At 69.3% G+C, this 91,577-nt stretch carries 76 protein-coding genes and 11 pseudogenes; 42 read left to right on the top strand and 45 right to left on the bottom strand.

The annotated features are described in order from the left end of the window. Positions 1–367: 367 nt before the first annotated feature. Both ACFWBB_RS16775 and ACFWBB_RS16770 read right to left on the bottom strand, forming a co-directional pair. Positions 368–1,426 (bottom strand): type III polyketide synthase, encoded by a 1,059-nt coding sequence (locus ACFWBB_RS16775; protein ID WP_385272056.1) that lies wholly within the window; start codon positions 1,424–1,426, stop codon positions 368–370. Between the two features lie 871 nt (positions 1,427–2,297). Further along, a complete protein-coding gene (locus ACFWBB_RS16770; RefSeq protein ID WP_385272026.1) occupies positions 2,298–3,503 on the bottom strand; it encodes a cytochrome P450 in 1,206 nt (401 codons plus the stop codon). 410 nt (positions 3,504–3,913) lie between these two features. On the opposite strand from ACFWBB_RS16770, the pseudogene ACFWBB_RS16765 reads away from it, so the two are divergent. Both ACFWBB_RS16765 and ACFWBB_RS16760 read left to right on the top strand, forming a co-directional pair. Further along, positions 3,914–4,168, top strand: a pseudogene (locus ACFWBB_RS16765) (transposase); the annotation flags it as partial. A 227-nt stretch (positions 4,169–4,395) separates the two neighbouring features. After that, positions 4,396–5,102 (top strand): annotated as a pseudogene (locus tag ACFWBB_RS16760) (transposase); the annotation flags it as partial. 421 nt (positions 5,103–5,523) lie between these two features. On the opposite strand, the pseudogene ACFWBB_RS16755 reads toward ACFWBB_RS16760, so the two are convergent. Then, positions 5,524–6,940, bottom strand: a pseudogene (locus ACFWBB_RS16755) (NF041680 family putative transposase). 287 nt (positions 6,941–7,227) lie between these two features. Next, entirely contained in the window at positions 7,228–8,106 is an 879-nt protein-coding gene (locus ACFWBB_RS16750; RefSeq protein WP_385272023.1) for an alpha/beta fold hydrolase, read from the bottom strand. A 113-nt stretch (positions 8,107–8,219) separates the two neighbouring features. On the opposite strand from ACFWBB_RS16750, the gene ACFWBB_RS16745 reads away from it, so the two are divergent. Beyond that, complete coding sequence (locus ACFWBB_RS16745) at positions 8,220–10,160, top strand: BTAD domain-containing putative transcriptional regulator (protein ID WP_385272020.1); 1,941 nt, start codon at positions 8,220–8,222, stop codon at positions 10,158–10,160. A gap of 47 nt (positions 10,161–10,207) precedes the next feature. Here the strand turns inward: ACFWBB_RS16745 and ACFWBB_RS16740 are convergent, their stop codons facing one another. Then, positions 10,208–11,704 (bottom strand): NF041680 family putative transposase, encoded by a 1,497-nt coding sequence (locus tag ACFWBB_RS16740; RefSeq protein ID WP_385272017.1) that lies wholly within the window; start codon positions 11,702–11,704, stop codon positions 10,208–10,210. A 229-nt stretch (positions 11,705–11,933) separates the two neighbouring features. Between ACFWBB_RS16740 and ACFWBB_RS16735 the strand changes: the two genes are divergently transcribed. Continuing rightward, complete coding sequence (locus ACFWBB_RS16735) at positions 11,934–12,602, top strand: Type 1 glutamine amidotransferase-like domain-containing protein (protein ID WP_385272053.1); 669 nt, start codon at positions 11,934–11,936, stop codon at positions 12,600–12,602. A gap of 5 nt (positions 12,603–12,607) precedes the next feature. Here ACFWBB_RS16735 and ACFWBB_RS16730 read toward each other — a convergent pair. The 11 genes and pseudogenes from ACFWBB_RS16730 to ACFWBB_RS16680 all read right to left on the bottom strand — a co-directional run. Further along, positions 12,608–12,920, bottom strand: a pseudogene (locus tag ACFWBB_RS16730) (transcriptional regulator); the annotation flags it as partial. Between the two features lie 208 nt (positions 12,921–13,128). Further along, positions 13,129–13,785: pseudogene (locus tag ACFWBB_RS16725) on the bottom strand (histidine kinase); the annotation flags it as partial. A gap of 5 nt (positions 13,786–13,790) precedes the next feature. Then, a pseudogene (locus ACFWBB_RS16720) lies at positions 13,791–14,327 on the bottom strand (response regulator transcription factor); the annotation flags it as partial. A gap of 94 nt (positions 14,328–14,421) precedes the next feature. Next, positions 14,422–15,090 (bottom strand): potassium-transporting ATPase subunit C, encoded by a 669-nt coding sequence (locus tag ACFWBB_RS16715; protein ID WP_385272014.1) that lies wholly within the window; start codon positions 15,088–15,090, stop codon positions 14,422–14,424. A 5-nt stretch (positions 15,091–15,095) separates the two neighbouring features. Continuing rightward, entirely contained in the window at positions 15,096–17,228 is a 2,133-nt protein-coding gene (gene kdpB, locus ACFWBB_RS16710; protein ID WP_385272011.1) for a potassium-transporting ATPase subunit KdpB, read from the bottom strand. Beyond that, entirely contained in the window at positions 17,225–18,889 is a 1,665-nt protein-coding gene (gene kdpA, locus ACFWBB_RS16705; protein ID WP_385272008.1) for a potassium-transporting ATPase subunit KdpA, read from the bottom strand. Before kdpA ends, kdpB begins: the two co-directional genes overlap by 4 nt. A 5-nt stretch (positions 18,890–18,894) precedes the next feature. Then, positions 18,895–18,984 carry a K(+)-transporting ATPase subunit F gene (kdpF, locus tag ACFWBB_RS16700; protein WP_256916116.1) on the bottom strand — a complete coding sequence of 30 codons (90 nt, stop codon included), beginning with the start codon at positions 18,982–18,984 and terminating at the stop codon, positions 18,895–18,897. A 413-nt stretch (positions 18,985–19,397) separates the two neighbouring features. Beyond that, positions 19,398–19,667, bottom strand: a pseudogene (locus ACFWBB_RS16695) (amino acid permease); the annotation flags it as partial. 187 nt (positions 19,668–19,854) lie between these two features. Next, on the bottom strand, positions 19,855–20,193 hold the full coding sequence (locus tag ACFWBB_RS16690) for an STAS domain-containing protein (RefSeq protein WP_385272004.1): 339 nt from the start codon (positions 20,191–20,193) through the stop codon (positions 19,855–19,857). Further along, on the bottom strand, positions 20,190–21,491 hold the full coding sequence (locus ACFWBB_RS16685; RefSeq protein WP_385272001.1) for a PP2C family protein-serine/threonine phosphatase: 1,302 nt from the start codon (positions 21,489–21,491) through the stop codon (positions 20,190–20,192). The genes ACFWBB_RS16690 and ACFWBB_RS16685 overlap by 4 nt, the downstream gene beginning before the upstream one ends. Continuing rightward, complete coding sequence (locus tag ACFWBB_RS16680) at positions 21,491–22,294, bottom strand: alpha/beta fold hydrolase (RefSeq protein WP_385271998.1); 804 nt, start codon at positions 22,292–22,294, stop codon at positions 21,491–21,493. Before ACFWBB_RS16680 ends, ACFWBB_RS16685 begins: the two co-directional genes overlap by 1 nt. A 237-nt stretch (positions 22,295–22,531) precedes the next feature. Here ACFWBB_RS16680 and ACFWBB_RS16675 point away from each other — a divergent pair, with 237 nt between their 5' ends. The 3 genes from ACFWBB_RS16675 to ACFWBB_RS16665 all read left to right on the top strand — a co-directional run bounded on the left by ACFWBB_RS16675 (position 22,532) and on the right by ACFWBB_RS16665 (position 25,702). Then, on the top strand, positions 22,532–23,380 hold the full coding sequence (locus ACFWBB_RS16675; protein ID WP_385271995.1) for an RNA polymerase sigma factor SigF: 849 nt from the start codon (positions 22,532–22,534) through the stop codon (positions 23,378–23,380). A 1,110-nt stretch (positions 23,381–24,490) separates the two neighbouring features. After that, entirely contained in the window at positions 24,491–24,949 is a 459-nt protein-coding gene (locus tag ACFWBB_RS16670; RefSeq protein ID WP_385272050.1) for an ATP-binding protein, read from the top strand. A 393-nt stretch (positions 24,950–25,342) separates the two neighbouring features. Further along, on the top strand, positions 25,343–25,702 hold the full coding sequence (locus ACFWBB_RS16665) for a SpoIIE family protein phosphatase (protein WP_385271992.1): 360 nt from the start codon (positions 25,343–25,345) through the stop codon (positions 25,700–25,702). A 145-nt stretch (positions 25,703–25,847) separates the two neighbouring features. On the opposite strand, the gene ACFWBB_RS16660 is transcribed toward ACFWBB_RS16665, so the two are convergent. Beyond that, positions 25,848–26,141 (bottom strand): PP2C family protein-serine/threonine phosphatase, encoded by a 294-nt coding sequence (locus ACFWBB_RS16660; protein ID WP_385272047.1) that lies wholly within the window; start codon positions 26,139–26,141, stop codon positions 25,848–25,850. Between ACFWBB_RS16660 and ACFWBB_RS16655 the strand changes: the two genes are divergently transcribed. The 3 genes from ACFWBB_RS16655 to ACFWBB_RS16645 all read left to right on the top strand — a co-directional run bounded on the left by ACFWBB_RS16655 (position 26,140) and on the right by ACFWBB_RS16645 (position 31,528). Beyond that, positions 26,140–27,843 carry a glycoside hydrolase family 13 protein gene (locus tag ACFWBB_RS16655; RefSeq protein ID WP_385272044.1) on the top strand — a complete coding sequence of 568 codons (1,704 nt, stop codon included), beginning with the start codon at positions 26,140–26,142 and terminating at the stop codon, positions 27,841–27,843. The genes ACFWBB_RS16660 and ACFWBB_RS16655 overlap by 2 nt on opposite strands. Positions 27,844–28,307: 464 nt before the next feature. Next, a complete protein-coding gene (locus ACFWBB_RS16650; RefSeq protein WP_385271989.1) occupies positions 28,308–29,726 on the top strand; it encodes a glycosyl hydrolase family 28-related protein in 1,419 nt (472 codons plus the stop codon). Positions 29,727–30,178: 452 nt separating this feature from the next. After that, on the top strand, positions 30,179–31,528 hold the full coding sequence (locus tag ACFWBB_RS16645; RefSeq protein WP_385271986.1) for a glycosyltransferase: 1,350 nt from the start codon (positions 30,179–30,181) through the stop codon (positions 31,526–31,528). A gap of 349 nt (positions 31,529–31,877) precedes the next feature. On the opposite strand, the gene ACFWBB_RS16640 is transcribed toward ACFWBB_RS16645, so the two are convergent. From ACFWBB_RS16640 to ACFWBB_RS16620, 5 genes are all read right to left on the bottom strand, one after another. Continuing rightward, a complete protein-coding gene (locus tag ACFWBB_RS16640; protein WP_385272041.1) occupies positions 31,878–33,053 on the bottom strand; it encodes a PP2C family protein-serine/threonine phosphatase in 1,176 nt (391 codons plus the stop codon). 56 nt (positions 33,054–33,109) lie between these two features. Beyond that, positions 33,110–33,253, bottom strand: a complete 144-nt coding sequence (locus tag ACFWBB_RS16635; protein WP_385271983.1) for a hypothetical protein — start codon at positions 33,251–33,253, stop codon at positions 33,110–33,112. Between the two features lie 416 nt (positions 33,254–33,669). Next, the gene (locus tag ACFWBB_RS16630; protein ID WP_385272038.1) at positions 33,670–35,697 is read right to left on the bottom strand and encodes a HelD family protein; all 2,028 of its coding nucleotides are present in this window, start codon (positions 35,695–35,697) and stop codon (positions 33,670–33,672) included. A gap of 808 nt (positions 35,698–36,505) precedes the next feature. After that, the gene (locus tag ACFWBB_RS16625) at positions 36,506–37,435 is read right to left on the bottom strand and encodes a hypothetical protein (RefSeq protein ID WP_385271980.1); all 930 of its coding nucleotides are present in this window, start codon (positions 37,433–37,435) and stop codon (positions 36,506–36,508) included. A 110-nt stretch (positions 37,436–37,545) separates the two neighbouring features. After that, on the bottom strand, positions 37,546–38,355 hold the full coding sequence (locus ACFWBB_RS16620; protein ID WP_385271977.1) for a hypothetical protein: 810 nt from the start codon (positions 38,353–38,355) through the stop codon (positions 37,546–37,548). Positions 38,356–38,447: 92 nt separating this feature from the next. On the opposite strand from ACFWBB_RS16620, the gene ACFWBB_RS16615 reads away from it, so the two are divergent. Beyond that, positions 38,448–38,597: a hypothetical protein gene (locus ACFWBB_RS16615; RefSeq protein WP_385271974.1), complete on the top strand. Its 150-nt coding sequence runs from the start codon at positions 38,448–38,450 to the stop codon at positions 38,595–38,597. A 33-nt stretch (positions 38,598–38,630) separates the two neighbouring features. Here the strand turns inward: ACFWBB_RS16615 and ACFWBB_RS16610 are convergent, their stop codons facing one another. Beyond that, positions 38,631–39,560, bottom strand: a complete 930-nt coding sequence (locus ACFWBB_RS16610; RefSeq protein ID WP_385271971.1) for a M48 family metalloprotease — start codon at positions 39,558–39,560, stop codon at positions 38,631–38,633. Continuing rightward, entirely contained in the window at positions 39,557–39,928 is a 372-nt protein-coding gene (locus ACFWBB_RS16605) for a BlaI/MecI/CopY family transcriptional regulator (RefSeq protein ID WP_385271968.1), read from the bottom strand. The genes ACFWBB_RS16610 and ACFWBB_RS16605 overlap by 4 nt, the downstream gene beginning before the upstream one ends. Before the next feature lie 136 nt (positions 39,929–40,064). On the opposite strand from ACFWBB_RS16605, the gene ACFWBB_RS16600 reads away from it, so the two are divergent. The 5 genes from ACFWBB_RS16600 to ACFWBB_RS16580 are packed head-to-tail and all read left to right on the top strand — an operon-like array spanning position 40,065 to position 44,115. Then, entirely contained in the window at positions 40,065–40,733 is a 669-nt protein-coding gene (locus ACFWBB_RS16600) for a DedA family protein (RefSeq protein ID WP_385271965.1), read from the top strand. Continuing rightward, entirely contained in the window at positions 40,730–41,338 is a 609-nt protein-coding gene (locus ACFWBB_RS16595) for a phosphatase PAP2 family protein (protein ID WP_385271962.1), read from the top strand. The genes ACFWBB_RS16600 and ACFWBB_RS16595 overlap by 4 nt, the downstream gene beginning before the upstream one ends. After that, entirely contained in the window at positions 41,335–42,123 is a 789-nt protein-coding gene (locus ACFWBB_RS16590; protein WP_385271959.1) for a phosphatase PAP2 family protein, read from the top strand. Before ACFWBB_RS16595 ends, ACFWBB_RS16590 begins: the two co-directional genes overlap by 4 nt. Continuing rightward, complete coding sequence (locus ACFWBB_RS16585) at positions 42,077–42,739, top strand: response regulator transcription factor (protein ID WP_385271956.1); 663 nt, start codon at positions 42,077–42,079, stop codon at positions 42,737–42,739. Before ACFWBB_RS16590 ends, ACFWBB_RS16585 begins: the two co-directional genes overlap by 47 nt. After that, on the top strand, positions 42,736–44,115 hold the full coding sequence (locus ACFWBB_RS16580) for a sensor histidine kinase (protein ID WP_385271953.1): 1,380 nt from the start codon (positions 42,736–42,738) through the stop codon (positions 44,113–44,115). Before ACFWBB_RS16585 ends, ACFWBB_RS16580 begins: the two co-directional genes overlap by 4 nt. A gap of 446 nt (positions 44,116–44,561) precedes the next feature. Here ACFWBB_RS16580 and ACFWBB_RS16575 read toward each other — a convergent pair whose 3' ends face one another. Further along, positions 44,562–45,122 carry a hypothetical protein gene (locus ACFWBB_RS16575; protein ID WP_385271950.1) on the bottom strand — a complete coding sequence of 187 codons (561 nt, stop codon included), beginning with the start codon at positions 45,120–45,122 and terminating at the stop codon, positions 44,562–44,564. A gap of 97 nt (positions 45,123–45,219) precedes the next feature. Here ACFWBB_RS16575 and ACFWBB_RS16570 point away from each other — a divergent pair, with 97 nt between their 5' ends. Next, entirely contained in the window at positions 45,220–45,732 is a 513-nt protein-coding gene (locus tag ACFWBB_RS16570; protein ID WP_385271947.1) for a PadR family transcriptional regulator, read from the top strand. Here ACFWBB_RS16570 and ACFWBB_RS16565 read toward each other — a convergent pair. Beyond that, positions 45,725–46,288 carry a hypothetical protein gene (locus tag ACFWBB_RS16565; protein ID WP_385271944.1) on the bottom strand — a complete coding sequence of 188 codons (564 nt, stop codon included), beginning with the start codon at positions 46,286–46,288 and terminating at the stop codon, positions 45,725–45,727. The genes ACFWBB_RS16570 and ACFWBB_RS16565 overlap by 8 nt on opposite strands. 183 nt (positions 46,289–46,471) lie before the next feature. Between ACFWBB_RS16565 and ACFWBB_RS16560 the strand changes: the two genes are divergently transcribed. Further along, a complete protein-coding gene (locus ACFWBB_RS16560) occupies positions 46,472–46,849 on the top strand; it encodes an STAS domain-containing protein (RefSeq protein ID WP_385271941.1) in 378 nt (125 codons plus the stop codon). 72 nt (positions 46,850–46,921) lie between these two features. Here ACFWBB_RS16560 and ACFWBB_RS16555 read toward each other — a convergent pair whose 3' ends face one another. After that, positions 46,922–47,212 (bottom strand): dihydrofolate reductase family protein, encoded by a 291-nt coding sequence (locus ACFWBB_RS16555; RefSeq protein ID WP_385272035.1) that lies wholly within the window; start codon positions 47,210–47,212, stop codon positions 46,922–46,924. Positions 47,213–47,348: 136 nt separating this feature from the next. Here ACFWBB_RS16555 and ACFWBB_RS16550 point away from each other — a divergent pair, with 136 nt between their 5' ends. From ACFWBB_RS16550 to ACFWBB_RS16540, 3 genes and pseudogenes are all read left to right on the top strand, one after another. Next, positions 47,349–48,545 carry a PP2C family protein-serine/threonine phosphatase gene (locus tag ACFWBB_RS16550; RefSeq protein ID WP_385271938.1) on the top strand — a complete coding sequence of 399 codons (1,197 nt, stop codon included), beginning with the start codon at positions 47,349–47,351 and terminating at the stop codon, positions 48,543–48,545. Positions 48,546–49,027: 482 nt separating this feature from the next. Continuing rightward, positions 49,028–49,345 carry a hypothetical protein gene (locus ACFWBB_RS16545; RefSeq protein ID WP_385271935.1) on the top strand — a complete coding sequence of 106 codons (318 nt, stop codon included), beginning with the start codon at positions 49,028–49,030 and terminating at the stop codon, positions 49,343–49,345. Between the two features lie 44 nt (positions 49,346–49,389). Then, positions 49,390–49,557: pseudogene (locus ACFWBB_RS16540) on the top strand (hydrophobic protein); the annotation flags it as partial. Positions 49,558–49,577: 20 nt separating this feature from the next. On the opposite strand, the pseudogene ACFWBB_RS16535 reads toward ACFWBB_RS16540, so the two are convergent. After that, positions 49,578–49,805 (bottom strand): annotated as a pseudogene (locus ACFWBB_RS16535) (IS5/IS1182 family transposase); the annotation flags it as partial. 342 nt (positions 49,806–50,147) lie between these two features. Between ACFWBB_RS16535 and ACFWBB_RS16530 the strand changes: the two are divergent. Next, positions 50,148–50,383: pseudogene (locus ACFWBB_RS16530) on the top strand (oxidoreductase); the annotation flags it as partial. A gap of 36 nt (positions 50,384–50,419) precedes the next feature. On the opposite strand, the gene ACFWBB_RS16525 reads toward ACFWBB_RS16530, so the two are convergent. After that, a complete protein-coding gene (locus tag ACFWBB_RS16525; protein ID WP_385271932.1) occupies positions 50,420–51,199 on the bottom strand; it encodes a hypothetical protein in 780 nt (259 codons plus the stop codon). A 1,339-nt stretch (positions 51,200–52,538) separates the two neighbouring features. Here ACFWBB_RS16525 and ACFWBB_RS16520 point away from each other — a divergent pair. Continuing rightward, the gene (locus ACFWBB_RS16520; protein ID WP_385271929.1) at positions 52,539–52,784 is read left to right on the top strand and encodes a hypothetical protein; all 246 of its coding nucleotides are present in this window, start codon (positions 52,539–52,541) and stop codon (positions 52,782–52,784) included. A gap of 64 nt (positions 52,785–52,848) precedes the next feature. After that, positions 52,849–54,705 (top strand): peroxidase family protein, encoded by a 1,857-nt coding sequence (locus ACFWBB_RS16515; RefSeq protein ID WP_385271927.1) that lies wholly within the window; start codon positions 52,849–52,851, stop codon positions 54,703–54,705. A gap of 360 nt (positions 54,706–55,065) precedes the next feature. Here the strand turns inward: ACFWBB_RS16515 and ACFWBB_RS16510 are convergent, their stop codons facing one another. The 4 genes from ACFWBB_RS16510 to ACFWBB_RS16495 all read right to left on the bottom strand — a co-directional run bounded on the left by ACFWBB_RS16510 (position 55,066) and on the right by ACFWBB_RS16495 (position 61,926). Next, positions 55,066–55,611, bottom strand: coding sequence for a hypothetical protein (locus ACFWBB_RS16510; RefSeq protein WP_385271925.1), 546 nt, complete (start codon positions 55,609–55,611; stop codon positions 55,066–55,068). Beyond that, complete coding sequence (locus ACFWBB_RS16505; protein WP_385271923.1) at positions 55,608–59,495, bottom strand: DNRLRE domain-containing protein; 3,888 nt, start codon at positions 59,493–59,495, stop codon at positions 55,608–55,610. Before ACFWBB_RS16505 ends, ACFWBB_RS16510 begins: the two co-directional genes overlap by 4 nt. Positions 59,496–60,253: 758 nt before the next feature. Further along, positions 60,254–61,468 carry an FAD-dependent oxidoreductase gene (locus tag ACFWBB_RS16500; RefSeq protein ID WP_385271921.1) on the bottom strand — a complete coding sequence of 405 codons (1,215 nt, stop codon included), beginning with the start codon at positions 61,466–61,468 and terminating at the stop codon, positions 60,254–60,256. Continuing rightward, positions 61,465–61,926 carry a hypothetical protein gene (locus ACFWBB_RS16495; protein ID WP_385271919.1) on the bottom strand — a complete coding sequence of 154 codons (462 nt, stop codon included), beginning with the start codon at positions 61,924–61,926 and terminating at the stop codon, positions 61,465–61,467. Before ACFWBB_RS16495 ends, ACFWBB_RS16500 begins: the two co-directional genes overlap by 4 nt. 100 nt (positions 61,927–62,026) lie before the next feature. Here ACFWBB_RS16495 and ACFWBB_RS16490 point away from each other — a divergent pair, with 100 nt between their 5' ends. After that, on the top strand, positions 62,027–62,650 hold the full coding sequence (locus ACFWBB_RS16490) for a PadR family transcriptional regulator (protein ID WP_385271917.1): 624 nt from the start codon (positions 62,027–62,029) through the stop codon (positions 62,648–62,650). Between the two features lie 229 nt (positions 62,651–62,879). Here ACFWBB_RS16490 and ACFWBB_RS16485 read toward each other — a convergent pair whose 3' ends face one another. Beyond that, the gene (locus ACFWBB_RS16485; protein ID WP_385271915.1) at positions 62,880–63,233 is read right to left on the bottom strand and encodes an ArsR/SmtB family transcription factor; all 354 of its coding nucleotides are present in this window, start codon (positions 63,231–63,233) and stop codon (positions 62,880–62,882) included. Positions 63,234–63,540: 307 nt separating this feature from the next. Next, complete coding sequence (locus tag ACFWBB_RS16480; RefSeq protein ID WP_385271912.1) at positions 63,541–63,843, bottom strand: hypothetical protein; 303 nt, start codon at positions 63,841–63,843, stop codon at positions 63,541–63,543. A 659-nt stretch (positions 63,844–64,502) separates the two neighbouring features. Between ACFWBB_RS16480 and ACFWBB_RS16475 the strand changes: the two genes are divergently transcribed. Continuing rightward, positions 64,503–65,762: an Ig-like domain-containing protein gene (locus tag ACFWBB_RS16475; RefSeq protein WP_385271909.1), complete on the top strand. Its 1,260-nt coding sequence runs from the start codon at positions 64,503–64,505 to the stop codon at positions 65,760–65,762. 796 nt (positions 65,763–66,558) lie between these two features. Here the strand turns inward: ACFWBB_RS16475 and ACFWBB_RS16470 are convergent. Further along, positions 66,559–67,170 (bottom strand): TetR/AcrR family transcriptional regulator, encoded by a 612-nt coding sequence (locus tag ACFWBB_RS16470; protein WP_385271906.1) that lies wholly within the window; start codon positions 67,168–67,170, stop codon positions 66,559–66,561. Positions 67,171–67,435: 265 nt separating this feature from the next. Between ACFWBB_RS16470 and ACFWBB_RS16465 the strand changes: the two genes are divergently transcribed. From ACFWBB_RS16465 to ACFWBB_RS16450, 4 genes are read left to right on the top strand one after another with little or no spacing between them, the layout of a single operon-like run. Further along, a complete protein-coding gene (locus ACFWBB_RS16465; protein ID WP_385271903.1) occupies positions 67,436–68,014 on the top strand; it encodes a (2Fe-2S)-binding protein in 579 nt (192 codons plus the stop codon). Beyond that, positions 68,011–69,003 (top strand): FAD binding domain-containing protein, encoded by a 993-nt coding sequence (locus ACFWBB_RS16460; protein WP_385271900.1) that lies wholly within the window; start codon positions 68,011–68,013, stop codon positions 69,001–69,003. The genes ACFWBB_RS16465 and ACFWBB_RS16460 overlap by 4 nt, the downstream gene beginning before the upstream one ends. Further along, the gene (locus ACFWBB_RS16455; protein ID WP_385271897.1) at positions 69,000–71,126 is read left to right on the top strand and encodes a xanthine dehydrogenase family protein molybdopterin-binding subunit; all 2,127 of its coding nucleotides are present in this window, start codon (positions 69,000–69,002) and stop codon (positions 71,124–71,126) included. Before ACFWBB_RS16460 ends, ACFWBB_RS16455 begins: the two co-directional genes overlap by 4 nt. After that, positions 71,119–72,240 (top strand): XdhC family protein, encoded by a 1,122-nt coding sequence (locus tag ACFWBB_RS16450; RefSeq protein ID WP_385271894.1) that lies wholly within the window; start codon positions 71,119–71,121, stop codon positions 72,238–72,240. The genes ACFWBB_RS16455 and ACFWBB_RS16450 overlap by 8 nt, the downstream gene beginning before the upstream one ends. 494 nt (positions 72,241–72,734) lie before the next feature. On the opposite strand, the gene ACFWBB_RS16445 is transcribed toward ACFWBB_RS16450, so the two are convergent. Then, complete coding sequence (locus ACFWBB_RS16445; protein WP_385271891.1) at positions 72,735–73,511, bottom strand: DUF4097 family beta strand repeat-containing protein; 777 nt, start codon at positions 73,509–73,511, stop codon at positions 72,735–72,737. Between the two features lie 422 nt (positions 73,512–73,933). On the opposite strand from ACFWBB_RS16445, the gene ACFWBB_RS16440 reads away from it, so the two are divergent. The 6 genes from ACFWBB_RS16440 (at position 73,934) to ACFWBB_RS16415 (ending at position 77,532) form a co-directional block, all read left to right on the top strand. Then, positions 73,934–75,058, top strand: a complete 1,125-nt coding sequence (locus ACFWBB_RS16440) for a S8 family peptidase (RefSeq protein ID WP_385271889.1) — start codon at positions 73,934–73,936, stop codon at positions 75,056–75,058. A gap of 228 nt (positions 75,059–75,286) precedes the next feature. Continuing rightward, positions 75,287–75,925: a glyoxalase gene (locus ACFWBB_RS16435; protein ID WP_385271886.1), complete on the top strand. Its 639-nt coding sequence runs from the start codon at positions 75,287–75,289 to the stop codon at positions 75,923–75,925. 101 nt (positions 75,926–76,026) lie between these two features. Continuing rightward, complete coding sequence (locus tag ACFWBB_RS16430) at positions 76,027–76,512, top strand: iron chaperone (RefSeq protein ID WP_385271883.1); 486 nt, start codon at positions 76,027–76,029, stop codon at positions 76,510–76,512. Between the two features lie 113 nt (positions 76,513–76,625). Continuing rightward, positions 76,626–76,841 carry a hypothetical protein gene (locus ACFWBB_RS16425; protein WP_385271881.1) on the top strand — a complete coding sequence of 72 codons (216 nt, stop codon included), beginning with the start codon at positions 76,626–76,628 and terminating at the stop codon, positions 76,839–76,841. A gap of 5 nt (positions 76,842–76,846) precedes the next feature. Further along, the gene (locus ACFWBB_RS16420; protein ID WP_385271878.1) at positions 76,847–77,278 is read left to right on the top strand and encodes a terpene synthase family protein; all 432 of its coding nucleotides are present in this window, start codon (positions 76,847–76,849) and stop codon (positions 77,276–77,278) included. Further along, complete coding sequence (locus tag ACFWBB_RS16415; RefSeq protein WP_385272032.1) at positions 77,164–77,532, top strand: terpene synthase family protein; 369 nt, start codon at positions 77,164–77,166, stop codon at positions 77,530–77,532. Before ACFWBB_RS16420 ends, ACFWBB_RS16415 begins: the two co-directional genes overlap by 115 nt. Before the next feature lie 201 nt (positions 77,533–77,733). On the opposite strand, the gene ACFWBB_RS16410 is transcribed toward ACFWBB_RS16415, so the two are convergent. Beyond that, positions 77,734–78,564: an IclR family transcriptional regulator gene (locus ACFWBB_RS16410; protein WP_385271875.1), complete on the bottom strand. Its 831-nt coding sequence runs from the start codon at positions 78,562–78,564 to the stop codon at positions 77,734–77,736. Between the two features lie 120 nt (positions 78,565–78,684). On the opposite strand from ACFWBB_RS16410, the gene ACFWBB_RS16405 reads away from it, so the two are divergent. From ACFWBB_RS16405 to ACFWBB_RS16385, 5 genes are all read left to right on the top strand, one after another. Beyond that, positions 78,685–79,158, top strand: coding sequence for a hypothetical protein (locus tag ACFWBB_RS16405; RefSeq protein WP_385271872.1), 474 nt, complete (start codon positions 78,685–78,687; stop codon positions 79,156–79,158). A gap of 182 nt (positions 79,159–79,340) precedes the next feature. Continuing rightward, positions 79,341–80,786 (top strand): amino acid permease, encoded by a 1,446-nt coding sequence (locus ACFWBB_RS16400; protein ID WP_385271869.1) that lies wholly within the window; start codon positions 79,341–79,343, stop codon positions 80,784–80,786. Next, the gene (locus tag ACFWBB_RS16395) at positions 80,783–81,481 is read left to right on the top strand and encodes an HAD hydrolase-like protein (protein WP_385271866.1); all 699 of its coding nucleotides are present in this window, start codon (positions 80,783–80,785) and stop codon (positions 81,479–81,481) included. The genes ACFWBB_RS16400 and ACFWBB_RS16395 overlap by 4 nt, the downstream gene beginning before the upstream one ends. Continuing rightward, positions 81,478–82,269: a cyclase family protein gene (locus tag ACFWBB_RS16390; RefSeq protein ID WP_385271863.1), complete on the top strand. Its 792-nt coding sequence runs from the start codon at positions 81,478–81,480 to the stop codon at positions 82,267–82,269. The genes ACFWBB_RS16395 and ACFWBB_RS16390 overlap by 4 nt, the downstream gene beginning before the upstream one ends. Positions 82,270–82,348: 79 nt before the next feature. Next, a complete protein-coding gene (locus tag ACFWBB_RS16385) occupies positions 82,349–82,789 on the top strand; it encodes an AsnC family transcriptional regulator (protein WP_351682746.1) in 441 nt (146 codons plus the stop codon). Positions 82,790–83,234: 445 nt separating this feature from the next. On the opposite strand, the gene gdhA is transcribed toward ACFWBB_RS16385, so the two are convergent. Then, positions 83,235–84,581, bottom strand: a complete 1,347-nt coding sequence (gene gdhA / locus ACFWBB_RS16380; RefSeq protein ID WP_385271859.1) for an NADP-specific glutamate dehydrogenase — start codon at positions 84,579–84,581, stop codon at positions 83,235–83,237. Between the two features lie 755 nt (positions 84,582–85,336). Further along, on the bottom strand, positions 85,337–85,579 hold the full coding sequence (locus tag ACFWBB_RS16375; RefSeq protein ID WP_385272029.1) for a DUF5302 domain-containing protein: 243 nt from the start codon (positions 85,577–85,579) through the stop codon (positions 85,337–85,339). Positions 85,580–85,911: 332 nt separating this feature from the next. Between ACFWBB_RS16375 and ACFWBB_RS16370 the strand changes: the two genes are divergently transcribed. Further along, positions 85,912–86,862: an alpha/beta hydrolase gene (locus tag ACFWBB_RS16370; RefSeq protein WP_385271856.1), complete on the top strand. Its 951-nt coding sequence runs from the start codon at positions 85,912–85,914 to the stop codon at positions 86,860–86,862. Between the two features lie 185 nt (positions 86,863–87,047). Here ACFWBB_RS16370 and ACFWBB_RS16365 read toward each other — a convergent pair whose 3' ends face one another. The 5 genes and pseudogenes from ACFWBB_RS16365 to ACFWBB_RS16345 form a co-directional block, all read right to left on the bottom strand. After that, complete coding sequence (locus ACFWBB_RS16365; RefSeq protein ID WP_385271853.1) at positions 87,048–87,425, bottom strand: hypothetical protein; 378 nt, start codon at positions 87,423–87,425, stop codon at positions 87,048–87,050. Positions 87,426–87,787: 362 nt separating this feature from the next. Continuing rightward, positions 87,788–89,398, bottom strand: a complete 1,611-nt coding sequence (locus tag ACFWBB_RS16360; protein ID WP_385271850.1) for a M48 family metallopeptidase — start codon at positions 89,396–89,398, stop codon at positions 87,788–87,790. A gap of 57 nt (positions 89,399–89,455) precedes the next feature. Then, complete coding sequence (locus ACFWBB_RS16355; RefSeq protein WP_385271847.1) at positions 89,456–89,707, bottom strand: DUF5959 family protein; 252 nt, start codon at positions 89,705–89,707, stop codon at positions 89,456–89,458. 135 nt (positions 89,708–89,842) lie between these two features. Beyond that, positions 89,843–90,682 carry an endonuclease/exonuclease/phosphatase family protein gene (locus ACFWBB_RS16350; protein ID WP_385271844.1) on the bottom strand — a complete coding sequence of 280 codons (840 nt, stop codon included), beginning with the start codon at positions 90,680–90,682 and terminating at the stop codon, positions 89,843–89,845. A 238-nt stretch (positions 90,683–90,920) separates the two neighbouring features. Continuing rightward, positions 90,921–91,577: pseudogene (locus tag ACFWBB_RS16345) on the bottom strand (transposase family protein); the annotation flags it as partial.

Below are 91,577 nucleotides of genomic sequence, written 5' to 3'. Positions count from 1 at the left end.
GGTGATCGCGTTGGCCGACGACCTGGGCGGGGACATCGCCGGCCGTACTGCCCCGTAGCCTCCCGACTCCCGACGGCCCGAAGATTCCTGGCTCCTGGCTGGTCGCCCCTCTTTCACGTCGCGCTCGACCCGCGTCTGCCCGGCAGGGCCTCCCGGACCATTGCCGAGGTCGAGGCCACGTCCTCCGCGCGGGCGGCGACCGCGGTCGCCAGCGTCGCCGCGGCCGCGGGCCGCTGCCCGGCAGAGTGACGGGCTCGGGAGGCCGGCACAGTCGGAGGGGTGTGAGCGCCCTTGAGTCGGTGGCGGTATCCACGATGTGCTCGTGAAAGTGACCCGATCCTCATCGTTGAGACGGCACGGCGACGCGTCAGGATTCGAACTCCGAAGTCCAGGTGCCCAGGGCGATCTCGGCCGTGATGCCGGGCCCGAAGCCGGCCATCAGGCCGCGGTGGCCCTCAAGGGCTGATGCTTCGTCGAACATGCGGGCCAAGGCATCGAGTACCACCGCGCTGGCTATGTTTCCGTACTCGGTGAGCGTGGCGCGGCTGAAGCGGAACGCCTCGGGTGGCACGTCGAGGAAGAGGCTCAAGTCGTCCAGGATGCGCGGACCGCCCGCGTGGATGATGTAGAAGTCCATCTTGCTGGCGTTCCATTGGTGCTGTTCCGCGACGGCCTGCAGCGCCGGGGCGAGTGGTTCCATGGTCCCGGGCACGCGCTTGTCGAGCTGGAAATGGAAACCTGTGGACCGGACCGCGTAGGAGATCCAGTCCTCGGTGCTCGGGATGATGTACGAGCCGTTGCGTTCCAGGCGGACTCCGGTGCCACCATTGCCCCGGATCACGGCCGCGGCGATTCCGTCGCCGAACAGGCCGTTGGACAGCAACGACCCCACGCCCAGGTCGGTGGGCTGATAACACAGCGAGCAGAACTCGCAGGCGACGACGAGCACGTTGGCGTCGGGGTACGCCGTGCAGAAGTCGTGTGCCCGGTTGATGGCTGCGCCGCCTGCTGCGCAGCCGAGTTGGGCGATCGGCATCTGTCGTGTCTCCGGCCGGAAGCTCATCTCGCCGATGAGCCATGCGGTCGGCGGGGGCATCATAAAGCCGGTGCAGGAGACGTAGATGATCATGTCGATCTGCTGCGGCTCCAGTTCCGCGTGGTCGAGCGCCCGGCGCACCACGGCCGGAACGCGGGCCTTGGTGTGCGCCTCGTAGGTGGTGCTGCGGGCGTCGAAGCCCGGGTGCTGCAGCACCTTCTCGATCGGCTGGATCAGATGCCGCTTCTGTACCCCGGTGTGCTCGATCAGGCTGAGGATCAGATCGAGCTGCGGATGGTCGCCGTGCAACCGTTGCGCCAGCTCAAGGGTTTCTTCGTTGGTGATGACGTACTCGGGTACCTGGATTGCCGGCTTACAGAGAATCGCCATGGAATGCCTCCCGCGGACGTGGTCCACATAGCCGGGCCCTGGCCGGATGCGGGCTATTCGTCTTCCGGCGGCAGCCACCCGGTTCCGTCCGCGCCGAAACGGTGCGAACAGACCTGTGGTGGGCTCCGGCGCCGGTTTCGATACCCCTGGCACGGGCGCGGACGGGGCAGATGTCGAAGACTCAAGCTCTCCCCGTTGGGGCGGATGGTGATCCGCCACGGCTTGGTCAGCCGTCCGACTCACGCTACGACGGGAGGGTGAGCGTCGCATGTCGAGCAAGAAACACAACGGGACGGCCCGAGTCATTGCAGGCGGGCGTCCTGACCGACGCCGTCGGCGACGGCCTTGTTCTCGACCACGGCGAGGCGGTGTGGACGTTCGCGTATTTCGGCGTATTTCCCCAGGGATGACTTCACGTAATTCCCCAGGCCCTGGTCCGGTGGAGGGGCGGCTCGGTCCTTCGTCCGGCGAGCGCTGGCGGCTGGCCGCTGGCCGCTGGCCGAGGATCTAAGGTCCGGTCGCGGCGTGACGACGAGCGACCGCCTCGAAGAGGGGTTCAGCCGTCCATCTCCTCGACCAAGGGATCATCGCGTTGCCAGCCCTGGGCCATCCCGGACCGCGATGACCAGGTCCCTCGATGCCGAACTCCGCCCTACCCGTTACCGATCAGGAGAATTCGGGATGGGGAACTACGTGACCCTTGAACCACCCTTGATCGCCGACAGGCGGGCGATTCACACCCGGAGCCCGCAGCACTGCGCCCCGCCGCTGGGCCCGGCGGCCGGGCGCAGTGCCGCGGGCTGCACCCATCCAAAGGCCTACGAGGGGACCTCGGACACATGGACTCGGTGCGTTGCCGGGGGCGCCGTGGTCACCAGAGGACGGGCAGCGCGAGCGGATAGCGCCAGATCGACGTCCTGTTCCAGCGCACTTCTTCGGCCGGCTTCGCGAGCTTCAGGTCGGGGAAGCGCTCCAGAACGGTTCCGAGTGCGACTTGCAGTTCTGTGGTGGCGAGCGGAGCGCCGAGACAGTGATGCCCACCCCAGCCGAAGGTCATGTGAGACGGGCCAGTGCGTTCCAGATCCAGCTCATCAGGACGGTCGAACTTCCGGCCATCACGGTTGGCCGTCAGATAGGAGACGTGCACGATGTCCCCGGCGTGGATCGTCACCCCGCTCAGTTCCAGGTCTTCGGTGGCGACGCGGGGGATGCCGACGCCTTTACGGAAGGGGATGAAGCGCAGCAGTTCCTCGATGGCCTGCGGGAGCATCCCAGGATCGGAGCGCAGCATGGCGAGCTCTTTGGGACGGGTGAGCAAGGCGTAGGCGATGTTCCCGATCTGGTAGGTGGTGGTGTCCTGGCCGGTGATGAGCAGGACCATGGCCATGACTGCCAGTTCCTGGTCGTTGAGAATCTCATCTCCGTCACGAGCCGCGGCCAGAGTGCTGATCAGGTCCTCGCCGGGGTTCTCACGCCGGTGTGCCGTCAATCTCTCGAAGTAGGCACGCAGATCGGCCTTGGCCTGTACGGCGTTGTCCCGGTTGTCGATGCCGGTGTCCATCATGGTCCGGGCGTGGGACCGCAGTTGGGCGCGATCTGCCTCGGGGATGTCGAGAACCTCGCAGATGGTGGCCAGGGGCAGGGGGTCCGCCAGGTGCTCGGTGAGGTCCGCGGGAGAACCGTGCTCCTCCATCCGGTCCAGCAGCTCGTCCACGACATGCTGGGTGCGGACCCGCATGCGTTCCATGTGGCGGGGCGCGAAGCCTTTGGAGATCAGGCTGCGCAGGCGGCTACTGCCCGGTGGGTCCATCACGTTGATCGCCTCGTCCTGAACGATGGGTTCAGGGGTCATGCGCGGAAAATTCCGGCCGATGACGGCGCTTCGGCTGAAACGCCGATCGGTAGTCACCGTGCGCACATCGTCGTAGCCTGTGACAAGCCAGGCTTCGCCGTCGCCGTGGGGCAGCCGAATGCGTGAGACGGGCTCTTCGGTCATCAAGTGCTTGAGCACAGGGTCGAACTCGAGCGCCTCGGCATAGTCGAACGGACAGTTTCTCGAGACAGGGGCTGGTTCCATGCGAGGCTCCCGACGGGGGTCTGATGATTAGCTCGAAGATGCCCGGCGGCCGGGCAGGACATGGGTGCCCGATCACCTGCAAAGGCACTCACCCCTCCGGCCAATCGGCCTAACCTTGTCTTCCGACCTGCTGCGTCCTGTGTGGCCAGAATGTCGGTGACTGGTGATACCTGTAGGGCGTGGACGACCCGACGAGGGTGGTCTGCTCCCCGTGGGAGAGAAGCCGGGCAGCTGGGCCGTCTGGGAAGCGGACTCGATGGTCGTGGCCTTGGAAGTGGGCGGCACTTCCTGGACCGCGTTGCTGGACGCGGTCCGGCTGGAGCCGGGTGCCGACGTGGCGGCGGTTACCGCTAAGCAGGTCCGCGAGGTCGTCGAGCGTCTGGTCGCTGCCGGGTCAGTGGAAGCCCGGCGACCTGGACATCCTCCTGATCCTGGATGCCGGTTACGACGTGGAGCGGCTGTCGTTCCTACTGGCGGACCTACCGGTCGAGCTGCTGGGCAGGCTGCGGTCGGACCGGGTGATGCGCCGGCCGACGCTGCCGAGGATCTACGATCCGAAGGGCGGACGTCCGCCCAAGCACGGCGGCGAGTTCGTCTTCGGCCAACCGGATACCTGGGGCGAGCCCGACGTCCGCACGGTCACGGAGACGGAGCGGTACGGCACCACGGTGGCCTCGCCTTCGACCGGCCCCACCCGCGACTGACCCGCCGCGCGCGGCTTGGCTCACCCACGACGCTGAACTGCCGATCATTGAGGGCACCGTGATCCATTTCAAGGTCGACCGTCTACCCAATGGCGCGGACCCGAAGCCGCTCTGGCTCTGGTGGTCGGGCACCAGCCCGAGCGAGGCTGATGTCGTCCGCGCGAAGTGCCCATTGCCAGCCGGTGCACCCAAACCACCAGGGGCCGGAGTTCCGCTTCAACGAACCCGAGACCTGGCCCGAACCGGCGATCATCACGGCCACCTACACCGCCAACCACGGCAAGGCCGAAGCTCAGGCGTGGGACCGGGTCCACCCGCGGCTGACCCACCGCTCGGCCTGGCTGGAGCACGATGGTGAACTCCCCATCGTCGACGGCGCTTTGGTCCGCCTCAAAGTCGAGCACCTCTCCAAGGAGCGGGAGGCGCCGCCAGTATGGCTGTGGTCGTCGAAGACCGGAGCCGGCCCGGCGGACGCGGACCGCTGCTGGCAGGGGTTTCTGAGGAGATTCGACCTGGAGCACACTTTCAGGTTCGGAAAACAGACGCTCGGCTGGACCACCCCGAACCGCGTACACCCGAGGCAGCGGACCGCTGGACCTGGCTCCTGGTCGTCGCGCACACCCAGCTCAGGCTCGCCCGGCCGCTGGCCGCCGACCTCCGTCGGTCCTGGGAGAAACCGGTAAGGCCCGAACGCCTCACCCCGGCCCGGGTCCGCCGGGGGTTCAGGAACATCCGAGCCCACCTGCTCTGCCCGGCCCGTGTTCCCCAACCTCGTGGCACCGGTCCCGGACGGCCGCCCGGGACCAGGAACCGCCGTCTCGCACCCCGCTACGACGTGGGCAAGACCGTCAAACGCCCCGAGACCCTCAAGGCCATCGGCAGACCTGGTAGATAGAGGACAAGTTCAGCTTGTCGTTCAACGTCCAGCGGCTGTTCCTTCGTCAGTCGGAATTCGAAGGCTGGGTGTCCTCGTCGGCCAGTGTCGTGGCGACCAACGCTGTGAAGTGCTTGAGCACGTCGAACGGGATGTCCTGAGTGCCGTGGCCGTGTCCTCAAAACCGGCGAACCCCACACCCGCCCCAGTCATCACAAGCAGGGCACCAAGCCCCGACGTGTCACTGGTGATCTACACACGTGACACCCTTCCCACATGGCCTTGGAGACTTGGGAACACGACGGCGACCACTACTGCCTGCAGTCGACCTACGTGAAGGGCGATGAGGCGTGGTACTTCGAGCTGAGCGAGGCCCGCTCCGCCCCTGCCGTCTGGACGGCCAGTCTCCGCCACCCCGACTTCCTGGCAGGTCCTGCGGCTGTCACCGTGATCGCCCATGATCCGGACGTGGAAAAGCCGCCTTACGTCCACTTCCGACACCTTGAACAGCGGCTCTTCTGCGGTTCTTGGAGCCGGGTGGGCGTCCTGGGCCGAGTTTGGTGGTTTGGGTGCACCGGCTGGTAGGGGGCACTTCAAGCGAGGTTTCTGAACCCCCGCCGGACCCGGGCAGGGGTGAGCTTGTTCGGAAGGGCAGGCCGTTCCCAGGGGCGGCGCAGGTCAGTGGTCAGGCCTCGGACGAGTCGTAGTTGGGTGTGGGCAACGATGATGAGCCAGGCCCAACGGTCGGCGGCTTCGGGATCACGGAGTTCGGGGCGGGTCCAGCCGAGCGTCTGCTTGATCATTCTGAAGGTGTGTTCAAGGTCGAAGCGACGGAGGAATGCATGCCAGAGCCGGTCGCGACATCCCCTTCGCTCGCATCGATGCCGGACCACCACAACCACACCGGCTTGGGCTCGCCGCCACTGGGCAGACGGTCGACCTTCAGGCGGATCACGGTGCCCTCAATGATGGGCAGCTCGGCATCGTGGGAGAGCCAGGCAGCCCGCCGGGTCAGTCTGGGGTGGAGCCGGTTGAAGGCGGTGGCCACCTCGGTGCCGTACCGGTCTGTCTCCGTGGTCGTCTGCACATTGAGGTCGCCCCAGGTGTCGGGCTGGCCGAAGACGAACTCGCGAGCGCGCCCACCACGACGCCTGCCGCGCCGCCCTCGCCGCGATGGTCGAGGGCGCCGACGTGCTTGGGCGGCCGTCCGCCCTTCGGGTCGTAGACCCGCGGCGGGGTTGGCCGGCGCATCACCCGGTCCGACCGCAGCCTGCCCAACAGCTCAAGGGGTAGGTCCGTCAGCAGGAACGACAGGCGCTGAACGTCGTAACCGGCGTCCAGGACCAGGAGAATGGCCAGGTCGCCGGGCTTCCACTGGCCGGCGGCGACCAGGCGCTCGACGACCTCGCGGACCTGGACGGCGGTGACCGCCGCGACGTCGGCACCCGGTTCCAGCCGGATCGCGTCCAGCAAGGCGGCACTGGAGGTGCGTCCCACCTCCAGTTGCCGCAACAATCGAGTACGGCCAGCCCGGGATCAATGTGGTGCTCGTTCTTGCCCCGGCCGTAGGTGTGGCAGAACGAGCGGTCCGTCGAGGTGTTCGCGTCCGGACGCAGCCACGGACTGACATCCGCCGCGAGCACCAGGCGCCCGTCCGCGGCCCGGGGCAGCACCAGCCCGGCCGGCGTTCTCCGCAGTCGCGCGACGTCGACGCGGCCGCGGTTGCGCCCGCCGTACAACGCGCCGTGCCCACGCCGGTGTTCAGGCGCGAGCGCGAGATCAACCAGGGTCTTCACGGGCCCGTCGGAGCAGAGCAGGGCGTCGCAAAGCTCGAACAGTTCGTCGCCCCGTCTGGTCAGGCACGCATAAAACTCCGACCGGAAGTGTGACGCTTCCGCGAACGCCTCCCGGCGACATCCTCATCCAGCAGACTCGATTCCACGGCCTTCGTCACGGTCACGTGCGCTCCTTGGTCGGAGCACAGGATCGTGCGAAGGCCGCCCGCAAGTCCGCTGAACTGCGAAAACACGGCTCAAGTTCGAGGGCCGTTCGACACTGGGTAGATGAACGACAAGTTCAGCTTGTCGTTTATGGTCCGACGACCCGTCGGACCATAAACGACAAGCTCAAGGGTCACTTCGTGGGGTCAGCGTGCCAGCAGGTCTCGGATCGCTCCCGTGGTCTCGTCCGGGGCCTCCTCGGCCATGAAGTGCCCCGCATTCGTCAGACGGTGGTCGAGATCCGGTGCCCAAGCCCTCCATACCTGGGCGGCGTCGTAGCCGAGCTGGGTTCCCCAGTCCTGCTGGATGACCGTGACGGGCATCGCGAACTGCGATCCGGCATCAAGGTCCGCCCGGTCGTGGGCGACGTCGACACCCGCGGAGGCACGGTAGTCGGCGACGATCGAGTCCACTGCGGCCGCGCTCGCCCGCAGGTACTCGGCGCGCACCCGCTCCGGAATCGCGTCCGGGTCCTTGGACCAGGCGTCAAAGAACGAGCCGAAGAATGCATCCGCACTGTTGGCGATCATCCTCTCCGGCAGGCCCGCCGGCTGCGCCATCAGAAACAGGTGGTAACCCACCGCCGCCGACACACCCTGCAGCACATTCCACATGTCCAGCGTCGGCACAACGTCGAGGATGCCCAGATGCGTGATGGTCTCCGGGTGGTCTAGCCCGGCCCGGAACGCGACCAGGGCACCACGGTCGTGGCCGACCATGGCGAACTGCTCATGGCCGAGCCCGGCCATCATGGACACGATGTCAGCGGCCATCGTCCGCTTCGAATAGACATCCTCGTCCGCGGCCTCCGGCTTGTCGCTCACTCCGTAGCCGCGCAGGTCAGGACAGACCACCGTGTGCTCGGTAGCCAACTGCTCGGCGACGTGGCGCCACATCAGGTGGGTCTGGGGAAAACCGTGCAGCAGTACGACCGGACTGCCGCTGCCACCGATCGCAGCGGACAGCTTCACACCGCCCGCACCGGGCAGGAGGGTGTACTCGAAACCAGGAATCATGAGTGCCATAACGGTCCTTCTCTCAGTGCCGGCTGGCTGACCACTCCAACGTGCACGACACCGATGAGCAGCCAATCAGTACGACACCGTAGATCCGGGCCCGCGCACCGAGGATAGGGAGCATGCGGATCGATGTGCTCGGTACAGTGCAGGCGCGACGTGAGGACGGCAGCCCGATCGACCTGGGCGGACCGCGGCATCGCGAGGTACTCGCGCGCCTGGTCGCTGCGGAGGGTCGGATGGTCACCACCGACGCTCTCATTGACGACCTGTGGTCGCGGGCGAGGGCCGGCTCCCTGGGTGCGCTGCGCACCTTCGTCGCCGCGCTGCGCCGCGCCATCGAGCCCGACCGGCCGCCCCGCACACCGCCATGCGTGCTCATCACGCAGGGACCCGGCTACGCGCTGCGCCTGCCCCGCGGGGCCACGGACGTCGACCGGTTCCAGGACGCACTGGCCAAAGCCCGCCGCTGTCCCGAAGGCGTCGTCGACCTTGGTGAAGCACTCGCCTCGTGGCGCGGTCCGGCCTACGCCGACCTGCCCGAGGCTGCATGGGCCCAGCGGGAGCGATCCCGGCTCCAGGAGCTGCGACTGCAGGGCGTGGAACTACGTGCGGGCATCCTCCTCGATTCCGGCAAGGGGGCGGACCTGGTCGCCGACCTTGGTGCGCATGTCTCCGAGCACCCCTGGCGCGAGCCGGCCTGGGGCCTGCTCGCGCGTGCCCTGTACTGCGACGGACGCCAGGCCGACGCCCTGGCCACACTCCGCCGCGCCCGCACGATGCTCGTGGAACAACTCGCGCTCGACCCCAGCCCTGATCTTCAACGTCTGGAGACGGACATCCTCACCAGGTCAGCAACCCTTGAGCCGAACCGCGAACCGGTACCTCGTCCCTGGTCGGGGACAGGCGCCCGGCTGGGCCCGCGCACGACTGTGGACCTGGCCCGCACTCTTGCGCTCGTCGGCGGCGATGCCCTGGTCTCCTCACGGCGCGACCGCCTCGCGGCTGTCGAGTCGGCCGAACAAACGGGGGACGTCGCTTTGACCGCGCGGGTCATCGGAGCCTACGACGTGCCCGCGATCTGGAGCCGAGCCGATGATCCCAGGCAGTCCCGCGCCGTGGTGGCGGCTGCCGAGCGCGCCCTCACCGCGCTCGGGCCCAATGGCCCCACCGACCTGAGGGCCCGGCTGCTGGCCACCGTCGCCGTCGAGAGCCGCAGCGGCGACACATACGACAGGGAGTTGGAGAACGCGCACCAGGCCGAGGCCCTGGCCCGTGACCTCAACGACCCCCCACTGCTGGCGTTCGCGCTCAACGGGGTGTTTCTGCAGTCCTTCGCGCGCCCCGGCCTCGCACCGCAACGCGACACGATCGGAGCCGAACTCATCGCGCTGTCCACCCGGCACGGGTTGCCAACCTTCGCCATCCTGGGCCGACTCGTGCGCCTGCAATCCGCATCCGCTCTCGGCGATCTCGGGACCGCGGCCGTACACGCAGCCGCTGCGGACGAGCTTGCCGCCGCCCACGAGTCCCCACTGGTCGCGGTCCTGACCGCATGGTTCAGAGCGCGGGTCACCGCTGCCCGCAGCACCGAACCCGGCGGGCCGAGCCCCGCAGCCGCCGCGGCGGCATACCGAGCTGCCGACAACTCCCTCGCGACAGCCGGAATGCCGGGGCTCCACCACGGCCTGCTCCCATTGGCCCTGCTCGGCCTGCGCCTGCTGCACAACCGCCCCGCCCCCACCGACTCCCAGCTCGACTGGGGGCCGCACCTGCCCTGGGCGACGCCACTGGTACTCCTCGCCCAGGGCCGGGTGGAAGACGCCCGCGTCGCCCTCGCCGCCACACCCGAACCACCCCATGACCACCTCCAGGAAGCCCTGTGGTGCCTCACCGCCCACGCCGCTGTACGCCTCGACGAACCCGAGATCGCCGCGCACGCTGCAGTTGCCTTGCACGACGCCCGTGCCGAGCACGCCGGCGCCGCCAGTGGCATGCTCACCCTCGGCCCGGTCGAGCGCTACCTCACCGAAGCCAAAGCGTGCGCCGCCGCAGACCAGTGATCCACCCCAACCGGAGCACAGTCCGGATCAGCTTGCCGATTGTGGTCCTACCCGCAGGCCACGGAAGTTGATGTCGCGGCCTGGCCGGTTCGTCGGGGTTTGGTGCCGGTCTGGTGGTGGGTGGGCCGGGTGTGGGGTTCACCGCCGACCAGGACGCGTCCCACCTCGTGACGCGGGGCTGGTGCCCGATTCTTCGAGCCGATCGGTCGTCCGGGACCCGGTGTCGTGGGTTTTTGTACCCGGGCCGGCGTAGGGCTCAGCGTGCACAGGTTCCTGAACCCCCGCCGGACCCGGGCCGGGGTGAGTCTGTTCGAGGGCAGGGGCCGTTCCCAAGGGCGGCGTAGGTCGGCGGCCAGGGGGCGGACGAGGCGGAGTTGGGTCTGGGCTGCGATGACGAGCCAGGTCCAGCGGTCGGCAGCTTCGGGGTCGCGCAGTTTCGGGGCGGTCCAGCCCAGCGTCTGCTTCCAAAATCTGAAGTTGTGTTCGATGTCGAACCTTCGAAGGAATGCCTGCCAGACGAGGTCGACGTCGGCGGCGGTGGCGCCGGTGCGGGACCACCACAGCCACAGCGGCTTGGGATCCCCGCCCGAGGGCAAGTGCTCGACCTGCAGGCGGATGACGGTGCCGGCGATGATCGGCAGGTCGCCCTCGTAGTCCTCCCAGGCAGCCCGGCGGGTCAGCCGCGGGTGCAGCTTGTCCCACGCCTTCGCGACCGCAGTGCCGTAGCGGGTGGTGGCGGTCGTGGTGGTGGCGATGGTGCCGCCCCATGTAGCGGGGTCCTTGAAGACGAACTCGCCGCCGTGCTTCGGTGGCCGGCCGTTGATACCGTGCCAGCGCGGCGGTGCCGGGCGCCGCATGACCCGGTCCGACCGCAACCTGCCGAGCACCTCCACCGGGAGGTCGCGCAGGAGGTGGGCCAGGCGCGGGACGTCGTAGCCGGCGTCGACCACGATCCAGATCAGCGGGTCACCGTCATGCCACTGCCCCGCCTCAATCAGACGGCTCACCAGGTCGCGGACCTGGACGGTGGTGACGGCGGCAACGTCCGCGCCGGGGTCCAGGCGCTGGGCGTCCAGGACCGCGGTCCACGAAGTCCGCCCTGACTCCAGGGCGGCGATGACGGAGTAGGGCCAGCCGGGGATCATCTGGTGCTTCTGCTCGCCGCGCCCGTAGGTGTGGCAGAACGAGCGGTCCGGGGACGTCGCCGCGTCGGGACGCAGCCACGGACTGACATCCACGGCCAGCACCAGCCGACCGTCCGCCGCGCGCGGCAGCGGCAGCCCTGCCAGCGCCCGCCGCAACCGGCCGACATCAAGGCGCCCCTGATTCAGCCCCGCGTACAGCGCGCCGTGGCCACGCCGATGCTCGGGCGCCAACGCCAACCCGACCAGTGTCTTGACCGGCCCGTCTGTGCACAGCAGTGCATCGGTGAGTTCGAACAGCGCGTCGCCCCGCGCGGCCAGACAGGCGTAGAACTCACCCCGGAACCCTGCCAACACCCCAATCGCTTCACGGCGAACATCCGGCTCTACCCCACCGACCACAGCAGCCTCCGCGTTGCTACCCGGGCTTCCCTCTCGGAATTTTCAGGATCACGCCCAGGCCACACCCGCGTCCACGAAACAGATGACAGCGGGTCAAGTACGACGCCATGTTCGAATTTGGACGATAAAAGACAAGTTCAGTGCCTGTTCCTGATGCGGCCACGCCATGACGGTATCGGTGGATCCTGGGTTCGTTGCGCGCGCCCGTCAGCCGTGCTTGGCTCGCCCGATGAACTTTCTGTTGACGGCGAGTGGCCTGCGCAACGAGACGCTGCGGGATGCGCTGCGGGAAATGCTGGGAAAGCCGTTCGGATCGGCGAACATCGTGTACGTTCCCACGGCATCAGTCGCCGAGCCCGGGGACCACGGGTGGTTCGTCGCGAACATGAACCGGCTGCACAGCCTCGGCTGGCGGGAGTTCGACGTCCTGGAGCTGAACGGCCTGCCCCGGCAGATGGTGCTCGACCGGCTGCTCCACGCCGACGTCATCTATGTCGAGGGCGGCAGCCACTACCACCTCGCGCGCAGCATCACCGGCAACGGCCTGGTCGACGGCTTCCTGGAGGCGCTGGAGAGCCGGGTCTATGTGGGAGTCAGTGCCGGATCAATGATCTTCAGTCGTCATCTCACCGGACACTCCGCCGACGTCATCGGGGACACCACGGACCTCCACGTGCTCGGCGCGACGACCGTGGAGCCGCCGTTCGGCCTCTTCGACTGGTATCTCAAGCCCCACCTGTACTCGCCGGATTTCCCCGAGCGGGACGACGCCTGGGCCGATCGCATCGCTGCGCGGGCGGACTTCCCGATCTACTTCATCGACGACGAAACAGCCGTGCGCGTCAGGGACGGCAAGGTGGATGTCATTTCTGAAGGCCGGTGGCGGTTTCATCCGTGACTCAACGCCGTGTCGGTATCCAGGCCGACCGCAATGGGCAGCGTGCACTCCTCATCCGGCAGCAAATCGCCGCCGCGCACCCACTGGTACGCCTCCTCGTTGATGAAGCCGCCCGTTCAACCGGCCTGGACGCCGACCGGGTGCTCCGCGGTGGCCTCCGGCGGCGCCTGGTCCATCGGCTCCGTCCCGAGGCTGCCGGGGGTTGTGACCAGAGACCCAGTTTCCGGTCACGCGGTCCTGCGCGGCCCGGGTCGGCGGGCGCAGCGCCGTCATCAGCTCCAGCCCGGAGACGGCCGTGGAGCCGCGCGGGGTGATAACTGAGCATCGGCGAAGAGTGACCGGTGCGCGCCGGAAGGCGGCGCCCGTTTGCTCGCCCACCGGGTGGCGGGCGGGCAAACGGGTCGGCGTGTCAGTGACCGCCGCGTGCCGACGCGCCATCGGCGTCACGTCGGCTGAGTGCCGTCACCTGCCCGGCGGGTGCGGGCCACACCTGTACGAGGTCCCACTCGGTCACCTCGTCGGGCGCGAGCCCGACGACGATCCGCTCCCGCGAGCCCCCGATGGCGGAGACGTCGTGCGCGCTGCGGTACTCGGTGAGACAGGCGCCGACCCGGTCGGCCACCCAGAGCAGCGCCAGCTCGCGCAGGGCGGTCAGATTGCCGAGCCGGAAGTAGTTGGACGGGGCCGCGTCGACCTTGTCCGGCTTGTAGATGTTGCCATGCGCCGTACGGCGGCGCAGCGCCTGCGGGGACATGTCGACCAGCTCGATCTGGTCGGCCCGGCGTACGACCTCATCGGGCACGGTCTCGCGCTGCCGTACGCCCGTGATGGACCTACACGACGTCGCCGAGCGAGTCCAGGTGCTGGATGTTCACCGTGGAGACAACGTTGATCCCGGCAGCCGGCAATGCCTCCACGTCCTGCCAGCGCTTGTCGTTGCGTGAGCCGGGAACGTCGGTGTGGGCGAGTTCGTCCACGAGCGCCACGTCGGGACGGCGCGTCAGGACCGCGTCCACGTCCATATCCGTCAAGGCACTGCCCCTGTACTCCAGGTACTCCGGCTCCCTCTGCTGGATCTGCTCCAGACCGTGCAGCATCACCCTCGGTGCGCGGCCGGTGGTGGTGTCCACGAAGGCGACCACGCAGTCGGTGCCACGCTCACCCGGCGGTGCGCCTCGGACAGCGTGGGAGCAGGTGCTTCTGGGAGATCAGCCGTCCCGGGTTGGTGACCAGGATTTCCAGCAGGTGCCATCCGGTGGGCGTGAGCCGGACGTCGGCTCCGTCCCTGTTCACCTTCTTGGCCAGCAGGTCGATGGTGAAGCCGGCCGTTTCGACGAGTGTCGTCCCGGGGACGAGCGGCGCCTCCTCGGTGCGGCGGACGGCGGCCCGCAGTCGGGCGAGCAGCTCGTCCGTGCTGAACGGCTTGGTGATGTAGTCGTCGGCGCCAGCGTCGAGGGCGGCGACCTTCTCGTCGGACGCCTGCCGGGCGGACAGCACCAGGATCGGTACGCGGGTCCACCCGCGTAGGTCCTTGATGACGTCGACGCCGTCCATGTCCGGCAGCCCGAGGTCGAGCATCACCACGTCGGGCTGACGGGCAGCCGCGAGACGCAGCGCCGTGGCACCGTCGGAGGCCGCGTCGACACCGTAGCGACGTGCCTGGAGATTGATGACGAGGGCCCGTACAAGCTGCGGGTCGTCGTCCACCACCAGCACCCGTGTCATGGGCGTGCGCCTTTCCTGTCGTGCGCGGCGGCGGGAGCCGGCGGCACCGGTGCTGTCACCGGCCGCCGACTCCCGCTCGGATCGGACAACGCCATCAGTTCTTCGCCAGGAGGTTCTTGAGCGCGATGTTGAGTTCCAGGACGTTCACCCGGGGCTCGCCGATGAAGCCGAGGGTGCGGCCGTCGGTGTGCTCGTCGACCAGCTTCTGGACCTGGCCGACGGTCAGGCCGTTCTTCTCGGCGATCCGGTGGACCTGGATGTCCGCGTACTGCGGGGAGATGTCCGGATCCAGTCCGGAGCCGGAGGAGGTGACGGCATCGGCGGGAACGTCGGTGGGGCTGACCTTGTAGTCGGCTGTCGAGTTGTCCTTGACGACGGCCTTCTTGGCGGCGGTCACCCAGTCGATCAGATCTTTGTTGTCGGCGGACCGGTTGGTGGCGCCTGACAGGATCAGGCTGTACTGGGTGTTGACGCTGTTGGTGCCGAGGCCGTTCTGCGGGCGGCCCTGGAACCACTTCAGGTCGGGCTCCGGAATCTCCTGGCCCTTCTTCAGCGGCAGGTTGTACGACTGACCGATGAGTGACGAGCCGACGACCTTGCCGTCCGCCTTGGTCTCGGAGCCGTTCGCCTGGTTGCCGAACAGTCCCTGGGCGATGCCGGTGACGACCAGCGGGTAGATGACGCCGGTCACCAGGGTCAGCACGAGGAGGGCGCGCAGGCCGGCCCCGAGCAACCGGACCGTGTTGGTTGCGGAGTTGTTCATGGCCTTCAGCCGATCCCGGGGATGAGGGAGATGAGCAGGTCGATGAGTTTGATGCCGACGAAGGGCGCGACCAGGCCGCCGATGCCGTAGACCGTCAGGTTGCGGCGGAGCATCCTGTCCGCGCTGACCGGCCGGTACTGCACACCCTTGAGGGAGAGCGGGACCAGCGCGATGATGATCAGGGCGTTGAAGATCACCGCGGACAGGATCGCGGAGTCCGGTGAGGACAGGCCCATGACGTTGAGCTTGTCCAGGCCCGGGTAGACGGCCGCGAACAGCGCGGGAATGATCGCGAAGTACTTGGCGACGTCGTTGGCGATGGAGAACGTCGTCAACGCGCCCCGGGTGATGAGGAGTTGCTTGCCGATCTCGACGATCTCGATGAGCTTGGTCGGGTTGGAGTCGAGGTCGACCATGTTGCCGGCCTCCTTCGCGGCCGACGTGCCCGTGTTCATCGCGACGCCGACGTCGGCCTGGGCGAGGGCCGGTGCGTCGTTGGTGCCGTCGCCGGTCATCGCGACGAGCTTCCCGCCCGCCTGCTCCCGCTTGATCAGGGCCATCTTGTCCTCGGGGGTCGCCTCGGCGAGGAAGTCGTCGACACCGGCCTCCTCGGCGATGGCCTTCGCCGTCAGCGGGTTGTCGCCCGTGATCATGACGGTCTTGATGCCCATGCGGCGCAGTTCGTCGAACCGCTCGCGCATGCCGTGCTTGACGACATCCTTGAGGTGGATGACGCCCAGCACGCGCGCCCCGTCGGTGTCCTCGACAGCCACGAGCAGCGGTGTACCGCCCGCCGCGGCGAACCGGTCGGTGAGCGCGCCGGCGTCGCTCGACACCTCGCCGCCCTGTTCGCGGACCCAGGCGATGACCGAGCCGGCCGCGCCCTTGCGGATCTTGCGCCCGTCGACGTCCACGCCCGACATCCGGGTCTGGGCGGTGAAGGCGATCCACTCGGCGCCGGTGAGTTCGCCCTGCCGGCGCTCGCGCAGTGCGTACTTCTCCTTCGCGAGGACGACGATGGAGCGGCCCTCCGGCGTCTCGTCGGCCAGCGAGGAAAGCTGGGCGGCGTCGGCGAGTTCGGCTTCGGCGGTGCCGCCCACCGGCACGAATTCCGACGCCTGCCGGTTGCCGAGCGTGATGGTGCCGGTCTTGTCGAGCAGCAGGGTCGACACGTCGCCGGCGGCCTCGACCGCACGCCCCGACATGGCCAGGACGTTCCTCTGCACCAGGCGGTCCATGCCGGCGATGCCGATCGCCGACAGCAGCGCGCCGATCGTGGTGGGGATGAGGCAGACCAGCAGCGCCACCAGCACGACCATCGTCAGATGCGTGCCCGCGTAGTCCGCGAACGGCGGCAGCGTGGCGACCGCCAGCAGGAAGACGATCGTGAGCGAGGCGAGCAGGATGTTCAGCGCGATCTCGTTCGGCGTCTTCTGCCGGGCAGCACCCTCGACCAGGGCGATCATGCGGTCGATGAAGGTCTCACCGGGCTTCGTCGTGATCTTGATGACGATCCGGTCGGAGAGGACCTTCGTACCGCCGGTGACGGCCGAGCGGTCGCCGCCGGACTCGCGGATGACGGGCGCCGACTCACCAGTGATCGCCGACTCGTCGACGCTCGCGACCCCCTCGACGACGTCACCGTCACCGGGAATGACGTCGCCCGCCTCGCAGACGACCAGGTCGCCGACGCGCAGGTCGGTTCCGGGCACCTGCTCCTCGCGGTCCCCGGCGAACCGACGGGCCACGGTGTCGGTCTTGGCCCTGCGCAGTGTCTCGGCCTGCGCCTTGCCGCGGCCCTCGGCGACCGCTTCGGCCAGGTTGGCGAAGACGACGGTCAGCCACAGCCAGGCACTGATGGTCCAGCCGAACCAGTCGCCCGGATCCTTGAAGGTGAAGACGGTGGTCAGCAGGGAGCCGATCCACACCACGAACATGACGGGCGACTTGACCATCACCCGCGGATCGAGTTTGCGGAACGCTTCCGGCAGCGCCTTGAGCAGTTGCCTGGGGTCGAAGAGGCCCGCTCCCACGCGACCCTCGGAGGGCTTGTGCCCGGTGGCCACGTCGCTGTGCGGCGCCCGGATCGGGGTGGCTGTGGACATCGAGTCCTCTTGCTTCTCTGTGCGGGTGGTCATGACGCCAGCCCCTCGGCCAGCGGCCCCAGCGCCAGGGCCGGGAAGTAGGTCAGACCGGTGATGATCAGGATCGCGCCCACCAGCAGACCCGTGAACAGCGGTTTCTCGGTGCGCAGGGTGCCTACGGTGACCGGGACCGGCTTCTGCTCGGCGAGCGAGCCGGCCAGCGCCAGCACGAACACCATCGGCAGGAAACGACCGAGGACCATCGCGAGGCCCAGCGTGGTGTTGAACCACTGGGTGTCGGCGTTCAGACCGGCGAAGGCCGAGCCGTTGTTGTTGGCGGCCGAGCTGTAGGCGTAGAGGATTTCGGAGAACCCGTGCGCGCCGCTGTTGGTCATCGAGTTGCCCGGCGTCGGCAGGGCCATCGCCGCAGCGGTGAATACGAGCACCAGGGCTGGGGTGATGAGGATGTAACAGGCCGCGAACTTGATCTCGCGGGTGCCGATCTTCTTGCCCAGATACTCGGGCGTACGGCCGACCATGAGACCAGCGATGAACACGGCGATGATCGCCATGACCAGCATGCCGTAGAGGCCGGAACCGGTGCCTCCCGGCGCGATCTCGCCGAGCTGCATGCCGAGCATGGTGATGCCGCCGCCCAGACCGGTGAAGGAGGAGTGGAAGGAGTCCACCGCTCCGGTCGAGGTGAGCGTCGTCGACACCGCGAAGATCGACGAGGCGCCGACCCCGATGCGGGTCTCCTTGCCCTCCATCGCTCCCCCGGCGATCTGGAGAGCCGGGCCGTGGTGGGCGAACTCGGTCCACATCATCAGCGCGATGAAGCCGAGCCAGATGGTGCCCATGGTCGCGAGGATCGCGTAGCCCTGCCTGAGGGAACCGACCATGACGCCGAAAGTGCGGGTCAGCGCGAACGGGATGACCAGCAGCAGGAAGATCTCGAAGAGGTTCGTGAACGGGGTCGGGTTCTCGAAGGGGTGGGCGGAGTTGGCGTTGAAGTAGCCGCCGCCGTTGGTACCGATCTCCTTGATGGCCTCCTGCGAGGCGACCGCGCCGCCGTTCCACTGCTGCCGTCCCCCCATGAACTGGCCGACCTCATGGATGCCGGAGAAGTTCTGGATGGCGCCGCAGGCGACCAGGACGATCGCGGCGACGACGGAGAGCGGCAGCAGGATACGGATGGTCCCGCGGACCAGGTCGGACCAGAAGTTGCCCAGCTCACCGGTACGGGACCGCGCGAACCCTCGTACGAGAGCCACCGCCACCGCGATGCCCACGGCCGCGGACACGAAGTTCTGCACCGCCAGCCCGGCCGTCTGCACGACGTGGCCCATGGCCTGCTCGCCGTAGTACGACTGCCAGTTGGTGTTGGTGACGAAGGACGCGGCGGTGTTGAACGCCTGGTCCGGGTCAATGGCCTTGAAGCCGAGCGAGCCGGGCAGCTGGCCCTGGAGCCGCTGGAGCAGGTACAGGAGGAGGACGCCGACCACCGAGAAGGCGAGGACTCCACGCAGATAGGCGGGCCAGCGCATTTTGGTGTTCGGGTCGGCGCCGATGCTCTTGTAGATCCACTTCTCGACGCGCCAGTGCTTGTCGGAGGAGTAGACCTTGGCCATGTAATTGCCGAGGGGGACGTAGGCGAGCGCCAGGGCCGCTATGAGCGCGAGCAGCTGGAGCACGCCGTCGAGTACGGGACCCACGCCGCTCAGAACCTCTCCGGGAAGATCAGGGCGAGGATGAGATAGCCCAGCAGGGCGACGGCCACGACGAGGCCGACGATGTTCTCGGCGGTCACAGCTTGGTCACCCCCTTGGCGACGAGGGCCACCAGCGCGAACACCGCGATCGTGGTGACGACGAAGGCCAGATCGGCCATCGCGAACTCCTAGGACTAGATGAGAGGTTCCGAAGAGAAGCGGACAGTTAGAGCAAACCCGCGTCCGACCGGAATCGGTCGTCCGTTGACGACTCCCTTACGGCGGAGCCCCCGCCTTTGACGGAACTCTTACGGCGGCTCCCACGCGGCGATGGGACGGCCCAGGCCGCGGTGCTCGCAGGACACCCTGAACAGCGGTACTCCGGGGTCCCCCTCCACCCAGGAGCGGGACCAGCGGTACTCCGGGGTCCCCCTCCACCCAGGAGCGCTCCAGGGTGTGCAGTGCGCCCGGTCCTCGGGGTAGGGGGCTCAGTTGTGGCCGAGGGAGGCGTCGGCGAGTTGGGCCCGCATGGCCCGCTTGGCCCGCGGACAGCGGAAGGACGGCACGGCGTTGGCGATCGCCTCGACGCCGGTCAGTGCCGCGCGCCCCGAGGCGAAAGCCTTCAGCAGCAGCAGTGCGCCCACCGTGTTCGCGTTGTCGGCCAGGACCGACGCGTGCTCGTCGGCGGTGCCCGTGCTGACCGGGGCCGACCGGGCCAGTCCGCCGACGATCAGGACGAGGATCGAGCCGACGAACACCACGGTCGGCACGATGAACGCCTTCCGCGGTCTGGAAGCATTCCTCGACAGCCCATCGGCTGCCAGCGATGCGGATCAGCTCGTCCAACGTGGTGGCGGCGGGACAGTAGGCGATTGCTGTTTGGCTTTTCGCGCTGTCGCGTACCCGGTGCCCACGACACACACCGTGGACGCTCCCCCGATACCGCCGCCCGATTCCACGCTCTGTGGATCAGGGCTGGGTAGCGGCTTCGCTGTCGGGGTGGAGGGCGAAGATCTGGTCGAGGCCGACGATACGCAGCACGCGCAGGGTATGGGCAGGAACTGCGGCGAGGGCGATATCGGCTTGGGCGGCGTGGGCGAGGTTACGAGCGGCGATCAGGGCGCTGATGCCGCTGGAGTCGCAGAATTCCAGGCCGGCCAAGTCCAGGACGAGGCGCTGTCCCGGCTGGAGGGGGATCGTCGTGAGCAGGTCCGGCAGTTCGGTGGCGTTGGTGTAGTCGAGTTCGCCGATGATCTCCAGAACGGGACCGGTCAGGGCGTCTCGGGTGGTGATCTTCAGCGGAGTCATTCGGTGTTCTCGGTCCTCGGGTCGGGGGTGGATGTGGGGATGCCGAGGGCGAGCAGGGCGGTGTCGTCGTCGAGGCCGTCGCCGAAGTCGTCCAGCAGGCCGGTGAGGGCCTGGATAAGGGCATGCGGGGGCTTGCCGGCGTGGCCGGCGGTGAAGTCTCGCAGGGCCTCGTCCCCGTACAGGGTGCTGCGGTCTTTGCCGGTGCGGGCTTCGGTGAGGCCGTCGGTGTAGAGCAGCAGGGTCTCCCCGGGCGCGAGGACCGCGGTGGCCGTGGCGAAGCGCGCCTCGGGCAGGGCGCCGACGAGAAAGCCGCCGGGGGTGGGCAGGAAGTCGGCTGTGCCGCCGGCCCGCAGGATGAGTGCCGGGGGGTGGCCGCCCGCGGCGAGGCGGACGGTGACCTGCCCGGTGACCGGGTCGGGTTCGAGGATGCCGAAGATGACGGTGCAGTAGCGCGGATCACCGCTGCCGGTGTAACGGTCGTGGAGCACCTTGTTGAGCGTGGTCAGGGCGGCGACGGGGTCGGGGTCGTGCACAGCGGCGGCGCGCAGGGTGTAGCGGGTCAGGGAGGTCACGGCGGCGGCTTTGGGACCCTTGCCGCACACGTCGCCGAGGAAGAAGGCGAAGCGTTTGTTGTCGATGGGGAAGAGGTCGTAGAAGTCGCCGCCGAGCCGGTCGGGGGAGGCTGTGCGGTAGTGGACGGCCGCCTCCACTCCGGGCACGTGGGGCAGGGTGGCGGGCAGCAGTGACTGCTGGAGCACTGCGAGGGCGTCCTGCAGCCGGGCGCGGTCGGTCTCGGCCTGTCTGCGTGCTTCGTCGGCGGCTTTCCGGGCTCGCAGAAGTTCCTGCTCGTAGGCGCGGCGGTCACGGGCGTCGAAGACGGTGGTGCGGATGAGTAGCGGCTCGCCGGTACCGCCGTGCTTGACCCCGGAGGAGACCAGTACCGGCATCCGTGCACCGCCGGGCTGTTTGATCTCCAGAGCGATGCCGCCGATCTTGCCCTGCATACGCAGCAGCGGCGCGAAGTGTGTCTCGTGGTAGAGCTTGCCGCCCACGGTCAGCAGATCGGTGAACCGCATCCGGCCCACCACCGCCTCCCGCTCCAGGCCGAGCCAGTCCAGCAGTGTGATGTTGATCTTCGCGATGGTGCCGTCCATAAGGGTGGACAGATACCCGCACGGCGCGTTCTCGTACAGTTCCTCGGCGCTGTCCTCCAGCAGGGCGGCGAATGCCGCATTCGCTGTTTCCTTCTCCTCGTTGCCTGCGCGGTGCGGGTCGGGCTGCTGCCCGGTGGGGCACATCAGCGCAGGCCCGCCAGGAAGCCGGTGATCGCTTCGTTGGTGGCCTCGGGTGCTGACAGGTGCGGGCAGTGCCCCGTCGCGTCGAGCGTGACCAGCTTCGAGCCGGGGATCGCCTGGTGGACGAAGGCGCCGACCTCGCGGGGGGCGATGACGTCCTGGGTGCATTCCAGCACCAGTGTCGGCACGCTCACACGCTTCAGGTCGTCCCTGGAGTCCGACAGGAACGTGGCCCGGGCGAAAACGCGCGCCATGTCGGGGTCGGTGGCGCAGAAACTGTTCGTCAGCTCCGCACCGAGCTCGGGCCGCTCCGCGTTCCCCATGATCACCGGAGCCATCGCCGCCGACCAGCCCAGGTAGTTCGACTCCAGTGAGGCCAGCAGCTCGTCGATGTCCTCCGCGCTGAACCCGCCCCGGTAGCCCTCGTCGTCGATGTAGCGAGGAGACGGAGCAACCATCACCAAGGCCCCGATGCGCTCCGGAGCCATGTCGGCGGCCAGCACCCCGATCATCGCGCTGACCGAGTGGCCCACGAACACCGCGTCGCGCAGGTCGAGCGCTTCGCACACCTCCACCACGTCCCGGGCATAGCCGTCGAGCGAGGCGTAACGGTCATCCGAGAAAGCGGACGGCTCAGCGCGGCCCGAGCCCACGTAGTCGAAGAGCACCACGCGGTAGTCCTCGACCAGAGCCGGCACCGTCAGCCGCCACATGTTCTGATCACAGCCGAACCCGTGCGCCAGCACCACCGTCGGCCCCTGCGGGTTACCGGTGACAGTGACGTTGTTCCTGCGATCGATATCCATACCCGCAACTCTCTCAGGCTGCGCCCACCAATCCGGCACAGCCCCTCAGCACCCCCCACCCTGCGCAGCTTCTTCACAAACTCACGCCGGGGCGCCGCAGGCAGATCTCGAGGGAGCCTGCGCAGCGGTGCCCGGTGCAGCGCTCCCGTGCGGTTCACCCCACAAAGGAGTAGGCATGAAGGTGGGGAGAAGGGGTAGACGCGGCCCGAGGCGATATGGCCGACAGGGGAGGGACACATGGTTACCGATACGGCAATGACGACGGCGGAGGCGCAGTGCGCTGAACTGCCGGAGGTCCCGGACCCGTCGAAGGTGGCTCCGAAGGACGCGCGTGAGCTCACCCGCCTGTTCTTCCAGCAACTCACGGTGCTGGAAGAGGGCACGCCGCAGTACCAGTACGCGCGCAACACGCTGATCGAGATGAACATCTCCCTGGTCCGCTACGCGGCCTCCCGTTTCCGCAGCCGGAACCCGGAGGAGATGGAGGACATCGTCCAGGTCGGCGTGATCGGTCTGATCAAGGCCATCGACCGTTTCGAGCTCTCCCGCGAGGTGGAGTTCACCTCCTTCTCGATCCCCTACATCGTGGGAGAGATCAAGCGGTTCTTCCGCGACACCACCTGGGCCGTGCACGTCCCGCGCCGCCTGCAGGAAGCCCGCGTCCAACTGGCACGCGCCACCGAGGAACTGCACAGCCGCCTGGGCCGCACCCCGACCGTGGCGGAGCTGGCCCAGCTGATGAACCTGGAGGAAAGGGAAGTCATCGAGGCGCGGCTGGCCTCCAACGGCTATCGCTCCTCCTCCCTGGACGCCGCCATCAACAACAGCGAGGACGGCGAGTCGTCCCTGTCCGACTTCATCGGCAACGACGACGGCGCGCTGGAACTGGTGGAGGACTTCCACGCCCTCGCCCCGATGATCGCCGACCTCGACGAGCGCGCGCGCAGGATCCTGCACTGGAGGTTCGTGGAGGAACTCACCCAGGCCCAGATCGGCGAACGGCTCGGCGTCTCCCAGATGCACGTCTCCCGGCTGCTGTCACGCACCCTGGCCCAGCTCCGCGAGGGCATGCTCACCACCCACTGACACCGCCACCTCGCAACAGCGCCTTGCTTGGCGTGGCGAACCCGTACACCACGCCACCACCCTGCGCGGAGTCGGTCCCGAAGCGGCCCGCCTCACACACTCAGGGCGCGCTCCACTCATGTGGGCCGCCTCCGCGCCGTTCCACCCACCCACGGATCGACCGGCACACCCGCAGGATCGCCGACGCCCGCTCCTTCGAGGACCATCACCGTGTCGTGGTCGCTGTAGCGGTGCCGAGGATCTCTTCCCGCCCGTACGCTTGCACGGTGACACTGCGGCTAACCCAAGGGCGCGCGAGGGCGGGTGTACGACGATCGGCGCGCGAGTCACGACTCCCGGCGTCCTCCCGACAGGGCCGTGCAGCGAATCGGCTGCCCGGTCGGGCGAGTGCCGGACCAGTGAGACGGCGCGGGCCTCCAGCACGCGGGGCGTACATCTCCCGCCGCCCGCGGGCACTCCCCCGCGAGTGTCGATTCCGTGGCCCAAGGTCACGCAAGCAGCCTGACCCGCACCTCACCGCTCGCGGTCCACCTGCACGGCATGACCGGCCTGCGTGAGGATCGCCGGCAGCGCAGACCGCAGAGCAGCACGAACACCTTCGAACTCGGCATCCTCCGGCCTGCGGGAGCCAACTCGCTGCCTGGCAGCATCTCACCATCACCGAGCCCGTCTCCCGCCGCACCCGCAGACCAGGCTGGCCTCCTCACGAGCCGACGCCACATCAACGCCGGCACGTGCCAACGTCCCGCACGCCGGGCGGCGAGCACACCGGTGCCGTACGGAACATCGGCACACCGGTGCCGTACGGAACATCGGGGTGCGCACGAGAGTGACGGCCATCGTCATCGGGTGCACACCAAAGAGTGGAGCCCACCGAATGGCGCACGGGATGTTCTGCGTCCGAGGGCGGCGGCATCCAAGCCAGGACCGGGCCGGTTGCGGTCTCCGTCGCAGTGCCGTTCTGCATCCCATCCGCGAGTGCTCCGCGTCGGTCAGGTGCCGTACCGCCGAGCCAGACGCTCCAGGCCTGCTGTGCTGTAGAACACCGCCTCTGAATGCACGACAACGTGGCGGGTACACGCACTCGCACGGACGGGAAGCAGAAGGATGATGCCGGTGCAGCCGCAATCCGACGACGGGGACCGTGCGCGCCCTGGCGCTCACCTGATCAAGGCCGGTTACGACCTGGTCGGGAACGGATGCATCGGCGAGGCCCGCCGGCTTGCCGCCGCTTTCCTCACCCAGGTGCGGGACGAGCACGGCCTGGATGTCTCCTCACGGGCCATCGAGCTGACTCAGTTGGTGGTCAGTGAGCTGGTCACCAACGCCCGCAAGTACGCGCCGGGCCCGGTACTGATGGAGCTGCGCATCACCGATGCGATAGTGGAAGTCGTAGTGTGCGACAGCGACCCCACCCTGCCGACGGCCGGGGCCGCTGACCCCGGCCGGATCGGACGGCACGGCCTGGAGATAGTCAAGGCCGTCGCCCTTGACCTCGTCATTGAGCGCCAGCTGGTCGGTAAACGCATCACCGCCGGGATCGCCCTGGCCGACACCGGACAGCGTTGACGTGCAGCGCAGCACGCAGTCGGCCCACCCAGGCCCTGGGCTGTGCCCGGGCGTGTCTTCGGTCCGGTGCGTCTGCGTCTCATCTCCTCTGGTGACAGCGTCATCACGAACCGGTCGTACACCGATGTGTATCAGTGGGGCCGGCGCACCAGACCACGACGTCAACGCCTCCTTGCTCGCCACCCTCGCACTGGACGCGCCGCGCGGGGCCAGGCGGGCGGGGCCAGGCGGGCGGGCGGGCGCGGATTTGTTCGAACAGGCCCGCGCGGCGCATCAGACAATGCTCGACCATGGCGACAAGGGATACGTCACCGGCCAGCTCCTGCGCATGAACCTGCTTGACGGCGGCACAGAGTTCGTCAACGCTGGCCGCTGCGGTTGCGAAAGGGGAAGGTGGAGGAGCTCAACGTCGCAGTCGACATGCCGTTCGGCTTCCGCTTCCCGCACACCTATCGGGTTCAGCAGCTGGATCTGCGGGCCGGTGACCGGTTGTTCATGCTTACCGACGGCTTGCTCGAGCACCACGGCCGCACCGTGGACCTGGAAGAGATGATCGTGCGCACCGGTGACCTGCATCCGCGGGAGGCCGCCCGCACGGTGATCGCGATGGTCGTCGCCGCCCACGGCGGTCATCTCCAGGACGATGCCACCATCATGTGCCTGGACCGGCACGGCGGTAGGCACTCCCGGCGCCACGCCGACACCGGGGCGAACCTCGCCAGCGCATCCCCCGCACCGACCCCGCCAGGGTGACGGACCGCCGGGTCAGCAACTTCTTTGAGACCACTGGGTCTTGGCGTCTCATTGACGTGTCGTATCCCTCCAGGTCGAAGAGCCGCCTGGCGGCACGCTCGTGTGAGCCGGACACGATGCGCGCCGCAAGGGGGCCGGCCGGAGGTCAGGGTCTGCTCAAGCCCTCGTGGGGGCTGGTGGCGGTCAGGACGAGGACGGCCTGGTCGTCGTCGATGCCCTGGCCTGCGGTGAACGCGTTGACGGCTTGGGTCAGCGCGCCGATGACGTCCTGCGCGGTGGGCCGGCGCGGTGCACTGGTCAAGGCGTGGGCCAGGCGCTGCTCGCCGAACTGGCTGCCGTTGGCGTCGCAGGCTTCGGTGATTCCGTCGGTGTAGAGCAGCAGGCTCTCGTGCGGGTGCAGGTGCAGGCGGTAAGGGGTCAGGCGGGTGTCGGGGGTGATGCCGAGCAGGGCTCCGTCCGCGTCGACGGTGTGGGTGCTGCGGCCGGTTGAGGCTGTCGGGTGGTGGCGTGACGCAGTCTGCTACCAGGTGTACCTGCGTGGTTTCGCTGATGGAAACGGCGATGGTGTCGGGGACCTCGCCGGGCTGCGCCGGCGCCTGCCCTATCTGTCCGAGTTGGGTGTGGACGCCGTGTGGGTCAATCCCTGGTATCCCTCTCCGATGGCCGACGGAGGTTACGACGTCACCGATTACCGGGCCATCGATCCTACGTTCGGGAGCCTGGCCGAGGCCCGCGCGCTGATTGAGGAGATCCACGCTCTGGGGCTGCGCATCCTGATCGACCTGGTGCCCAATCACACCTCCTCGCAGCACCCCTGGTTCGAGGAGGCGCTGGCCGGCGGCCCCGGCTGCGTCGGGCGGGACCGCTTCATCTTCAGGCCCGGCCTCGGGCCGGATGGTGACCTGCCGCCCAACAACTGGCGGAGCGTTTTCGGCGGCTCGGCATGGACCCGCCTCGTCGAACCCGACGGCCGGCCCGGGGAGTGGTACCTGCATCTGTTCGCGCCTGAGCAGCCCGACCTCAACTGGAACAATGCCGAGGTTCGCCGGGAATTCGAGTCGGTCCTCAGGTTCTGGTTCGATCACGGCGTCGACGGGACCCGCATCGACGTCGCGCACGCCATGATCAAGGCCCCAGGTCTGCCGGACCTGGGGCCGGCAGACATCGAACTCATCGGATCGGCGGCCCATCCAGGCCATCCTCACTGGGACCGCGAGGGGGTCCACGAAGTCTTCCGTGACTGGCGCGCGGTGGCCGACTCCTATGCCGAGCCCCGCGTGTTCGTCGCCGAGGCGTGCGCACGCAATCCAGAACGCCTCTCCCGCTACGCCCGGCCCGGGGAACTGCACACCGCCTTCAACTTCGACTACCTGACCACCCCGTGGCGCGCGACGCACATGCGCACTGCGATCGACAGATCCCTCACGACGATGGGCGCCGTCGGCGCGCCGGCGACCTGGGTGCTCTCCAACCATGACGTCGTGCGACACCTCACCCGCTACGGGCGGCCGCAGTCCGACGGCCCGGTGCACGATCTCGCCGATCATCTTCTTGACGGCCGGTTCGACCTGGATCTGGGCACGCGTCGGGCACGGGCGGCCGCTCTGCTCACGCTGGCTCTTCCGGGTTGCGCCTACCTCTACCAGGGCGAGGAACTTGGCCTGTGGGAGGTGGAGAACCTGCCCGCTGAGGCGCTGCAGGACCCCATCTGGCAGCGCTCGGGGCACACCAACCGCGGCCGCGACGGCTGCCGCGTGCCGATGCCCTGGTCCGGCGACACCCCGCCCTTCGGGTTCAGCCCCGACCACGCCGGATCAGCCCCGTGGCTGCCCCAGCCACAGGAGTGGAAGCGTCTCACCATGCAAGTGCAGCAAGGTGACGAACAGTCGATGCTGGAGCTGTACCGGCGGGCGCTGCACATCCGCAGGCTTCACCCGGCCCTGGGCAACGGGTCATTCGACTGGGCCCCTGCCGCTGGACCCGACGTGCTGTCCTTCACCCGTCCCCCAGGATTCCAGTGCATCGTCAACTTCCGCCCTGACGCCCTTCAGCTTCCAGATCACGACCGTGTGCTCCTGAGCAGCGTTCCCCTGGAAGACGGACGCTTGCCCGGCGACGCGGCCGTCTGGCTCACCCGATGACACCCGCGCGCTCCCACCTTTGGGCCGGGAGCCGCGGCGGGGAGCGCCAACCACACGAGCTGAGGCCGATGTCAACCAGATCGCCCTGCGACGGCCCGTCGGCCAGTTGACCGCCGGGCAACGCCGAACGTGACACCGCGTCGTCGATCACCAGACCGGGGGACGCATGTACGGATGTGTAAGCACTTCACGGCTTGTTCCGGAGTCACTATACTGACATAGAGTAATCGACCACACCTGTAGCGTAACCAGACGGCGGATCGGCAATCGTGCCCTCCCCCGTCCCTGAGCAGCCGGTCACGGAGCCCGTTCCCAGGGAACGAGCTGCTCCGCCGGGACCGACCTCCTTGAAACCTCGATTGCGATCGCTCCTGGTCGCCTCTTCTCAGGCCGGCTACCGGATCCGGTGTTCCGCTGCTCCCAGATCAGCGCCCCACGTCGACATGCAAGCGACGGAGACCATCATGGCCACCAGCTACTGGTTCAATGTCATGGATTACGGTGCGACCGCCAATGGCGTCACCGATGACACCACCGCAATCCAATCCGCGATCAATGCGGTGCCTTCCTCCGGCGGAACTGTCGTTTTCCCGGCGGGCACCTACAAAATCTCCTCCGCGTTGGTGGCTCGCTCCAACCTGATTCTCCAAGGTGTCAGCGACGGCTCGTCGGTGATCGCGCAGAGCAGCACAACGGCCAACGGCCTCACCGGCTCGGACATCACGAGGCTGACCGTCCAGGATCTCACCGTCCAGGGGCCGGGCAGCGGCAGCGGTAAGGGGATCCTGCTGACGCGATCGGCGAACCCCGCGACCGTCTCGCTGGCGTTCTCGCGGATGACGGTGAAGTTCTTCGGCAACACCGGAATCGAACTGTCCAACCCGATCGTGTCCACGTTCACCGGGGTGACGTCGGCCAACAACGGCAACCACGGCTGGGACATTCACGGTGTCTCCGCAGGTGCGGCAGGGACGAGTTGCTCGTTCATCTCCTGCTACGCCGACATCGTCACCAACGCCGGTTTCCGTCTCGACACGATGGCCTACTGTTCCTTCGTCGGCTGCGCCGCGGACCACTGCGGGATCGGCTACGAGGTGACCGGCATCGGAAGCCAGAGCATCAGCTTCACCGGATGCGGCGCCGAATCCGCAGTCAACCGCGGCACCGGATACGACGGCTACAGCTGGAAGATCAACGCAGCGATCGGCGTGGGCCTGTTCAACCCCTTCACCTACAGCAGCCCCAACGTCAGCATCTGGGTCACCGGTGGCGCCCGAGGGGTCAGCATCCTCGGATTCGCCGAGAACACCCCCGCCGGCACGGCGGTCAACTCGGTCAAAGTCGACTCCGGTTGCTCAGCCACCCTCGGCGACTGCAGCAACGTGAAACCCCTGTCGCTGGCGGGCAGCACCAACATCATCAACGACACCGCCGGCGGCACCGTCGCCACCGGGTTCGTCTACGGCGCGGACTCCGCCTTCTACGAAGGCAGCGTCTCCTCCGGCACCGCGCCGACCTCGGCCGACCATCTGACGCGCAAGGACTACGTCGACGCCAAGGTCAACCCCGCCCCCGTCACACTCACCGACGCCCCCACCATCGCCACCAACGCGGCCCTCGGCAACCTCTTCCGCGTCACCCTCCAGGGCAACAGAACCCTGGGCACACCGACCAACCCCACCAACGGCCAACGCATCACCTGGGAACTCATCCAGGACGCCACCGGAAACCGCACCCTCACCCTCAGTTCGGCCTTCGTCCGGGGTACCACCATCCCCACCGTCACCCTCACAACGACGGCCAACAAACGGGACTTCCTCACCGCGATCTACAACGCCACCACGAACAAGTGGTACGTACTCGAGTTCGTCAAGGGTTTCTGACCGGCAGGGACCAGGCTCGACCGCAGTGATCCACTTGCCGACCGGCCCTGATCAGGGAGAATCGGCTTCAGGGCACCTCCGTCATTTCCCGGCGAACAGAGCCGGACGGCGGGCGGGATCAGGCCGTGGAGCGGCGGCTGCCGCGGCGCTCCGACGAGGACAGCCTCGTCAACGACGCCGGGAACTCGTCCGCCGCCCTCGCTATCGCTCAAGCAACCCGGTGCCATCAGGAGCAGGAACCCGATCCTCCCGGCGTCGTGGGACTCCGTCCTGGGCGATGCGCGCAAACGGAAGCCGAGGTGTCATTCGTGGGCCGGCCGACGCGGGGGGAGACGCGCAAAGAGGCTTGGGGGCCGGCGTTCGTAAGGCAGAGCAGAGATCTGACCTCCAAAGGACTGACCCTGCCCGGGCACATACCCGACCTTCGCCGCGCCGGCCCCGGACGGATCGTCGTGCTGGTACCCGCGCACAACGAAGAAGCACTCATCGCCGAAACCCTCCAGTCGCTCGCGGCCCAGACCAGACCCGCGGACGAGGTCATCGTCGTCGCCGACCGATGCACCGACCGCACCGCTCACATCAGCACGGCCCACGGCGCCAGGGTCGTCGAATCGGTCGCGAACACGCAAGCCAAGGCCGGTGCGCTCAACCAGGTCCTGGACGAATTACTGCCACGGCTGTCCGACGACGACGCCGTCATGATCATGGACTCCGACACCTCGTTGTCCCCCGAGTTCATCGCCAGGGCAGCCCGCCGCCTGCACGAGCAAGAACCCGGCCTCGCACCCATCGGGGGCGTAGGCGCCATCTTCTTCGGCTACCCCCTGCACGGTCTGGTCTGCCACCTCCAGGACAACGAGTACGTGCGCTACGCACGCGAACTCCACCGCCGCCGCGGCCGCGCCGACGTCCTGACCGGCACAGCCTCCCTCTACCAGGTCAAGGGCCTGCGCCACGTCCACCGAGCCCGCACCGAGAACACCTTGCCCAGGGGAAACGACGTCTACGACGTGGAGTCGCTGACCGAGGACAACGAACTGACCCTCGCGCTCAAACACCTGGGATACCGCTGTGTCTCCCCGTGCGCCTGCATCGTGGGCACCGAACTCATGCCCACCTGGTCCCGGCTCTACTACCAGCGGCTGCGGTGGCAACGCGGCGCCCTGGACAACCTCAAGGCCTACGGCCTCACCCGCGCCACGCTGCCCTACATGTGCCGGCAGACACTCACCTATCTGAGCGTGGCCTTCGTCCCCTTCTTCCTCACCGTCCTGGGGTACTACACCATCACCAAGGGGTTCCCCGGGGTGCCGTGGTTCTGGGCCGCGGTCACCGGCATCGCGGCCTTCGAACGCGTCTGGGCAGCCAAACGCGGCGGATGGAAGGCTTTGCTGCTCGCCGTTGCGATCGTGCCGGAAGTACTCTTCGACCAATTCCTCAACGTGGTCTACGCCAAAGCCCTCATCGACATCCTGACCCGCACCGACGCCACCTGGGAACAAACACACGGCCGTAAGAAACACCTGCGCAAGCTGCTGATCACCATGTGCGGTCTGGTCCTCCTGCTGGCCGCCGTCATGGGCCTGGCCTTCGCCTGCATCGCGCTCGGCATCGCCTGGTACCTGATCGCCGTCTTCGTACTCTTCGGCGCCGCCGCAGCCGCCGTCCGCCTCAGCCGCCTCTACCCCCTCGGACTGCTCCTTTCCCTGCCCAGCGGAGAACCGAAACACGACGAAATCCCACCCTGGCGCCAACCAGAATCATCAGCATCGGCAGCAACCGGCTCCCGCAGCCACGGTTGACCGGTCACGGAAACACAACCGCCCCACGGCTGAACCGCAAAGCCGGACAGGACGTAAGTCGTCGATCCCTCCAAGGTTGTCGTCGAAGCGCTGTCAGCCGTGCGCGACCGGCCGCCCGCCCTGCGATCGATGTTCGTCGGGGACATCACGGACAGGAGGGCAAGCTCTCCCGGATCAGCCGGACCGACGCCATACCGCTGCTGCGCAGCGCGTCGTGGCACAGGGTGAGGAACTCCAGCCTCAGTGCTTTTTCCCAACCAGAGGCCCTCCCCCGCGCACGCCGGATTTCTCCGGTGCGGGGAAGCCGGCCCCTGCAGTACACAGCACCTGTTGCGGGACAAGAACCTGGTCACGGCTGGTGCTTCGGGCGACCGGCTGAAGCCTGCCGAGTGTCCGCGCCGGAGCTGACGTGCCGCTGTGTCTCCTGGGGACCGTGCCAGTCCATGCACATCACGGTGGCATCGTCTTCGAGCCGACCGCCGGCGGCGTCCCGGACTGCGGACGTCAGCATCAACGCGGTCTCCCGCGGGTGCAGGTCCCGGGTGCGCTCCAGCAGGGCGGGCAGGTCGACCTGCTCCCCGTGACGTTCGACCATGCCGTCGGTGAACATGAGCAGACGGTCACCATGGCGCAGATCGAGGTCCTGAACGCGGTAGGGGAGGGTCGCGAACTCGGACAGCCCGAAGGGATGGTCCACCTCGCAGGTGATCACCTCCACCGCGCCCTCGCGCATGCGCAGGGGCCAGGGGTGACCGGCGTTGACGAGCTGGGCCTGCCCGGTGTGGAGATTGATGCGCAGCAGCTGCCCGGTGGCGTGACCGTGGCCGTGGCCGACCAGTGCCTGGTCGGCCCGCTGGGCCTGTTCGGCCAGGCCGGCTCCTGCGCGGCGGGCGCCGCGCAGCGCGCTCACCAGGACCGTGGCGGCCAGAGCGGCATCGATGTCATGGCCCATGGGGTCGGTCACCGAGACATGGAGGGTGTCGCGGTCCAACGTGTAGTCGAACGTGTCGCCGCTGAGGCCTTCGGAGGGCTCCAGGCTCCCGCAGAGGGTGAACTGCGCGGCCTCGCACGACAATGCCGGGGGCAGCAGCTGGTACTGGATTTCTGCTGCCAGGGTGGGAGGCCTCGAGCGTTTGCCCCAGGTGTAGAGGTCGGTGAAACGCCCGTTGGCGATCACGACGTAGGCCAGGATGTGGGCCGCTTCCCCGACCTCATCAAGGACGTCCTCGCCGGGGTCGGCCGGCAGGAGCAGCTCCAGCAGCCCGATCGCATCCCCCCGGTTGGTGACCGGCACAATCACCCGCTCCCCCTGACCGGTCGCCTCCTGATACAGCCGCTGGGTACGGATCACGTCCTCGTAGACGCTGCCGAACAAGGGGATCCGCTCCGCCTCTCGCCCACCCTCCGCAGGGGCGGTGGACAGCCGCGCTACTGCCTTCCCCGTCAGGTCCACGATGAGGAAAGAGACCTTCATGGCTTTGAAACGCCGCCGCAGGTCCTCCGCGATCACGTCGACGGCCTCCACCGGCGCCGCCGTCTCCGCTGCCGTCAGCAACCGGGGAAGTCCACTCTGCCCACCACTCACGACCACAGTCCCTTCCACCGGCACAGCTCCAGGTGGTCCTGCCACAAACGGATCCAGTGATGCCCGGTCGCGCGGACCACGCTGAACGGCGCCGTGACCAGGCCGAACCAGATGGCGCCGCACCATACGCTTCGGGGCATGGCAGACCTCCGCAGCTATCCCCGAGCCTCTTCAGCCTAAGACTCGCGCACCGCCTCAGCTTCCTGCGACCGCTACCGGCTGCCTCAGCGGCACGCTCGGACAGTTCCCGATCGCCGGCACCGAGCCCGCGCCAATCAGCCAGGGCCCGTGGGCACCCCGTGAACAGGACGACAGCGGGTAGGCGAAATCACGCGATAACCACGCCCTGTGATGAAGAAGAAGAAACGACCCACGGGAAGAGTTCTATGGTCACCCCGCCCAAAAGCCGGGCATCGGATGAACGTCGTCGGCTTGGACCAGGCCGCGAGATGCCGGGTGCGGCCACGAGCGGTGAGGCGGCGAGCCGCCCCGTGCGCGCGGGCCGGTTCTGTACCGCGCCGGATGCGCCCACGGCGACGACGCGGGCGCCGAGTCGTCAGACGGGCTGGACGGTGATTGTGCAGAGGCGCTTGGTGGCCCGGGTCAGGGCTACGTACAAGTCCCTTTCCCCACCGGGGCGGGCCGTGATGATTTCCTCGGGGTTCATGACGACGACCCCGTCGAATTCCAGGCCGCGTGCTTCGGACGCCGGCACGATGCGTGCGTGGTGAGCCATGCCCTGGGCCGTCAGCTCGCTCACCCTGGTGTCCGCGCAGATCACTCCCAGAAGCTCGCCCGGGTGCGCGGTGCTCTGGGCGCGGAGTTCCTGAACGACGGCGGTGACCAACCCGTCCGGAGGTGTGGTCACGGTGCGAGGGCTCTCACCGCTTCGCGGTGACCGTGTGGGCTTCTGGTCCGGAGCGATCCGCGTGAGCAGGTCCCGGACGCTCTCCAGGATCTCCTGCGTGGTGCGGTAGCTGACAGTCAGGTTGTGCAGTTTGAACCGCGGTCCGACGTGGGGGCTCAGTGCCTCCTTCCAGTCGCGTGCTGTCGCGACCGGGCCTGCCTGGGCGAAGTCACCCACCAGCGTCATCGCCCTCGCCGGGCAGCGGCGGACGATCATCCGCCACTGCATGGCAGTCAGTTCCTGCGCCTCGTCGACGACGACATGCCCGTACGTCCGCTCGGGGGGCCCGTCGACCAGGCTCGCCGCCTCGTCCAGCAACGGCACATCGGCATCGGTCCACGGGTCGTCCTGACCGCGCAGCAGAAGGGACCGCTCCTGCGCGGTCAGGCGGGGCAGGCACTCGGCGAGAGCGCCGGCGTTCGTCAGGAGCGCCTTCACGAGGTCACCGGGTACCAGCCGCGGCCACAACACCTCGACCGCTCGGTCGACGCCGGCGTCGTCGAGGAGATCGGCTCGGACGGCGTCCAGGTCCAGCTCGTGGACCGGACCCGAGTCGGCCGCACCTTCGGCACGGCGCTGGGCGGCTCCCGTGAACCGGTCGAGGTCCATGCCCGTCATCCTGGCGGCATCGGCGTCGATCTGCTCCAGGAGGTCGCCCATGTCTCGTTGCATCGCGTCGGTGACGGCGTCGACCAAGAGCTCCCTGAACACCTGGCGCGCGGGGTTGTGCCCCGGTGCGGCTGCCACGGCGGCGTCGCGTGCCGTGGCGACTTCCTCGCCGGACAGGTGAACCAGTTCCTGTCCGACCCGCACGGTGAAGTCACCGGCAGGGGCTTGGTGGACGCGCAGCAAACCGGCCAAGGCGTCGGCGAGGTCGGAGCTGCCCTTGAGCCGCGCCGTATCGAACGGGTCCACCGTGTCCGTGGACACTCCGGCCAGCTCCCGGCAGGTCGCCAGAACGACGTCGTTCTCTCCGAGCGAGGGAAGGACCTGGGAGATGTAGTCGAGGAACCGGGCGTTCGGGCCCACCACCAGGACACCCTCCTCCGCGGCGCGTGGGAACGCGTACAGGACATAGGCCGCCCGGTGCAGGGCGACCACCGTCTTGCCGGTGCCGGGCCCGCCCTGCACCACGGTCACCCCGCGGTGGGCGGAGCGGACGATCTCGTCCTGCTCGGCCTGCAGCGTCGCGACGGCCGCGTGCATCCTGCCCGTACGCCGTGCCGACAGAGCCTCGGTCAACGGGCCGTCCCCCACGACGTCCTCGTCGGTCGGGGCAGTCCCGTCCAGCAGTTCGTCGCTCACCGAGACGACCGTGCGCTCCTCGATGCGCAGGTGCCGGCGCCGCCGCAGGTCCATCGGGTGAACCGGTGTCGCCTCGTAGAAGGGCCGCGCCGCGTTCGCGCGCCAGTCCACGAGCAGAGGCAGGTCATCCTCCTCCGTATGCAGTCCGATCCGCCCGATGCGCAGGGCCGTGCCATCCGTCCAGTCGATGCGCCCGAAGACCAGCCCCTTTTCGGCGCCCTCCAGTCGGCCGATTTCCTTGGCCAGACGCTCGGCGGCGATTTCTCTCTCGTATGCCTCACCGGCGCTTTCCGCCGGGGCCTTCAGCACGCTCGCTCGGTGTACTCGCGCCTCGGAAAGCCGCTCGGTGAGCAACTCATATAAGGAGGACACATAATCCCGCTCCGATTCAACCGCACGCACAGCGGGATCATTCATTTTTGACAACAGGGGGCTCCTTCGATTCGAGCCACACCATACGGTCAAAGTTCTCTAAAGATAAGTCTTGACTTACTTGGTAAATCATGACCCTAAGACTGAATCCATGACGGCTGACCGTATGGCGTGTCATGCATTCCGCCGTTCCGTATATAGCTAATTGCGCTCCCCATGCCCGCCTGCCTTATGGGCGAGCCCGCCCTTGGATGCCGGCGATGTTTTGCCGCGCTCGGGAAAAGGGGGAAGATCCGGCGAGGCGACCGGCGCCATCGAGCTCACTGCCAGGGGGCATCTGATCGCTTCGTCCGGCGACCCGACCGATGAGACGAGCACAGAATGGGTTAAGGGTGAACTCTCACCCCGTTCGTCGCCGCGACGCCCGGACGGCAGGCGCGGCGGGCGTCCAATGAACCCGGGATTTCCGGGGCCCGGGCAGCGGCGCTCACGTTCTCGGTATGTCGGGTAGCCGTCCGCGCAGAGCGCTGTTATCGGCTTCGAGATCGGCGGTCTCAAGGCGAGCACCTGGATCCGGTTCGCGTAGGCGGCTCCGGTCGCCGGAGGTCGCGTCGTAGCCGTTCGGGCCCGACCGTCCGACCCCTGGTCACCGTCCGCGCCAGCATCGCGGTCCTGCTGTTGCGCCGCTTCAACCGGGACGTCGGGTGCCTGCATGGGATCGCCACGGTCTGGCCCTGAGCCGTCGTTGCAAGGCATCGCCCGCAACGCCCACACGCCACCTCTCTGGCGTGCATGGCGCGGTCCGTGGTCAGCCTGCCCGCTGGGTGGCCTTGTCCCGCTCGCCGGTCTCCGGAGGCAAGAGCGGAGACGGGGCGAGGCTGCGGCGCTCCTGGACGTGGGCGTATCCCATCAGGCCGGTCAGGAGCGTCAGGAGCACGGCCGACGACCCCGCCGTACCGAGGTCGAGACCGCCCTTCGTGACCGGCTTGGTCAGGAAGTCACCGGCTGTCGCGCCGAGTGGACGGGTCAGCACGAAGGCGATCCAGAAGAGCAGCACGTTCGGCACCGCGGGCACCTTCATCAGGGCCACCAGCACCAGCAGAACACCGGTCACCAGCGCCGCTCCGCCGGCGTAGCCGAGGCCCGAGCTGTCGGAGAGGAAGTCGCCCATCGAGGTGCCGAGCGTGTTGGAGACCAGGATCGCCGACCAGAAGAGCGCCTCCCCGCGGAAGCTGACGATGTCACGGATGACGAACGTCATTCCCGTCAGCTTCCAGACGGCGAAGATGACGACCAGGATCGACATCAGGATCGCCGCGCCCGTCGGGTAGCCAAGGCCGAGGCCCTGCGGTCCCCAGCCCAGCGAAGTGGCGCCGTCCGAGAGGAACTTGGCGCTGGCGTCACGGTTCATGAAGTCGGACATCGTGGTGCCGGCCATGCTGGTCGACAGGATCACCGTCCAGTAGAAGAACGGGTTGTAGCGGCGGGAGCGCAGCTGAACGGCCAGGGTCACCACGAAGAGCAGGAAAAGGGCGATCGTGGTGAGGAAGTAGCCGATCTTCAGGGTCTGCGCGAAGAGGTCACCGGCTGTCTCGCCGAGGGTCGTGGCGGCCACCTTCATGATCCAGAAGGCCAGGGTGACCTCGGGCAGCTTCTTCATCACCGACTTGGTCGTGGTCACGGCCGACCGATGCGCGCTCGCAACGTCGAGGTCGGTGAGGACTTCCGGATTATCCAAGGTCGGACACTCCTGGTTCTGTCAGGGAAGACAGCCGCCCGACGACGGCTGCCGCAGTGTCCGACCCTCGCAGCGATCACCTGAACGCATCCTGAACGCTCTGTCGCCGTTCAGTGACTGTGCGCGTCCGACTCCCTCACGTCCTTGCGCGTCACCGCCAGATAGACGACCAGCCCGAGGATGACCGCCAGGAACAGCGCACTGGTGACGACGGTGCCCAGGCCGATTCCGCCGTCGCCGGTCGGCTGGGAGAGGTAGTCGCCGATCGAGGCGCCGAGCGGGCGGGTGAGGATGTAGGCGATCCAGAAGCTCCACACCGCGTCCAGTCCCAGCGCGAAGTGCGCGACCGCCACGGCGGCGATGGCCAGGGCGAACAGGGCCGCCGCGAGCCAGTAGCCGAGGTCCATGCGCTCGGAGACCAGGTCGCCGGCCGCCGTGCCGAGGGCGAAGGTGAACAGCACCGCCAGCCAGTAGAACGACTCACGGCCGGTGGTGTCGATGCTGTGGATGGACAGGGTCCGCTCACGCCGGTACCAGACGACGAAGACGACCGCGAGGACGAGCGCGAAGACCGCGGTGCTCGTCTCGAGCGGCACGCCCATGTTGTCGGTGAGGTTGTCGCTGATCAGGGTGCCGACGACGCTGATGAGGGCGACCGCGAGCCAGTACACGCCCGCGCGGTAGGCGGTGGTACGGAACTGGACGACGAGGACGACGGCGAGCAGTGCGCTCATCAGGACCGACACGCCGGTCAGGCCCAGACCGGCCTTCTCGTTGAGCAGGTCGGCCGCGGTCTCACCGACCGTCGTGCACAGCACCTTGATGATCCAGAAATAGGCGGTGACCTCGGGAACCTTGTTCCAGCGCAGACGGTGGCCGGGCCGTTCGGCCGGCGGTGTTTCGGAGAGTTCGTACGTCATGAGGCCCGACCGTGCCAGCGGTTGCCTGAACGCATCCTGACTGCCGCGCGGCGATGCCGGCCCGCGGGAGCCGCCCTGATCACGATGGGCCCATGCACACCCGCGCCGCGTCCTGGCTGTGGCACCGGCTCGGCCGCGCCGTCGTCCTCGCCTACGCCCTCGCCCTGCTCCGGCCCGGACGACCTGCTCCGGCTGCTGGAGCCGGTCCTCGGCTGAGCATGATCACACGACGGACAGGCTGAGCCCCGGGCGGTGGGCTACCGGGACCGCACCGGTCAGGGAGCCTCCTCGCCCTGGGCGATCTCTACTTCGTGGTGGAAGTCGACGACGCCGACTGTTCCGGCGGCGACGGACAGGACCGTGCAGGCCACGAGGAGGAACGCGGTACGGCGGGTGGTGCGCGCGCGCTTCTCGGAGGATGCGAGGAGGGCCGCGACGCGTTGCGGGACAGGGCCGGTCGTCGCCGCGGGCGCGATGTCCGGACGGGTGGACGGCGAGGTGCGGCCGGCGAGGGCGGCGCGGGCGATGGCCGTGGCGATCAGGCGCCGGTCGCCGGTGACCTCGGCGGCGGCCTCGTCGGCGGCCCGCTCGGCGGCGAGCCGGATGGTGTCGCGGGTGGTGCGCAGGGCGGGGTGGCAGTGGGCGGCGAGTTCGGCCGCGGCCAGGAAGTAGTGGTGGCCGGCCCGATTGTGGGCGCGTTCATGGGCGAAGAGGGCCTCGCGCTCGGCAGGTCCCAGGCTGCGCAGCATGGCGGTGGTGACGACGATGCGGTGCGGCCTCCCGGGCAGGGCGTACGCGTCCGGGTGCGGCGAGTCGACGACGCACAGATCACCGGCGGCGGGACGGCGGTCGGCCTGCATGCGGGCGGTACGGAAGGCGCGGGCCTGCCGGAAGACCGAGCGTACGAGCGTCCAGGCACTGAGGGTGAGCACACCGGTGGCCGCCATGGCCAGGGGGACGACGAGACGGTCCGAGGGGGTCCGCAAGGGGTGCACGAGTTCGCCGAGGGCGGCGAAGGCGGGGATTTCGAGCAGTCCGGTCAGGACCAGGGCGCCGAGGGCTGCGACGCAGGCTCCGGCCAGCGCCAGGGCGGAGGCGGTGAGGACCCACAGCGCGGCGGCGGGGGCCAGTCGGTCGAGGGTCCGGCGGGCCAGCGCAGGAGCGAGGAAGGGCAGGATCAGCGGTACGAGCAGCAGGGCGGTCATCGCTCGTCGCCCTCCAGGAGCCGGCGCAGGTGCTGCTCGTCGCCGGGGCTGAGCTGGGCTACGAAGCGGGCCAGGACCGTCTCGCGGTCGGTGTCCCGGTCGAGTTCGGTGTGCATGCGCCGGGCGGTCAGCCCGGGAGCGTCCTGCACGGGGAGGTAGGCGTAGCCGCGGCCCTGCCGCTCACGGCTGACGACGCCCTTCTCGTGCAGACGGGTCAGTATCGTCGTCACCGTCGTGCGAGCCAGGCCGGAGCCGAGTTCGGTCTGCACCCGTCCGGCCGTGAGCGGGGCTCCGGCGGCCCACAGCGCGGCCATGACGGCGGCTTCGAGCTCGCCGGCCGGCCGCCTCTCGTCCCTCGCGTCTGTCATGGGAACGTTCCTCATTCCGCCATCGTCTACAGTTCAGTAGACCGTCTACAGGATTGTAGTCAGTCGTCGGTTGCCGCCGCGCCGGTGTTGTCGGCGCACCCGACGGTCCGGACGAAGGATGAAGGAGCTCCCTGCGATGACCACAGCCATGCACCTATCGTCGCAGCTCGCCGTCAATGTGCTGGATGCACGGTCCCTGCTGTCCGCGTTCGGCGTGCTGGGTGTGGGTGTGGTGCTGTTCGCCGAGACCGGGCTGCTGATCGGTTTCTTCCTCCCGGGCGACTCCCTGCTGTTCACGGCCGGTCTGCTGTGCACCGGCACCGCCGACCGCGGCCTGCGGCTGTCGCTCGTTCCGCTCCTGGTCGCCGCGGCGGTGGGAGCGCTGGCGGGCGCCCAGTGCGGATATCTCCTGGGCCGAAGAGCGGGCGGCGCCCTGCTCGCGCGCAGCCGCTCGGCCCGCCTGCGCGAGGGGGCGGAACGCGCGGAGGAACTGCTGGAGCGCTACGGGTATGCGAAGGCGATCGTCCTGGCCCGCTTCGTCCCGGTGGTGCGCACGGTCCTGAACCCGATGGCGGGCGCCCTGCGGGTGCCGGTGCGGACGTTCACCGTCTGGCAGGCGACCGGCGGGCTGGTGTGGAGTCTGGGTCTGACGCTGGCGGGATACGCGCTGGGCTCCTCCGTGCCGAACGTGGACCGGTACCTGCTGCCGATGGTCGCGGTGATCGTGGCCCTGTCGCTGATTCCGGTCGCCTCCGAGGTGGCCCGCTCGCGGCGGGCCGCGAAGGCGAAGGAGGCACGGGGATGATCCTCGCCCTCGACGGCTCGTCGATCGACGGCTCGGCCTACGCGGGCGTGGTGAACCTCGCACGGCACGCTCCGGTGTGGCTGGACGACGCGGTGTCGGCGTGGTCGACCTACGGGCTCGCCCTGTTCGCAGTGCTTATGACCATCGGCTGGTGGCACGCCCGGCGACGGGGCGCCACCGCGTCGGTGACGGCGCTCGCCGTGCCGTTCGTCGTGGTCGTGGCCTACGGGGTCGACGCGGCGCTGAAGCTGCTGGTGCGCGAGGACCGGCCCTGCCGGAGCCTGCGGGTGGCCACGCTGGAGGCGTGTCCCGCGCCCGGTGACTGGTCCTTCCCCAGCAACCACGCGGCCGTCGCCGCCGCGGCGGCCGTCGCCCTGCTGTTCGTCTCCCGCCGGCTCGGCGCGGTGGCCGCGGTGGCCGCCGGCGCGATGGCGGTCTCGCGGGTCTGGGTCGGCGCCCACTACCCCCACGACGTGCTGGCAGGGTGTGTGGTGGGCGCACTCACCGTGCTGCTCGTCATGGCGGCACTGCGCAGGCGCGCGGATGCCCTGGCTCTGCGGCTCACGGGCAGCCGTCTGCGTCCGCTGCTGGCGGTCGAGTCATGAGGCGTGGCGACACCGCCGAACTGGCCGGCAGCTGCGGACTCGGCGCGTGGACGGCGTTCGGCGTACTGACCATGGTAGTGGCGGGCCACGACGGCATACCGCTGTTCGCGGACAGCGACCTCCTCTCGTGGTCCGTCGCTCACCGACCCGACGTGGCGGTGGCGTTCGCCCGCGGACTGACCGCCACCGGAACCGGCGTCATCCCGTTCACGCTGGCCGCGCTGGCCGGAATCATCGCGGGACGCACCCTCCGGCAGCGGGCACTCGCTGTCGCGCTCTGTCTGGGCTGCCTCGCGGCCGGCCAGGCGCTGCGATACGCGGTGATGACGCTCGTCGCCCGGCCGCGGCCACCCCGGGCCGACTGGGAGACCCATGCATCAGGTTGGGCATTCCCCTCCGGTCACACCACCACGGCAGCCCTGACCGCAGGGCTGCTGATCATCGCCGTCTGCTTGCTGCAGCCACGCGGCAGGGCCCCTCTTGTCCTGATCATCGGCGGCTGGGGCGCTTCGGTCGGGCTGACCCGCGTCTACCTCGGAGTGCACTGGTTCACCGACGTCGTCGGCGGCTGGCTGTTCGCCCTCGGCTGGCTCGGAGTGTGCCTGTGCGCCGTGGCCTGGTGGCTGCCCGAGCGATGGACCCCCGGTGCGACGGACCCGAACACGGCGCGCGGGACGACAGAAGCGACGGGCACTGCCGAAAGCCAAACGCGCCCGGCACGAGAACAGGGGAAGCACCATGCGCCAGACGATCCTGGTCGTCGAGGACGATCACGCCCTGCGTGACGTGCTGATCCGCGGACTGCGCGAGGAGGACTTCGACACGGTACCCGCCCCGGACGGCGCCACCGCCCTGCGGCTGGCCACCGCGGACATCTCCGCCGCCGTGCTCGACATCGGCCTGCCCGACGCCGACGGACGGGACGTGTGCCAGGCACTGCGCGCGAACGGATTCCTCTCCCCCGTCATCTTCCTCACCGCCCACCACCGGCTGACCGACCGACTGTCCGGGTTCTCGGCCGGAGGCGACGACTACCTGCCCAAGCCGTTCCACCTCGCCGAACTCGTCGCCCGCCTGCGGGCAGCCCTCAAGCGGGCCGCGCCACCGCCCGCCTCCACAGCAGGAGACCTGGTCCTGGACGCCGTCCAACACGTAGTCACCGTCCGAGGCAGCCGGGTCGATCTCACACCGACCGAGTTCCGCCTTCTGGCCACGCTCATGGCGGCTTCCGGCGGAATCGTGCGCCGCCGCGAACTGGTCCGGGCCGGCTGGCCCGAGGGCGCCCAGGTCCACGACAACACCCTCGACCAGTACCTGACCCGACTGCGCCGCAAGCTCCGCGCAGCGGGCAGCGACCGGACGATCGGCACAGCCCGTGGGATCGGCCACCGCCTGTCATGAGCGGTATCCGCCACCGGTCACGACCGGCCGTCACAGCATTTCTCAAGCGTCTGGCGCCCCGCACGCTGCGCGGCCGGCTCTCACTCGTGGCCCTCACCACGGCCACGCTCCTGATGCTGGTCCTCACCATCGCCTTCAACGCCGTGGCCGACCACCGCCTCCAGCACCAGGCGGACGACGAACTGCGCACCCGCGCCGCCGCCGTCGCGACGACCATCGACACCAGCGGCACGACGGTACGCATCCTGGAGACCTCCCACGACGAACTCCTCGACACCAATGTGTGGATCTACGCCGACGGACGACTGCTGGAAGCGCCACCGAACGCCGGTCCCCTGACCCGCGTCGCCGACGCACTCGCCGGACGCGACGGGCGGCCGTGCGTCACCGCCGACGTCGACGGCCCCCTCAGGCTGTGCTCGCAGCCGGTGTCCGGAGACAAGAGCCAGGCCACGGTGGTCACCGCTCTCGACCTCTCCCCCTACCGAAGTTCGGCCGAGACCCTGCTCCTGGGCTCGCTCACCCTTGACGCCGTGATGCTCGCCTGCACCTACGCCCTGACCCGGCTGGCGGTAGGCCGCGCGCTGCGCCCCGTCCGCACGATGACCGACCAGGCCACCCAGTGGAGCGCCGTCGCCTCCGGAGAACGCTTCGGCAGCATGCGCCACCCGGCCGAACTCGCCCGCCTCGGCACGTCACTGGACGCGATACTGGACCGCATCCGCACCCTTCTGCGCCACGAGCAACAGCTCACCGGGGAACTCTCGCACGAACTAAGGACACCCCTGAGCCGGATCATCGCCGAACTCGACTGGTGGCATACCCGCCCCCGCACAGACGACCAGACCCGCACCACCCACAAGGTAATCGCGGAAGCCGCCCAGTCCATGCGCACCATCTGCGACACCCTCCTGGACGACGCCCGGGGCGGCACACTCACCGCTCCGGGCACCGCCGAGGTCCTGCCCACGTTGCAACGCCTCGCCGAACTCCTTGACGTACCAAGCCACCTGACGTTGACCACCCACGGCCCGCATCTGGAGGCCGGAGTCCCACCCGACCTCCTCGAACGCATCATCAGCCCACTCCTCGCCAACGCCTGCCGCTACGCCCACTCCAGCATCACCGTTCGCGCCTACCGCACACTCGACGCCGTACGCATCGACGTCACCGACGACGGGCCCGGCGTACCGCCCCCGTTCGCCACACGGCTCTTCGAACCCGGCCGACGGGCCGATCCCGGCGACGGACACCCCGGAGCGGGCCTCGGGCTGCCGCTGGCACGACGTCTCGCCCGCTCCGCCGACGGCGAGGTGACGTACGACCCCAGACACAAACCAGGGGCACGATTCGTGGTCAACCTCCCTGCCGGGTGACAGCCGCCCCGCTCGGCCGCACCGAGGCAGAACTCGCTCTCCGCACCCCGCCATCCGGAATCCGAACCCAATCCAGTCGGAGACGGAATCACCGAGCGGGCGGGTGATGACCTACGTGCCCCAGAACGCCACCACCGCGTCCGGCTGCCCCAGCGGTGAGCGATGGCCGGAACCGCGATCGCGGTGGCATGGACGAGTGCGGAACCCAGGTGCGGGAAGCCGCTGGCGCCTGCGGCCAGGGCGTCGTAGACGCACCGGTCGAGGTCGAAGGTGGTCAGGATGATCACCTTCGACCCGCCACTTCTGCGGGAACTATGCCCCGGTCGTTGAAGAACTCACGGCGCGCGCCCTGCCGGTCACTGGCACGCGCCGCCCAATGCCGATCGGCTCGCATCTGCGCTGCCGAAGGGCACATCGAGCGTGCCGTCGTCCGGCAGCGGGGATCATCAGACCGTCGGCGCGGCGGCCTTGGCCTGGACGTGGGCGACATAGCGGACGGTGAAGAGCATCGGGACGGCGAAGCCGGCGATCTGGACGAGCGTCGCGGCGGTGGAGTGCGCGTGTCCTCCGTGTTCCAGCACGGCGAGCACGACGGCGGTCAGGACGAACGCTGCGGTCCAGACAGCGGTGATGACGACGTTGACGTGGATGAACGCCTTGAGCCCCCACATCTCGCGCGGAGTGGTCCGCTTGGCGATGCCCAGTGTGAACGGCCTGCCAATGGCCAGGGAGACTCCGGCGATGACGGCGAGGGTGCCCGCCGAGAGGGCCGCGGAGTACGTGTGCACGTCCGAGTCGTGGTGGGTGAAGGCGATGACGGCCAAAACGGCGAAGAAGACCGCGGAGCCGGCTTCGATGATGAGAGCGTCGAAGCCTGCGCCGGAACGCACCTGCTCCGCGATGACCGCCACGGCGATCACCAGCGCGGCCAGTGCCGCCCACTGCCAGTCTCCCGAAGGAACCACGGCGAAGACGATCCACGGCAGAAAGGTGCGCAGGTAGGACATGGTCTCCCCGATTCGTTATCCCTGTTTTGACATATCGAAGATAGAAGGTCCAATGATGACATGTCAATAGTGGAATGTGGCGGGTACAGTGGAGGGCATGAGCCTCAGACACGCACTTCTCGGCCTGCTCTCGGAGCGCTCCGCCAGCGGATACGACCTGCTGAAGCTCTTCGACACCTCGCTGGCCAACGTCTGGCCGGCGACGCAGAGCCAGATCTACACGGAACTGACGAAGCTGTCCGGTGCCGGACTGATCACCGTGGCGGCGGAAGGGCCCCGTGGACGCAAGGAGTACGCCCTCACGGACGAGGGACTGGCCGAACTGCGGCACTGGATGACGCAGACCAGACCACAGCGGGTCCTGCGCAGCGACATCTTGCTGCGGGTCTTCTTCCTCGGCGTGCTCACACCGGAGGAGGCGCGCTCCTACCTGGACGAACTCGCCGATATGTCCGAGCACGAGCGCGACGACCTGCAGCAGCTCATGAAGTCCATCGACTGGGGGGACGACAACCTCGCGGTGTACGGCCGCATTGCCCTGGAGTACGGGCTGCGCTTCAACGCGATGCGCCGCGAGTGGGCGAAATGGGCCGCGGATCAGATCAAGTGACGGCTGCCGGACCCGGTTCGACCCTCCCCGTATGCGATCCACCCCTCTCCCCACCGGCCACGGCGGGCTCCCGGCCGCGGGCGGCCGCGCACGAGCGTGGTGTTCGACAACCGGTGGCCGTTCTTCGCCTTATCCCCGCCGGGTGGTTGCGGTCCAGGAGGCGAGGAGGCGCAGGGCGTCGTGGGAGGGGTGCCGGGTTCGGCGGTCCTGACGACGATCTGCTGCTCGGGGCCTCCGGCGCAGGACAGGGCATCTCGGCGAGGGTGATGTCGCCTGCGATCTGCGGGCGCAGCACCCTATTTCCCCTGGTGCGGCTGGCGACGTGGTGATCGCCCCACCAGCGGCGGAAGTCCTCATTCGCCAGGGAAAGCTCACCGACGAGACGTGCCATGCGCTGGTCCTGCGGATTGCGTCCGGATTCCTGCGGAGCATTGCCACGCAGGCGCGCGCGACGTCTTCCCGGTGCGCATGAAGGTTGGACAGGCTGGTCGGTCTCCGCCGGGTGGGCAGCCGGGAAAGAGCGCCCCCTGATCCCCGGCCGCCGCCGCGCCGCCACGCAGCGGGGATGTCAGACACCCGACCTCGCCCGTACGCCCGTGGTGGTCTGGTCAGACTTCTGAACGCCAGCAAGGCTCACGCAACAGTTGTCGCACGCTTTACGCCCTGGTCGCGAAGGCATTACCCGCTCTGTGCAGGGCAGCGCTGTTGGTGAAGGTCTTGGTGTGCCAGTATCACCGACATGGCCGAGGGAGAGTTGGCAGACACCGCACCAGCTGCGCAGCCAGGCCAGCTGTCGGTCGTCTCCACCACCACCGACGGCATCCGTGTGCTGACCTTGGCGGGAGAGATCGACCGCGACACCGGCCAGACGCTCCGCCAGGCCCTGGACGCCTCCGGAGCTCCCCGCCCCCGCATTGTGGTCGATCTGAGCCGGGTCACGTTCATGGACTCCACCGGCATCAACCTCTTCATCGCCGCCCACCGCAGCCTCACCGAGGCCGGCGGCTGGATACGCCTGGCCGCACCCGCCGAAGCCGTGATGCGCACCCTGCAGATCGTCGGCGTCGACGCCGTCATCGACTGCCGCGACACCCTCCGCCAAGCCCTCGGCAACTGACCCGTCCCCCGTACCGGCCATGCGCTGCCCGGCTCAGAGCTGATGATGATCTCGCTGGGACTGTGGTCGGTCTCATGGTCGGGGCTGGGTCATGGGGCGAGTGACCACCGGGACGGTGGTGTGTGTACGTCGCGGTAGTGCCGGACGAATGCTGTGGGATCGGCGGGCGCCTCGTGCAGGGCCGTGAAGCGGGCGGTCATCGGGCGGCCTTGCGGTGACGGTGAGGACGGCCGCGCCGACCTGTTGCGCCGACAGGCACTCCGCCTCCACGTGAGGGCCGCGAGCGGAGAAGAGCCGGTCGCCCGTGCCGAGGACGGTGGGGAAGGTCAGCAGCCGGTACTCGTCGATCAGGTTCTCGGCCATGAGCCGGTGCACGAGGCTGCGGCTGCGGCTGCCGGCGAGAGTGAAGGACCGTCCTGGCGTCGCCCTCGCCCTCGCCACGGGCTGACGTGAGAGAGGACGGGATCGGTGTGAAACTGGGCAAGGAAGGGGTGATCCTGTGTCGGACCCACACGCGTCCTCCGGTCCCGACACCGCCGTCGACGAGAATCGGCTGGAAGAGCTGATCATCGAGGCACAGACTGCTCTGCCGGTCGAACTGCCCGCCTTGGCGAACCGGTGCGCCTCGTCCCTCGGCCTGGACACCGCGTTGATCTACCTCGTCGACCTGCAACAACAGCTGCTCATCCCACTCGACGAGGCTTTGGAGCCGCTGCCGGTGGATGGCTCGTCGGCCGGCTGGGCGTACCGCACGGTCTCCCTGCGGGTGGCCGAGTCCGACGGCGGCTCGATCCTCTGGATGCCTTTGGTCGACGGTGCGGAGCGGCTGGGTGTGCTGGCGGTTCGGACCGCTTCGCTCGACGGGGTGCGGATGCGCCGCAGCCGGATGCTGGCTCATCTGTTCGCCATGCTGATCACCTCCAAGCGCGCCTACAGCGACTGGCTCGCCGCCCGCACCCGCACTGCGACCATGCGGTTGCCCGCCGAGATGCTGCGGGCCTTCCTGCCACCCCGCACCATCGGCAGTAGTAGGTGCGTATCGACCGCGGTCCTGGAACCGGCGTACGACATCGCCGGCGACGCCTTCGACCACTCGGTGGCCAAGAACATCCTGCACACCATGATCCTCGACGCCATGGGTCACGATCTGACCGCAGGCCTGACCACGTCGGTCGCCATGGCGGCGGCGCGCAACGCCCGCCGGGGCGGTGCCGACCTGGCCGACGTCGTCAGCTCCGTCGACCAGGCGCTCGCCCAGTGGCTGCCCGACCACTTCTGCACCGGCGTGCTGTGCCGGCTCGACGCCGAGACCGGCATACTGCGCTGGGTCAATTGCGGTCATCCCCCACCGCTGCTGATCCGCGCCGAGGGGGTGCTCGCCCGAGCGCTGGACAGCCCCCCACAACCGCCGATCGGCCTGGCCGGCCAACTCGCCCCGGCAGCCCGGCAAGTCCACGAGACGGCCCTGGAACCGGGCGATTGCGTCCTGCTCTACACCGACGGTGTCGTGGAGGCTCGCGACGCGTACGGTGCCGAGTTCGGCCTCGACCGGTTCACCGACTTCATCATCCGCTCCTCCGCCGCCGGACAGCGCCCGGCCGAGGCGCTGCGGCTGCTCATCCACGCCATCCTCGACTACCAGCGCAACCAACTGCGGGACGATGCCACCATCCTGCTCTTCGAATGGCGCCCGTAGCACCGGTGACGCGGTTTGGTGCGCTCCTCGAGCTGGGGTCAGAGCTCGACCGCCTTCCCGTCGATGCCACCGCTACCAGGTGGTGGTACTGCTGTCCGCCCGCGGCTTCGGCGGCCAGGGCGAGAAGCTCCTCCACCGTGAACGCCTCCTCCTCCAGGCCCGACCGGGTGGCGACCCCGTACCCGGTCACGCGCGCGGCCGCCGCCTCCTCCTCCATCACCACGAACGCGTCCCGCATCACACGGTGCAGGGCAGGGCGGTCGCCGGCGTAAGCCCGCGCGGGGTTGTGCAGCAGGACCAGGTCCAACCGCTCGCGCCGAGCCGAAGCGTCGACACGGCGGCCCGGATCCGTTCGCCGTCAGGGCGGCGGCGCCGCTCGGTCGCGCACGGGGCCCAGACGGCGTAGTCCCACATGCAGGCCCAGGCCAGCGCTGATGGAGTGGCACACGTCAGTTCGTCCCCCAGACCCCTGGAGAACAGTCATGATGTCTTTCCGTCGGGCCGTCACGGCCACCGCTCTGGCAGTCGCCGCCGTGACGGCGAGCGCCGGTGTTGCTTCGGCCTACGACCAGCACGCCGAGCACTACCAACACGAGGTGCTGGACGCGCAGTGTAACGACGTCACCAGCCAGTTCGGCGCCGTCAACGTCAATCAGGGCCCGGTGTGCATCGACTTCGGCTCCGGCAACGGTGAGTACCAGGAGTCAGGCCAGGACGAGACGAGTGCCGCGTGCAACTCGGCCGTCACACAGATTGGCTGGGTCAACGTCAACCAGGGCCCGGTGTGCATCCGCTTCTGAGGCGCTGACCGCCTTCCCCGAGGCGTGACGGCTGCGGCGAGAGCCTGTGGGCGGTTCTCCCGGCTCTCCTGCTGGACCTGATCGTCTTCGGCGTGGGCTTCGTGCTGAAGGCACTGTGGTGGATCGCCGTCATCGTGCTCGTCGTCCGGCTGCTCGCCTTCGTCATGCGCAGCACGGACACGGGCCACCGCAAAGGCCGCTGGTATCGCTGGCAACCCGCCACACGCAGTCAATCTGTGGGCTCCGGGAACACCTGGAGCCCACAGGCACGTCCCACTCCAGGACACCTGTCCGGGGGAACGGTGTGACTGATCGTTTCAGATTGAGGTGCCAGCAGACCGGCGCCCCGCAGTTCCGCCAGTAGCACCTCATGCAGCTGCTGCCAGACGCCGGCCTCAGTCCAGTCCCGCAGACGCCGCCAGGCCGTCACACCGTTACCGCCGACCTGTTCCGCCGGAACGCTCATCTGCGGCCGTGCGGTCGCCTATCGATGTGACCTCTATGCACAACCGTCGTTTGGCACTGCGCCGCGTACACAACTCACCCCGTGGACGCCTTACGCAGGCGAGGGGCCCGGCCCGGGCCCCTCCTGCCGCCGCCCGGCCAATGACCGGCGCCGCGCTTTCCCACACCTCCGCGTCGCCGGATGCGCCGCTCGCGGGGGCCCAGGGCTGCCAATTCGGCACGGGCTTACCGTACATGCCGCCCATCCCGACAGGGCGCTGCCCCGCATCGCTGACCGAGCGGCTCCCCGGCTGGCGGAGCGCGAGGGCGCGGCAGCCACAGGCCGATCCCCACCGTCGTGCCCGACTTCGTTGAGCGCACGCGGCTCACCAGCTCTCGATCGGCCAGGACCTCGCGTTCCACAAGCCGGCCGACGTCACTGCGGGCACCGGGGTGCGGCTGCGCCTGTCGAGCGTCACCGGCGTCGACCCCAGCGCAGGACCGTGGCCGTAACCGGCGAGGACGGCGACGGGCAACCCCGCGTACGGCACGCTTCCCTACGCGCTCGACAGCTCCGTGGCCCACCACGGCGTTCAGCGGCCGCAGCAGGGCGGACAGCAGAACGAGAACTCAGTCGTCGTTTCTGGTGTTCTCGTTCGGCAGAAACTTCTGGCGTGCCCAGAGGCTCAGCAGTGCCAATCCGCCGACGAGCAGCGGCACCGGGTCACGGGCCAGAGGAGCCAACACATATCCCAGCGCCGTGACCGTGCAGACCGTCAGGGGAATGAAGGCCGCTGCACCCTCCATCCCCCATCGCAACGTCGGCTGAGCGATGCCCAGGACGCTCGCCCCGCCGGGCAACCAAGGGCCGACAGCAACCACCAGCAGGCCGGCGGTAATGCAGGCGTCGACCAGCTGACAGGACATCGCCTCGGGGCTGTGCGGGCCGATCGTCCACAGTCGCAGGGTGTCGCCGACCAGCATGAGGGACAGGCCGACGGTCCCAACCCACAAGGTGACTCTCTGGTCGCTCCGTACAAGACGGCGCAGGGCAAACAGAAAACTGAGGAACACGACCTCCGCGGTCCAGAGGACACCGACCATCCCCGTCCCCAGCCGCCAGCCGTCACTGGCCCCCCGCAGCAGTACCCATCCCGTCATAAACACGGCCCCGAAAGTGATCACCCCGTCAAGCACGCGCCGCAGCAACACGTGTCGGCCTCTGGCGGCATCGGCCGCGACCACCAGACCGGCCATCCCCAGGCCAACCGCCATCGTCACTCCGATGACTACCACCGAACCGAACAGCGATCGCTCGTCCCGCCCCGAACCCAGAGGGTGGGCCGACAGCACGTTGACCGCCCCCCGGTACACACCACCGCCTACCGCCGAACCCCCCAACAGCAGCAAACGCGTCCGCACCCGCCCACTCGCCCGCCACGCGCGGAGCACCAGGGAGGCCGCCAACCCCCCGCAACCGGCGGACGGCCCGAAAGCCACCATCCGCGCCGTCGCGCTCCCGGCCACCCACGGCCCACTGAAAGAAAGCGCTGTTCCCACGAGACATGCCACACCCACCGCGGCCCAGGCCCACAGCCCGATCCGATGGCAGCGGCCCGCCCGGGCCTTGAGCACGTCCGGCGACTTCCCCAACCCCGACATCAGGTGCGCCTTCCATCGGTCCCCCGCCCGAAGGCCTTTCCTGCAGCCCTCGGATCCATTCAGAGACCGTAGAAGACTCGCCACCTGCCCCGAACTGAACAATCGACGGATTCACCCGTACTGCGTAAGGGAGGAGAGGTCACCGGCTCTCGGCTCTGCGCAGCCGGGGACCGCGGCCAGATCGAGGCTGGAAGAGAGTGACGTCCACCCCTCGTACGAGGTGGCGCCTGTTTCTTCCTTTCCGGGCTGCGGGCGCTGCGCTTCCTCTGTCCGGCCACCGGCAGGGGCGAGCAGCGGTGACCGGGGCGCAGCGGGTCGACAACGCGATCCTGTGGTGCGTCCAGCTCGAACGGCGCGTCGATCCCTGCGTCCGCCCGCTGTTCGACCGGCTGCTGCGCCGACCGGTACAGGCAATGGTGCGGTGGCTCATCGGTGAGGGCCAGGCCATGCGGTACTCCGTGGTCCCGCGCGACGGAACCCGCACGCGGGCGCCGTGGAACCCGCCGGACGACTACGTGCGGGGGCCCTGGCCACGAGGTTGCGGGAACGCGGCGTCGCCTTCGACTTCCTCGTCCGATTGCAAAGCGATCCGCATCGGATGCCGATCGAGAACGCCTCGGTAGTCCGGCCCGAACGGCCCTCGTCGTTCATCCCCGTGGCCACGCTGCGGCTGCCGAGACGGGATTTCGACGCGACGCAACAGTTCGCCCTTGCCGGCCGCCTGTCTTTCACCCCTTGTCACGCGCTGCCCGAGCATCGGTCGCTGGGCAACCAGAACCGCGCCCGCCGCGCTATCTGTCTCCGGCTCTCCGGGCTCCGTCAATCGATGGAGCCTCCCCGCGCGAGGACCCCGGTGATGGCATCTGACACGGCTCGGCCACGCGGAGCAGTCGGCGGGCGACCCGACGGGACATGCCCTAGCGTCATAGGCGGCATGCACCATCCCTTCGGAAGGGGCGATGACTATGGGCGGGCACACAGTGGCCGATACAGCCTCGCCGGAATCCGGTTGGTGAACGGCGTGGCGGCACTCTTGGCCCCTCAGGTGGTGGCCCGCCGACTGGGGGCGGAACCGAGCCGACCGGCGTTGATCTACGTGCTGCGGATGTTGGGTGTGCGAGCCGTGCTCCTGGGCGTCGAGCTGCTCTGCCTCAAGGACCCGGACGAGCTTGACCGGGCACTGCGCGCCGGCACGTTCATCCATACGAGCGACGCGCTGTCAGCCGCCCGGGCCGGGCAGGAAGGGACGCTCGCCCGGCGGCCGGCGATGGCCGCCACGGCGATCTCGACGCTCAACGTCGCCCTCACCTTTCTGGCGCAACGGCGGAACTGACGCCGTCCGGCCACGCGCTGACCATGCCTCAGAACACCGACACCGGACGCCGGAAGGAATCACGATGGGTAGTACTCACGACGGCTCAGCGGGCCGCACGGCACCGCGAAGTGCCGGCGAGACCGGAGCGTCCTGGTTCGTCCAGTTGCACAACGAGCTGGCACTGGCCGTCGACCACAAAGTCGGCTGGCAGAACCTGCCGAAGGCGCTCGGCATGCTGACCCTCATCGGTCTTCGCAGCAATCTGCGCCGGAAGAACCTCTTCGACACCAGCACCTACCCGACACAGCACCTGCCACCGCTCGGGCCGTCGCAACCGCGGCACCTCACCGAGCGCACAGCCGACGGTTCGTATACCGACCTGGCGAACCCTCGTATGGGTATGACCGGTTCACGCTTCGGCCGCAACGCCCCACCGGAGCGGAGCTTCCCCGAAACCGAGCCGCAGATCATGTCTCCGAGCCCACGCGAAGTGAGTCGCGCTGTCCTCACCAGGCATGAGTTCGTCCCCGCCGAGTCCGTCAACACCTTGGTCGCGGCGTGGTTGCAGTTCATGATCCGGGACTGGGTCAGCCATGGACAGGGCGCGGTGGACCGCCCCTGGCACATCCAGCTGGTCGACGACGACCCCTGGCCCGCCCGGCCGATGCTCGTGCCGCGGACGCTCGCCGACCCGACCCGACCGAACAGTGACGACGGGCTGCCGCCGACGTACATCAACGAGAAATCTCACTGGTGGGACGCGTCTCAGCTCTACGGCGACGACCTGGCCGCCCAGCGACAGCTGCGTACCGGCGAGGACGGCAAACTCAATGTGCCCCGAAACGGCTCGCTGTTCTCAGACGATCCCGAACGGGACCCGGCGAGCGTGCCTGGCTTCTGGGTGGGCCTCGCCATGATGCACACCCTGTTCATCCTGGAGCACAACGCCATCTGCGACAGGCTGCGTGGAGAATACCCCGGCTGGTCGGACGAGGAGATCTTCCAGCGGGCGCGCCTGATCACGGCAGCACTCATCGCCAAGATTCACACCATCGAATGGACTCCGGCGGTCATCAGCCATCCGACGATGGTCACCGGAATGCGCGCCAACTGGTTCGGCGTCCTCGGTGAGCGGGTGCACCGGCTGTTCGGCCGGATCAGCTCGAGCGAGGTGCTCAGCGGCATCGTGGGCGGGCGTACCGACCACTTCGGCGTCCCCTACTCCCTGACCGAGGAGTTCGTGGCCGTCTACCGGATGCATCCCCTGGTCCCCGACGAGTGGAGCTTCCGCTCGGTCGCGGACGACTCCCTGCTGCAGGAGGCAACGTTCCGGGATCTGGCCGGGCGGCAGGCCTACGAGATCCTTGGCAAACACAGCCTGCCGGATCTGTTCTATTCCTTCGGCACCTCGCACCCAGGTTTGGTGACCCTGCACAACTACCCGAAGTTCCTGCAGGAGTTCCAGCGTCCCGACGGCAAGCTCATGGACCTCGGGGCGGTCGACATCCTGCGGATCCGGGAACTCGGTGTACCGCGGTACAACGAATTCAGACGTCTGCTGCATCTTCCCCCGGCAGAGGATTTCGACTCGCTCACGGACAACCCGGTCTGGGCCGAGGAGCTGCGTCGGGTGTACGAGGGCGACATCGAACGCGTCGACCTCATGGTGGGCATGTTCGCCGAGCCCCGGCCGAAGGGTTTCGCCTTCAGCGACACGGCCTTCCGGATCTTCGTCCTCATGGCGTCCCGCCGGCTCAACAGCGACCGTTTCCTCACCAAGGACTACACGCCCCAGGTGTACACGCAGACAGGGTTGGACTGGATCGAGAACAACAGCATGGTCAGCGTGCTGCTGCGGCACTTCCCCGAGCTGCGTTCGTCCATGAAGTCGGTGGACAACGCGTTCGCCCCCTGGAAAGCGTCCTCACCCGCGCGGTGATCACGCTCGGTGCTCGTCGGCTGCTGGACCGTGGCCTCGCAATTTCGTCGGTGGCCCGCTCAGCAAAACGCGTCTGGTCGGCCGTTTGCCGGTCCAGGGCGTAGGCGGCCCGCTCTCCCAGCGGGTGCCCCTGACCTCTTCGTGGTCGGCCATGAGGGCGGGCGGCGCGTCCTCGATCTGCTGACGGCGGGTGGACTGCCAGCCGATCAGGTGATGCAGGTCCTGTACGGCGACGCCCGGGCCCTCACCTCCCGCGCAACCTCGGCAGCGGCCGCGCGACCTGGCGCCGGCGGCTCCGGGCACGCCACGGCGCCCTGCGCGGTTACAGATGCGCGGGCGCCGTGGCGGCACGGGGGCGGGTCAGCGGGTGCGGGAAGATCCTGAGCCGCCCGGCGTTCGGGGCGCCCAGGTCGGTTCTGCCGTGGCCTCCTTCATGGACGGTTCGTCCATGAGGACGTGCCAGCCGTCCTCGCCCGCGTTCCCGTCGAGGCGGACGCTGATCTCCTTGGTCTGCCCGGTGTCCTGGAAGTACAGGACGACGGTCTGGCGTTCGGATCCTTCGTCGTAGAAGTCGGCTGTGACCTTCCCGTCCGCTCCCTTTCCGAATGCCTTGATCCAGTTGTCGGCCGTGCTGCGTGCGGCGTCCTTGCCGCCGTCCCCGGTGGCGAGTGCCGCGAGCCCGTCGGCGGAATCGTCCGCGATCCGCCACACGAGCTGTTGCGTGATGCCAAGTGAGCCGGTGGAGGGGTAGCCGAGCACGTGCAGGGGCTCATGTCCGGTGTAGTCCTCGGCGTAGCGGGTGTCCGCCGTGTCGTCCGTGGACGAGCACCCGGTCAGCGCCGCGAACAGCACACTGGCTGCCAGCGCCCCGGTCAGCGGGCCGCGCACTGCGGTCTCTGCCCTCATCTGGCACTCCTGGGTCGGATGATCAGGACTCGTTGTATCGGGTTGCTGGTGCCGCGGTAACGCGCCAGCACATCGTCGAGCGTGGTGTGGTTCTTGATGCCGTGCTGGGAGAGTCCCAGATGTCCCTGCACCTTGGAGGTCACCACCGCGGCGTGGTTGTAGACCCGTTCCTTCTTCCATTTGAAGAAGACGATGTCGCCCAGCTGGGCGTTGTACGTCTTGGAGACTCGGGTCGCGGGACGGTGACCGGAGAAGTGACGGCGCAGGTTGTCGGCGCCCGACCAGGTGTAGCTCTTGTTCTTGACCGAACCGAAGAGGTAGTACTGCTGCCACCAGGCGCCGTCCGTCTTGCGTCCGCCCCACCGGAACTTCATACCGCCACCGTGGTAGAGGGCCTTGGAGACGAAGTTCGTACAGTCCTGGGAGTACTCCCAGCCGATGCCGGTGTGGTTGTAGGCCCAGTTGGCGGTGCCGTGACCGTTGACCGACCTGGCGCTGAGGGCCTTGGGCCCAGGCGCGACCGGGGTCTCGTCGGGGAAGCCGTTCTCGCCCAGTTCGATGGAGCCGGGGTCGTCCGAGGTGTCGTCCGAGTCCTCCGCGGAGGTGGTCTCCACCTGGGACTGCGCGGCCGCCGTAGCGGACAGTGTCTGCCCGGCGTCGATGTCGTCGGCTTCGCTGTCCAGGACCGCGGTGTCCCCGGTCAAGGTGAAGGTGAACCGCTTGTCGGCGCTCGCCTTCGTCGGTTCGTCGCCACCGTCGCCGTGCAGCGTCATCGACTCCGTGACGGTGGCCCGGACGGCGATCTGGTCCGCCGTGGCTCCCCTGCCGACCAGGACGTCGGTCATCTCCGCCGAGGCGCCCGCGTAGCTCTGGCCGTTGTCGGTGAGTGCCTGCCTGTTGTCGACGAGGTTCGGTTCCTGCGCGCCGAGGAGCCCGGCGAAGACCTGGCCGTGCGGCGCGTCGGCGACGGCGTCGGCCGCGGAGAGGCTGCCGCCCGTCAGGACCTTGCCCCGGGCGGCCAGATACTCCCGCACGACGTCGCGGTACTTCGCGGTCCCGCCCGGGACCGCCGTTCCCTGTGCCGGTGCTGAGTACGTCCGGGGTCCGCCGCCCACGACGTTCTTCGCACTCACCGAGACGCGGTACGGGACGGTGTTGTCGAGCTCGGCGAACACGGCCCTCGGTGCGGTCGTCTCCTGCTCGGTCACGACGACGCCGTCGGCCTTTTCGACCTTCACGGCGTAGCCGAGCTCACCGGCCGCGCCCGGGTCCATCGGCGGGTTCCATGTCGCCAGCAGGCCCGAGTCGCCGGGGACCGTCACCACGTCAGTGACCGCTGCGGGCGTCGTGGGCGGCAGGTACCGGATCGTCAGCCGCGGCCGCGTGTTCGCGTCGGACGCGGTGAGCGAGTGGTACGCCGCGCCACTCGCGTCGGCCGGGACCGTCAGTGCGAAACCCTGGTTCTCGCCTCGTTCGGTCCAGGACTGCACCAGCGGGCCGAAGTCCACCTCCGGCAGCGGCGTACCGGAGGCGTAGCCGTCGGTTCCGGCCTCGTCGAGGAGTTCCGCGCCGCTCCGGGAGGGTGTCCAGGCGGACGACAGCTCGTACACGCCCGGCTGCTGTGCGGCGCACTCGGCCGTGCAGTCGGAGCGGGTGATCGCCAGCGTGGCCGAGGTGACGCGGGCGCCCTTGGGCAGGCCGGAGAGGTCCGCCTTGAAACGGGTTGCCCACTGGTGTCCGTCGACCGGACCGAGCCGGAGTTCCCCGTCGGGTGCAGTGGGGCAGGGCGTGGTGGTGCAGTCGGTGGCGGTGGACACCTGGTCAAGGGCATCGCCGACGAGGGTGAGCGTTCTGCTGTCGGGCGGTGCGGGCAGCGGCTTCTCCCGCACGTCGATGGTCTGCTGAGCCGACCAGGGCGAGCAGCCCACACTCGTACAGGTGCGTGCGGTCCAGCGGTAGGCGGCGCCGTCGGCGAGCACCCGCTCGGGAAGCCGGAGGGCGGCTCGTCGGCCACTGTCCGTCCACACCGGCGAGAGCTTCAGTCCGGGTATCGCGTTGCCGGCCGAGTCCTTCACCGCGAACTCGGCACTGACCCGGCCCTGTGCCGGATCCGTGACGACCGCGGAGATGATCGGCGTCAGGGTCTGCTCCGCCCCGGCCTGGAGATCCTGCGGCGTGTCAGGAAGCGCGGCGACACTGAAGGTGGCCCAGGCCGACCACTCCGTGTTGTAGTGCGTGCCGTCGTAGGGCGACGTGCGGAACCGGTAGGTCCTGCCGTGCCGCAGCATGCCGACGGGGACGGCGACCTCGACGGGGGTGCCGCTCGCCGCGTACCTGGACACCACTACGTCACCGACCTGGGTGTTGGTCGCGGCGTCGAAGATCTGGAAGGCGCCGTTGACCTGGTCGCCGTCCGGGTCGGTGAATGTGTCGCGCAGGATCGGTGTGATCGTGTCGACGCGCCAGGTTCCCGTCCGGTCCTGGGAGAACGGCGGGCCGGCCTGCTGCTTGGTGCCGGTGCGCGGCCGGTAGTTGTAGTTCACGGTGAGTCTGGGCGGATTGGCCGCGGCGTTGGCGGAGTTGACCCGCTTCCATTGGGCGACAACCTTCTCGTCGGCGGCCCGCAGTCCCATGGTGCCGCGCGTTGCCTTGGCGGCGGCCCAGCTCTGCACCAGTGAGGTCGCGTCGGCGTTGATCCACCCGTCGGGTGCCGAGGAGCAGGCGGAGTTGCCACGAGTCTCCGTGGAGGTGGCCGCCTGGGAGTTCCACGCGGGCTGGGACGTCCAGCGGGTGGTGGTCGAGGAGGCTCCGGCGGACCACACCTCCCACGGGGACGCCTTGCATTCGGTGTTGCCCGAGTGGAAGTTCCACAGGCTGAGCCTGGCACTGCTGACCAGGGCGTTCGCGATCGACGCGGTGTTCCAGGTGAGGAACGAACGCGCCGTGCGCGGGCTGCCGTCGGCGTTCTTCGTCCCCGGGTTCCCCAGATCCAGTTCGGTGTCGGTGGACATGTCACCGGTTTCGCCCTGCTGAACGTAGGTGTCCATGACGTTCGACAGCGCGGATGTGGAGGGGTCCACCGTCACCGGGTACTTGGTCTTCGGGTCGGCTAGGAACTTGGCATCCGGTGTCACCACGAGGTCGACGGACGACTCGTCGCGGACGACCTTCATGGCTGCCGGCACCGTGCGGGTGTGTTCACCGGAGACCTCGTCGACCGTGGCGTCCCACATCACCGGTGCCGGCATGACGGCCGTCTTCTCGCTCCGCCGGTCGGTCAGCAGCACACTGCCGTCGGGTCGTTGGGTCACCGTGAGACCGCGGGCCTTGAGCGGCAGTGTGTAGCTGTAGGAGTCCCCCGCCGGTCTTCGTTTGATCTCCACGAACTGTTCGAAGCCGGTCCGAGTGGCCTCGACGACCACATCGGCACCCGGCATCGCGTTCTCGTACTCGGCCCGGTTGCCGCTGAGCGTGGGGGTCGGCAGAGCGCCCTTCCACTGCAGGGTGATCTGCCCGTCTCCCTCGCCGAGCGTCACCAGGTCGGACGCCCCGGCCGAGTGGGCTCCCACGGCCCGCGGGCCCGACAGCGACGCCCGCTGAACGACGGCACCCGTACTGCGCCCGGCCAGTCTCAGCCCATGCGGGTGAGCTCTGGACTCGACCACCCCGTCGGCTCCCCGGGTCAGGTTCACGTCCACGGCGCGCCAGGCCCGCGCGTCCTGGTCGTAGAAGCGGATGGGACCTGCGGACACCTCGGTGGTCAGCGAACCGTCCTCGTTCACCCAGGTTGTGGAGGTCTCCGTGCGCTCGGAGAGCGCCTCGACCCTGTTGCCCGACGTCCGCGCGGCAGCGCGCGCGGAGGGGATGTCCACCGCCTGGGTCACGTCGGCGGCCGCAACACCAGCGGCTCGTGCCGGAGCCGCCACCGTGCCGGCACTCTGCAGCACCGTTACGGACAGGGCCAGAACAACCCCGCAGGCCGTCCATCGGGAGGATCCCCCGGACCCCCGCCATCCGCGCCGCAGCACGGATTCACGCCTCGTCATGCTTCCTCGGACTCTGTCGAAACACCGCGCGAACACGGCGTGAGGTAAGAATTTCCGCACTTGAGGATGTTTGGCATGGCCGCGACGTTCCGGGAATTGGGGGCAGGGTGCGCCAGTTGGGAGTGCGCCTGGTCACATCAGGTCGACGATGCGATTCCCTCCGGTCCGGGGAACCCGCATGATCTCGAACGGACCCTGGATCAACCCGGCCGGTGTCCCGCACGTCGCTCCGGAAGGTCATGTCCCGCCCGGTGATGTAGTCATTGGGGGAAGCCGGCCGTCGTCCTCGCTTGGTTCGGCCAGCGGCAGTGGGGGCGAGCACGCCCGTGCCGTGGAGGACGGCGAGGAGCGGCAGCAAGCCCCTGTCGCGGTACAAGTTGCTGAGGAGCGCGGTTTCCTGCGCGATGTGGGCCGGGCCCACGGCATCTGGACGACGCCGTCCGCGCGGCACACCAGCCCATCGAACAGCCGGGGACCAGGCTGATTGAGCCGTTCCTGCCGATCGCACGGTACGGCCCTTCCCCGCAATAGCTGCGCGAACAGTTCGAGGGCCTCGTCTCGCGGGTGACCGATCGGGCCCCGGCGGACGAAGGAGTTCACGTGGGCGGGGCCGCCTTCGCGTCCCAGTCGATGTGGTGGTCGAACTGCCAGGCCATCTTCTCCGGGTTGATCAGCTTCATGGTCGTCGGCATCACGAGGTCGCGCAGGGCGCGACCGACCGGGCCCGCGGTCTTGTTGCTGTTCGTGCGGGCGCCGAGCCTGATGATGCGTTCGACGCGGGGGCGGCGCAGTCGTTCGTATGCCGCGAAAGCCTGGTCGTAGGGCAGGTCCCGCAGGCAGCGCGCCAGTTCGACGGCGCTTTCGACGGCGATGGAGGCGCCCTGCCCTGAGCTGGAGGAGGCGGCGTGGGCCGCGTCGCCGATCAGGGTCATACGGCCGCGGGTCCAGGTCGCGACCCTGGGCATGTTCTCCATCGGCCCGGTGATGAGGAGCCGGCCGGCGTCGGTACGGCTGATCATCTCCAGGGCCGGGGTGCGGTCGTGGGCGAAGGCGGTCCGCAGGGTGCGCATCCAGGCTTCCGCGCCGATCGCCCGGGCCTCGGCGACGGTCATCGGGGCGCGGTGGGGCAGGTTCACGAACCACACCGCCGAGGAGTCGTCGAAGATCTGGTAGCCGAAGAACGCGCGCTTGCCGAAACACATGTACATGACGCCGTCGGTGGAGGGCATCCCTGACGGGTGCATCCGTGCTCCGAAGCAGACCAGGCCGGCGTAGTTCGGCTGTGGTGCGGCCGGGTCGATCAGGGGGCGGACCGTGGAGCGGATGCCGTCGGCGCCGATCAGGATGTCGGCGCTCGCCTGCGTACCGTCCGCGAAGTGCGCGGTGACGCCGGAGCCGGTGTCCGTCGTGCCGGTCAGCCGCTTGCCGTGGTGAAGGGGGACGGAGCGGCGCTCCGCCTCGTCGTAGATCGCGCGGCAGAGGTCGGCGCGCCAGACGAACTGCGGGGACGGGAGGCGGGAGGGCGGGGCGAACCGCGCGAGGTGCTTGCCCGTCCAGCTCCGTAGTCCCATGGCGGTGACCGGGGTGCCGATGGCCCGGACGACAGCGCCCGCACCGATCGCGTCGAGGGCGTTCTGGCCGTTCGGGGCGACGGTCATGCCGCCTCCCGCCCCGTCGGCCGTGGAGTCGTACGCCTCGTAGACGGCCGCCTCGACACCTGCCTGACGCAGGGCCATCGCGGCGACCGGGCCTGCGATACCGCCACCGATGACGAGCGCGGTGCGGGCTTTGCCGGTGCCGGTTCCGGTCATGACCGGTGCCCCCTCGCGGGGTCGTCGATCGTCGGTACGCCGCCGGTCTTGTGTGCGTGGCGCACGTCCTGGACGTACGCGCGGGAGAACATCGCCGTCAGGATCGCGATGCCACCGCGGTGGATGCGGATCTCGCTGTTGGTCGCGGAGCCGGACAGCTGGATACGCCGGCCGGCCGCCTCGTCGCGGGTGGACGAGGGCCGGGAGTCCTTGATCCTGCCGCGGGCGGTCCACCTCAGGTTCCAGTGGTCGACGGTGGTGTCGTCGTCGACGAGCAGCTTGACCATGGCCCGGTCCAGGTCGAGGTGGATCTCGATGTCGTCGGGGAGGTCGGGGGAACGGAGGTCGAGGACGGTGGCGCCGTGGCGGGCCTTGATCTCGAAGCGGCCGGCCTCGGTCCAGTTGCCCAGATGCTTGACGAGGTCGTGGTCGGAGTGGATGCGCTCGGTGAGGGACATCGCGATGGTTTCCTCTCGGGGCGGTGTCGCGTTGACTATTTGATAGTTACACTGAGACTAGTCACCCGTCAACTAGTTGCCGTGAGGCTAAAATCGAGCCATGACCCCATCTGCTCCGTCCGCTCCTCGCAGCTCCCCCCTCGCCCTGACCGTCCTGGCCCTGCTGCACTACAAGCCCCTGCACCCGTACGGCATTCAGCGGCTGGTCAAGGACTGGGGCAAGGAGCAGGTCGTCAACGTCAGGCAGCGGGCGAGCCTCTACCGCACGATCGAGCGGCTCAACGGCGACGGTCTGATCGCGGTCCACGGAACAGGACGCGATCAGCAGTACCCCGAGCGAACCGTGTACGAAGTCACCGACGCGGGGCGCGAGACCACCCGCACCTGGCTGGAGGAGATGCTCTCCGCGCCCAAGCGGGAGTTCCCGGAGTTCCCGGCCGCCCTCTCGAATCTGCTGCTGCTCATGCCCGAAGAGGTGACCGATGTGCTGGAGCGACGGGTCGGCGCCCTCGCGGTGAAGCTCGACGGGCTGGAAGCGGCCCTGACCGCGGAGACGGAGCGGGGACTGCCGCGCGTCACCCGTCTGGAGACCGAGTACCTGCGGGCCGTGACGGCCGCGGAACTGGAGTGGGTGCGCGCGGTGGCCGAGGACCTGCGAGCCGGCAGGCTCTCGTGGTCAAAGGAGCAGCTGGACGCCCTCGCGACGGGGCCTGTGCAGGAGTGAGTCCGCCCCCGGCGCGTCCGGGGAGGGACCGACGCGGGGTGCCGACGTCAGGACGGCGCCGCGAGGGCCGGGGCACCCGTGACCACGGCGCAGAGAGCTCGCCGCTGACGCCGTGGTGCGAGGCGGTCGCGTTCGTCGCCCGGGTCCAGGGCCGGTCAGGCCGTATGAGTGCGTCATGCCGCTGCGGCGGGCCGGGTTCCTCGCGTCCACAGCGGGGCGCTCCGAAGGGTCAGGCGGTGTCGCAGTCGGTGTAGGGCTCCACGCGGCCGACGCTCTCCTTGAGGACGAGGTCGATCAGTCCGGGGAAGCGCTGGTCCAGTTCTTCCTTGCGCAGAGTGTTGATGCGGCGGGTGCCGACGTCGCGCTGGCGGATGACACCTGCCTCGCGCAGGACGCGAAAGTGGCGGGTGAGCACGGACGCGGTGACGTCCCGGTTGAAGCCGCTGCAGGCCAGACCAGGTGAGGCGGCAAGAGTGACGACGATGGTGAGCCGGAGCTCGTCGGTCAGCGCGCTCATGATCTTGAAGAGATCGAAGTCTTCCACGTCGGGGTGGACGAGCGGGGACGAGGTGCGGCTGGCCATGAGGGAAGAGTATCGCCCCGACCTCACGTTCGCGTTGGCGCGTACATGGGCTGCAGTGAAGAAACGGCATGACCTTCATCCCGTTATCCCCCGCATTGCAGTCCTGCTGTGACGGCGTGGAGGCCTTGGCGGATGGAGTCGGCGAAGGTGCCGATGGCGTCCGGGCCGTCCGGCTCGGCCTTCTGGATCCAGCCCCGGAGCAGGTGGCCGCGGCGATGGCGGAGCCCTGGCCGCGGACATACCCGGCGGCACGAACACCCACGGTGCGCAGCAGGGCGGGCACCCGGGCTTTCCAGTTGTCGTTTCGTCACGCTAACCCGCCGCTGAGGCCGATCAAAACCGTGACCAGGCAGCACCCGGTAACCAGCCCCTGCACCATCGCCGTAACCCTCAGGCGAACTGTCCACGCCCCTGCTCCGGTGAGCCCGGCACACACGGCGAGGACCCCCAAGCAGACCGGTGCGAGCCACTCGCCCCACACTCCCGTGAACACGAAGGGCATCGCCCCGAGAATCACCCCGAGCAGTGCAACCGCCTCGAACACGACCAGGGCGACAGCCACCGCCACGTCCGCAGCTCGCCTCGCGTACCGTCTGCTTCCGTTGTTCATCACGGCAGCGTCCCCGGAATCGCAGACTCCGTTGACCAAGCCCCCATACCGAGACCGGACCGGCACTCGACCAGTGCAGAGGTGGCGCCGCACCTCGCGCCATCCATGCCTGCACCCGTAGTTCACGGGCCCGTCCGGCCAGGTCCGGTTCACCCCAGGCGGCCCGGCGGGCCAGGACCGTGGCAACGGCCATTCCCGCCCACGCCGCCGGATCGGCCGGCCCCGACCGCAGCGCCCCGGCCCCCGCTACCCGCATCGCCCGGCTCCCTGGCGCGTCCACCCCGCACGGGGCCTTCCGCTACGGGTCGGCCTGGCGAGGCCCAGTTCAGCTGTCGGAAAGGGCCGTCCCCTGCCCTGGCAGTGCCCTCCCCCCGCCGGCGAACCCCTCCAAGCACTCCGCCGCCCGAACCGCGGGTTCGATGCCGCGCTCATGCCTTCCGGGGCACGAGCAAAGAAGAGCGCAACCGCACCAAGATCCGCGTGCGGACGACCATCCGCTCCCAGGCCTACGCCCAGGTCCGTAACTCCGGCGACGTGCTCGACAATGCGTGGCCTTCGCCACAATTTGCCCATTTATGGATATAGGCGTGCCTATAAGTTGTTTTGCACGCTGGTTGCAGTCCTTCGGCGATCAGCAAATAGACGCTAAGACAAGTGGCATGGAGAAGCGGTTGATCACGCCTTACAAACGACGCACCGGGCTGGTGACTACGACCGGCGTACTCGGGGGCGCACTCGCACTCGCAGTCACGGCCCTCGGCGGTACAAGCAACGCTGCCACCAGCGGCAATGGTGCCGGGAACCACCCGAAATCGCAGGCGCGGGTTGATCAGGCGGGCACCCAGGAAGCCTCCGACGCCCGAATAGAGATCACGCCCGGGCAAGGCGCCCACGACGTCGGGATCAACGGACCGGTCGGTGTCACTGTCAGCAAGGGGAAGCTCACCCACGTGACCATGACCGCCGTCGCGACCGGTGCCGAGACCCCGGGCACTCTGTCCGCGGACGGCACCTCCTGGAAGCCGAACGGCCGGCTGGAGCGTGCCACCAAGTATCAGATCGCCGCAGAGGCCGAGGACGCCAAGGGCCGCTCCGCCACCGGTAACGCCACGATCACCACGGTCTCCCCGGCCAACGACTTCATCGGGCACGTCTCCCCCGGGGACGGCTCGACCGTCGGCGTGGGCATGCCGGTGACGGTCAACTTCGACACGGCGATCGGCGACAAGGCCGCCGTGGAGTCGGAGATCCAGGTCAGCTCCAGCAGCGGCCAGCGGGTCGTCGGTCACTGGCTCAACGACCACCGCCTGGACTTCCGCCCCGAGAACTACTGGAAGCCCGGCTCCACCGTCACCGTCACGCTCAACCGCCACGGCATCCAGAAGACGGTCACGTTCAAGATCGGCCGGAGCCAGATCAGCACCGTGGACGCAAAGACGAAGCAGATGACCGTCGTCCGGGACGGCAAGACGATCAAGACCATCCCGATCTCGTCAGGCAGCCCCGAGCACCCGACGTACAACGGTCAGATGGTGATCTCCGAGAAGTTCAGGCACATCCACATGAACGGTGCGAGCGTCGGCCTCACTGAGAAGGACGGCAAGCCCTCGTACGACATCAAGGCCGTACCGCACGCCATGCGCCTGACCGACTCGGGCACGTTCATCCACGGCAACTACTGGGGTACCGACTCGGTCTTCGGCAAGGTCAACACCAGCCACGGCTGCGTAGGCCTGAAGGATGTCAGGAGCGGCGGCGACGGTAGGCAGCCCGCCGCGTGGTTCTTCGACCACTCGATGATCGGTGACGTCGTGATCGTCAAGAACTCCGAGGACAAGACCATGTTGGCCTCGGACAACGGCCTCAGCGATTGGAACATGGCGTGGAGCGTGTGGGCCGCGGGCAGCCCAAGCACCTGACACCACACCACTGGCCACGCAGCCGAACCGGCATCCCTTCCGCCAGGCGGTGGCCGACACCAAGTCGGCCACCGCCTGCGGCGTAAGGACCTCGGACAGCCCTCGGCCTGGGGCCCCGCACCCGGTACGCGGTGAACGGGCAACCCGGGTTCGGCGAGCGGCGCGGAGAAACGGACCGGTTGCAAAGGCCGACCCCGAAGGCCGCGCCGACCTCGAAGCGGGCCCTGGAAGCGATCCACCGTTGACTTGACGGACGCTCCGTGCTGCCCCCACCTCGGCGTAGCGAGGAAGGGGCGTCCCCTCGGCCATGCCCACCTTCCGGGCGACGCGGCCTCCATGACCAGCGCGGCGACACTCGGCGGGCTTGGACACGTACACGGCGTGGCTGCCGCTCGTCTCGGTCACCGTCGCCCCTGCCCGGCCGGCCATGGCGCCCCCGCCCGGTCGGCCGTGGCGCGCTGGGCCGGCGGCGCAATCATGTGGTCGTCGGTGGCGACCAGGTGGAAGCTCGGCTTGGCACGCCAGGCGGGACGGGCGACGGTCCCGCCCAACGCGTTCAAGCCTCAAGGCACTTGGGAGTCGGCCAGGAACCGCGGCCTCGTCGGCGGGCAGATCGGCGGCGAAGGACGGGGAGAACTTCCAGCCCGAACCGGCGACGAACTGCCGGACGGGACGGGGGCGGGTCCGTCTGGCGGGGGCACGGGCGCCGACCGGGCGGCAGCGGCCGGACCGAGGAGCCGTACGAAACCGGGTCGATTCGTCGTACCGGACTTGGCCGGCCCGCTCCGTCAACTGCTCAGCGCCTGGGGCAGGACGGCAGCGCCCGGTCACCGGTCCCGGGGGCCCCGGTGCGCAGCCCGTCCATGACCAGGTCGAGGAGCCGGGCGGCGCGCGGGCGCCAGTCGTCCGTGGGTGCCAGCTGCCACAGGCCGCCGATGGCGAGGACCAGGTCGTCCGGGGTCATGCCCGGCCGAATGGTGCCCGCCGCGTCGTTGGCGCGCAGGAGGAGTTCGGCCGCGTCGGTCACGGGGGTGTGCGCGGGCTTCTCCGGACCGCCCGGTGCGCTGGTGGCGAGGCGGATCGCGTCGGCGAGGCCGGCCTTGGTCATGGCGAACTCGGCCAGCCGGTCCATCCACGCGCGCAGGGCTTGGTCCGGCGGCAGCTGTCCGAGCAGCTGGGCCGCGCTGTCGGCGACCTGGCGCATCTCGTGGCGGTAGATCTCCAGGACGAGGGCCTCGCGGTTGGGGAAGTTGCGGTAGAAGGTGCCCTGTCCGACGCCCGCCTTCCTGGCGATCGCACTGAGCGGGGCGTCGGGGTGCAGTGTCAGTTCGGCCAGGGCGACCTCGAGGATGCGCCCACGGTTGCGCTGTGCGTCCGAGCGCAGGGGGGCGTCCTTGTTGTGCTGCACTCGACTCTCCTCGGGGGTGCGCGGCCGAACCCCACCCTTGCTAAGCGGACAGCTGTCCGTTAAGTTTGCTGATAGCGGACGATTGTCCGGTTGGGTTCACCATAGCTCCGGTCGGGTCCGCGCGGGAGTCCGCGTACACCGTCAGCGCCGTCTCGTGCGCCCACCCCTGTCCGCCGAACCCCGCCCACCAAGAACGACGTACCCCGGCAGTCGCCAGACGCCGGCGGCCGCCGCCCCAGGTTCCGGAAGCGCGAAAGAAGCTCTCATGGCCTTACCGACGTCCAGCGTCATCACCCTGCACATCAACGGAGAGCGGCACACGCTGCCCGTCGACCACCGCTCCACCCTGCTCGACGCGCTCCGCGAGCGACTCGACCTCACCGGCACCAAGAAAGGGTGCGACCAGGGGCAGTGCGGAGCCTGCACCGTTCTGGTGGACGGCCGCAGGACCGTGGCCTGCCTCCAGCTCGCGGTCGCCACCGAGGGGCGTGAGATCACCACCATCGAGGGCGTCGCGGACGGCAACCGGCTGCACCCCGTGCAGCAGGCCTTTCTCGACCTCGACGGCTACCAGTGCGGCTACTGCACGCCGGGGCAGATCTGTTCGGCCATCGGTGTGCTCGCGGAACACGCCGCCGGATGGCCGAGCGCTGCCTCGGCCGACGTACGGCCGACGGCCGGACCTCCACCCCTGACCGCGGACGAGATCCGTGAGCGCATGAGCGGCAACCTGTGCCGCTGCGCCGCCTACACCTCGATCGTCGAGGCCGTCACCAGGGCCGCGGAATCCGGGCCCGCGGTGCGCACGGGTGCCGGACCGGATTCGAAGGAGCCTGCGGCATGAGGGAGTTCGGCTACCGGAAGGCCCCCGACGTACCGGGCGCCGTCGCGTTGCTCGGCTCCGACCCGGACGCGCGCTACCTCGCCGGCGGCACCAACCTGGTCGACCTGATGAAGACCGGCGTCGAACGTCCGGGACGACTGGTCGACATACGCGGCCTGCCTCTGGACCGCGTCGAGGCGACCCCGGGAGGCGGAGTGCGGATCGGCGCGACCGTCACCAACAGCGACCTCGCCGCCCATCCCCTGGTCCGCACCCGCTACCCCGCTCTGGCCCAGGCGGTGCTCGCCGGCGCCTCCGGCCAGCTGCGCAACATGGCCACCGTCGGCGGCAATCTGCTCCAGCGCACCCGCTGCGCCTACTTCGCCGACGCCACCGGACCCTGCAACAAGCGGGCTCCCGGCAGCGGCTGTCCTGCCTTGCGGGGTGAGAACCGCAACCACGCCATCCTCGGCGCTTCCGCGCACTGCGTGGCGGTGCACCCGTCGGACATGGCCGTCGCACTGGCGGCCCTCGACGGCATGGTGCACTACGAGACGGCCCAGGGACCGGGAGAGATGCCCCTCGGCTGGTTCTATCTCCCGGTCCGCGACACTCCGCACCGCGAGACGGCCCTGCCGCCGGGCGCGCTGATCACGGGTGTCACCCTGCCGCCCGCCGCGGTCGCCGCCCGTTCCCGCTACCGGAAGGTACGTGAGCGCGCGTCCTACGCGTTCGCCGTCGGCTCGGTCGCCGCCGCACTCGACGTCCGCGACGGTGTCGTACGGGAGGTGCGCATGGCGTTCGGCGCGGTGGCTTCCCGGCCCTGGCGGGCCCGCGCCGCCGAACGGATCCTCACCGGGGCGCCCGCCGACGCCGAGTCGTTCGCGGCCGCGGCGGACGCCGAACTGGCATCGGCCCGGCCCCTGTCGCACAACGGATTCAAGGTGACCCTGATGCGCAACCTGACCGTGGCCGTGCTGAGCGAACTCGCCGAGGAGGCCGCCCGATGACGACGACCGAGGCGCCCCTCGCCCCCGTCCGCGCCGTCGGCACCGGTCACGTCCGCGTGGAGGGTCGGGACAAGGTCACCGGTGCGGCGCGGTACGCGGGCGAGGTCCCCTTCGCCGAACTCGCCTACGGCTGGCTGGTGTTGTCCACCGCGGCCCGCGGCCGGATCCAGGACGTCGAGGAGGCCGCCGTTCTGGCCATGCCCGGAGTCCTCGCCGTGCTGGACCATCGCAACGCCCCGACGCTCAAGACCGACTACGTCAGCCTGCTGGGCACGGTCCCGGACCCGACGTGCGCGGTCTTCCAGAGCGACCGGGTTCCCCATCTGGGCTGGCCGGTGGCGCTGGTGGTCGCCGAGACGTCCGAGCAGGCGCGCGAGGCCGCCGAGACTCTCGTGGTCCACTACGAACAGGACCCGCACGACGTCGGCTTCACCGACGGTCACCCCGACGCCCACCCCTCCGACGGTCATATGCCGGCCGTGACGGACAAGGGCGACCTGGAGGCCGAACTCGCCGCGTCCACCTTCGTCGTGGAAGCCACGTACACCACTCCCGAAGAACACCATCACCCCATGGAGCCCCACGCGGCCACCGCCCGCTGGGAGGCCGACCGGCTCGAGGTGGTGGACTCCAACCAAGGCCCCAGCTGGGTCGTCGGGGAACTCGCGAACCTCTTCTCGCTCGATCCCGCGTCGGTGCGGGTGCGTTCGGAGCACGTCGGCGGCGGCTTCGGCAGCAAGGGCGTGCGCGCCCATCAGGTGGCCGCCGTGATGGCGTCCAGGATGGTCGGGCGCCCGGTGCGAGTCGTCCTGACCCGGCGTCAGATGTTCACGCTGGCCGGCCACCGCAGCCCCACCATCCAACGGGTCAGGCTCGGGGCGGACTCCGACGGACGCCTGCGCGCCCTGGAGCACCGCTCGCTCAGTCGCACCTCCACCGTGTACGAGTTCGTCGAGCCGAGCGCCGGCGTGGCCCGGGTGATGTACGACGCCGACGCACACCGCACGGAGAACGAGGTCGTGCCTCTGGACGTCCCGAGCCCTACCTGGATGCGCGCCCCGGGCGAGGCTCCTGGATCCTTCGCGCTGGAGGCCGCGCTCGACGAACTCGCCCACAGGTGCGGCATCGACCCGATCGAGCTCCGCCTGCGCAACGAACCGGAGCGGGGCCCGGTCTCCGGTCTCCCCTTCGCCGGCCGTAATCTGCGCGCCTGCTTCGAAGAAGGGGCCCGCCGCTTCGGCTGGGACCGGCGCGATCCTCGGCCCGGGGTGCGACGTGAAGGTCGCTGGCTGCTGGGCACCGGCACCGCGGCGGCCTCCTTCGGTGCCGGGGCCGCGCCGTCCACTGCCTCGATCACCGCCGAGGCCGACGGCCGCTTCACCGTGCGGATCGCGGCGGCCGACATCGGCACCGGCGCGCGAACCGCCCTCACCCTGGTCGCCGCGGACGCCCTGGCCGTCCCGCCGGAGCGCGTACGGGTCCTCCTCGGCGACAGCGCGTTCGGGCCCGCGATGATCGCCGGCGGTTCCATGGGCACCCGATCCTGGGCGTGGGCCGTCATGGCCGCCGCGGGCGAACTGCGCGACCGGCTCGTGCCGGGCGCGGCGGTCCCGGCCGAGGGCATCACCGTGCGCTCCGACACCACCGAGGCGGTCGCCGCCCTCGCGCGGAAGGAACGGCACTCCTTCGGCGCGCAGTTCGCCGAGGTCGCCGTCGACACCGCCACGGGCGAGGTCCGGGTACGGCACATGCTCGGCGTGTTCGCGGCGGGACGTATCGTCAACCCCCTCACGGCACGTGGCCAGTTCACCGGCGGCATGATCTGGGGCATCTCCATGGCCCTGCACGAGGAGGCCGCGCGCGACGAGGTCTCGGGCGGGCCCGTCGGAGCGGATCTCGCGGGATACCACGTGGCGACGCATGCCGACGTCTCGCGCGTCGAGGCGCACTGGGTGGCGGACGACGACCCGGACGACCCGGTGGGCATCAAGGGCATCGGCGAGATCGGCATCGTGGGCGCGGCAGCCGCCATCGCCAACGCTGTGTGGCATGCCACGGGCGTACGCCACCGCAGCCTGCCCATCCGCCCCGACCGTGTCCTGACGGGCGGCCGCGATGCTTGACCTCGCACCGCAGCTGTGCCACTGGCTGGCCGAGGGCCGCAAGGCCGCCGTCGCGACCGTCGTGTCCGTCGGCGGCAGCGCTCCACGCGGTCCCGGCGCCGCCCTCGCCGTCGACGGCGACGGAACCGTCATCGGGTCGGTGTCCGGCGGCTGCGTGGAGGCGTCGGTCTACGACCTGTGCGCCCAGGCGCTGGAGACCGGCGACAGCGTGCTCGAGCGGTTCGGCTACAGCGACGAGGACGCCTTCGCGGTGGGACTCACGTGTGGTGGAGTCCTCGACGTCCTGGTCACCCCGGTCACGGCGGACGGTCCGGCCGGTGCGCTGCTGCGTCGTGCCCTGGACACTTCGGCACAGGGCGAACCCGTCGCCCTCGTCAGGGTCGTCCGCGGTGCCGCGGCGCTCCTCGGCGCCGCGCTGCTCGTACACGCCGACGGTTCCCGGGAGGGCGGGCTGGGCGGGCACGAGGACCTGGACCGCGCGGCCACGGCACAGGCCCTGGCCGCGCTCGACACGGGCCGTACCGGCACGGTCGAGCTGTCGCAGGACGGATCGCACTGCCCCGGCGGCCTGACCCTGCTCGTCGAGACGAGTGTGCCGCCGCCCCGGATGATCGTGTTCGGTGCCGTCGACTTCGCGGCGGCCCTGGTCCGGGCCGGCAAGTTCCTCGGCTATCACGTCACCGTGTGCGACGCCCGGCCCGTCTTCACCACCCCGGAGCGCTTCCCTGAGGCCGACGAGGTCGTCGTGGACTGGCCGCACCGCTACCTCCGGGGCACCCGGACCGACGGACGTACCGTGCTGTGCGTGCTCACCCATGACGCCAAGTTCGACGTCCCGCTGCTGGAGGTCGCACTCCGGCTTCCGGTGTCGTTCGTCGGTGCGATGGGTTCACACCGCACCCACGCCGACCGGGACCGACGGCTGCGCGACATCGGCCTCCAGGAGCACGAGTTGGCGCGGCTGAGGTCGCCCATCGGCCTGGACCTCGGGGGGCGTACGCCGGAGGAGACCGCCCTGTCGATCTCGGCGGAGATCGTCGCAGCCCGCCGGGGCGGAACAGGCCTGCCGTTGACCGGTTCGGACAGGCCGATCCATCACCGCCACTCCGCCTGAGGCCCGACGGCCCGGCCTCCGCCAGGAAAAGGAACCGCCGGACGGTCTGCACACCCCCTTCAGCGCGAAGGAATCCCATCGCCTCCGGCTGTGTCGGACACGGAGAGCCGCACGAAAGCGCCCGCGCATGACGGAGACGGCCCTGCCGACCACCGCGCGCATGGACTCGATCCACCGCCGGGCCCGTCGGCATCTGTCCAGGACTCCGGGACATCACCGGCGCGCTCCGGGAGCCGGCGAACTCGGCTTCCGCGTCTTCGTGCGGGCGTGGTGCAGGCGGCAGTCCCCATGGACTCGGCGGCGCGTCACCCGCCGTCCACCGCGCGGTGACCGCCGGGTGAGCTCCTGGGGGTCGACCGAGTAGCCGTGGACGCCGAATCGGAACGTTCGATTGCCCTGCACACAGGTTGACGAGCGAGATGCGGGGGCCCGGCCACGTCCGGGTCACCCGCCCTCGCGGGCCGCGACGTCGGAGTCGGCGGAGGTCGGCGAGGTCAGTCGCGGCGCACGTCGACGTCACCGTTGACCGTCGTCAGCGTCATCGCCGGGCCCTCGCGATCGTCGCTCGTGGACACGCCCACCGTGGCCCGGCCGTTGTCCGTACCGGCCGCGACGAGATACGCGGGTGCGTCGTGCGGAACGGTGACGCCGACGGAGCCGTTGGTGGTCGTGGCCGTGACGTCCGACGGCGCGGTGGCGCACGCGAGGACCACGTCGCCGTTGGTGGTCGCCGCGTGCAGCCGACCCGCGTCGAGTGCCGTCGCGCGCACCGAGCCGTTGCGGGTGGCCAGCCGAACAGTTGCGTCGCCCTTCCCGGAACGGGTCACCGTCACATCGCCGTTGACGGTCGTGACGTCCAGCGCCGCGGCGAGTCCCGCCACGTCCACGCCCGCGTTGCGGGCACTGACCGTGACGCTCACGCCGTCCGGAACCTTCACGTAGGGCATCCGGGGACACGCTTCCTCGCCCCGCTCCCGCTCCCCGTCCCGGTCCGTGCAGGACACGTCCAGGGTCCAGGTGTCGTTGTCGTGCGACCAGTTGCCGTCGGCGCGATCGTCCACCGTGACACGACGGCCGTCGGTGGGGCGCAGCAGCAGCCCGTTCTCGGTGGTGATGACCAGGTGGGTCCCGGATCGAGCCAGGGCGGGCGGTCCCGCCGCGTCCGATCCACCGGCTCCCTCGTGTTCCTGGTCACCGCAGGACACGGCGAAAGGGAGGACCGTCAGCACAACGGTCGCAAACAGCACGTGTTTTGCCGGCTTCGCCTTCATGCCCCTCCGTGTGCCCCGACCGGGCACGGTCATTGCCGCGACACACCGCACGCCTCGCAGCAGTCGCGGGGACCGTGCCCGTCGAACACGCCACATCGGTTGCCGTCCGCTGAGAACGGGCACGGAGTGGACTCGGGTCGAACCCGGTCAGCCGGTGATCACCTCGTCCTTGGCGAGCCCGGCCGAAAGGGGCGGCGGCACCCCCGACTGCGGAAGGATCGGACTCCTCATCACGTCTCCATACGGGCAACCCGGTCCGGCGCCGATGCCGGGCGTCCGGATCGGGGAGGCCTGCCGCGAGGTCGTCGGCCAACGGTTCATGCCTTGCGCCACGTGGTCCGCCCACGCGCGGTGCCGGGAACCATTCGCCTTCTGTGGCCGTCTTGTGCGCCGACTGTGTACGCGGCAGGGAGGTGCGTGACGTGGTGACGCGGAACATGACGAAGGCCGGTCTCATCGTGGTGGCCATGGCAACGGTGCTCGGGGCCGCGGGCTGCGGTGGGAAGGCCGGCGCGGTGCCCGAGAGCGGCGGGACGCTCCCCGCGCCGGGCAAGGGGCAGTCCGTGGCGCCCTCCGGGGACGGGGTGTCGTCCGGTTCGGCGCCGACGACTCCCGGCGCCGTGGGGAAGCTGTCCGCGAACGCACAGAGCGCGGCATCGGCCCTCACCCGGCACGTCCCTTGGAACCTGGACATCCTCGACCAGCGGTCGCGGCCGCTGAACGGGAAGCTCACCACCACCGCCACGGGTAAGGGCGTCCACGTCTATGTGATCGACACCGGCATGGACATCACCCACAAGGAGTTCGGCGGACGCGCCCACCTCGGCGCCGACTTCCTGGGCCCGAAGGACTCCGGCGACTGCTTCGGCGAGGACGGGGTCGGCCACGGCACGTTCGTCGCAGGCGTCATCGGCGGGGCGAAGTACGGGGTGGCGCCGAAGGCCGAACTCGTGCGCGTCCAGGGCGTTTTGTGCGAGAGCGAGGGCGGTGGCTCTCCGGCGGCGGCCGAAGCGGCTCTGGTGAAGTCGGTCAACTGGGTCACGGCGCACGCCCAGAAGCCCGCGGTGGTGAACATGTCGCTCAACCTCGACCACCGGTCGGCGACCCTGGAGTCCGCCGTGAATAAAATGGTCGACGCGGGCATCCCGACGGTGGTGTCGGCCGGCAACTTCCATGACGACGCCTGCAAGCACTCCCCCGCCGGCGTCCCCGGCACGATCGTCGTGGCGGCCTCCACCTCGAACGACCGCGCGTGGAGCGACAGCGGCTCCTACGGGTCCGGCTACGGACGGTGCGTGGACCTGTACGCCCCCGGCCAGAAGGTCACCGCCGCCCTCGCCGGCGGCGGCACGGCCACCGAGGACGGCGGCGCGACATCCTGGGCCGCACCCCACGCGACCGGCGTGATCGCCCTGTACCTGTCGGCCCACCCCCACGCCACAGCTCACGACGTCCACCTCTGGCTCGACCGCGCGGCCACCCGTGGCGTCCTGCGCGGCGTCCGCTCCGACACCCCCAACCGGTTGCTCAACACCGGCGGCCTCTGACCCCGTCGACCCGCGTCGGCGGCGGCAGAGTTCCTCCGCCAAGTCCCGGCATTTCCCTTCGAGGGCGAGGTCGTCGTCGCTGCGGGCCCCGGTCCGGAGCAGCCGGAGTCACGCGGTCGTTTTGGCGGCGACGCCGGCCGCGATGCCGACGTGCGGGGCGAAACAAGGGCCAGGACCGGTCAGGATTCGAGAAGCGTCGGCCGCCGAGCACCCCCTAGCGTGAATGCCATGGCAACCACCGCTTCCACCGCGTCCCACACATCCATCGCATCCGTCATCCTCGAGGTGGCCGACCCCGAGGCTGCCCAGCGCTTCTACACCGCCTTCGGAGTTGCCGCGCACCTACGGCTGCGGGCCTCCGAAGCGGCCGCCACCGGATTCCGCGGCTTCACCCTGGCGCTGACGGTCTCCCGGCCGGCCACGGTCGACAGCTTCGTCGGAGCGGCCGTGGCCGCCGGCGCCACCGTGCTCAAGCCCGCCGCGAAGTCGCTGTGGGGCTACGGCGGCGTCGTCCAGGCCCCGGACGGGACGATCTGGAAGGTCGCGACCTCGGCGAAGAAGGACGCCGGCCCGGCCACCCGCGAGATCGATGAGATCGTCCTCCTGCTCGGCGTCGAGGACGTGAAGGCCAGCAAGCAGTTCTACGTCGGGAGGGGCCTGGCCGTGGCCAAAAGCTTCGGCGGCAAGTACGCCGAGTTCACCTCCGGCGAGTCCAGCGCCGTCAAGCTGGCGCTGTACAAGCGGCGCGGCCTGGCCAAGGACCTCGGCGTCCCCGCCGACGGCGCCGGCTCGCACCGCGTCGTTCTCGGCAGCACGGCGGGCCCCTTCACCGATCCGGACGGATTCGTCTGGGAGGCGGCCGCCTGATCCCCCGCCCCCGCACCGTCCACAGCGGCTGCACCGTCCTGACGCACAACCCCGCGCTCCCGGCCCGTCCCGTCGCATCCCCGCACGAGAGGAAACCTGGCATGCAGTCCACGAAGTCGTCCGCCGAGAACTCCGACACGAGTACCGAGCAGCACAACGCATTCAGCGCCGAAGAGCGGGCGGCGATGAAGGAGCACGCGCAGGAACAGAAGAAGGCGGCGGCGAGGCGCGGTTCGTCCCGGGCGGAGAAGGAGGCGGCAGCGGAGCGGGATGTGCTCGCCAAGATCGCCGAGATGCCGGAAGCGGACCGGGTCCTCGCCGAGCGGATCCACGACATCGTCAGGGCTGCGGCTCCGGACCTCGCGCCGAAGCTCTGGTACGGGATGCCCGCGTACGCCAGGGACGGCAAGGTCGTCTGCCACTTCCAGAGCGCGCAGAAGTTCAAGTCGCGGTATGCCACGCTCGGCTTCAGCGACCAGGCAGCACTCGACGACGGCACCATGTGGCCGACCGCCTACGCCCTCAAGGAGCTGACCGCAGCCGACGAACAACGCATCGGCGCGCTCGTCAGGAAGGCGGCGGGCTGAGGCCGGCCGGGGCACGGACGCGAATGACGTGAACGAGGGGTGTGCTGGCGACCCGGGGGACCTCATGTTCGTCCTTGGCGGACGGAGATGCGACTCACGAGGATCGTGTGGTCGTGGTGACGGGCGGAGGGCGTGGGCTGGGCCGGGACGCCCTGTTCCTCGCGGCGCGTGGCGCGCGGGTGGTCGTCAACGACGTGGGAACGGGGATCGACGGGTGCGGAGCGTCGCCGTCCCCCGGGCACGCGGTGGCCGAGGAGATACGGCTGCTGGGCGGCTCGGCGGTGGCCGACGGCCACGACGTCGCGACCACGCTCGGCGCCCGGCCCTGACGCGGGTGGCTGTGGAGCGGTGGGGACGGTTGGACGTGCTGGTCAACAATGCCGGAATCTCGATCCTGCGCCCGGTGGCGGAGCTCTCCGCCCCGCCCGCCGACGCCGACCCGTGCAGGGCGGCATTCGCCGACATCCGGGCTCGCGGCACCCACGGCGCCCACCCCGCATGGACCGTCCGCACCGCACACGAGTGGGAGTACTACTTCGCCGCACAGGCCCACGAAGCGACAGGCCTCCTGCGTGGTACCCCCGCCGACACGGAGACCTATCTCCATGTGCGCCGCGGCTCGCCGCCACCGACCTGCCCCTGCCCCTGTCCCTGTGCCTGTCCCCGTCCCTCGGCGAACGCGCCGCCGACATCACCGTCCCCGCGGCGGCCTTTCCCGCACCCCGGCTGCGCGTCATGCGCCAGACCGCCATCGACGTCACCCTGATGTGCAACGACGTGTACTCCCTGGAGAAGGAGGAGGCCCGCGGCGACATGGACAACCTGGTCCTCGTCCTCGAACACTCCCGCCACCTCACCCGCGCCGAAGCCGTCACGGCCGCGGGCCGCCGAGTGACCGCGACGCCCGGCGGTTCCGGGAACTGGCCGCACAGATACCCACCGGGTGCGGCCGGCTCGGACTCCGCCACCACGAACAGGCCGCCGTGGACGCCTACGTCGAGATCATGGCCGCGTTGCTGAGCGGCTACCACGCCTGGCCAACCGAGACGCTCCGCTACCGTAAGGCTCCCGAGGTCGTCCCGGTGCCAGGCCCCGGACACCTCGGCCAGGTGCGGCAAAACCGGCCCCGAGACGCGCCGTCGCGGCGCACCTCCTGACCCGCCGGCCGCTCGGACCAGGCCGCTTGGGGCGCTGCCCGCGGTCCATCCGGACCAGGTCCGCTCAGGCCCCGCGCAAGGCCGTCTCCAGGCGGCCGGCCCAGCGGAGGGCGACTGCGGCACACTCCTGTGTCCTGGGTTGCAGGCGCCGTCGCGGTCCGACGACCTGGACGGCGGCCACGACCTCGTCGGTGAAGTCACGGACCGGCACGGCGACGGAGTACAGGCCGGGCTCGGCCTCCTCGTCGACGATCGAGTAGCCGCGCCGCCGGGTCTTCTCCAGACGGCGCAGGAAGTCCTCCAGGCCGGTGGGCGTGTTGGGTCCGTGGCGTACGAACTCCGTGCGGGCGAAGACCGCGGCCACCTCGTCGTCGTCGGCGTCGCTCAGCAGGGCCTGTCCGCAGTCGCTGCAGTAGGCCGGGTAGGGGCGGCCGATCCACGAGCCGAGCTGCCGGGTGCCGGCAGGCACCCGCTCGGCGATGGTCACAGTGGCGTCGCCGGCCAGGACGCCGAGGTAGCAGCTCTCGCCGGTCTCGGCCGCCATGCCCTCCAGGGCGGTGAGCCCGTCGGTGCGCAGCCGGTGGGCCGTGACGTCGCGCGCCGCCGTGTAGAGCCGCCAGTGCGGTGCGACACCGCCCGAGACGTCGTCGCGGACGACGAACTCCTCCGCGGCCATGGCGGTGAGCATGCGGGACAGCTGGCTGCGGTCACGGCCCAGCCTGCGGGCCAGCTCCGAGACGGACGCCGCGGATCCCGGTGGTCGGCCGTCGGCGGGACCTCGAGCGAGCGCCAACAGAGCGTCGAGGCCCTTCGTGACGCTTGAGTCCACGTACTCCTCCGCCGTGCCGACGCGCGCGTTCGCCGGGGTGCCGTCCCCGTCACTGTCGGTCCGCAACTTTACCTCCGCCTTCCCACCCCATTGGATACTGTGCGGCATCTGCATCTTGCCGTGCATTTAATGCACGCATAGCATCCTTGCATCACCCGCCGCCGGATGCCGAAGGATGAGACGCGCATGGCCACAACGACGATCACGCCGGAAACGGCCGCAGAGGACCCGAAGGCCGCCCCGGCGTCCGTCCGACGCCGGACAGTCCGGACGATCAAGGTGTACTGGCCGGTCGCGACGGCGACCCTGACCGCGTGCGCGGAGGGCGACCTCGACGCGCTGCGCGCCGACGAGTCCTTCGCCTCTCTCCTGCGGGTCCTGGAGACCTCCCCCGAGCTCGGGGACTTCGGCGTCTACGGCGACGTCTTCGAGGTCGCCATCGGCGCTGAGGGATTCACCGTCCGACCCGGCGCCCGCCCCGCCCTCGGCTCGATCGGCGGACGGTTCCTCTCCTCGACCCTCGCCGTCACCACGCACGTCGACGCCGCCGTGGACGACGACGCGCTCACGCGGGTCCTCGCCCGCCTCGCCGACGCGCACCCCTGGGAGGTCCCGGTGATCGAACTCTCCGCCCCGCTGGACCTCGTCCACCGGGCCTGACCCTCTGCGCCCGACCACCGCGAGCCCGTCGCCCGCACCGGGCGCCCGCTCCCCTCGGTGCGCGACCATCCCGACGCTCACCACCACCCCTCGAAAGTGGCCTCACCCCGCAGCCATGCCGTGCCGATCGCCCCCCACGCCCCGCCCGCCTCTCCCCGCTCAGCTCCGCAGAGGAGACCGCCATGTCCGTCTCAGCAGTACCGGACAGCGCTCCGGCCGCCGCCGACCCAGCTCCCCAGCCGCCCGGCGACGGTCTGCGCCGCACCATGCGTTCCCGTCATCTCGTCATGATCGCGATGGGTGGGGTCATCGGCTCCGGGCTCTTCCTCAGCTCCGGCTTCACCGTCTCCCAGGCCGGTCCGCTCGGCGCCGTCCTGGCCTACCTCGTCGGCGCGTTCGTCGTCTGGCTGGTGATGGCCTGCCTCGGTGAACTCGCCGTCACCTATCCCGTCTCGGGCGCCTTCCACGTCTACGCGACCCGCGCGATCGGCCCCGCCACGGGCTTCGCCACCGCCTGGCTCTACTGGCTGACCTGGGCCGTCGCCCTCGGCTCCGAGTTCACCGCGTGCGGGCTGCTGATGCAGCGCTGGTTCCCGGGCGTCAGCGTCTGGGTCTGGTGCGTGCTCTTCGCCGCCGTCGTCTTCGGGGTGAACGCGTTCTCGGCCCGTGTCTTCGGCGAGACCGAGTACTGGTTCTCGCTGGTGAAGGTCATCGCCGTGGTCGCCCTCATCGTGTTCGGCGGCGCTGCGCTGACCGGTTTCCACCCTCTCGCCGAGGCCGGTTCCCACCCCCTGTTGCTGGAGAACTTCCACACCCCCGACGGCCTCTTCCCGAACGGCTTCTCGGGCGTCATGGTCACCGTGCTGGCCGCTTTCTACGCCTTCTCCGGATCCGAACTGATCGGCGTCGCCGCGGGCGAGACCGAGAACCCCGCCGAGGCCGTCCCCAAAGCCCTGCGCGTCACCGTCATACGCCTGCTGGTCTTCTTCGTCGGCGCGATCACGGTGATCGCGGCGACCATCCCCTATGACCGGGTCGGCCTGGACGAGAGTCCGTTCGTCACCGTCTTCTCCTCCATCGGCTTCCCCTACGCGGCCGACGCCATGAACTTCGTGATCATCACGGCGCTGCTGTCGGCCGGCAACAGCGGGCTGTACTCCTGTGCACGCATGCTCTTCTCCCTCGCGGAGGAGAAGCAGGCGCCGCAGGCACTGCGCCGGCTCAGCCGTCGCGGCATCCCCCTGACCGCGCTGTCGCTGAGCATGCTCGGCGGTCTCGCCTCCCTGGTGAGCAGCGTCGCGGCACCCGAGACGGTCTATCTGGTGCTGGTGTCGATCGCCGGATTCGCCGCGGTCGGGGTCTGGATGTCCATCGCCGCCGCGCAGTTCTTCCACCGGCGGGCCTTCGTCAGCGCAGGCGGGGACCCGGGCACCCTGCCCTACCGGACCCCCCTCTACCCGGTCGTGCCGGTGCTCGCCTTCGTCCTGTGCCTCGCCTCGCTCGTCGGCATCGCGCTCGATCCCGCACAGGCGACGGCCCTGTACTTCGGCATTCCGTTCGTCGCCGGCTGCTACCTGTACCACTGGCTGAGGCACGGCCGCCGCCGTACCTCCGGGGCGGCCGCGTGAAACCGCCCACCTGCGTTCTGCTCGACCTGGACGGCACCCTGGTGGACTCCGCCCCCGGTGTGACCGCCTGCGCCGCCGAGGCCCTGCGCTCCGTCGGCGCCCCGGTCCCCGACGCGGCCACCCTGCGCTCCTTCGTCGGCCCGCCGATGTACGACACCTTCCGCCACGTGGTCGGACTCGACGAGCCCGTCGCACGGGCGGCCCTCGCCGCCTACCGCGCCGCGTACGCCCGCGACGGCGCGGCGGCTGCCGCCGTGTACGACGGTATCCCCGAACTGCTCGACGCCCTGTCCGCACGCGGACTGCCGATGGGCATCGCGACCTCCAAGGTGCAGGACCAGGCGGAGCTGATGGCACACCGCTTCGGTCTCGGCTCCCGGCTGCTGAGCGTCTGCGGTGTCTGCGACGAGGCGGGCCGTACGACGAAGCGGCAGGTGATCCGGGAGTGTGTAGCCCGCCTGCGGGCGAGCGGCGCCGACGTTCGCCGACCACTCATGGTCGGCGACCGTGCCTACGACATCGAGAGCGCAGCCGCCGAGGGAATCCCCGCCGTCCACGTGCGGTGGGGGTACGGCAGCCCGGCGGAGTCGGCCCACGCGGTCGCCTCCGTCGTCCGGCCGGCCGAACTCGTCGAGTGGATCGAGCTGTTGGACAACGCCGAGAACGGCGCCGAGAAAGAGGACGAGCACGCATGACACCGAACACGGCCGTCACGGCCGCTCCCGCCACCACCGTCGAACCGCCGCTGTGGGCCCTGCACCGGAAACTGATCGGCGAGACGGTCCGCACCGACCTCACGCACGCCTTCCATCCCGGGCAGCCGCACTTCCCCGCCTTCCCCGACGAAAAGCGCGAGATGCCCTTCGACATGTCCCGCGGCGACGGCTTCAACGTGCACCTGTACACGATCGTCGGACAGTGGGGCACCCACGTCGACCCGCCCGTCCACTTCGTCGCCGGCGCCCGGACCCTGGACGAGATACCCGTCGACGAGATGATCCTGCCGCTCGTCGTCCTCGACATCGCCGAGCGCGTCGCCGCGGACCCGGACGCGGTGCCGACCCTCGCGGACGTGGCGGCCTGGGAGGCCCGGCACGGCCGGGTCCCCCACGGCGCGTTCGTCGCGCTGCGCACAGGCTGGGGCCACCGCTGGCCGGACCCGGCCGCCATGGCGAACAAGGACGAGGCGGGCGTGAGCCACTCCCCGGGCTGGTCCGCCGAGGTACTGCGCTACCTCTTCGAGGAGGCCGGCGTCACCGCGATCGGGCACGAACAGACCGACACCGACCCCGGACTGGCCACCTCCGTGGGCGACTTCGGCCTGGAGGACTACGTCCTGCGGCGGGATCGCTGGCAGATCGAGTTCATGGCCAACCTCGACCGGGTACCGGAGGCGGGAGCTTTGATCGTCGCCACCTGGGCCAAGCCGCAGGGCGGCTCGGGCTTCCCCGCCCGCGTCTTCGCGCTGCACCACAAGGACTGAACGACGTCGCGAACCGGCGCAGCAGCTCCGGTGGCCGCCGGCCACCGGAGCTTTCGCCAGTCAGGAGACACGGAGCGCCATGGACGCCATCGACGAGCGGATCATCACCGAACTCACCCGCAACGCCCGGATCTCCCACGCCGAACTGGGCCAGCGTGTACGGCTGTCCCGCAACGCCGTGCGCCAGCGCGTCGAGCGTCTGGAACGGCAGGGGCACATCGGCGGCTACACGATCGTGCGTCCGTCGTGCGGACCGGACCGTGAGACGGTGGCCGCGCACGTCCTGGTCTACCGGGAGGACCGGATGCGCGGCGCCGACGTTCTCGCCGCACTCAAACGCATCCCCGAGGTGGTCTCCTGCGATGTCCTCAGCGGCCAGTTCGACCTGCTGGTCAGCGTGGAGGCGGACTCCCTGGAACGCGTACAGGGCATCTGGGAGCAGATGGCCCAGATGCCCGGTGTACGGGACACGGTGACGGCGCTGGCGCTGTCCCGGGTCGTCAGCCGGCCGCGGAGATGAGGCCGCGCTCGCGCGGTCCAAGCAGCCCGCGCTGTACGACCACGTCGGCCCCGGTGCACAACGCGTGCCGGGCCACCTCCGTGGCGGCCTCGTGCCCGATGCACGCCGCGATCACCGCGACCGCGCCGCCGGCCCCCGCTCGAGTTCCTCCCGGTCGGCGGTGATGCCCGCCACGCACAGGGTGGGCAGCGCCGAGCAGCCGTGCGTGAGCCAGACGATGTACTGCAGCAGCAGATGTCCGATGCCACCGGGTCCGAAGCCATCGACGGACCGCTGACGAGGGGCTCGAGCACCGGCTTCGCCCAGGTCTCCCTTCCGCAGGCGGGGATACCGGCGCGGAGGCCGCCCTTGGCGTACGCGCCGTTCGGTACGCGTGCCCCGCACGTTCCGTTCGCGGCCTCTCGCACGCACGTACCGTTCGCGGCCTACCGCGCAACGGCCCGCGCTATACGACGCCCTGGGCCGTCATCGCCTCCGCGACCCGCAGGAAGCCCGCGATGTTGGCGCCCAGGACATAGTCGTCGGGGGTACCTCCGTAGAGCTCGGCGGTGGCGCGGCACTGGGCGTGGACACCCCGCATGACAGCTGCCAGACGGGTCTCGGTCTGCTCGAAGGTCCACACGTCGCGGGAGGCGTTCTGCTGCATCTCCAGCGCAGAGGTGGCCACGCCGCCCGCGTTGGCGGCCTTGCCGGGACCGAACAGGACGCCCGCCTCACGGAAGACCTCGATCGCCTCCGGGGTGCACGGCATGTTGGCGCCCTCGGCGACGGCCAGGACGCCGTTCTTCACCAGCGCCCCTGCTTCCTGTCCGCCCAGTTCGTTCTGTGTGGCACACGGCAGCGCGATGTCGCAGGGCACCTCGAAGACCGAGCCGCGGTCGGAGAACCGCGCCGTGGGTTTGGCCTGCGCATAGGCTGAAAGGCGTGCCCGCCGTACCTCCTTGACCGTCTTCAGCAGCTCCAGGTCGATGCCGTCGGCGTCGACCAGGTAGCCGGAGGAGTCCGAACAGGCCACCACTGCCCCGCCCAGGGCGTGCACTTTCTCGATCGCGTAGACCGCCACGTTCCCCGAGCCGGAGACCACGGCCTTGCGGCCGTCGAAACCGTGTCCGCGCGTGGCCAGCATTTCCTGCGCGAAGTACACCGCACCGTAGCCGGTGGCCTCGGTCCGGGCCTGCGAGCCGCCCCAGGAGACGCCCTTGCCGGTAAGGACTCCTGCCTCGAAGCGGTTGGTGATCCGCTTGTACTGGCCGAAGAGGTAGCCGATCTCGCGCCCGCCCACTCCGATGTCACCGGCGGGGACGTCGGTGTGTTCGCCCAGGTGCCGGTACAGCTCGGTCATGAAGGCCTGGCAGAAGCGCATGACCTCGTGGTCGCTGCGGCCCTTGGGGTCGAAGTCCGAGCCGCCCTTGCCGCCGCCGATGGCCAGTCCGGTGAGCGCGTTCTTGAAGATCTGCTCGAAGCCCAGGAATTTCACGATGCCGAGGTTCACGCTCGGATGGAAGCGCAGACCGCCCTTGTAGGGGCCGAGCGCGCTGCTGAACTCCACCCGGAAGCCGCGGTTGACCTGTACCCGCCCCGCGTCGTCCACCCACGGCACCCGGAAGATCAGCTGCCGCTCGGGCTCGCACAGCCGCTCGGGGATCAATGCGTCGACGTACTCCGGATGGGCCTGCAACGCGGGCGCCAGCGTGTGCAGCACCTCTCCCACCGCCTGGTGGAACTCGGTCTCACCGGCGTTGCGCCGGCAGACCTGTGCGTAGACGGCCTCGATGTGTGCACTGGGGTTCATGCGCGCCTGCTCTCCTGTGGTCCGCCAGGCACTCATCCCGTCCAGCGTGCCCGGTCGCTGTCCTGACAACGAATACGGACGACAGGAGTCGCTGTGTCAGCGAAGATGGTCACCGATATCGGAACCCGGGCTTGCCGTCAGCCGACAGCAAGCCGAGGCCAGGTCATCGGGCTCCGGGAGCAGTACGGTCTGGCTCCGAACATGACCGGCAGGCTCGGGACACTGAGCAGACGGCGTACTCCTCGCTGCCCCTGTCGTCGAACACCTGCGCCTCCACAACAGTGATCGGCTCCGCGCTACGCGGGGCGCAGAACGGGATCGACGTCTGCCAGGATGTCGTACAGCGCTGTCCTTTCGCCGAAGCGAACCGTCAGCGGTCCGCCGGGTGACGAAGGTGTCACCCGGGTCGAGCACAAGCTGCAGCAGCGGCTCGAGGGCCTCCCGCATCTCGGCGAACCCTGACAGGCTGTGCCCGGCATCAGCCCGGTCACGCCAGTCATGGCTTCGCCTGAGTTCGGCCAGCGCCACGACAGCCGCACGCCACAGGTCACGGTCCGCCTACTGGCACGCCCCACGGTTCCGGTCGAAGTACCGTCGAGGCGCCCTGGCGGATGATCGCCCGGCCAGGTCCCGGACAGGTCCCGGCCCGTGGAACCGCGGGTACGGCCCCGGCACCCACGGCGTGGGACCTGCCGCGCAGCCAGGACCCACCCCTCCCTTGCAGCCACTCCGACCTGTCTGGAGGCTGATGGGACTCAGCCGCCGCTCTTCCGACGGAACGACCGCTGACTCGCGGCCGGGCCGTGCGTGCCGTGGACCTTCGACGTGTCGGTGTTCGCGGCGAGGTCAGCGGCGTCCGCCTGCATACCGCGCTTGCGCGCCAGCGCCTCCCGAAACTTGCGCTTCAAGTCGTACTGGCCGTCATCGTCGGGCGAAAGGGAACCACTCTCGACGTCAACCGGCTCCGACCCCTCGGGCGATGAAGATTCTGCAGTCATGGTGACCTCCTGGTACTCGGCAGCTGAAGTGCACAGCTTGTCACGGCGGACACCACTCGAGACACCCGCGTCCTCCATCGCCGACCGGTGGCGCGCGTCGCCGGCGCCGGCAGGGCCGGATGTTGTACGCGGACGACATCCGGTGCAACAGCGGGACGCGGCTGCCTGCGACCGTGGCGGGTTGTCCTGTGGCTGCGAAACCAGGTCGAATCAGGCACACCAGGTGGTGGTGTGAAGGCTCATGACCGAAAAGCTTGTGCATGGGCCGGGGTCGTTGGATCAAGCTTGTGCATGGGCCGAGGTCGTTGGATCAAGATGGCATCCTGGCCTGCATGGCCGAACCGATCGCCCCTTCGCTCGCCGATGCCGAACTGGCCGCCTTCGTTGAGGCTGTTCGACGGGACCCAGGGCCTCCCGCCCGTGCCGTGGGTGCGGTGGAGTTGCGGCGTGCGCAGCGGCTCCGCGCTGAAGCCCGGCCACCGGGTCCCGAGATGGCCCACGTCGAGGATCTGGCGGTCGGCTCGGCTGCCGTGGGAGCCCGCCTCTACCGGCCTTCGGCCGGGTTCCGACCGCTGGTGGTGTTCCTTCATGGAGGGATGTGGACGATCGGCGATCTCGAGTCGCACGACCGGGTGTGCCGCAGACTGGCGCTCAGGATCGGCGCGGCCGTGCTGAGCGTCGATTTCCGCCGGGCGCCGGAGCACCCGTGGCCGGCTGCCGTCGATGACTGCGTGGATGCCATCCGGTGGGCAGCGGTCGGCAGAGGTTCAGGCGCCGGTGTCGCAGGCCCGATCGTCGTCATGGGTGACAGTTCCGGCGGAAACCTCGCCGCGCTCGCCTGCCTGCGTCTGCGCGATGAAGGGGGACCGCTGCCGGCCGCCCAGGTCCTGGTCTACCCCAACACCGATCTGACCCTGTCCTGTCCCAGCGCGCGGTCGAAGGCCACAGGTTGGGGCCTGACGACCGACGATGTCGCGTGGGGGGCCGAGCAATGGGTCCCGGACCTGTCCCGGCGCGCCGGCCCCGAGGTCAGCCCGGTGTATGCCGCCGACCTCGGCGGTCTACCGCCCACGGTTGTGGTCACGGCGGAGCACGATCCACTTCGGGATGAGGGCGACGCCTATGCCGCTCGGCTGTCCGCCGCGAACGTTTCGGTCAGACACCGCTGCGAGGCCGGGATGGTCCACGGCTTCCTCACCCTCGACACCCTCTCTCCAGCCGCCGCGGAGGCGGGAGAAAGGGTCTTCGCGGACGTCGCCGACCTACTCGACCTCGTCGGCTGACGCCTCGTCAAGCATCGGCGATCTCAGCACGCTCGGCCAGGTCGCCCTGCAGCGGGTCCGCAGGGGTCGAACCGCAGCAGCGTCGGCAGTGCCACACCCTGGCGCCATGGTGACGCCGCAGACGGTCGATGCCCGTGGCAGCCGTGCTCCTGTCAGCGGCGGCAGGCGGGGCGGTGAGCCGTCAGTCAGTGACCGTAGGGCAGGTCGTTTCCGCGTGGCCGATTGAACCAGTTCCTCGCACTGTCCTGGTTCAACAGGACAGCGATGCCTATCGCGCCGATGAGAGGCAAGCCTCCGCCTCCGGTTCCGTTGGCGAGTCCGCCGAGCGAGAACACGATCTGCAGGCTCGCCAACACGACCGACGTCGTCCGCACACCGCTGCCCGCCCTGTGGTAGGTGAACGCCATGAAGAACAGCGCCCAACCCATCAGGTTCGTGGCGAAGAGCCGGCCCGCCTCCTCGGCGCTGGAACTGAATCCCCACACCAGCACGATCAGCATGGTCAACCCCGCCATGGCCCAGATGACCACCTGGGCAGCTCGCACACTGCCCGGCATGGTCATCGGCGGCATGGGCGCGTAGGCGTACGGAGCGCCATACGGACCAGGAGTTCCGAGTCCGCCCGCCATGCCGTGCGAGGCTGGACCGCCGTACGCCCCCGGGGTGCCGTGGGTGGGCTGCGCAGGGTAGGGCTGGGGAGGAGTTCCATGTGGCGGTCCGAACTGACCGCCGTGGGGCCCGAGGTCACCGCCTTGTTGCCCAGCGGGCTGACCATGGGGATTCTGCGGGGCCGGATACTCATTCGACATGCCCATGATCATATACAACCCGTGACAAAGCGGCCGGCCACCAGCTCCACCGGCCAGGTTCACAAACCTGCCCCCACCACTTGAGAGGCGTGAGCGATCGCAACTTCGAATGGCGGTCACGCGGACACGCGGTGGGGGCCGACGAGCAGGGCACGCAGGGGGGCGGTGTCGGGCATGTCGGCGACGGCCGCGTCGAGGGCGTCGTCCATGCCCTTCTCCCACACCTCGGGCAGGACGAGTCCGGGCTGCCCCGACCACGCGACGTCCGGGGTGGCGTGTCCGGCCTCGGCGAGGCGCAGGTGGACCATGCCCGCGAGCCCGTCGAAGACCTTGGGCCGGATGAAGTTGCGGGCGGACGGCCCGATCAGTCGCGCCGCCTGATGCGGCTTGGGCATGCGGTCGGCGACCGCCATCCAGAGCAGGCCGCGGTCGAACGCGTCGAGTATCTCCTCCAAGCCGGGCAACTGGTCGCTCGCCACCCCCGCGGCCGTGGCATCCCGGCGTACGGTCACCGCACCGTCTGCGCCTTGCGCCGATGAGCGCAGCGCCCTGGCCACGGCGACCCGCAGCGGCCGGGACCAGTCCTCGGCGTCAGCGACCGCGCGTGCCATGACGAGCTCGTCCCAACTCATACGCCGCAGCCGCGCCGCCTCCTGCGGCAGCGTGCGCGCCTCCAGCGCGGTGAATACCCGGTCCCGGTCGTGCAGCAGGGTGAGCGCGGCCCGCTCATCGGCCGACTCATCGGCTCGGTCATCGGCGGGCAGCTTCTCGATCAGGGCGATCCGTTCGGCAGTCGGCGGATGCGAGTCGTACTGGTGCGGCCGCGGCGGACGGTGCCCGGCGGAGAGCGCAGCCAACCGCTCCCCCGTCCGGGCGGCGAGCAACCGTTGGAATCCGCCGTGCACCTCGCCCACAGGCGGCAGCGCTCCCAGCCGCCCACCCATCGCGGCGTACGTCTCCAGGTAGTGGGTGTGCGCGGCGGCGAGTACCGGAAGGATGCGCAGCGCAGCGGCCGTCGCTTCGCGGCCCGCGTGCCGGGCGGCCATCTGGTCGGCGGCGAGCTCCTGTTGGCGGGCCACGGACTGCGAGGTCCGCAGGAACATCCGGGCGTAGCCGACGTACAAGGTGCCGATCGCGTAGTGCAGCCGGGTGCTGCCCTCGCGGAAAACCTCCACCGTGTGCAGTACCGCTTCCCGGCCGCGCATCGTGACACCGCCGAGCCGGGTGTCGAGATTTCCGTAGTGCCCGAACTCGTGGGCGAGGACGGCGCGCAGCTGCGGGACGGTCAGCCCGGCGAGCAGCGGCAGGCCAAGGAGCATACGGCGCCGTCCGGGCAGCAGTCCCAGCAGGCGGCTCTTCTCGGCGACGCCCGCGTTGACCTCGGCGACCAGGTAGAGCTCATCCGGCGGCCGCTCCCCCGTCACGTCGGCGGCGCCGCGCACCTGTTCCCACAGCTCGGGCTGGTCCTGCGGCGCGACCGCCACCGCGTGCGGCACCGGGCCCAGACGCCCTGCCCGCAGAAAGGCGAGCATGCCCCGCAGAATCGCCGCCGCCAGAAGCGCGGTGACGGTCAGGACCATCCCTTCGAACCAGGCCACCCGCGCGGTGAACAGCCGTGTCACCAGCAGCCAGTCGAGCGCGGCCATGGCCGACAGCAGAACCAAGCCCATCAGATAGAAGCCGGCCAGCAGCACGAGTGCACGGACGGCGCGCAGTCGGAACGTCATCCGAAGATCCCCCACAGAGCTCGGCCGGCCCGAATGGGCCAACAACGCTCGCGGATCCTACCTCCGGCTTTCCAAGCAGGTACGCCGCCCCATTGACCACGGCGGACACGGCGCCCGCGGAACGCTCCTGCTGCCAGGCATCGAGGTCCTGCTGGAAGAGAGCTCCAGACCGGCATCGACGAAGCCGGCGTGTGCCAAGACGTCGGCCCGGAGGACGTCGTGGCCGCTCAACACACCGGGCCTGAAGCGACCGGTGACCCGCACAGTGCAGTGGTCGCCATCCGCGTCTTCCAAGTGGATCAGGTCCACCGCGCCTGGTTCGGTCACCGCCGGCCTCGCTCTCTTGCGACGGTCTGGCGTGCGTCCTCCCTCATCGCGCTACAAGCGGGTTTCGATGCAGCCCGGGCCAGGGTCCGCCGGCACGCGAGACCGTGTAACGAGCTCTTACGTTGTGTCCAGGTCGGCGTGCAGCAGGTGGTGGTCCGAGTACGGGGTCGGATGCACACCGTGCTCGAGCGGGACGATGCGTCGCAGGAAGATGTAGTCGAACCTGCTCTGCCAGTCGGTGGTCGGCTTGCAGCCGCCGGTGAGCGAGGGACGGCACTCGGGGTCCGCATCCGCGGCCAGTTCCCACATCCCGGTGAGTTCGGAGGCAGTCGGCACGGCGTTGAAGTCGCCGAGAACGATCGCGCGCTCGTACTGGGCGACGTCAGCGGCGAGTACGCGGGTCTGGTCTGCTCGGACTGCCTCTTGACGTCGTTCGGCAAGGTGTGTGTTGAAGACCCGCAAACGCTGGCCGCCCACAGTGGTGGTGACTGCCATGTACCCACGGTCTTCGGATCCGCCCTGGGGATACTCCACGTTGACGAGGCCTGACAGCGGTGCCGCCGAGAGAACCGCCTGGCCGTAGGCACCCGGACTCCACGGCGCTCCCCCACAACGGCCCCAATTCCGAAGAACCGTCCCGTACTCGACGTGGTAGACCAGCCCGTGGAGGCTCTCCAGATGGTCCCGAATTCTCTCGACGTCACGCACGCACGCTTCTTGCAGGCCGATGACCTGGGGTGCATAGGCGGCGATCTCCGCTGCCCGGTCAACGTTGCTTTCCTCGCAGGGATTGCAGATGTTCCACGTCATGACCCGGTTCGCAACGACATCCCCGACGGCTTCGGCGGGCAGTGACCTGGCGAAGGGGGCACTGCTTGGTGCACTGGGGCCTACGAGCACCATGCAGGCCCCAATCAAGAGGCCCGTGAGCAAACGCATGCCTCCACCTAGCACCATCGCCTCCTCACATTCGAAAATCCATGGCCTCTGACGTCGCCATACACGAGGTTATGGGACGGGGTTGTCAGCAACACATGCGGTATGCCGGACCTCGTTGCGCTCGGTTGAAGAAGCCACGTCTCGACCAGGTCGACGCGGAACGTGCAGCAGCACTGCACACACGCACATCCTGCACTGGTCGACATGGCGCCGACGACGCCAACACCAAGCCCGCCTCAGTGAGCCTTTTCCATCTTCAGTCTGGGCTGGCCAGATGAAGGGTGAGGACGGCCTGGACGAGGCTCGTGATTCGGGTCGTCGAGCAGCGGAGCTTGCGCAGGAGCCGTCAGGACTTGAGGGTAGCGATGGCTTGTTCGACCAGTGCCCGCACCTTCGCATGGGACCGGTTGACGGCCTGCTGACCGGCGGACAGCTTCTCCCATCGGCCGCGGTAAGGCAGGCGGACCGTGCCACCCGCGCCCTGATAACCCTTGTCCGCCCAGCAGTTGATGCCGGCCTGGGCGAGAGCGTCGATGATGCCGTGTTCGCGTGCGGCCCTGACGTCATGGACGGCACCGGCCAGGGCTGGCGAAGCCCACAGGAGACGACCCTTCGGGTCGGCTATGACCTGCACGTTCATGCCGTGCTTCTTATGTTTGCCCGAGTAGAAAGGCTGGTCGGCGGCGATCCTGTCGATCGGCAGAAGCGTCCCGTCCAGGATCAGGTACGCCTTCGTCGACGCAGCCCGTACTGCTTCGGCGAGCGTGGGGGCAAGGGCGGCCAGGAGTTCCACTGCTTCGCTGATGTACCGGTAGGCGGTGGTGGTGCCGATCCCGAAACCGGCCGCGAGCTGGGCGTAGGGCTGGCCGTTACGGAGGTGCGTGAGAGTGAGCAGGGCTTGTCGGCCCGCGCT

The sequence above is a fragment of the Streptomyces sp. NPDC060000 genome, assembly GCF_042737375.1.
In the GTDB taxonomy this organism is placed as follows: Bacteria; Actinomycetota; Actinomycetes; order Streptomycetales; family Streptomycetaceae; genus Streptomyces.
This window is presented reverse-complemented; position numbering and strand designations above follow the sequence as displayed.

What these genes read in the sequence shown, in the direction of transcription:
- ACFWBB_RS16650 (WP_385271989.1), top strand. Translation starts at nt 28,308, where the DNA reads ATGGCCACCAGCTACTGGTTCAATGTCATGGATTACGGTGCGACCGCC.
- ACFWBB_RS16750 (WP_385272023.1), bottom strand. Translation starts at nt 8,106, where the DNA reads ATGGCACTCATGATTCCTGGTTTCGAGTACACCCTCCTGCCCGGTGCG.
- ACFWBB_RS16610 (WP_385271971.1), bottom strand. Translation starts at nt 39,560, where the DNA reads ATGACCGCCCTGCTGCTCGTACCGCTGATCCTGCCCTTCCTCGCTCCT.
- ACFWBB_RS16370 (WP_385271856.1), top strand. Translation starts at nt 85,912, where the DNA reads ATGGCCGAACCGATCGCCCCTTCGCTCGCCGATGCCGAACTGGCCGCC.
- ACFWBB_RS16585 (WP_385271956.1), top strand. Translation starts at nt 42,077, where the DNA reads ATGCGCCAGACGATCCTGGTCGTCGAGGACGATCACGCCCTGCGTGAC.
- ACFWBB_RS16510 (WP_385271925.1), bottom strand. Translation starts at nt 55,611, where the DNA reads ATGAGGGCAGAGACCGCAGTGCGCGGCCCGCTGACCGGGGCGCTGGCA.
- ACFWBB_RS16455 (WP_385271897.1), top strand. Translation starts at nt 69,000, where the DNA reads ATGACGACGACCGAGGCGCCCCTCGCCCCCGTCCGCGCCGTCGGCACC.
- ACFWBB_RS16555 (WP_385272035.1), bottom strand. Translation starts at nt 47,212, where the DNA reads ATGGCCGAGAACCTGATCGACGAGTACCGGCTGCTGACCTTCCCCACC.
- ACFWBB_RS16495 (WP_385271919.1), bottom strand. Translation starts at nt 61,926, where the DNA reads ATGTCCCTCACCGAGCGCATCCACTCCGACCACGACCTCGTCAAGCAT.
- ACFWBB_RS16490 (WP_385271917.1), top strand. Translation starts at nt 62,027, where the DNA reads ATGACCCCATCTGCTCCGTCCGCTCCTCGCAGCTCCCCCCTCGCCCTG.
- ACFWBB_RS16600 (WP_385271965.1), top strand. Translation starts at nt 40,065, where the DNA reads ATGACCACAGCCATGCACCTATCGTCGCAGCTCGCCGTCAATGTGCTG.
- ACFWBB_RS16460 (WP_385271900.1), top strand. Translation starts at nt 68,011, where the DNA reads ATGAGGGAGTTCGGCTACCGGAAGGCCCCCGACGTACCGGGCGCCGTC.
- ACFWBB_RS16635 (WP_385271983.1), bottom strand. Translation starts at nt 33,253, where the DNA reads ATGCCCCGAAGCGTATGGTGCGGCGCCATCTGGTTCGGCCTGGTCACG.
- ACFWBB_RS16735 (WP_385272053.1), top strand. Translation starts at nt 11,934, where the DNA reads ATGAACTTTCTGTTGACGGCGAGTGGCCTGCGCAACGAGACGCTGCGG.
- ACFWBB_RS16615 (WP_385271974.1), top strand. Translation starts at nt 38,448, where the DNA reads ATGCACACCCGCGCCGCGTCCTGGCTGTGGCACCGGCTCGGCCGCGCC.
- ACFWBB_RS16575 (WP_385271950.1), bottom strand. Translation starts at nt 45,122, where the DNA reads ATGTCCTACCTGCGCACCTTTCTGCCGTGGATCGTCTTCGCCGTGGTT.
- ACFWBB_RS16465 (WP_385271903.1), top strand. Translation starts at nt 67,436, where the DNA reads ATGGCCTTACCGACGTCCAGCGTCATCACCCTGCACATCAACGGAGAG.
- ACFWBB_RS16365 (WP_385271853.1), bottom strand. Translation starts at nt 87,425, where the DNA reads ATGACCATGCCGGGCAGTGTGCGAGCTGCCCAGGTGGTCATCTGGGCC.
- kdpB (WP_385272011.1), bottom strand. Translation starts at nt 17,228, where the DNA reads ATGACCACCCGCACAGAGAAGCAAGAGGACTCGATGTCCACAGCCACC.
- ACFWBB_RS16435 (WP_385271886.1), top strand. Translation starts at nt 75,287, where the DNA reads ATGGCAACCACCGCTTCCACCGCGTCCCACACATCCATCGCATCCGTC.
- ACFWBB_RS16670 (WP_385272050.1), top strand. Translation starts at nt 24,491, where the DNA reads ATGCCGGTGCAGCCGCAATCCGACGACGGGGACCGTGCGCGCCCTGGC.
- ACFWBB_RS16580 (WP_385271953.1), top strand. Translation starts at nt 42,736, where the DNA reads ATGAGCGGTATCCGCCACCGGTCACGACCGGCCGTCACAGCATTTCTC.
- gdhA (WP_385271859.1), bottom strand. Translation starts at nt 84,581, where the DNA reads ATGAACCCCAGTGCACACATCGAGGCCGTCTACGCACAGGTCTGCCGG.
- ACFWBB_RS16430 (WP_385271883.1), top strand. Translation starts at nt 76,027, where the DNA reads ATGCAGTCCACGAAGTCGTCCGCCGAGAACTCCGACACGAGTACCGAG.
- ACFWBB_RS16570 (WP_385271947.1), top strand. Translation starts at nt 45,220, where the DNA reads ATGAGCCTCAGACACGCACTTCTCGGCCTGCTCTCGGAGCGCTCCGCC.
- ACFWBB_RS16350 (WP_385271844.1), bottom strand. Translation starts at nt 90,682, where the DNA reads ATGGTGCTAGGTGGAGGCATGCGTTTGCTCACGGGCCTCTTGATTGGG.
- ACFWBB_RS16770 (WP_385272026.1), bottom strand. Translation starts at nt 3,503, where the DNA reads ATGGAACCAGCCCCTGTCTCGAGAAACTGTCCGTTCGACTATGCCGAG.
- ACFWBB_RS16655 (WP_385272044.1), top strand. Translation starts at nt 26,140, where the DNA reads ATGCCGAGCAGGGCTCCGTCCGCGTCGACGGTGTGGGTGCTGCGGCCG.
- ACFWBB_RS16400 (WP_385271869.1), top strand. Translation starts at nt 79,341, where the DNA reads ATGTCCGTCTCAGCAGTACCGGACAGCGCTCCGGCCGCCGCCGACCCA.
- ACFWBB_RS16605 (WP_385271968.1), bottom strand. Translation starts at nt 39,928, where the DNA reads ATGACAGACGCGAGGGACGAGAGGCGGCCGGCCGGCGAGCTCGAAGCC.
- ACFWBB_RS16360 (WP_385271850.1), bottom strand. Translation starts at nt 89,398, where the DNA reads ATGACGTTCCGACTGCGCGCCGTCCGTGCACTCGTGCTGCTGGCCGGC.
- ACFWBB_RS16545 (WP_385271935.1), top strand. Translation starts at nt 49,028, where the DNA reads ATGATGTCTTTCCGTCGGGCCGTCACGGCCACCGCTCTGGCAGTCGCC.
- ACFWBB_RS16595 (WP_385271962.1), top strand. Translation starts at nt 40,730, where the DNA reads ATGATCCTCGCCCTCGACGGCTCGTCGATCGACGGCTCGGCCTACGCG.
- ACFWBB_RS16590 (WP_385271959.1), top strand. Translation starts at nt 41,335, where the DNA reads ATGAGGCGTGGCGACACCGCCGAACTGGCCGGCAGCTGCGGACTCGGC.
- ACFWBB_RS16450 (WP_385271894.1), top strand. Translation starts at nt 71,119, where the DNA reads ATGCTTGACCTCGCACCGCAGCTGTGCCACTGGCTGGCCGAGGGCCGC.
- ACFWBB_RS16715 (WP_385272014.1), bottom strand. Translation starts at nt 15,090, where the DNA reads ATGAACAACTCCGCAACCAACACGGTCCGGTTGCTCGGGGCCGGCCTG.
- ACFWBB_RS16560 (WP_385271941.1), top strand. Translation starts at nt 46,472, where the DNA reads ATGGCCGAGGGAGAGTTGGCAGACACCGCACCAGCTGCGCAGCCAGGC.
- ACFWBB_RS16390 (WP_385271863.1), top strand. Translation starts at nt 81,478, where the DNA reads ATGACACCGAACACGGCCGTCACGGCCGCTCCCGCCACCACCGTCGAA.
- ACFWBB_RS16375 (WP_385272029.1), bottom strand. Translation starts at nt 85,579, where the DNA reads ATGACTGCAGAATCTTCATCGCCCGAGGGGTCGGAGCCGGTTGACGTC.
- ACFWBB_RS16485 (WP_385271915.1), bottom strand. Translation starts at nt 63,233, where the DNA reads ATGGCCAGCCGCACCTCGTCCCCGCTCGTCCACCCCGACGTGGAAGAC.
- ACFWBB_RS16675 (WP_385271995.1), top strand. Translation starts at nt 22,532, where the DNA reads ATGGTTACCGATACGGCAATGACGACGGCGGAGGCGCAGTGCGCTGAA.
- ACFWBB_RS16445 (WP_385271891.1), bottom strand. Translation starts at nt 73,511, where the DNA reads ATGAAGGCGAAGCCGGCAAAACACGTGCTGTTTGCGACCGTTGTGCTG.
- ACFWBB_RS16385 (WP_351682746.1), top strand. Translation starts at nt 82,349, where the DNA reads ATGGACGCCATCGACGAGCGGATCATCACCGAACTCACCCGCAACGCC.
- ACFWBB_RS16680 (WP_385271998.1), bottom strand. Translation starts at nt 22,294, where the DNA reads ATGGATATCGATCGCAGGAACAACGTCACTGTCACCGGTAACCCGCAG.
- ACFWBB_RS16475 (WP_385271909.1), top strand. Translation starts at nt 64,503, where the DNA reads ATGGAGAAGCGGTTGATCACGCCTTACAAACGACGCACCGGGCTGGTG.
- ACFWBB_RS16620 (WP_385271977.1), bottom strand. Translation starts at nt 38,355, where the DNA reads ATGACGTACGAACTCTCCGAAACACCGCCGGCCGAACGGCCCGGCCAC.
- ACFWBB_RS16775 (WP_385272056.1), bottom strand. Translation starts at nt 1,426, where the DNA reads ATGGCGATTCTCTGTAAGCCGGCAATCCAGGTACCCGAGTACGTCATC.
- ACFWBB_RS16685 (WP_385272001.1), bottom strand. Translation starts at nt 21,491, where the DNA reads ATGTGCCCCACCGGGCAGCAGCCCGACCCGCACCGCGCAGGCAACGAG.
- ACFWBB_RS16690 (WP_385272004.1), bottom strand. Translation starts at nt 20,193, where the DNA reads ATGACTCCGCTGAAGATCACCACCCGAGACGCCCTGACCGGTCCCGTT.
- ACFWBB_RS16405 (WP_385271872.1), top strand. Translation starts at nt 78,685, where the DNA reads ATGGCCACAACGACGATCACGCCGGAAACGGCCGCAGAGGACCCGAAG.
- ACFWBB_RS16480 (WP_385271912.1), bottom strand. Translation starts at nt 63,843, where the DNA reads ATGAACAACGGAAGCAGACGGTACGCGAGGCGAGCTGCGGACGTGGCG.
- ACFWBB_RS16745 (WP_385272020.1), top strand. Translation starts at nt 8,220, where the DNA reads ATGCGGATCGATGTGCTCGGTACAGTGCAGGCGCGACGTGAGGACGGC.
- ACFWBB_RS16515 (WP_385271927.1), top strand. Translation starts at nt 52,849, where the DNA reads ATGGGTAGTACTCACGACGGCTCAGCGGGCCGCACGGCACCGCGAAGT.
- ACFWBB_RS16500 (WP_385271921.1), bottom strand. Translation starts at nt 61,468, where the DNA reads ATGACCGGAACCGGCACCGGCAAAGCCCGCACCGCGCTCGTCATCGGT.